This window comes from Chryseobacterium sp. II3a, assembly GCF_057815135.1.
On sequence record NZ_JBYPZJ010000014.1, the window covers coordinates 1 to 87,977 of the forward strand.

Below are 87,977 nucleotides of genomic sequence, written 5' to 3' on the forward strand. Positions count from 1 at the left end.
CCTCCTATGTTTGTATAAGTTATAATTTGCTTTATCTCAAATATTATCTTAGCCATAAAGTGAATAAGAATGAGAGTTGAATAAAAATCCAATAGTTCAAAGAAACATATTCGGCGCAAGAAACGACCTCATTCTTTTTTTATCTTTTAGAGTCAGAGCAGAATGTAAGGAATTAAAAACCCCATTTAATATCCAGAATATCCAATCAGGAGAAAAGACGAAGGAAGATATCTCACTTAAAAAGCAATAAAAGATGAAAGTATTAAAACAAGTAGCCGGTATAGATGTGTCTCAAAAAGAATTAGTAGTTACTTTAGGTTGTCTATATGAAGATCAAACTATAAAATTTCTAGCTTATAAGGTATTTAAAAACACAGATGTTGGAATCCCATTATTGATTAATTGGATTGAAAAACAAAGTGTTGAAGATCAGGAAATTCACTATGTTATGGAAGCCACAGGGGTTTATCATCAGAAGTTCGCTTATTATCTTGCTGAGAATAATAAAAAGGTCTATATCGTTTTGCCCAATAAAATAAGTAGCTACCTAAGAACTCTTGATATAAAAACGATAACTGATAAAAGTTGTTCTCAGGCTATTACTCAGTTCGGTCTTGAAAGAAAATTAAATCACTGGAAAAAACCTGATCAGACTTATAATGAGCTGCAACAGCTTACCAGAGAGCGTGATCAAATTGTTCAGGAGCGGAATGTGATAAAAAATCAGCTTCATGCAGAAACTATTCAAGCTTCTCCTCATTTAAAAAGTATAGAAAGAATGCAAGCTCGTATGAATTTGCTCAATGCTCAAGAAAAAGCAATAAAGAAAGATATCGATAGTATTATCAATACTAATCCTGTGATAAAACAATTGATAGAACGACTTACAACAATACCGGGAGTTGGTGTTTTAACTGCGGTTACTGTTTTGGGAGAGACCAATGGCTTTGAACTGATTAGAAACAAGTCTCAATTATCAAGTTATGCAGGGTTAGATGTTAGAGAAAAACAATCTGGAACGTCGGTAAAAGGTAAATCACGGATATCAAAAAAAGGAAATAGAATGTTAAGGAAATGTTTGTTTTTGCCGGCTTTAACAATTGTGAAGTGGGATGATAACTTCAAAGAAGTTTATATAAGACTCACTTCAAAACATGGAATAAAAATGAAGGCTTTAGTAGCAATCCAAAGAAAAATATTAGAATTGATCTATATTCTTTTTAAAAATGAAACCGTTTATGACGGTAAATATAAATCAAAAAATAGCGTGAAAACTGAGATAGTATAGCACGCTACAGAGTCTAGCTCTAGGCCGACTTAAAAAACAAATTTACAAAAAAATATAAATATTATGTGCAGGTTAACACAGAATCTTGCGCCTTAATATATATTCTGCATTATAAAAATTTGCGCCTTTGCGTTTTCCAACTCTTATATTGGAATTTATATTCAAATAAAATAGACAGACTTGTCTGTATGTTGTTTTTTTTCATACATTTGTTCTATAAAAGAAAGCATTATGAAATCTCCAAGAGAAAGAATTATAGAAACAACGTTTGATCTGTTTGCAAGGCAGGGCTATAATTCTACGGGAATTAACCAGATCATTTCAGATGCAGGAGTAGCCAAAGCAAGCTTTTATCTTCACTTTAAATCCAAGGAAGACTTGTGTGTAGAGTTTCTTAAGATAAGACATGAATATTGGTTTAATGAGCTTTATGCTTTTTCTGCTCAATCAGAAAATGTGAATTCGAAAATCATCAGCGCTTTTGATTTCCTGATCTATATGAATGAGAAAGAAAATTTCAGAGGTTGCAGTTTCCTGAATATTTTATCAGAAATTCCAATGGATAATGTTAAAATTCTGGATGTAATTCAGGCTCACAAAGCAGATCTTAGAAATTATTTTCTGGAATTACTCAAAGATGATGCTCTTTCCGACCATATTTATATGCTTTTTGAAAGCAGCATTATAGAAAGCCAGCTTTTTAAATCGAATGAACTGATATTGAAATCAAAAAAAATAGTTAACCATTTAATTTTTTAAATAATGGAACAGAAACATCCGCTACCGCCTTTCACTCTTGAAACGGCAAAGCAAAAAATTCAGATGGCAGAAGATGCCTGGAACAGTCAGGATCCTGAAAAAGTATCCAAAGCATATACCTTAGACAGCGAGTGGAGAAACAGAGATACCTTTGTGAACGGAAGAGAAGAAATTGTTATATTTCTTCAGAAGAAATGGGAAAAAGAACTCAATTATAAACTTAAGAAAGAATACTGGGCACACACAGACAACCGTATTGCCGTTCGTTTCGAATATGAATACCAGACCAAAGAAGGAAACTGGTTCAGAGCTTATGGAAACGAGAACTGGGAGTTTGATGAGAATGGCTTAATGGCTAAAAGATATGCAAGTATCAATGATCTTGCTATAAAAGAAGAGGAACGTAGGTTTAAGTAAAAGAATAAAAGGGATAGTAAAGCCCCGAAGATTTTCATTGCCACAAATGCACGAATTATAAGTGTATTTGTGGCATTTTTAATTTAATAGGAGTAATACAGCTAAAAATAAATAATGGTAGAACTACTACATTTTCAGATATTTATGAAAAAAAAATATTTTCTGAATAAAATAATATTTCTAAATTTAGAGAGTTATTAATTAAAAAACACACTTATGAAAAAAAGCATCTTTAATTCAAAGCTGTTCAAGCAGCTCATTACTTATGGTACTATAGAAAGAAATAATAACACCTAATTTCTATACCATAAGCAGAACGAGAATTGTAAAGGGGACTTATACCAAGATTTCCCAGGAAGGGCATAGCATGTATTCCAATGAAAATATTATCACTACTGCGGGGAATTCAATTACAGAAATAGGAGTAAAAGATGGGGTTAGTTATGGAATTCCTAAATATGTACCGGGAATAGAGTTACCTGCGAAATGTCTGGTGCAGTTCAGGGCAAAAGATCACTGGAAAGGAGAAGATTATGGCTTCGATTGGATGCGGCTGGGGGAGACTACCAATTTTGGAGATAAAAATTACAAAGAGGTAGTGGCTGAACAGTATAAGAAAAGCAAAGATAAAAAAGAGAAAGCTTTTACCACTCTTGAAACCGATCCTAACGAATATGAAGGAGATTTTAAAATCTCGTCCTCTCTATTTGCCAGGCTAAGGAATGAATATGGAGTATATAGTATTCCCTGGAAGAAAAAAGCAGATGGCAGTGCAGAAGATTATTTCTGTTCCTGGCTTTCTTTGTATCCCGTTGGGATAAAGGATGAATCCGGAAATCTTAAAGCTTCTGGTTTTAGCAATACCAAAGCGTTGTTAAGTCTTATTGTGGAAGTGGACGAAGAACCACAGACTTTAAAATTTAAAGAGAATCTCCATTTTAAGATAGATCCGATGGAAATCACTACAAAAAGCAAGGGTAAACATGATCTTAAAGATTATGTTACAATAGAATGCTTGGAAGAATTTTCTGTGGATCAGGATATAGAAGTATATGCTGTTTCTAAAAATGAAGAAGGAAAAGAAGTAAAACAACTGGCCGGAAAATTAAAAGTTTGGGCGAATGATGCTTCGAAAAGAAAGAAGACGAAAGTATTGTTAGTAGAAGTACAACTTCCAATTATTAGTACTGGAAAAAAGGGAGATGCAAAAGGACAAAAAGAATTATTTGAAAAATATTTAAAGCAGGGATTGATTGAGATTGAAGTAGAAACGTATTCTTTGGATTTATCTTCTGATACCAATTTACAATCGGGTGGAAAATATGTAGAGGGTAAAAATATATTGGCATATTATGACAATGAAAAACATATTCCTTCGGCTCATGCAAAAGGATATATGAATCTTGCTTTTTACCTTAACGGAAAACTAAAAGAAGACCTGAAGAATAAAAAAGAGAATGAATACAAATACAGCAAATATTTTGTCGCCTTTTATCTGGGAGAAAATGGAGGCTGTATGGACAAATCAAATGCATATAAAGGCTTGAATGGTTATGCCCTCAATGATTTTGTAATCCTATTTCCTGAAAAGAGCAATGAAACCGCAGCCCATGAATTCTTGCATACCAAAGGAATACCTCATAGTTTTACCAATAATGCTGCAGATTCTAATGCAGAATATACCTACATTTATGGTCAGACAGAGAATATTATGGATTATTCTCATCTCAAAGATAAACCAAGATATAGCCTGTGGAAATGGCAATGGAAAAAAGCGAACTCTAAAATAAATAACTTATGAAAAAGTGTTTTTTTTTATGGATCTTAATAATAAATATTTCTTGTAATGCACAAAAAAAATCAATTATGGTAATAGAAGTAGATAATAAGTTTGAGAAATTTGATTCTATTTTTTATGAGGAATTATCAAAGAAAAATACAAATAATATGATGCTTTCTGATGGCTCATATGTGGAAATATTAAAATTAAAGGAAAGCAGATATTTTAACACTCCTAATGATTCATATTTTACTATTGTAAAACTTTACTACGAGAATCTAAACATAAAGAAAAAAGGGATAGGATTTAATGTTGGGCCTTTTACATTTAAAAAAGGCATTTGGTACGAATTTGATGAGCAAGGAAATCTTATCAAGGAAACAGATTATGATATACCTTTCAAATTTACTTTTGAGGATATTTTAAAATTTTGTGAAAATAAAGGAATAAAAATAGACAAAGGTCCTATTTTGCAGAGTACGGGATGGCATAATAAAATTTTTAGAGATCTGGAAAATGGACATCCAGTATGGGAAATTGAGCATTTAAAGAAATCAGATTTGGTTGAAATTATCAAATTAGATGGGATTACCGGAAAGATTTTAAGTACGAGAACCTATAAATATATTAATAATTAGATGATATCTCCGCCTCTTCAGTTGCGGAGATTTTGTTTATCCTATTTCCTGAAAAGAGCAATGAAACCGCAGCCCATGAATTCTTGCATACCAAAGGAATACCTCATAGTTTTACCAATAATACTGCAGATTCTAATGCAGAATATACCTACATTTATGGTCAGACAGAAAATATTATGGATTATTCTCATCTCAAAGATAAACCAAGATATAGCCTGTGGAAATGGCAATGGCAAAAAGCAAATTCTAAAATAAATGGCTTATGAAAAAGTATTTTTTATTGATTTTAATAATAACAATTTCTTGTAATGCTCAAAAAAATCCCCTTATGATACCCAAAATCGATAATAAATTTGAAAGATTTGATAAAAAATACTATCATGAAATTTATAAAGCAGATATTTACCTTGCTTATGATAAGTTGTTAGATGGTACTTATATTGAGATGGATGAGAGTAAAAATATAAAAAGTTATACGGAAAGTCCTAAAGATTCTTATTATAGAATTACCAAAATATATTACCCGGAGAGTGGAAATATTAAGGAAAAGGGTATTTCTATAAATACTGGTAAATTTAAAAAAGGCATTTGGTACGAATTTGATGAAAAGGGAAATCTTATCAAGGAAACAGATTATGATATACCTTTCAAATTTACTTTTGAGGATATTTTAAATTTTTGCAAAAATAAAGGAATAAAAATAGACAAAGGTCCAATTTTGCAGAGTACGGGATGGCATAATAAGATTTCTAGAGATCTAGAAAATGGACATCCAGTATGGGAAATCGAGCATTTAAAGAAATCAGATTTGGTTGAAATCATCAAATTAGATGGGATTACCGGAAAGATTATAGGAACAAGCACTTATAAATATATCAACAATTAAGCACTATTTTTATGAAAATAAGAATAAGCTCACACGAAGTGATTTTCAATATAATATATAGGATCGTTTTACAAAGTTTTGTAAGAAATTTTAAAAAAACAGTTGGAAGATTCTGAGTCTGAAATAAAAGAAAGCATCTTAATTTCAGGTATATCCTAAATCATAAAAATGTATAATAATTTTTTTTATTGATGAACATGTTGATAGTTTAAATAGTATCGTGATAAAAGTATTGATATACTTTCTGAATAATTACAATTCACTTTTCTTCCCATGCAAAAGTGTATTGATCTTTCTTCTGGTCTGAACAGATACTTTATAAGCACCATCCCGTAGTTTCTGGATCTTTCCGACAGGCTGAAATATCATTTTACTCTCAAACGGATTAAACGAAAGCAGTTCATTACTACAATCACGGGGATCCAACAGAGCGTCTTGATTTATTTTCACTTCTCCGATTTTAATATAAGGAGAGTTTTTCCATTCCACATTCAGTTTATTGATGGGTTGATCTTTCAAATCATAACAAAGCTGAATCAAAACATCTGCTGTAAAATCATTCTTATGAAGATAATTTTTTAAAGCTTTTTTAATGTTTTGCCTCTTATCCATATTCTTATTAACAGACTTAGGGGTAAGCTTTATTTTTATCATATAATCTCCCAGACGGTAGGCGCCTACGGAATGATAATCAAAAGAGAGAATGAAATCATTTCTTTTACTGAATAATTTTAAAGCATTTTTGATAAATGAAGCTGTGAGAATAGATGGAATGACTTTCAGTATTTGTGTTATCAAAGAAAACAGGCTGCTCCATTTATTATTATAAGATTGATTAATAGCGGTAAATAGCTTTAAAAAAGTAGAAACAGAATTAACCGGGAACAACGGAAAATTCACTAAGGGATAATTGGAAAGGAGATTATTGTTTTCATCTCTGATTTGTACCGCAAAACCATAGGCCGGAATATCCCTTTTTGAATTGGTGATTTTGAATTGAGCATTGGAAAGCCTTATCAACAGATCAAATTTCTCCCTATCAAAAAACGGTTTGAGGAATTCAGGAATATTAGGATCCACCCAAAAAACTCCCTTGGCAACAGCATATGTTTTCGCATGGGCGTTTCTGGTAGCATAATTGACGTCACTTATAGAAGAGGATTGTTCAACAAAATCAGCAATTGATTTTTTATTGATTTCCAGAAGTTCTTTTTCCTCTTCATTAAGCTCATCAAACTTCTTGTTATATAATATCGGATTTGGCATTTAGTTTTTAAATCCAATTATAACGCCAAGTTTGGAAATCTGTGTTAAGGAATTATTACAATTATTTGAATTTTGAGTAAGCTAGAAGCAGGAAGTCGGAAGCATGAAGTTCTTGAGTATACTGTTTTAATAAATTTTGTTTTCAAGTTGTTGATTATGAGTATTTAATTATTTTAGGTACGAGTGAATAGAATAGCAATATTTGATATTGAAGTACTCAATTTATAAACTTTCATCCTCGAGCTTCCATATTCCGAAGCGTAAAAAAGACTTATCTTTGTAAAAAATTATAATATGGGAGTAGCAGATTTGTTATTTAAACGTAAAAAAGAATTAGCCGAAAAGAACCTTAAGGATGGTAAAGAGTATATGGAAGAGTATGGTAAGAGAGAAACTGTGGTTCAATTACCAAGTGGCTTACAATATGAAATCATCACTGAAGGAGATGGAGCAAAACCTGGTCCTAAATCTACTGTAAAATGTCACTATCACGGAACTACCATTTCCGGTAAAGTTTTCGATAGCTCCGTAAAAAGAGGAACTCCGGCATCTTTCCCTTTAAACAGAGTAATTTCAGGATGGACGGAAGCGCTTCAGCTAATGCCTGTTGGAAGCAAGTGGAGACTGATTATCCCACCGCATTTAGCATATGGAGATCAGGAGATCAGCAAAGAGATTGGACCAAACAGTACCCTTGTTTTTGAAGTAGAATTACTGGGTATTAAATAATCCGGCTTAAAAATAGATTAAAATTTACCTGATTTCAGGTAAATTTTTTTATTTGTACTATATTAGTGTTGATGAATTATATATTGAAACTGATTGATGATTTCTGACAATGATTCAGCTATTGCACAAAAATTGGTTTGAATGAAAAAGATTTTTTACCTATTAATCGTTTTAGTTCTGTTGACTTCTTGTGTTTCCAAGAAGAATCAGGTTATTCAGCAGAACATACTTACTTTGAAGGATAGTTATTGTAAAGCTCCCTTTAAATATAATTATAGTAATAAAGTTCCATCTTACAACTCAGATTCTATTTTAGAAGCCAATAAAGAGCTGAAAGAAATGTTTTCTGACCAGAGTATTTTAATTTTAAATGCTTTGGATAATCTGGATGAGGTTCATCAGATTATAGACCTTAAAAAAGATTCTTCACTAGCTTCACAGATTAAGGTTCTACAATTAAAGACAAAGATCAATAGTAAAATTACCATTGCCCTTACTGAGCTTGACGCTGTTGCTGCAGAATTCGATTGTGAAGGCGAAAGAGTGGCTCAGATTGGAAATTATGTGGATAATCTCAATTCTTCAAGAAACAATAAACTGATTCTATATTCTATCATTACAGGTGCTGCAGCCTCAATTGCCGGAGGAATTGTTGGAGATCAGGGCTGGAGTAATGCTATTGATATCGGAGGAGGGGTTTTGGGAGCAGGCTTTGGTTTAGCAACCCTTAATCCGAAAGGAAAAAAAGTAGAATTTATTCACCAAAGAAACCTTTTGAGAGATATCTGGAAAGGAAAATTAGAATCTCCGAACTTCCCGCCATTTATCTGGTATATGTACACAGAAAAAAAATTCTCCAATAGGGAAGAACGTTCCATTATCGGAAATATGAAAGAAAGATGGCTGCATTATCAGTTTGATGATAATAAAACAGCGGCAGATCAATCCGTTATTTTTAGTGATGGCGGATACTATCGGGCAGATGATCTTCATAATCGGGCTGCGATGCTTAACCAGATGCAATCAGCAACCAGAACGATTAATCAAAACATTAATTATTTACTGCTGGATCTGGATAAATTAATCCTTTAAGAAAAATTTAACTGTAATAAATTTTGTTACAATTAAAATTTGTCTATCTTTGCAGAGTAATTACAATGAACAATACAAGATTTGCTACGGCAATACATATTATGACCTTATTGGCGAAAAGTCCTCAGGAGTGGCTCACTTCTGATTGGATTGCAGGTAGTATTAATGTAAATCCTGTCATTGTACGTAAAGAGATCAGTGTTTTGAGAGAAGCAGGTTTGATTGTAAGCAGACAAGGAAAAGAAGGTGGAAGCCAGCTTGCAAAAAACGCTGAAAATATAACAATTTCAGAGGTTTACAGATCCGTTAAAAATACAGAAGTATTAGGAAAGAAAAATCAGAATCCTAACCCTGCCTGTAGTGTCGGAAAAGAAATTAACAGTCATTTAACTACATTGTTTGAAGAAACAGATCAGTTGGTAAGTCAATTTTTAGGAGATAAATCTTTGCAGGAATTCGCAGATCAGTTCGAATAAAAATTTTTACCCTTAAATGTAACAAAAATTATTACAATTTAAATAAAAAAATAAAACATTATGAAAAAAGTAGCAGTAATCGGAGCAACCGGTTTTGTAGGTGCACACATCGTAACAGAGTTGGCAGACAGAGGATATGCAGTGGAAGCTTTAGTAAGAGATGCATCGAAAGTAAAAACACAGGAACATGTAACAGCAAAAAGCGTTGATGTAAACAATGTAGCAGAATTAGCAGAGGCTTTGAAGGGAAGTGATGCTGTAATCAGTGCATTTAATGCAGGATGGACAAACCCAAATCTTTACAATGACTTTTTGAATGGATCTGAAAATATTGAAAAAGCAGTAGAAGAGTCAGGAGTAAAAAGATTGATCGTAGTAGGCGGGGCAGGAAGTCTTTACACGCCGGATAACATTCAGATTGTAGACACACCGGATTTCCCAGATGCTTATAAACCGGGAGCAACTGCAGCAAGAGATTATCTAAATAAAATCAAAGGAAACAATACTTTAGATTGGACTTTCTTCAGCCCTGCAATCGAAATGAATCAGGCTAACGTAGGAACAAGAACCGGAAAGTACAGAACGTCTCTGGAAACTCCAGTATTTGATGAAAATGGAAGAAGCCAATTGTCAGTAGAAGATGTAGCTGTAGCTTTGGTGGATGAACTGGAACAGAATAACCACATCCGTGAACGTTTCACAGCAGCTTATTAATCCAAAAAGAACAAAATGTTTAAAAGAAAATTATTATCATTAATGGCTATTTTAGGTTTCATCAGTGTATTTGCAGGAAACCTGAAAGTAAAAGTATACAATCCCGGAACCAAGGCTATTTTTCCAATTACATCTACCATTATTTATGGAGATAAAGATGCAATGCTTATTGATGCACAGTTTCAAAAGCAATATGCTGAGCAATTGGTAAAAGAAATAAAAGCAACCGGAAAAAATCTTAGAAACGTCTTTATTTCTCACAGCGATCCGGATTTCTATTTTGGATTAGATGTGATTAAGAAAGCTTTTCCCAACGTAAGAATTATTTCTACAGCCCAGACTGCTTATCTTATTTCTGCTTCTAAAGATGATAAACTGGCAGTTTGGAAACCACAATTAAAAGCTGATGCTCCTTCAGAAATCATCGTTCCGGAAGCTGTGAATTCTATTCCTGATCTGGAGGGAAATAAGATTGAAATTAAACAAAACCCTGAGGATCCGGCGCACAGTTTTCTTTGGATTCCATCTATCAAAACGATTGCAGGAGGAATATCAGTTTCTGTGGATTCACATCTTTGGATGGCAGACACTCAGAATATAAAAGCTATTGACCAATGGATCGGGCAGATTGATGCTATGAAATCTTTGAAACCTGAACAGGTGGTTGCATCGCATTTTGCAAAACAGTCTTTGTCTCCGGTATCACTTGACTTTGTAAGAGGTTATCTTGAAAATTACAAGAAAGCTGTTACTGAAAATAAGACTACACCTGCTATTGTAGATTTTATGGTCAAGAAATATCCAAATCTTCCCGGAAAAGATGAATTGGAAATGGGAGTAAAGGTTTTCCTTGGTGAAATGGAGTGGGATTTAAAATCACCATATCCAGCCATCGGGAAGAAAGTAGAAGTTGATTTTGGAGCTGTAAAATTCCTGTTGGATTTTAAGGATAACAAAACAATGACGTTTACCGGAACAGCAGGAAGTTCAAAAGACAGTACAGATACTGTAGAATATACAGCAGTAGAAATAGCAAAAAATATTTTTATGGTGTACTGGCATGAGCCTCATCTGGGATTCAATGTGACTCATATTCAGGATTATAATAAAAATATTGTGTATTCTAATATTGCAGGACCAGACGGTACATTTACGCACCCGAAAGGAACTCTTAAGATTTTAAAATAAAAAGCAGCTGCCATCGGCAGCTGTTTTATTTATATTGCAATTGTAAAACCCTTATACTAAAATGACATCTCGCAGATTCCACAGATCTTGCAGATGTTAACGTTAAAAAATCTGCAAGATCTGCTTGATTAGTGAGAGCATAAAATCTGTTTATATCTATCTTTTAGAATTAAAAAAGCTGTCTCCAATGAGACAGCTTTCTTTTATAGATTCATAAACAACCTCGGGTTTACCGGAGTATTGTTTTTGTGTACTTCATAATGAAGATGAGGTCCGGTAGAACGTCCGGAGTTTCCGGATTTGGCAATCACCTGGCCCACTTTTACTTTATCATTCACTTTAGAAACAAGCTGTGATAGATGTCCGTAAAGGGTAGCCAGTCCGTTTCCGTGAGAAACAATCACACAATTTCCATACCCTCCTTTTTGCCCGGAGAAAATAACAGTTCCGGCGGCGGCAGCTCTTACATCAGAACCAAAGGCAACGGCAATATCCAGTCCTTTATGGAACTGCATTTGATCCGCTTCAGCAGGGGGATTATTTTTTTCCATAGGAGTAGTTTTAGAAACAGTTGTTCCGGCAACAGCTTTTGCAGCAGGAGCGGAAGCAGCCGATGTAGATGCTGCAGGAGCCGCTTTAGGAGTTACCATTACTTTAACTTCTCTTTTATTTCCATAGCTGTCTGTCAATTCGACGATTTTTTCAACAGGCTCTGCCTTCACTTCAGGTTTCGGAGCAGCTGCTGCAACAGGTTTAGCTTCTGTAGCCGCGCTTGATTTTACCGAAGCAAAAACAGTTTTGAATGGAATAGGATTTTTTCTGATCCCGAAATTAGATGAAATATATCCATCTGTAGGCATTCCTAACGGAACCTGCATCAGTTTTTTCTGTAGGTCCATCAGGTATTGGCTGTATCGGTTGGCTTGTTTGGAAAGATAGATAGAATTGGCGATGCTGTCCTGATCAAGCATCATGAGCTTTTCATTAGAAATGTCTTTAGACTTCAGGAAAGAATTCAGTTGTGAAACTGTCTGATCTACAAGGGTAAGATCAGTTTTCATTTTCAGATAATCTACACTGTCTTTTTCAGTGTTTATTTTTACAAGATTAACTTCATAATTTTTATCATCCTTCTCAGAGAATAGTTTGGCAATGAAGATACCTTGTGCAAAAACTACTAGTAAAAGTCCTCCCAGGAGAATATTTACGTTCTTCTTGCTGTTTAGAAATTTTTTCATATTTCCTTTCTTAGAATAATTAAAACGGTTTTTCAGCTGCAAATTTAATTAAAAATAAGTTTTGAAGATTATTCTTAATTAAAATTCAGTTTTTTCTGTATCTAACGCTGAATTACCTATTTAATTGTGTGGAAGTGTTATTTTTTTCAGAAAGTGTTTTTTTATCATGCCTTAAAGTATTTTGTTAAATCTTTGTTTAATATATTTGCAGTTCACATTCCAATTATGGCTAAAAAGAAAATTATTTCAGAATCTTCGAATCCAAAAAAGACTAAAAAGGATGTTTCTGTAGGAGTAGTAGGAAGCGGAAGTTTTGCAACCGCTATCGTAAAAATGTTGGTTGAAAACTGTAAAGTAGTGCACTGGTGTGTAAGAAGTGAGTTTGTAAAAGGAGCTATTGAGCTTCGTGGGCATAACCCTACTTATCTTACTGCAGCTCATTTTAATCTGAAGAGTTTAAAGTTGACCACAGATATTAATGAATTGGTTTCAGCTTGCGATGTTATTGTGCTGGCAACACCTTCCATTTATTTATCTGATACCTTGGATAAGATGACCTGTGATTATTCAGATAAGATCTTTGTTTCCGCAATTAAAGGGATTATACCTAAGGTGAATGATGTGGTGGCACATTATCTTCGTGATGAGTTTAAAATCGGTTTCAGAAATCAGGCAGTAATTGCAGGACCTTGTCACGCTGAAGAAGTTGCAATGGAGAGACTTTCATATCTTACAATTGCAACAGTAGAAGATGAAACGGCCGAAAAGCTGGAAGGAATTTTCAGTTCAGATTTTATTAAGGTGCAAACCAGTAAAGATATTTTAGGGAATGAATACAGTGCTATTCTTAAAAATATTTTTGCTATCGGGGCCGGTATTGCAAGTGGACTAGGTTATGGGGATAACTTTACAGCCGTTTTTGTATCTAATGCGATCCGTGAAATGGAAATTTTCCTGGAAGCCATCTATGAAGCACCAAGAGATGTAAATGAAAGTGCTTACTTGGGAGACCTTCTGGTAACCGCTTATTCACTTTTCTCAAGAAACAGAAATCTTGGAAATCTTATTGGAAAAGGATATACTGTAAAATCAGCAATCCAGTCGATGAATATGGTAGCAGAAGGATATTATGCTGCTCAATCCATCTATAAGACTTCAAAACAAAAAAACCTGAAATTACCGATTATTGATACGGTATATGCTATTCTTTATGAAGGTAAAAATGCTGAAAAACAGTTTAAAAAACTCACTGCAAAGCTCAATTAAAAAACAAGGTTCCATATTATAGAACCTTGTTTTAATACCTATACTGGAGGCTTAAGTAATGATATACTTAAGTCTTTTTTTATTGACTCATTTTAGTAATTACAAGAGCCAGTGATGAACGGATATTCAGATTGCTGGCTGTAAAACCGTTTCCTGTATCAAACTCAAATTTTTGACGGATCGTTGTTGGTGCGGTTAACGTTAAAAAATAGCTTCCCTGAAAAAAGGTAAAAGAACTTGATAACTGGCACATTCTGTTGGTTTCCGTAATGCTTGTACCTGTTGCAGCATTGATCATATAAGATCGTGTACAGGTGAAGTTTTGAGAAAGATATTGTGTATTGGTAGTTCCATTATTGTTATTCCCATTACTGGAATCTACAGAGTATCGAAGGATATATGTTCCGGCGGGTAAAGTAATAGTAGAAGTATCAGATCCTAATGAAGCTGAAGTAATTTTATTAGAGGCAACAGTAAAATTGCTAAGTGTATTATTAGTACTTCCGGTAGGAACTAAAATACCTGAATTGATAATTAAAGACATAGACTGAGGTTCAGTTCCTGCAATTATGGAGCGCTGCCACTGGTTTCTTATCCATACATAATATCCTTTGGGAAAAGTAGAAACTCCTCCTTTGTTATAAATCATAAGACCATCTGCCGGATTAGCAATGGGTGTTGTTGTACTATTGAGCACTGTAAGATCATATTGAGGAAAAAGTACACCTTTATCGGATGAGTTAATATCCAGTACACTGCTTGCGTTAGGAGTGCTAGTATTAATGCCAACTTGTGCTTTAATGCTTATACTAAAAAGTATTAGAGCTGCGCAGGCAAAATAAATATAGTTTTTCATTGTAGTAGTAATTATTGGTTAAGGGCTGATCTTTGAATATCAACTTTGGTGTTGGTAATGATAATCTCTCCGTTATTGGGAGTTGTCCCTCCTGCTCCTTGTTGATAAGTACCTCCCGCATCATGGGCAATAGAAGGGACTAAAGTAATTGGTGTTGTTGAGGTTGAGACAAAAGAAAAGCTCATATTTAAGGTATGTGTTTTATTTGATGCTATTGATTGGGCATTGATGCTTATTGTTTTTCCATATTGAGTTCCTGAAACAGGGTCAACAAGTTTTACAAGATATTGATGCAAATGTACAGGAGTACCTCCAATTCCTGCAGTGCTGCTTTCCAATGCAGTTCTTATATTAAGACATATATTAACCAGATAACCGCTGTTTCCAGGCAATGTAATAACTCCTGATGTTGTATTATAAGAAGCCCCAATATCATTTGAGACAACAGTAAGAGAAGCATCAGTGAAGTTTTTAAAAGTACCATTCGCAAGATTTCCTAATATATTGTAATCTGTACTTCGTTGAAGTATCATGTAGCTTACAAGGTTGTAGGTGTCTGCCATTTGAGTCCATCTGTTATTTTTCCATATATAAAGACCTGGACTGATTGAGTTTCCTTTATTGTATACTATCAAACCTTCTGCGGGATTAGCAACTGGGGTAATATTGTTTAATATATCTATAATATCAACTGTCGGAAGGAGTACTCCCTTATTTGTAGATTCAGATACTTCCAATACTGCTGAGCTGTTTATAGAAGATTTTCCAATTCCTACTTGTGCGTGTATTATTTGCGCTATTACAAATAATAGGAGGATATAACCTTTTTTCATGTGTTTTGTTTTAAAGTTGTGATATTTTAATGTAAGATCCGGTGGGAATCACCTTGACAAGATCGTAAAACGTACTGTTTTGCATTCTTCCCAATCGTAATCTTAAACCTCCGATGATATTGGCATTAGGATTAGAAGGAACACTGTAATAATAAGACCATGTTGCTAAATGATTGGTATCTACTTTAGAAACAATTGGGACTTCCTTCCTTGTATTTGCTCCTGATACAAACGTATTACTTGTATTATTATATAGATCGTTGGTAAAATCTATAAAATATCCCATCAGATAATAAGTGCTTCCTGAAAGCGGTGCTGTCCCTCCTTGTCCAGAAGGGTTTTCCTGGGGAGAATTTAAATTAAGATTTACTTCTACCAGATAGTTTCCTTGAGGAAGAACAAGAGAATATCCCCCTGTACTTGGATTTTGAACAACTTTGAACCCATTAATGTTAGATACCCCGGAAACCGATGGAGGATTTACTAATAATTGAGCATTGGTTCCGGCAACAGCATTATCCAGTACGGATAGATTTCCTGTGAAATCCAGGTAAGCAACTTTAGGGGTGTTTTCTGCATCAATAGTACTTTGCCATTGTTTAGTAGTCCCATTGAAAACATGTAAGGCCTTATTATTAGCATTAGTACCTCCATTAAAACCAATAAGAGCATTTGCAGGAGAGGCAACTGGAGAAGTTGTACTGCTTAGGTTTGTGATATTCAGGTTAGGAAATAGCAATCCTTTATTCCCTCCTGAAATAACTACTGTGGGAGCACTTGTATAGCCACTTCCTCCATTATTTATAGTGATACTGGTTATGGATCCATTGGTCATATTAGCTGTAGCACGTGCTTTTGTACCGCCATTTACAACAGAACCGCCGCCATAAAAATTAATAGTAGGTGCCATAATGTACCCACTCCCGCCGTTGGTGATGGTAATTCCGTTTACAACGCCACCTGATACGCTTGCAGTAGCGGTTGCAGAAACTCCATTGAAATTTTCGATATGCAGAATTGCACTAGGGTCCGGTTTGGACGTGTTGATTCCTACACTTCCGCTTTGGGCAAATGCCAATGTAGCGAAAAATGTACTTACGAAGTTAACAATTTTCATCTTTTATATGTTTACGAAATAATTTTAATTAAATACACATGGAATATGGTATTAAATCAATTGAAAGATACGTATAAAAAATGATTAAACTGCGTTTTTAATTTGGGTTTTGGTTGAATAAATTGTCGTTTTATCAATTAAATGTGAATTTTATTTATTTATTTTTAATGTAAATTCACATATTTTTGAATAAAAATATGATTATAAACCATTATGATTAAAGTAATTCATACAGTGAACTTGGATGAACTTAAATTAACATAAAATATACGAAGAATGTAAAAAAAATAATTATTTACCTTTTGGTGAATTATATTGGGCTGAAATTTAATTTTTTTTTAATGAAAAATGACTATTTATTATTACTATTATTAATCATTTCAATCTTATTCTATTGATACTTTCCATTATATATTGTTGCATAATTAAGAAGTGTTTTTAACTCAAAAATTAACGTGTTAAAATCGTTAAACGCGTTTCTCTTTTTAAAACTTTTCCCGAAATTTGAACTAAAATTTAAAATTATGTCACAATCGCTTACAAGCAGAACACCGAAACCTAAATACGACGTTGTACTGATAGGGGGCGGAATCATGAGCGCCACTTTAGCAACGCTGCTTCATGAATTTGATCCAAAACTTGAAATTGCCATCTTCGAAAGACTAGGAAGATTTGCCAAGGAAAGTACAGCAGCTTGGAACAACGCCGGAACGGGGCACTCCGCATTTTGTGAGCTAAATTATACTCCGGAAAACCCGGATGGGAGTATTGATATCAAGAAAGCAGAAAGCATAGCAGAACAGTTTGAAGTTTCAAAACAGTTCTGGTCTTACTTATTGGCGAAAGGATATATTCAGGATCCAAAGGATTTTATCAATTCCTGTCCGCACATGAGCTTGGTATTCGGAGAAAAAGATGCTGAATATCTTAAGAAACGTCATGAGAAAATGTCTGAATCAGTTCTTTTCTCCGGAATGGAATTTTCTACAGATCATGATAAGTTGAGGGAGTGGATTCCATTGGTAATGAGCAAAAGAAATAAGTCTGAAGTAATGGCGGCCACCAAAATGGATATGGGAACAGATGTTAACTTTGGAACTTTGACCAGAAAAATGGGAAGACACCTTTTGGAAGATTCAAAGGTTGAAGTATTCCTATATCACGAAGTGAAAGACATCAGCCCTAAAGATGACGGAAAGTGGGAAATGAAAGTGAAAGACAGAATCAATAGCCATAAGCAGGAAGTAAATGCAGACTTTGTATTTATAGGAGCTGGAGGATATGCTCTTCCGTTATTGGACAGTTCAGATATTAAAGAAAGTGAAGGATATGGAGGTTTTCCGGTTTCCGGACAATGGCTGGTAACTCATAACCAGGAATTGGTAGAGAAGCATCAGGCTAAAGTATACACACAAGCAACCGTAGACGCTCCGCCAATGTCTGTTCCTCACCTTGACCTTAGAATTATTGATGGACAAAAGGCTCTTCTTTTCGGACCTTTTGCAGGGTTTTCAACAAAGTTCCTGAAAGAAGGAAGCTATCTTGATTTACCGGAAAGTGTAAACACTAAGAATTTAAAATCTTTATTTGGCGCATGGTGGCATAACCTTCCGCTGACTAAATACCTTATTCAGCAGGTAGCGATGACCAAGTCTCAAAGAATGCAGCATTTAAGAGAATTCATTAAGGATGCTAAAGAAGAGGACTGGGAATTGAAAGTAGCAGGACAAAGAGTTCAGATCATTAAGAAAGATGATAAATTAGGAGGGAAGCTGGAGTTCGGAACTGAAGTGGTCGTTAATAAAAACGGTACCATTGCTTCTTTATTAGGAGCTTCACCAGGGGCATCCACAGCAGTACAGGCAATGCTTAATGTACTTGAAAAATGTTTCCCTGAGAAACTTCAGGGAGAATGGAAAGACAAATTGCTGGAAATGGTTCCGTCATACGGACAAAAATTGGCAGAGAATCCTGAACTTACTGAAAAGTTAAGGGAGTATACCAAGGAAAAGCTAGAATTAGAATACTAATATTAATAATGAGCAATGAATAATAAGCTATACAACAGCATTATTCATTGCTCATCACTTATTACTGATAAAAGGTGGAAGAAATTGTTATAAAGCCGGTTATTGCAAAAGAACTTCTGGAATCTCTTCAGACAAAAATAGAAGAAGAGAAGCAGGTGATCGTACATTGTTGTTTTCCTGCATCACCATTTTTAGGGAACTTAATCAGAATCTGGCATTCAACCTATCTTTTTGATAACCAATCTGAGCATAGAAGCAAAATGATTCATGCGGAGAATATTTCGATTTCTCCTTATTGGACGCCTGTACCTTTTATGCAGGATTTTTGGTTTACTTTAATCTTTTCAGGGCTGCCAAAAGACTGTAAAAGTTTCGATCTTAAAGAAGTTATTCCTGAAGAAGGTGGTTTCTTTGTGGAATCTATTAAAAGAAATTCTTCCGATGTATATCGTGTGAAAATATCAGAATCATATTAACATGAAGGTAAGAGAAGCGAAACTGGAACAAATCATTCACTGGGCAGAAAACAATCCGGATGTCAGAGCTGTTCTTTTAACCAGTTCATTGGTAAATCCATTTGCTCCCGTAGATCATTTTAGTGACCTTGATGTAGAGTTGGTTTTTGAAAACAGGTCTATTTATGAAGACAGTCACGAATGGCTTAAGCTTTTCGGAGAACCGATTTCCATGGTAGAAGAAGATGATACTGTTTTTGAAGGAAAACATGCGATGAAGATGGTGCTGTTCAGAGATCATATAAAAGTTGACTTTAAGCTTTATCAGGTAAAGGAATTCTCTGAAGAGATCCATGCAGAAGTACTTCCGGATGATTGGGATCTGGGATATAAGGTTTTAATGGATAAAGATGGGCTGACAAAGGATTTGAAACCCCCAACTTATCAAACGATTATGATTCATCAACCTACAGAGAAGAAGTTTAATCAGGTATTGAATGATTTCTGGTGGGATACGACTTATGTGGCAAAATGCCTTAAGCGAGGTGATATTTTCTATGCTAAATTCATGTCTGAAGACGTATTAAGGACAGATTATCTGGTTCCTTTAATCGAATGGTATATTGCTAGCTCTCATGAATGGAATACTATAACCACAAACAAGCATGGAAGGCTCTTCAAAAAATATCTCTCAGAAGAACAATGGAGTAGAATAGAAGCTACCTTTTCAGGAAGTAATATTGAAGAAAACTGGACTGCTTTATTTGCTTTCGCTGATCTTGTTCACGAACTGGGAACTGTTTTGGCAGAAAAACTAGATTTTGAATATCCTTTTCAGCATGAAGCAGACATTCGGAATTATCTTGATGAAGTAAAAGCACTTCCTTAAGCAAATTCCTCCTGCCGGATCAGATTTTCAATACAATATTCTGCAATAGCTGTAATAGTCACAAACGGATTGACTCCAATGGTTCCGGGAATTAAGGATCCATCCAATACATAGAGATGTTCATGATCCTTTAGCTTTCCAAACTCATTGGTTGCTTCACCTAATACACATCCGCCCAGAGGATGATAACAAATATCAGCTCCAAAACCATTGTTGAAAAGAAAGTGGCTTCTGGTTCCTCCATTTGCTTTATTCATTTTTCGGATAAAAAATTTGGCATTTTCCTTCATTTTAGAAGTATGACTTTCATCCCAGTTCAATCTAATCTTTTGTGTGGTTTTATCATAACCTACTTCTCCTTTTTTATCGACTCTGTTAATCAGTAAATACAGCGCTGTGGCAACATCCATTCCCATCGGTAAGGGGGCAATTTCTGTGAAAAAAGGATGTTCTTTATCCTCCCAGTTGTCAATTCCTCCTACCGGAATGGTAGATTGTTTTGAACCTGTTCCGCCTGATAACGGTTTGACCCAGTTTCTTCCGGTCATAAAATTACCGTTGTTTCCCCAATTTTTGCCAATGTTTTCATGAACAGGAAAATTATTGAGAGCATTGGAATGAAACAGCAGTTGTAATGTTCCCATTGTTCCTGCGGAAAGAATCAGTTTTTTACAATTAAAAACCTTGTCTGCAACAACACTTCCGGAAGTATCAATTTGCTGAACATTTAATGTATAGCTTTTATCATCATTAAGCTTAATATGATCTACACAATGAAGATCCAGTATTTCGAGATTCCCGGTTTCCAACGCCTTTTTCAGGTAAGTTTTATCTAAACTGTTTTTTCCATGATTATTTCCATAGATGACCTCAGTATTGAGAGCGGAACGGGGAACTTCATTTAAATATTCCTTTTCCATATATTTAAAATCATATACATTAGGAACCCGCATGGTCTTGAATCCTGCCTTGTGAGCCTCTTCTTCACCTACTCTTGTGAATTTATAATAAGGACATTCTTTTAGAAACTTTTCATCAATAACATTTACTTTGAGTTCTTCCCGTACCAGAGGAAAGTAATGATTGTAAAACTTTTCAGCATCAAGATTGGGGAAAATCTCTCTGAAGTAACTTTCTTTGGGAGTTACGGCCATTCCTCCATTCACTAATGAGCCTCCTCCAACGCCTCTTCCCATCCAAATATTAATATTGTCAAAATCTATTCGGTCTAATGTTCCTGTGAAAGGCGTTAAAGAAAAGATATTCATAAAAGGAGCTATTGTCTTCTTTTTTAACCAGGCTGAACTTTTTCCCGGCTTTAAGAGATTGGAAAATGGAATCCTGGCTTTTTCCCAGTTAAGTCCCATTTCAAGCAAGATTACTTTTTTTCCGGCTTCACACAGACGTAAGGCAGAAACAGCACCGCCATACCCGCTTCCAACGATAATAATGGGAGCATCAACGGTTTCTTTTATCATATTGGTTCTTCGTTCAGCAGCCTGAAAAAGATCTGATTGTAGAAAATAAAAACCTGAGATGGCAAGCATGCTTGTTTTGATGAATTTCTTTCTGTCCATGGGCATTGCTGCTCAAAAAGTATGCTAGATCCGGAGGAAATTACTTTATTTAAAACAGATTATATTTTTTATTAGAATTTTAACTTTTGAAACGCGGGAAAATTCTTAGTTTTACTTATAATTTTACATTTAATGAAAAAATATATATTGGTCTTTTTCTTTTTACCCTTATTAGCCTTTTCGCAAAAAATGGTTTCCCGGGAGGTCATGGAAATCAAAAAATTTCAAAAAGATCTTGATAAAGAATACCTGGATCCAAAAGAAACACCTTTACGAGGAGATAATTTCAAAAATTTTAAAGGACATCCATTTTTCCCCTTTGACCTGAAGTATCGCGTAACAGCAAAGTTTGTCAGAACTAAAGATGCACAGCCTTTTGAGCTGCCAACATCTTCGGGTAAAACAAAATCTTATAAAGAATATGGAAAGGCAACATTTGAACTGGATGGAAAGTCTTATACCTTAACACTATATCAAAGTCTGGATCTTATTAAACAAGATCAATATAAAGACTACCTTTTTCTGCCTTTCCGTGACGCGACCAATGAGAAAGAAACCTATGGCGGTGGAAAATATATGGATTTGAAAGTCCCAAAAGGAAATACCATTGTTCTGGATTTTAACAAATCTTATCACCCGTTCTGTGCTTATAATGCCTACGATTATAATTGTCCTATTGTTCCTGAAGAAAATAAACTTCCTGTGGAAATACGGGCAGGGGTAATGTATGAAGATATTTATCATCATTAAATTATGGTAAGCTTAGAATTTTTTAAATCAGATGAGCATCTTTCGGATGTTAGCTATAGTTTAGACGAAAATCAGCTGCGTTTTACGGCTTCTCCTAATCAGGCTTTAGAAAATATTGAGAAAAGAGATGATCATGACGCATATCCCATTACAATTCTGGAAAATTTTGTTCCGGTAGGATTTTTTGTTCTTGACTTTGGAAAAGATAAATTTGAATTGACGGATAATGATAATTCTGTGCTGGTAAGATCTTTATCGGTAAATCCTGATGTGCAAGGTAAAGGAATTGGGAAAACTGCAATGATTCAGGTAGATGATTTTGTAAGAAAAAACTTTAGGCATTGCAATGAAATTGTTTTGGCTGTTAATCAGAAAAATAATTCAGCATATCACATTTATCTGAAAGCAGGATATATTTATGAGGGTAAAACCAGAATTGGGAGGAGTGGTCCGCAATACCTGATGTATAAAAAACTTTAATAAAATTTTAAAATTTTATTTTTTTTACTGCTGATTTGTTTCCATAACTTTGAGTAACATCAATTTACAAGTATGGAAATATCACTTCACAACCAGGTTGCAGTGGTTACAGGTGCCTCTAGTGGAATAGGCTCCGGTATTGCAAAATCATTAGCTTCAGCAGGGGCAATTGTTATTGTCAATCATTCTTCACCAAGATCTCAGGATGAAGCAAAATCAGTATTGAAAGAGATTACAGATGCTGGCGGGCAGGGAATTACCTATCAATGTGATGTTTCACAGGAAGATCAGGTGATTCAGATGTTCAAGGATGTTGTCTCAAAATTTGGAACGGTAGATATTTTGGTAAATAATGCCGGAATACAAAAGGATGCTAAATTTACTGAAATGACATTGGACCAATGGAATGCGGTAATAGGAGTGAATCTTACGGGTCAATTTCTTTGTGCAAGAGAAGCTATCAAAGAATTTCTTCGCCGGGGAATAGATCCATCCCGTTCCATAGCCTGTGGAAAGATTATCCATATCAGTTCTGTTCATGAGATTATTCCATGGGCGGGACATGCTAATTATGCATCCAGCAAAGGAGGTGTCAGAATGTTGATGCAGACATTAGCTCAGGAATATGGTGCAGATAAGATCCGAGTTAATTCTATTTGCCCGGGAGCTATTCAAACCCCTATCAATCAAAATGCGTGGAGTACGCCGGAAGCACTCAATTCACTTCTTACTCTTATTCCGTATAACAGAATTGGGCAGCCACAAGACATAGGAAATCTGGCGGCATTTCTTGCCAGTGATCTTGCAGACTACATTACAGGAACCAGCATTTTTGTTGATGGTGGAATGACAACGTTTGAGAGTTTCTCTACAGGCGGGTGATGGTTCAAAGGTTTAAAGTTTAAAGTTGGAGGACTGTTATTGTGAATACGTTTTACAAGCTGTTACTCATTGCTTATTATTCATTACTTATTACTCATAATTAACACTTATGTCAGAAAAACAAAGAGTTTCAGATGTTTCATGGAAAAAATGGGGGCCCTATGTAAGCAACCGTGAATGGGGGCTTGTTCGTGAAGATTACAGTGAAAATGGTGATGCCTGGAATTATACCAGTCATGATACAGCAGAAGCCAAAACCTACCGATGGGGTGAGGAAGGTATCTGTGGAATCTGTGATGATCTTCAGAAACTTGTATTCTCTGTCGGATTCTGGAATAAGAAGGATAAAATGGTAAAGGAACGATTCTTTGGCCTTACCAATGGGCAGGGGAATCATGGAGAGGACGTCAAGGAATATTTTTATTACCTGGACTCCACGCCTACTCATTCCTATATGAAGATGTTGTATAAATATCCTCAAAATGCCTTTCCTTATGATGATTTAATTAAAACCAATGCAGAGAGAAGTAAAGACGAACCTGAATATGAATTAATTGATACCGGAATCCTTGAGCATAATGAATATTTCGATATTTTTATTGAGTATGCTAAGGAAAGCCAGCATGATATTCTTGTCAGATTAACAATTATCAATAAAGCAGAGAAAGAGGCAGACCTTGTCATTTTACCTACAGCCTGGTTCAGAAATACCTGGAATTGGGGATATGATGACTATAAACCTCAATTGTCTGCTGAAGAAGCCACTCACATCAAGGTAAATCATCAGGATATTGAAGTGAAGAATATATATGCAAAGCAATCTTTAAAAACACTGTTTTGTAATAATGAGACCAATAACCAAAGGCTTTATGAGTCTTCCAACGAGTCAAGATATTGTAAGGATGGAATTAATGGCTTTGTACTGACGGGAAATTCTCAGGCAATTAACCCTAAAAATACAGGAACAAAAGCTTCATTTTTTATTGATGACCATTTTAAGGCTAAAGAGTCTAAAATATATGAATTCAGGCTTACGGATAAGGAATTAAAAGAACCCTTCGATGACTTTGAATCTATTTTTGAAGAACGGCATAAAGAAGCGGATGAGTTTTATGGAGAAATTCAGAAAGGAATCCAGTCGGAGGACGAAAAATTAGTACAAAGACAAGCATTTGCAGGGATGCTTTGGAATAAAATGTTTTACCATTATAATGTTGAGAAATGGCTGAAAGGTGATCCTGCAGAGATGCCCCCTCCTAAATCCCGTGAAAAAATAAGGAATTATGACTGGAAGCATCTCAATAATGAGCATATTGTTTCCATGCCCGATAAATGGGAATATCCGTGGTATGCCACTTGGGATCTTGCTTTTCATACCATCAGTTTTTCACTGATTGATCCGGATTTTGCCAAACATCAACTTAAACTTTTCCTCTTTGAATGGTATATGCATCCTAACGGGCAGCTTCCGGCCTATGAATGGAATCTTAGTGATGTGAACCCTCCGGTGCATGCCTGGGCAGTTTTTAGGGTATTTAAAATTGATGAATATTTAAAAGAAAAACCTGATCTGGAGTTTTTGGAAAGTGCTTTTCAAAAACTGTTGATGAATTTTACCTGGTGGGTAAATAAAAAGGATATCAATGGGAATAATATCTTCGAAGGCGGCTTCCTGGGACTTGATAATATTGGTGTATTTGACAGGAATTCTACTTTACCCAATGGAGAACAGCTGGAGCAATCAGATGGGACAAGCTGGATGGCTATGTTTGCATTGAATATGATGCGGATTGCATTGGAACTTGCTCAGTATAATAATGTATATGAAGAGATGGCAATGAAGTTTTTTGAACATTTCCTGGCCATCGCCAACTCACTGGATAATATGGGAGATGAAAATTTCAGCCTTTGGGATGAGGAAGATGAATTTTTCTATGATGCAATTGCTTCCAGTGATGGAACTCATATGTATTTACGGTTAAGAACTATTGTAGGATTAATTCCCATGTTCGCTGTAGAGGTAATAGATGATGAAATGATTGAAAACCTTCCGAATTTTAAAAAAAGAATGAAATGGGTACTGGATAACAAACCGGAACTGGCAGCGCTGGTTTCAAGATGGGAAGTGAAAGGCCAGGATTCCAAACATCTTTTATCCCTGCTGCGGGGCCATCGGTTAAAAAGGCTGCTGGCAAGAATGTTAAATCCTGAAGAATTTTTAAGTGACTATGGAGTAAGAGCTCTTTCCAAGGAATATGAGAAAAATCCTTATACATTGAATCTCAATGAAACTGATTATTGTGTGAAATATACTCCAGCAGAAAGTGACAGTGGATTGTTTGGCGGGAATAGCAATTGGCGAGGGCCGATTTGGTTTCCTATCAACTTTTTGATTATTGATAGTCTACAGCGGTTTTTCTTCTACTACAGCCCTGATTTTTTAGTTGAATATCCAACTGGAAGTGGAAATTATTCAAGCTTAGATCAAATAGCAGATTCTTTAAATAAACGATTAGCAAGGATATTTTTAAAGGACAATGAAGGGAAACGACCTGTACATGGACAATATGAGAAATTTCAAACTGATCCCGATTTTAAGGATTATATTTTGTTCTACGAATATTTTCATGGCGACAATGGCCGCGGAGTAGGGGCTTCTCATCAAACAGGGTGGACAGGCCTTATTGCAAAAATTCTCCAACCAAGGTTTATTAAGAAAGAGATTGCTGAATCTGAAACGGAAATGCCTGAAGATGCTGAAGAGAAAAGAAATTAAGAAGGCTACTCATATAAATAAGGAGGTAAAAAACAAAATAGTAAATAGAACTATTACATCTGTTTTTTTAAGCCTTGTCAAACACTTTTTATCTCTTTTAATTTATTCGAATATCTGTTGTATTACCTCTAATGATGCCGGATTTTTAAAATCGGTAATATGATAATGATAGTATACCAAAATGCTGTCAAGAAAATCTTTTCTCAAAGATGAATTTATTTTTACACTATAAAGATTTTCGGTAGTCAGGATCTTTTTCCAAATCATGGAGATTTCTTCACTGAATAACTGATGTGCAGAATTTGTTGAAAAAGTTCCGGTTTCCGGATCTAAAAAATTTCCTTCCCCTATTAAAGGAGCAACACCCTGTACTTTTAGTATAACAAGTAAAAACAGTAAATGACATTGATAATTTTGCTGTTCCAGTTCAGTAATAAATCTTTCAATACTGGAGAAAATAGTAAGGTTTTTGTTTTCAAGTTTTAGGATCTGATTCAGGAAGTCTGCAATAAAGAATATGACGGTACCAGCTTTGATATCAGCATAAGCATCATTTCCTTTTACCAATTCAAATTTTGAGATGGTAGCTATACCGCTTCCTCTTACAGGGCTGAGGGAGAAATTCAGTTTATTCAAGGGCTGCAGGAAGGCTTTCTTTTTATTTTTTCGGGAATAAATTCCTTTCAGAAAATAAGACTGAAAACCATCCTCCTCAGTAAAACAATGCAATACAGCATCATTTTCCCCATATTTGATGAATGAAAGTAAAAAACCGTTTTGTGTATTCATTAATTGACTACGCCTATTTTGGCTGTCGCTTTATCAGAACCATCTTCATTGGTCATGAGTACAAAGTAAATTCCTGATGCCACTCTGGCACCGCGCTGATTATTAAGATCCCATTCATAGGTTCCCCCTCGTGCTACTGCAGAGTGTACAACATTTCCAGCAGCATCAACAATTCTTATATTGGTTTTCTCTGCCAGTCCTTTAATTGTAACTTTCCCTTTAAAATTGGAATAAACTACAGGATTAGGATACACTAGTACATCTCCAAAGTTGGAAGTTACATCTGTGATATCTCCCTGATAAGTTACAATACCATTATAGGTTACAAAATATACTTTTCCTGTTTTTTTATCTACTTTTATATCAGTAACGCTATTGGTTGGAAGAGGAGAGTTTTCCATGGTGAAATGCTTGATGGTTCTTTGACCATCTGCAGAAAGATAATATACACCACCTCCGTCTACAGAAACCCATTTGTAATTTCCTCCATCTACTTCTACCTGAAGAATGCTGGAATCTCTGAAAAGCTCTTCGCCAATCCCGTTTTGCTCTATAATAATAGGATTAACTTTGGGTTCAGGAGTTTTTATTTCAGCAGCAGCATTCGATAAAACTCTTACTCCTTTGTCTGTACTAATCCATACGTCACCAGACTTGTCGGCAGCTACAGATAATGTTCCGGAAGCAGTGGTAGGAAATCCATTTTTTTCAACTAATATATAATCGCTATCATCGGAAAAGTTAAGTGCATCTTTATAATCATATACCCAAAAAGCATTTGACCTGGATAAAGGGATCCATAACATATTTTCATAAACGATAGGCTTTTGTACGGATGCACTTTTAAAATTAGAAACTTTTAGATTGAAATCATCCTTAGCCTTATCATATACAGCTACTGCAGGACCTCCGTCATTAAATGAAAATACAGCAAAGATATTGTTTTGGGTATCAGTTGTAAGACCTACAGCTCGTCTTTGTCCAGGAGTAGCCTGTACTGAATAACGTTTTGCAAAGTCAAAGTCTTTATTGGCAGCATTATATTTAAGTTTATAAATTCCTTGAACATCTGTTGCGTAGTTTGCAAAAAGAACCTCACTATTATCAAGAGGATTAAGAATAGCATCCAATACATTGAGAGTTCCTGTAAAAGTTTTAAAGTAAGATGGATAGATCCATTCTGTACCATTAAAATAATAAAAGCCGGGTCTTTTAGGGTTGATGACTGGTGTATTATATCTTTCAGCTCTGGCTCCGGTGGAAACCAGTAACTGATTATTATCGTGTATACTTATTTTATAAGCAAAATTAAATTCTGGTCCGGATGGTTTATAAGTATGATTGCTTTCATCCTTTATTCCTGATAGTATGGTTCCGCCAAATAATTTTCCGCCAGCCATTGTAGCAGTGTTACATTGCTCTCCGAAATCTACAGCATTCATATTGGTCCCGTTCAGACCAAATGTATAGACTCTGCTGTCAGTAACTACAACATTATTTTCAGTAACAACAACATCCTGAATGTTTCCAAGACTGACAGGCAGCTGAATAGGAGCTCCATTGTTATAGACGAATGCGGCAGTAGCGGATGAAAATGCTAATTCCGATTCAGAATCAATATGCTTGAAATTTCCGGGAATCTCTGTAACCCAAGTAGAATAGGCCGGAAAAGTATTATTGATTTCATGGCTCTTCAACCCTGAATTCGTTACAGAATAGACCTTATTCCCGAATATGGTAGCTTCATTACTTGCTTCAAATGTTCCTCCGGTTAGAAAAAATACAGAGTCTGCAAATTCTTTCTTTTTTATATTAAAAATTGATACTCCGTAGCCTACAGAAATTGTAGCTCTATCTCCTGTTATAGAAATATGATTGATTTTTTTATTTCCATTATAACCAGTCGCAATAGGTATATCAACAATATATTTAACCTCATTAGGGGTCACTACATCTATGGCCCCGTTTACATAACCAATAACCGCTGTTTTACTTTTAGGATCATAATCAAAAGCTGTTATTCCTATATTATGGAGACCAGTGGCTTTAGATAACTTCGTAATTTCTCCTGTTGATATGGTATAATAAAATATTCCGTTTTCTGTGGCAGCCACTATTCGCCCGTTGTCTTCCTTCATAGCTAAGACATTATTGTAGGAAAAGAGATCTGCCCATTTTTTTGATGAAATGACCTGAGCTTTTGTAAACTGCAGGGAGGCTAAAATACCAAGAGAAATTAGAGAGAGTTTTTTCATGTTATGCTATTATGCTGCTGTCTATTGCCTGGTTGTTCCAGGAAATATGCTGTACGTTTTTGTTTGTATCAAAATAAAAATCTATTCTACCTAAAAGAAGTCCTGCCCATCCTACCTGATTAACAAGAACGTTTTTGCCTTGTCTGTTAGTATATGTCTGAGGTTCCGGTAAGAATGTATGAGTATGGCCACCCAGAATGATATCAATATTTTCTGTGCTGGCTGCTAAAATTTTATCACTTACTTTGCTAGGCTCATCTTTGTAATCATATCCAATGTGTGAAAGGCAAATGACAAGATCACATTGCTGCTCTTTTTTTAAAAAGTTTGAATAATGCTGTGCTACATCAATAGGATTAGAATAAACGGTTTCTGCATACTGCTTCTTACCTACAAGTCCATCTAACTGGATTCCTACTCCAAAGATGCCAACCTTAATTCCGTTTTTGTTGAAAATCTTATAAGGAGATGTTTTTCCATCCAGAATCGTATTCTTAAAATCGTAATTTGAACAGATGAATGGAAACTTCGCATTCGGAAGAACCTTTAAAAATCCCTCAAGTCCGTTATCAAAATCATGATTTCCCATTGTAGAAGCATCATACTTCATCATGGACATTAATTTGAATTCCAGTTCACCACCAAAAAAGTTGAAGTAAGGTGTTCCCTGGAAAATATCTCCAGAATCAAGAAGAAGCACATTGCTTTCCTGGTTTCTGATTTGCTGAATTAAGCTTGCCCTTCTTGCAAAGCCACCCTGATTAGGGTTTTTTGTATAGCTTGCATCGAATGGTTCTATTCTGCTATGTTGGTCATTAGTATGAAGAATCGTTAGCTTATTTGCGGATTTTAAGTTAAGAATTTTTAATTCTTCCGCCATCATCATATTAGGAGCTAAAGCCATTGCTAAAGATCCACCACCTATTGCCTTTAAAAAACTTTTTCTATCCATTACTTTTTACCAATAAAATTTAGACGAACATCTGTAGGAGAAACAATCTCAGGATTTTTCTTAAAATAATCTATATATAAATCTCTAAGCTTAACTCCCGTGGGAATTGCTTCCCCTTTGGAAAAGAACTTCATATTATCACCGCCTAAAGCCAGATAGTCTGAAGTAGCAATATAATAATCTTTGTTAGGATCTACTTCTTTTCCATTAATTAGAGATTTAGATAATTGTCCGTTTTTGGTTTCAATATATAAATGAGAGACAGGATTGTTGACCTGTGTTTTGGCATAATATTCAAAAAGTCCGGGTAGGTCTGAACCTTTCATTTTTACAATAATTAATTCATTTTCGAAAGGCATTACCTCAAAAAGATTTTTCAGCATAATATCACCTTTCCCAATCGTAGTACGGATTCCTCCTATATTGATTAATGCAGCGTCAACATTTTGTTTAAGATGAGTTTTTGTCCATTCATCACCACCTTCAAGGGTGTAATCTGCTAAAAGATTTCCCAGATTGCTGTTATCCCCCTGCTTGGTAAGGTCTGTATTGGTGTGGGAGATCTTTTGGTTCATCTCTTTATCCAATTTCTGTTTATAAGGTTCGATAAATTTTACAAATTCCTCATCATTCTTTAGCTCATTATTAATAGAAATATTTTTCTGGGTCTTTACAGTCGCAAGTTGCGGCGCAGAAGCCGTTTTGCATGCAGTAAGAGATGCCAGAGCAATTCCTAGTAACAAGAATTTATTTTTCATAATATCTTTTAGTATATGCAAATATAACTATATGTATAATAAAACATTATTATTTATTACAAATTCTTATTGTAAATGATTAAATTTGGCAAAAATAATTCGAACAGATGAGCATTTTAAAAGGAGTAGGTGTTGCGCTGGTAACACCCTTTAATGAAGATTTATCCGTTGATTTCGACAGTTTAACAAAACTTGTTGAATATAATATTGAAAACGGAACCAATTATTTGGTAGTATTGGGAACTACAGCTGAGGCTGCAACGCTTTCTGATGAAGAGAAGAAACAGGTAATTGAGCATATCATTAAGGTGAATAATAAACGTCTTCCTTTAGTATTAGGAATAGGCGGTAACAATACTCTTGAGGTCAAGAAACAGATTGAAGAAGCAAATCTTTCTGCGTTTGAAGCAGTACTTTCAGTATCTCCATATTACAATAAACCTAATCAGGAAGGTCTTTATCAGCATTATAAAGTGCTAGCTTCTACAGGGAAAAATATTATCATCTATAATGTTCCATCCAGAACAGGGCAGAATATTGATGCGGATACTACAATACGTCTTGCAAAAGAATTCCCGAATCTATTGATGATTAAAGAAGCAGCTCCCAATATCTTGCAGTATTTTGACATTCTTAGAAAGAAACCGGAAGGTTTTTCTTTAGTATCTGGAGATGATGAATTCACTCTTCCTGTAACATTGGCAGGAGGTAATGGCGTAATTTCTGTAATCGGGCAGGGATATCCAAAAGAATTTTCTACCATGGTACAATTGGCTTTGGAAGGTAAGGTAAAAGAAGCTTATGAGATTCACAACAAATTGGTTGATATTACCCGTTTGATTTTTGCAGAAGGTAATCCTTGTGGGATTAAAGTTGTATTAGCAGAAAAAGGAATTATCAAGAATTATCTGAGACTTCCATTAGTTCAGGCATCAGAAGGACTTTATGGAAAAATTAAAGCTGAAATGGCAAACATTTAAGAGATGAATAGGTTAAGTTGAGGTCTTTTATACTCAATTGTTTAACGAAAGTAACCATTAATCAAATATAAGAAGTGAAAAGTTCAGGCTTTTCACTTTTTTTAATCATAATACAAAAAATATGAAATTAATAAAAGCGACAGGGAAAGATATTTCTCTTATTCAGGATCTGGCAAGAAGGTCTTGGGAAAATGCATATGCAGAGATCCTTTCCAACGAACAAATGGAGTATATGCTCTCAGAAATGTATTCTGAACAGGAAATTGAAAATCAGCTTCAGAATCCCAATTATCATTATTATCTGATTGAAGATGATAATATCCATTCTTATGAAGGATTTATTGGATATGAACATAATTATGAAGATCAGACTACAAAACTGCACCGTATTTATTTGGTTCCTGAAAGTAAAGGAAAAGGATTTGGGAAAGGGGCTCTTCTTTTTTTAAATGAGAAAGTTTCTGAGAACGGAAATAAGAGAATTATCCTTAATGTCAACAAACATAATGCTGCCAGAAACTTCTACGAATCCCAAGGCTACAAGGTTTATGGTGAAGGTGTTTTCGATATTGGAAACGGTTTTGTGATGGATGATTTTTTAATGGAGTTTCTAATTCACGAATAATTGACTTAAAATTTTGTAACTTTATCCTGTAATTCTATAACGGGTGATTTCTTTTTTTAGATCATCTTTGTTTCAGAACCAAATCACTTATATATAATACATTCATATGCTTGGTTTTGAGCTGACATAGCTTTTTATCAGTATATTTTTTTCATCCTTAGTGTTTAAATTCCTGTGTTTTCGAATGCAGGAGTTTTTGCGTATATATATTATGTTAAAAAAATATTTCCTATTTCACTTTTACTTGAAATAAATTATTATATTTACTAAAAAAATAGGCTTACTTATACAGGATGAAAATGTACGTTAAATTTGATTTCAATGCCCTTTGTAAAAAGGTATTGGACGAAAAACTGAAGGAGCACGGGCTTAAATACCGGTTGCTGAACTTTGGTGAGGTGGAGTTCTATGAACCTTTTACACAGGAACAGCATAATCTCTTCAAGAAGAATCTTGGTGATTATGGTATTGAAATCATAGAAAGCCAGAAAACAGCTTTGGTACAGAAAATAAAAGATGCAATTGTAGAACTCGTCTTCTCTGAAGAGATTATTCCCGTGAAGGCATCTATTTACATTTCTGAAAAACTGAATCACAGCTATGGATATCTTTCCAATCTATTTTCTGAGGTTGCTTATACTTCTATTGAGAATTTTATTATTCTCCAGAAAATTGAACATTCAAAAGCTTTGATCATAAGGAATAAACAAAGTCTTACCGAAATTGCCCATAAGCTGAATTATTCCAGTGTGGCACATTTAAGCACTCAGTTTAAAAATACAACAGGAATTACCCCATCACAGTTTCAAAAGATCATTGGAAAAAGAAGAAGAGCCCAAAGTACGGTAATAAACCCTAAAATGCAGTATGAATAAAGAATTTCTGAACGTAATTGTAGCAGATAACGATGAAAACACCTTAATTTTTTTTAAAAATATATTTAAAGAGCTGAAAATCTCAATAAAAGTTCAATGTTTCAGTAATGGAAAAGACTTGATGGAGTACCTCACTAATAATGATGCCGTCATTCCTGAAATCGTTTTTATAAATTACACTATTTCAGGAAAAGATAGTATGGAATGCATTGATGAACTGAAAATCAATCCGAAGTTCAACAATATGGTAACAGCCATTTATAGTGAAGAGATCTCAGAGAATGAAATTGAAGAAACTTTTGTAAGGGGGAACAATATTTGTATAAGAAAGCCTTCTGATTTCGGAACCTTAAAAAAGGTACTTACAGAGGTTATTACCATAAATTGGCAGTATCATACTTCAGGATTAAATAAAGATAATTTTATTCTAAAAGTTTGATGAATAGATAGTTTAAAATTTTCCATTTGAGATAAATGGGATGTTATTCATTGTATAATATTCACTTTAAAGTGAAAATTTTATAACTAATAATTGAAATAATATAAAAAAGAAGACCGTTAATATTCAGACATTTGTAAATGTAAACCTTGTGACACAAATTTAATTATATACATAAGATATAAATGAATGAGAAGTAATTGTTTCTACATACAATAATAAATCACGATGTAAACAAAATGAGTTATATTCATTTCCAATTTTAAAGCATAGAAGATCTTTAAACAAAACGGTACAATCATGAAAACTCGAAATAGTTGGAGATATTTTTATTCGTTTCATTCCCTCATCTCCACTAGACACAGTTAGTTTTTATAATAAGCAAGTTGGAAAAATAATTCATTTTGTTTTTTATAATTTATTTTAATAGTGATGACTTATCTTCAAATAATATTATATAGATATTTTCACACCACACCACATCACAAAATATTAAGTATAAGCTATTAAAATAAATTTTTTAAACAGACTTAAAAAAGTAATTTCTTCTAAATAACAGTTTTATAAGGGGACCGCAGGAAAATTTTCTGCGGTTTTTTTTATGAAATTTTACTCCATTTATTTTTCCCTTTATAGTACTTTATATAGTAATTTTTAATAATAAGATTATCTTGTCTTGCCAGCATAGGATCTGCTTCCAGAATTCTGTCAACCGTATTTTTAGTCGTTTTAATAATTGCCGAATCATTAACCAGATCCAACCTTTTAAAATCAACTACACCACTTTGTTGAGTTCCTAAAATATCACCTGGGCCGCGTAGCTGCATATCAACTTCGGAAATTTTAAAGCCGTCATTCGTTTCAGTCATAGTTTTGATACGGGTCCTGCTTTCTTTAGATAATTTATCAGAGGTCATCAGAATGCAATAACTCTGTTCGGCTCCTCTTCCTACACGTCCTCTGAGCTGGTGAAGTTGTGAAAGACCAAACCTTTCAGAACTTTCAATAACCATTACAGAAGCATTCGGAACATTTACACCCACTTCAATTACAGTAGTAGCTACCATAATCTCTGCCTTTCCTGAAGCAAAATAAGCCATAGCAGCATCTTTTTCATCCGGCTTCATTTTTCCATGCAGCATGGTAACATTGTAATCAGAGAAGAAATCCATAACATGTTCCAGGCCTTCCATCAGATTTTTGTAATCCAGAGTTTCAGACTCTTCAATCAGTGAGTAAACAAAATAAACCTGTCTTCCTTTTTTGATTTCATCTTTACAGAAATTATACACATACAACCTGTCTTTTTCTCTCCTGTGGGCAGTAATGATAGGCTTTCTTCCTACAGGCATTTCATCAATTACAGAAACATCCAGATCAGAATAAAAACTCATGGCTAATGTCCTCGGAATAGGCGTTGCAGTCATCACCAGAATATGAGGGGGAATTTTATTTTTAGCCCAAAGCTTAGCCCGTTGTGCCACTCCAAATCTATGCTGTTCATCAATAATAGATAACCCAAGATTTTTGAATTTAACCTTATCTTCCAGAACAGCGTGAGTTCCTACCAGAATAGAAAGCGTACCGTTTTCCAGTTCTTCGTGAATAATTCTTCTTTCTTTTATCTTGGTGGAGCCGGTTAATAACCGGACATTGATTCCTGTTTTTTCTAGTAAATCTTTTATCCCATTGTAATGCTGTTGGGCAAGAATTTCAGTAGGTGCCATCATACAGCTTTGAAAGCCGTTATCCATGGCAATAAGCATGGTCAATAAAGCCACCATCGTTTTTCCGGAACCTACATCTCCCTGCAAAAGCCTGTTCATCTGAATAGGTCTTTTCATATCCATCCGGATCTCCTTTAAAACTCTTTTTTGAGCACCAGTAAGTTCAAATGGAAGGTGATTTTCATAGAAATCATTGAAATGATCACCAATAATAGGAAACGGATTGCCGTAAGATTGTGTTTTATGATGAAGTTTTTTTAAACCATATCCCAATTGAAAAAAGAAAGATTCTTCAAATTTAAGCCTGAAATCTGCCTTATCAAAATGTTCCATATCCTTAGGGAAATGTATATTTAGGAAAGCGTGTTGCCGTGACATAAACTTGAATGTTTTCATCAGGTATTCCGGGAAATTTTCCTCAATAAGATTCGGAATTTCCCTGCAGATATTTCTTAAAGCATTTTGAAAGAATCTCTGGTTGAGACCTCTTTTGGTAAGTTTTTCAGAACTTGGATAAATAGGTTTTAAACGCGTTTCACCTTCTTTTTTTTCTTCAGCCTCAATTTCAGGATGCGGCATAGAAAATTGGCGGTTAAAAACATTGATTTTCCCAAAAATATAAACTTCACGATTGATAGGAAGCTGTTCTTTCAGCCATTTTGAATACTGAAACCATACGAGATCCATGCTTCCCGTATCATCATTGAATTTGGCCGTTAATCTCTTGGTTTTCCCGGTTTGAATTTCCTGAACCTGAGTAATCTTGCCTTTAAACTGAATTTCCTGACTTGTTTCTTCATGAAGCTGAGAAACTTTATAGATTTTGCTTTTATCCAGATAACGGATAGGGTAGAAGTTCAACATATCTTCTACAGTGGATAATCCCAACACGCTTTTGATGAGTTTGGCTCTTTCCGGACCTATTCCTTTTACATATTCTATGGAAGTTTCTAAAGTCATTTATAGTCTGAAATTCGGGAAATCGAATATTGTATGAAAAATAAAGGCTCGAATTTCGGTAAAATAAAAAAGACTTCCAAAAAAAATTGAAAGTCTTAGGTTATATTACTGATTAATCTTTGATTTTAGATTTGAATTTTTTCTGATAATCTTCCCACTGTTCTCTGGTCCGAATCTTTTTAAAAAGATCTTTTGAGATCAGTTCCAGGTAAGGTTCCAGCTCTTTAGCGGATAACTCTCCCTGAAGAATGGTGATGGGGTCACCATGTTCATCCAAAAATACAGTACTGGGAACAGCACCTACATTCATATATTGAGTAAACTCATGTAGAGAATTTCGTCCTTTTTTCTGTTCTGTATTAGGATTAGAAAATGTTCTTCCAAAAATTTCAATAGTTTTCTTTTCTTCTGCATTAAATTTTACAGGATAGAAATTCTCATTTAGTATTTGAGCAAGTACTGGATGTCCATAGGTATTCTTGTCCATAATCTTACAAGGGCCACACCAGTCTGCATAAAAATCAATAAGAATCTTTTTAGGATTTTCTTTCTGAGCTTTTAAAGCTTCTTCAATAGTCATCCATTTAGTTTGTGCAAAACTAAAGTTTAATAATAATAAGAGAACTATGCTTAAAATTTTCTTCATAATTTGATATTTAAGTAAAAATAAGCATAATAACTTATTTTTTTATTTTACATCCTGCATTAATTTTTTCACGAGTGAAGATAGCAATATTAATACCACTCCTGCAACTAAAGCGTAAATACCCAGTGTTTTATATCCATCAGTATAAGCCAATAATTTACTCATATTGGTATTACCTGTGTTGGATTCAGATAAACTGGCTCCGATTTTTCCGGCAGCAAACTGTCCGAATGCACTAGCTAAAAACCATAGCCCCATCATCATCCCAAACATTTTTTTAGGAGATAATTTGGTGATAATAGACATCCCGATTGGACCTAAACATAATTCTCCGAAAGTAATGACAAGCCATGTAAAGGTAAATAAGTTAAGTGAAGATTTTCCATCTGCCCCTGCAAAATATCTTAAACTGTAAAATAAAAAGAACCCGGCTGCCAGAAATAAAAATCCAATTCCAAACTTATTAATGGTATTAGGTTCCAGTTTCTTTTTGTTTAAGCCAACCCAAGCTAAACCGATAAGTGGGCTGAAAATAATGATAAAGAAAGAATTGGCACTGTTGTTAATTACGTTAGGATCCATACCAAAACCTAGTAAACTGTGTACAAGGTTATCTTTTGCAAATAAAGATAGAGATCCACCACTTTGCTCATAAATAGAATTGAACACAAAGTACATAAATATAAATACGAATGCAGCGATCAGTTTCTTTTGATAAGAAGAAGTCTGCTTTAAAGTTTCCATGATGAAATAACCTACAGCTGCAATACCAATCAGATACATGAAGTAATCTGTAAAGCTTGTATTTTTAACCATGATGAAAATAAGTGGCATACTTAGTAATGCCCCAATATATACCAATACTTCACGTAAAGTTCTCTTAGATTTAGGAATAAACTGTAGTGGAGAATCACCAATAGGTCCTAATGTTTTTCTGGTAGCAAAAAAAGTAATCAGACCTAAAATCATTACAATAGCAGCTGCCAGGAAGCACCATGACCAAGAGTGATATTTTCCAAGGTAAACACATAAAGCTCCACCTAGAAGCCCACCAATATTGATTCCGGCATAGAAAAGACCATACCCGGCATCTCTTCTTGGATCATCTTCTTTATAAAGCTCTCCAACCATAGAGGAGATATTAGGTTTAAAAAATCCGGTACCGATAATAGAACAGGTAATTCCGAAATAAAAGAAGTCATGAGGAGAAAGGGCAATAATTAGATTCCCAACAGACATAATAATTCCACCAAAAACCAAAGATTTTTTAAAGCCTAAGATTTTATCAGCAAAAATACCTCCGATAAAAGTAAATGCATAAATGAAAGCCTGTATAGCCCCATATTGTAAATTAGCTTTGTCTTCAAGCAGTCCTAATTGATCTACCATGAAAATGGTAAGCACACCGCGCATACCATAAAAACAGAAACGTTCCCACATTTCTACAGTGAATAAGGTCCAAAGCTGTTTTGGATATTTTCCTTTGAAATCTTGGATTTCTTCTAGAGTTAAGCTCATAACGATATATGATTGTTTTAATTAAGGGTTTTTATTATCCTGATCCAGTTCAAAACGGATTCTGTCCTGATCAATGATTTGTTTTAATTCTTCTTCTTTTGGGAGATACAGCAGGTATTTGCTGGCAAATAAATTATTTTTATCATTAAGTACAGAGTATTTTACAATGGTTTCATCCTTTTCGGAACAAAGTAAAATACCAATGGTTGGATTGTCTCCTTCACCACGTTTCATATCATCATACATTCTTACATACATATCAATCTGTCCGATATCCTGATGGGAAAGTTCCCCAGTTTTTAAATCGATAATGACAAAACATTTAAGAATATAATTGTAGAATACCAGATCAATATAAAAGTCTGAAGTATCAGTGGATATGTGTTGTTGTCTGGCTACAAAAGCGAACCCTTTTCCGAATTCCAGTAAAAATTTCTGGATATGATCTATGATGGCGGTTTCAATTTCTTTTTCTGAAAACTGTTCATCAGCTTTTAACCCAAGAAATTCAAAAATATAAGGATCTTTTAAAACACTATGGATGCTTTCAGGTGAAGATTCTTTATGCTTTAAAACTCTTTCGTAGGCTAGTGAGTTTATCTGCCTTTTTAGATCTCTTACATTCCAGTTGTTTTGTACAGCTTCATTAAGATAATATTGTCTTTTATTCTTATCATCCTGGCTGGAAAGTAATCGGTAATGAGACCAACTCAATTGTTGAGACAATGTGTCAACAATTGGAAAAGCAATGTAAAACTTACGCATATTGGAAAGGTTTGTATAGTCAAACCCTTTTCCAAACTCTAAAGTAAGTTTCTGAGAAAGGTTTTTTAATGTATATTTTCCGTATTCAGCACGTTCTTTTCCTTGTTGTTCCTCTTCAACTATAAGTTTCCCAATCTGCCAATAGGTAAGCAGTAATGTAGAATTCGCTATTCGAAAAACCTTTTCGCGCGACTGTCTAATGATCTCCTTTACGGATTGGAATAAAGAATCTTGGGAAATTTCCATCATACGAAAATAAAAAAAACCTCTGACTTAGCAGAGGTTTTATTCATATTTTGTTAATGCAATTAGTTTACACCGTGCATCATTTTCTTTAAGATAGGTGAAAGTAGACCTAAAATTACAGAAGCAATACCACAAAGTACAACGAATACCATGAAGAATTCAAATAAATTGTGAATCTCAAATCCTACAAAAGTAGGGTTGTGTAATGGTAATTGAGCTTTTTCAAATGCAGCAACCTGCTCCGTAGTTAAAGTTACTTTTTTATCTAAAACATCCTGTAGATTAACTCCAATTTCCTGAGCTTTTTTAAACTTATCTCCTGTTGCTGGAATAAGCGCTCCTAATGAACCTGCTAAAGCATATCCGGCAGCATTGGAAATAAAGAATACACCATATAATAATGAAGCAAATCTTTTTGGTGCTAATTTACCTACCAAAGAAAGTCCGATTGGAGATAAACAAAGCTCACCACAAGTTTGGATGAAGTATAGAAGCATTAACCATTTGATCGCTAATAAACCTGAGTTTCCTAGATCTTTTACATTGTGTGCAATGATAAAATAAGAAAGTGCAATTACAGCAAGACCAATAGCTTGTTTAAGAGGAGATACAGGTTCTTTTCCGTTAGCTCTTAGTTTATCCCACATTAAACTGAAAGGGAAAGCTAATAAAACAACGAAAATTCCGTTGAAGATCTGAACCATTGAAGGTGGCATATTCCATCCAAAAATATTTCTGTCTGTCTGGTTGTCTGCAATAAACGTTAATGAAGAACCTGCCTGCTCGAAAGCGGCCCAGAAGAAGATAATAAAGAATGAAACGATATAAATTACCCAGATTCTCTGTCTTTCAACCTTATTTTCAGCTGAAGTCATAATCAGGAAGGCAAGAGAAATACCTGCTGCATAGATGAATGGATAAATAATTCCTTTAATTAATTGTCCCATCTCCATTGAGTTAAACCCAAATTCTCCTACCAGTAAATATCTGAATGCAAAGAACAGAACAGCAAAGATACCTACAGTGATACCTAAAGATGCTCCTGAGAATTTTGCAGTCTGAGATTCACCTTCTTCGAAATCTGCATTACTGTTATTTTTGGGTAATCCTCCGATAGGTCTTCCTTCAGGAGTTACTACATATTTATTTTTAAGGATAAAGAATGTTATAGTTCCAATTAGCATGGCAATGGAAGCCGCTAAGAATCCCCATTTGAAAGCAAAGATATCTCTTACTCCGGTTGTAGCATCTTTTACGTCTCCTAGGTAAGGACAGATGAACTGGCCTAAGAATGCTCCAATATTGATCCCCATATAGAAAATGGTGAATGCTGAGTCTAGTTTAGATTTTTCCTGTTTTGGATAAAGACTTCCCACCATTGAGGAAATATTCGGTTTGAAGAATCCATTACCAAAAATGATAACAAATAATGCCAGCCACATAATCATTTTTGCGCTTCCAATATCTGCAGAGAAAGTTGAAGCACTGATGAATAATAAAAACTGACCAATAGCCATTAAAGATCCACCCACAATAATGGCAAACCTGTTTCCGATATATTTATCAGCAATAAACCCTCCTAGAAGCGGAGTTAAATAACATAACGCTAGAAATCCACCATAGATGATCGCCGCATCAGCTTCTTTTATTAATAAGGAATTTACCATAAAGAGCGTCAAAAGTGCTCTCATTCCATAAAAGTTGAAACGCTCCCACATTTCCGTTCCGAATAGAACCCACAATCCTTTTGGATGTCTGGAATTCTTATTCTCTACAAATTCATCCGGTTTCGGACTCAATGCTTCAATATTATCCATTCTATTGTTAATTTTTGTTAAGACTGACAAATATAGTTTATTTTGGGTTTTTGGCAAGGTTTTAATTTTATTTTTAAATAAAAAAGCTGCGGACTGGGTCCGCAGCTTTTTATTCTTTATCAGATCAAGGATTAATGCCCTTTTTCCTTCATAATTTTATTTAATCTTTTTAACATTGAAAGACCTAAAAGTGTAGCAAATATTAACAAACCGAAATTCACAAGGAAATAATTCGTTTTGTTTTCATAATTGTACCATGTACTGGCCAGAATCCCCGAAAGTTTGTTTCCTACAGAATTGGCAAGGAAGAATCCACCCATCATTAACGCCGTAATCCTTGCAGGAGAAAGCTTGGAAACGAATGAAAGTCCCATAGGTGAAAGGCATAATTCTCCGATGGTAATTACTCCGTAACTCGCTACAAGCCATAAAGGAGAAACTTTTACAGAACCGTTATCTCCAGCCATTACTGCTAAAACCATTACAAGACATGATAATCCTGAAATAAACAGTCCCAGAACAATTTTAGTAGGAGTTAAAGGTTCTTTTCCTTTTCTTCTCAGCAACGCCCAGAATCCTACTACAACCGGAGTTAATGCAATGACCCAGAACGGATTGATAGATTGAAATAACTCGGTATTGTATAAGTAAACTTTAGTTTCAGGGTTTTTCTCAAGAGCAGCACGTTGCTCAGGAGATATATTTTTAAAGTAAACGTCTTTTCCAGTTTCTTTTTTAGTATCCCCGTTGTCATCTTTTTGAGAACGGAATTGGTTGTCGTAAACAGGAACTTCTTTATCTTCATAGCTTTTTCCGTCAACCATATAGATTCCTTCCAAAGGTTTTTCCAATGATGCAGGAACACTTCTGTCAGTATAATAATTAGCCCATCTTGTTAAAGCGGTACCATTCTGCTTGAAAACCGCCCAAAAGAACATACTGATCAGGAATACAGAAAGTAATGCCCCAATAGATGCTTTTTCATCGGGTTTCGCTTTAAAGTAAAGAGAAGCGTAGAAGTAAATAACAGGAACACATGCAAAAATAAAGGCATCTGTGCTGTCGCTTCCAAAGATATTATTAGGAATAAACCATCCAATAGCTCCGGCAGCAATAGCAGGAACAAATACTTTAAGCATGATTTCAGAAAGTTTTGTATCTCCTTCCTGTACAGGTTTCATCTGTGCAGCATGGATATAGTGTTTTCTTCCGATGGTAAAGATAACCATACCAATCAGCATTCCAACTCCGGCAGTGATGAAGGCTTCGCCCCAGCCAAATTTGTTTCGCATAAATGCAGCAATAATGTTACAGATAAATGCTCCGATATTGATTCCCATATAGAAAATATTGTATCCGGAATCCTTGTTAGCTTTATAAGGTTCTTCGGAATAAAGATTTCCTAAAAGAGTAGAGATAGTAGGTTTAAAGAAACCATTTCCGATAATAATTAATGCCAGAGAAGCATAAAATAAAGGTAAATCCTTGAAAACACCCATACCAATATATCCTGCAGCCATCAAAATACCTCCAAGATAAATAGACTTAATATACCCTAACACTCTATCGGCTAAGAAACCACCAATAAAAGGAGTAAGATAAGTTAATGCGATATAGGTTCCGAAAATGTCATCAGCAGTTTTGTCAGGCAGTCCCAAACCTCCTTTCATACCAGCAGGTTCAATGACATACAGAACAAAGATTCCAAGAATCAGGTAGTACCCGAAACGCTCCCACATTTCTGTAAAGAAAAGGTAAGGTAGCCCTTTAGGATGTTTTGTCTTCATATATTCAAATTTCAATTGCCCCAAAAATAGGTTTTTAATTCCAATTGATAAAATAAATAATATAGCCCTAAATGATTAATGAAATAAATATATAAATCCCTTTCAAGATTTTTGAAAGGGATTTGTTTTTAGTTTTGATCTTTAGGAGGTGATGGAACGGGAGCTTGGATATTGACTTGTTCAACATATTTCTCAGTTTTCACTTTTATCAAGCCATTGAGGAAATCCTGCAGATCCTTTTCATTAGATACGAAGTCTTTCTCCGGAGAGCCTGCACTTATTTGCGCACACTCTGTATCATCGGTAATCATATAATAATGGATAATGTCATAATCCATATCTATGTCATGATATCTAATGTAAAATACATCACTTCCGTTTACAGTTCTGAATTCCGTTCTTTTGATTTTATAGTGACTAGGATTCATTAAAAAACTTGTAAGAACAATATCCTTCACATTTTTTAATGTGGTATTGTTTTCTAAAGGAAAACTTCCAAAACTGGCAAACATATCTTTATTTACTATTCCCTGAAGTGCAAATTCCCCACGGGAATATTCATGCTGCTCTTGAAGGACAGTCCATTTTTTAGGATCATGATAAAATCCGGCATCTGCTCTTTTGCTTTGAGCTAATGATGAAGCAGCTTTCGGATTTGTGTAGGCTGTACTGTTGATTAGAGTGTTTTCATACAGGCTTTCCGTTGCTTTGTTCATGAACTTCCATGTGTTGTCTGAGAAAATAATCACTTTCTGATCACCCGCTGTAAAGGCTTCCATCGTGGAAAAGTTTCCAAGGTCGCCTCTACTGGATTTCCATGTTTTATCTTCAAGAAGCATAACCTCTTGACCATCATTGGTGATTGCCGTCTGTGAAAAAAATACAGACCAACAAAATAAAAATGATAAGTAAAGAGCAGGCTTCATCAATTTTCTTATAAATTGTTCAGGATAAAATCAGTCATTTTCTGATACAGCTGTGGTCTTGTCTGCCCACCATAAATTCCGTGGTTTTTATCCGGATATGCCATAAAATCAAATTGTTTTTTATTTTGAATCAAGGCTTCAGATAACTCCATAGAGTTTTGGAAATGTACGTTGTCATCAGCAGTTCCATGGATTAGAAGGAATTTTCCTTTCAATAGATTAGCATATTCAGTAGGAGAGTTTTTGTCATATCCATCAGGGTTTTCCTGAGGTGTTCTCATGAATCTTTCCGTGTATACAGAGTCATAATATCTCCAGTTGGTTACTGGTGCTACTGCAATACCCATTTTAAATACATCAGCTCCTTTTGTCATAGCCAGGCTGGTCATGTACCCTCCAAAGCTCCATCCAAACATTCCGATTCTGCTCTTATCAACGTAAGATTGGTTTCCGAACCATTTTGCAGCGGTAATCTGGTCTTCAATCTCATGTTTTCCAAGGTTCATATAAGTAACTTTCTTGTATTTTGCTCCTTTATAACCGGTTCCACGTCCGTCAACACAAGCAACGATGTATCCTTTCTGTACAAGGTGATTGAACCACATGGCATTTCCATTGTCCCAAGAGTTAGCAACCTGCTGAGATCCAGGACCTGAATATTGAAACATAAACAACGGATACTTTTTATTAGGATCGAAATTTTTAGGTTTCATAACCCAGGCATTCATTTGATCACCTACGGCGTTAGGAATAGTGATGAATTCTTTTTCAACAAAATTATCTGCTTTTAGTTTCTGAAGCTGATCGTTATTGTTTTGAAGTTCCTTCACTGCTTTACCGTTTCCGTCTTTTAAAACATAAGTATGTGGTTTTGCAGCAGTAGAAGAAGTTTCAATGAAATAATTATAGTTTTTGCTGAAATTTGCAGCGTTATTTCCTTCTGCATTAGAGATCAGTTGTGACTTTCCGTTTTCAATATTAACTTTAGAAACAACCTTATTGATACTTCCTTTTTCTGTAGTCTGAATATAGATTTCTTTAGATTTCGGGTTGAAACCATAATAATCTGTTACCTCCCAATTTCCTTTGGTAACCTGTTTTTTAAGTTTTCCATCTTTGTCATACCAATATAAATGACGATTTCCATCCCTTTCCGAAGCCCAAAGGAAAGAATCATCATCAAGGAATTCAAGGGTTGGACTATCTGTTTCAATCCATTTATCATCAGTTTCCGTAAATAATTTCTGTACTGCTCCTGTTTTGGTATTTACTTTTAAAACATCAGAAGCATTTTGAATTCTTTCCGAAGTAATAAGAACCATTTCATCCGCTTTGGCAGTCTGGAAAACATTCTGGATATAATAATTTTTGAAAGAACTTAAGTTTAAAGGTATTACTTTTCCATTATCAAGACGGTACAGCTGAGCAGAAACTACAGAGTTTTTCTCTCCTGCTTTAGGATATTTGTAACGCATTTCTGCCGGATAAAGATTCTTTCCATAAATAGGAATATAAATTTCCGGAACCTGGCTCTCGTCAGATTTTACAAATACAATAGCATCAGAGTTTTTTGTCCACTCATATTGTCTCGCATGTCCGAATTCCTCTTCATAAACCCAGTCTGCCAAACCGTTAAGAATAGCATTTTTCTTACCATCTGTAGTGATCTGAGTAATTTTTCCTGAAGCCAGATCCTGATAAAATAAATTGTTATCAGCAATGAAAGCTACTTTTGTAGCATCAGGTGAAAAGGTTGGTTCCTGAACAGGTTTTCCTTCATTCAGACTTATTACTTTCCCTGACTTTAAATCTTTAATATCAAACTTTCCAAGAAAAGAGTGTCTGTAAATAGGCTGGCTTTCTTTCTTTAAAAGAATTTTAGACTCATCATCAGAAAATACATAGCCTTCAAAGCTTCCATCTACAATATTTCCTTCTTTCTGAGAAGTTTTATAAGAATATTTTGCAATTCCGGATGGCTCAATAACAAGGTAATTTTCTCCGTTTTTCATGGAAGTAATTCCGGCAATGCCTTTTCCTCGGTAGTATCCTGAATATATTTTATCTAAAGTGATTTCCTGTGCTGATACATTGTGAAATGCCGCAGCTATAGTCAAAGTTAAGAGTAGTTTTTTCATTTCTAATTTTAATGCTTCCAAATTTAATGAATCTTGGTTACATAACCATATAAAACAAAAATCAGGACTTACGTCTTGATTTTTTATACTAATTAGCAACATGAACCGTCCGGAATCTCCATTGTTTGACACGTAATACCCTGCCGGAGCACAAAAAGGATAAGGAGAGAACTACATGACGATTCTTCAAATACTCCAATCCACCAAATTCTGAGTTTACAGGGAGAAGAGTCCATACATCTTGTCATTCGGGTAAAACACTCCTTGTACTTCTTGTAACTGTTGTATAGAAACTTTCTTTAAATTTTTCATGGTTAATATTTGGACTGCAAACCTAAGGTAATTGAAAAAAATATCGGATGGTGAAATTTTAAAAAAAAGACAATTTGGCAAAAAAATTGAATATATATAATTACCAATCAATCAAAAAGAATAATTATGGAAACGAATGCATACAACCAGAAACTGAACCGTTATGTATTAAACGACCGAATTGTTTATACAGGTTTTTCTAGTTTTAATGATGCGCAGGAATGTGCTAATAAGAAAGGAGGGTTATTAGTAGAAGTAGGGTTTAAAGATGGAAATGATAATCCTGAAATTACAGATGAAGTCGGTTTGATAGAGAAAAAACTTCATTACTATGTGTATGCAGGCGATGAGTATAAATTTATCCATTCATCTGATCCCGGATTTAGAAAATATGCGGATGAACTTCAGAAGATTAAAGCAAAGCAACAACAATCTCCACCAGATGAAAGATATCTAGCCAATTTTGAAATCGAAAATGCAGAAGACCCGATTATTGTGATCAAAAATGATCATTTTCAATCGGTGACATCAAGAGAACGTTCAAAGTATTTGAAACACGCCAGAGTTTATGAACTAGGGGTATCCCTGCCAAAATCTTAAAAAAAATATCATGAGCAAGACCAAATATTCAGATAAAGCTCAGGACAAAGTAGGAAAAGTAATTCACGAATTCAAGGAAGGAAAACTGAAATCTTCTTCCGGAAAAAAAGTGACAAGCAGAAAACAGGCGGTAGCCATTGGTATTTCTGAAGCGAGAGAAAAAGGGCTTAAGGTGCCATCAAAAAAGAAAAGTAAATAAATTTTAATACAAAATGCCCGGAAATTTTCCGGGCATTTTGTATGGTAGAGTTAAATAATTAATTATTTTTTTGATTATACAATACTCTATAATATTCATCAGCCATTCTATCACTATTGAATTGATCTTTTACATCGTTCATAGCATTGTGCTGTATTTTTCTCCATTGATCTGGATGATCATAATACATGGGAAGAATTTCGTTTTCAAGGATTTCATATAATGTATTTAAATCATAATTATCCTGCTCATAGATGCTCATGTTCATGTAATCTGCTTTAGGAACTACGAAAGAGTTTTCTCCATGTTTGGCAAATTCAGGAATCCAGCCATCATCTGTGGATAAGTTGACAGATCCGTTCATCGCAGCCGTCATTCCTGAAGTTCCGGAGGCTTCTCTTGGAACTCTTGGATTATTTAACCAAAGATCAGAACCCTGCTTTAATGATTTGCTTAAAGAAAGTTCATATCCAGTAAGAACAGCCATATTTTTGTGATTCTTACTTTCTTCCACCAAAGTATTGAAGGTAGATATTGCTGAATAATCCATAGGATAAGGTTTTCCTGCCCAGATGATTTGTACTGGATATTTTGGGTTGTTCAAAAGTCTGTAAAATCTGTCTTTATCATGTAAAAGCAGATCTGCACGTTTGTAACCTGCAAACCTTCTGGCCCATACAATAGTGAAAACATTAGGATTGAAGAGGTTTCCGGTTTGGTCAGCCACAATGCTGAATAATTTTTTCTTTAAATGTTTCTTACGGTAATCGAAAACGGTATCATCGTTTTCATCTTTTGCATTATAAAGCGCTTTGTCTGCCCAATATTTGAATTCCTGTGCATTCGTAATGGAAGTAATTTCACAGATTCCGGGATATTTATTCCACATGGTACGGGAAACCACCCCATGAAGCTGAGAAACTCCATTGGCTATTCTTGCCATTTTCAGAGCACAAAGAGAATGATTGAAGCGGTCATCATCTGTACCTTCAATTGCTTTTACTTCTTCCATGCTGTAGCCGGAGAAATATGTCATATCATAACACAATCTGAAACTATGCTTTTCATTTCCTGCTTCTTCAGGAGTATGCGTAGTGAAAACCAATTTTTCTTTAACCTTATTCAGATCTCCATTGTATTTTCTTAACAGATAAAATGCTGCAGGAAGTCCGTGAGCTTCATTTAAATGATAAACATCTCTTTCGGTGTTCATTTCATCAAGCAATTTGGCCCCTCCTTTTCCAAGTAAGATATATTGAGCTAGTTTAGTAGATTCATTAGCATCATAAAGCTTATGACAGATTGTTTTTGAAACATGATCATTTTCAGGAACATCCGTAGAAAGGAAAAACATAGGTGCTGTATTGAAAATTTCAGGATCAAGATACCATACTTTTACCCAAACAGGGGCACTGTGAATCTCAATTTGAAACTTTATTCCCGTATCTTCAAGAAAGCTATACATTTTTCTTGTCCATACAGGTTGAAGAGTCTGATCGTGATTTCTCGCTTGGTCATAATATCCGAATTTCCAAAGAATACCAATTCCAATAAGATCCTGCTTAAGGTTGTATGCACTTCTCATATGAGAACCGGCTAAAAAACCAAGTCCTCCGGAATATATTTTCAATACCTGCTCAAGGGCAAACTCCATTGAGAAATAGGCGGTCTTTTTTGAATATTGGGGATTGATGCTGTAGGGTATTTTAAAATTCCTAAAATCCATAGAATGCTGGTTTGTGTTTAAGAAGGCAAAGGTATTAATAATGAAAATAAACTTTATATTAATTAATGGATAAATTAATTTTAAAACTAAGCATTGAATAGTTTTTTTACTTATCTTTAAGAGTGTAAATTTTTGATTATCAAAAACTTTTAATGATGAAAGCCAATGGCTGCATGTGTTTAATTAAATTAAAAAAAATCACACATGAAAAAGACATTTTCTGATGAAGATCTGATCAAGAATCTGAGTTTATATTACCTGAACAGGCATTTGAAAAAAAAGCCCATAGAAAAGTATCACCGTACCATAGATGAATCTCCACTTCATGACCGTGAAAAATACCGAAAAAAGTCAGAGATTCTTCTGCTCAACTCTTTTATGCACCATTTTCCCGATGTAAAATTTGAAAACTTTACCTGCGAAAGCCCAGACTTTATCGCAAAACTGAACGACAAAAAAATCGGAATAGAATTGACCGAAGTCATCAATCATCTGGAAATGAAAAAGGTAGAAAGTACTTTGAATAAGATGTTCCGCCAAGCAGAAATAATATTAGAACAGGAAGACACTACGAAGTATCGTGGTGTTTATTTTTTAGAATTCCACCCCAATATAAAGTTTGATAATCTGGAAGAGCAGGAGGAAAATATCATTAATATCTACAAAAGCATAAAAAAAAATAAAGGAGTAGGATGTGTGAAAAGTGTAAGAAAATCTTTCCATCGAAGAAATGTTTTTATTACACATGAGTATAGTATGAACCTTTTTGATGAGCTGTGCTCCGAAAAAATTCTTGATCTTATTGAAAAAAAGAATGAAAAGTTTCCTTATTATGATACTTCAGTGGATGAATGCTGGCTGGTTATTGTTTCCGATATGAATTCTATTGCATCAAGGTATACATTTATTCAGGATAAAGACCATCTGAAAGAAGTGAAAAGCCCTTTTCATAAAATTTTTCATCTAGAAAACCTCTGTGGCAATATTACTAGTATAAAATAGTAATTTAAGTATTAAATTTTTAATTATTTATTGTGTTTGTTTGAAATATCATAAAAAATATTACTTTTTGTTATTTATGATTAAATAATAGTTATATTTGGTATAAGTTGGATATTGATCTGAATCAAAATGACTTAACCATCAAAACAAATATATTTATGAGAAAAATTTTACTAATTACTTTTCTATACATTTCCCATTTTTTATATTCTCAACAAGATTGTGCTACGGCATTGGCTGTTTGTGGAAACTCGAATATTACATACAGCCCTACAGGGTATGGTAATATCAAAGAAATGGTGAATTCCGGAACTTGTATAGATGTATCTGGAGAACACAATTCGATCTGGTATAAAATTACCATTGCTACAGCTGGTACTCTGACATTCAATCTGGTTCCCAATAATCCGGATGCTGATTATGACTGGGCTATTTTTGGGCCTAATGTAAATTGTGGAAGTCTGGGATCTGCTATACGGTGTAATGCGGCAACCGTTATTGGTGTGGGGGCAGCAACCGGCTTAAATATGACCAGTACCATTACAAATGCGATTGGAGGATCCACTACTCCTTATTGTCGGTATTTGGATGTTTTACCAGGACAAACGTACTATTTATTTATTGACAACTGGGTAAGCAGTACGAGCAGTACAACCGCTCCTTTCTCTTTAACATGGGGTGGAACAGCTACGTTAGCTTCTCCATTTACTGATCCAACTATTCAGCCTAACCCTTTCATACCACCAGGTATCCCGGCTGCTAATCCCGCTAATCCAAGAGAAGTGGTGATCTGTGGAAACCCTGTTATATTTGATTTTACGAGCTTATCATCAGGGATTATTAATGGAAATCCTGGTTTTAGTGTAAGTTATCATACCAGTGCCAATGATGCATTAACAGTCAGTAATCCTATTACAGCTCCGCAGACAGTAAATACTACAACCGTTTATTATTATAGTATTAGTTATACAGACCCAACCAATCCAAATAGTCCGCTTAATAAATGTAAACAAACGGGAACATTTAAATTTAAAGACGGATCTATTGTGGTAAAAGACGCCACATTAATAGAGTGTAACAATAATAATGCAGGAACAGCTCTTTTTGATCTCACAACAGCTGATGTTATAGCAGCAACTGGTGTTTCGAAAAAATACTATAACAGTATGTTTGACCTAAATGCAGGGACTAATGAGATCACGAATCCGAATGCATTTGTTTCTGCGGAAGGAACTGTTTATGTAAAAGTGACATCTGAATATGGATGTACTGGTATTGCAAAGATTATTTTAAAATTTCATCCTGTAGTTTTTGCTAAAGAGGCTCCGCTTACAGAATGTTTTATTGAATCCAATCCAAGTACTGGATCTTTTAATCTAGCAAACGCTCCGGTAACCACTCCGGATAATACTAAAAAATATTATCCGTCTGAAACTGATGCTATTAATCAGACTAATGAAATTTTAAATTTTTCAACCTATATCGCTCCTAATGGAGTGGTGTATATAAGAGTTACCAATGCCAGAGGATGTTACGCTGTTGTTAAGGTGACGTTGATAGTAACTCCGCCGAAATATTCTGATGTCCTTAAAGATAAAACCATATGTGTAGAAAGTAAAACTACTTTAGATGCAGGACCAGGATTCAAAAGTTATCAATGGAGTACCGGGGCTACTACCCGAACGGTTACTGTAGGAGTTGGAGTATATTGGGTAAAACTTAAAACCGGCGAATGTATTACTACACAAACGGTAAAGGTATTGCCGTCTGAACTTCCTGTGATTTCTAATATTGAGGTGACCAATACTACTTTAACGGTATCTGCCATAGGAGGTAACCCGCCTTATCAATACTCATTGGATAATATTGTTTGGCAGGATTCCAATACTTTTACCAATCTTTCCAGAGGTAGTTATAATGTCTTTGTGAAAGATGCCTACAACTGTGAACCTATAAAAGTAGAAGTTGTAGTTCCCAATCTGATTAACGTAATCACTCCAAATGCCGATGGTGTAAATGATATGATTGATTATTCTGCATTATCAGGGAAACAAAATCTTATCATTAATGTTTTTGATAGATACGGAACCAAGATTCATCAGGCAGATAAACTTAATGGCTATAAATGGGACGGAACAGTAGGAGGAAGAAAAGTTCCAACAGGAACTTATTGGTATTCTGTGTTATGGAATGAAAATAACAGCAAGAGTACCCCTATTAAATTTACAGGCTGGGTGCTGGTTAAAAACCGGGAATAATAATGATATACTATAAATAAAATACATAGATAAAACCACTTCGGAAAGAGGTGGTTTTTCTTTTCGATTTTTTTACATTAGTGATTAAAATAGAAAGAATGATAGACCTGTTTGTAAAACGCTTTGAATATTATAAATCCCTTGGAGATAAATCATTTAGTCAATTATCAGAGGAGCAGATTTTCTGGCAGTATAATGAAGAAAGTAACTCTATTGCAGTCATTGTACATCATCTAGCAGGAAATATGTTGTCAAGATGGACTAATTTCCTTAGTGAAGATGGTGAAAAATCCTGGCGTCACCGAGATGAAGAATTTGTGAATACTTTTAAAACCAAAAATGAAGTTCTTGCATTTTGGGAGAAAGGTTGGAAATGTTTTTTTGATGCTTTAGGTCAAATTAATGATGAGAATCTTTATTCTACGATCTACATCAGGGGAGAGGGACATCCTGTTATTGATGCCGTTTTTAGACAACTAGCTCATTATCCATATCATATTGGGCAGATTGTTTATATCGCTAAAATGATTAAAAATGAAGATTGGAGTACACTTTCTATTGCCAGAAACAAATCGCAGGAGTTTAATAATGAAATGAAAAACAAATTTCTAAAACAAGAACCGAATGCCAATTCATCATCTGTATGTTTCCAAAACAGCCCGGAAGTAAGGGATGAATATAAACAATAGACTGAATCAATCTTTAATTATTATTAAAATTACTATCTTTGCACCCATAAAATTCAGAAGTAACACATGTCTGCTTTTCAAAGAACTGCCGCGTATCACACACTTGGCTGCAAATTAAATTTTGCAGAAACATCTACTATTGCCCGTCAATTAACAGATGCAGGTTATGATAAGGTAAACTTTGATGAGAAGGCAAATATTTATGTAATCAACACATGTTCAGTTACTGAAAATGCTGACCGTGAATGTAAGCTTCACGTAAAAAGAGCAATGAAAGCTAATCCTGATGGATTGGTGGTTATTGTTGGATGCTATGCACAGCTGAAACCTGAAGAGATTTCACAGATTGAAGGAGTAGACCTTGTTTTAGGAGCTAAAGAAAAATTTAATATTCTGAGTTACCTTGATGATTTGGAAAAATCAGACAATGAAGGAATTGTGCATTCATGCGAAATTGAAGAAACCGATTTCTTTATCGGAAGTTATTCAATTGGAGACAGAACAAGAGCATTCCTGAAAGTTCAGGACGGGTGTGATTACAAATGTACTTACTGTACCATTCCATTAGCAAGAGGAATCTCTCGTTCAGATACCATCGAAAATGTTCTTAAAAATGCTTCAGAAATTGCAGCAAAAGACATTAAAGAAATTGTTCTTACCGGAGTAAATATCGGTGATTATGGTAAAGGTGAGTTCGGAAACAAACGACATGAGCATACTTTCCTGGATCTTATTTCAGAACTGGATAAAGTAGAAGGCATCGAAAGAATCCGTATTTCTTCCATTGAACCTAATCTTTTAAAAGATGAAAGTATAGAACTGGTTTCTAAAAGCAGAAGCTTTGTTCCGCATTTCCATATCCCTTTACAATCCGGAAGTGATGATTTATTGAAAAAAATGAAACGTCGTTATCTGACCAAACTGTACAACGACAGAGTTAATAAAATCCGTGAGGTAATGCCTGACGCTGCTATTGGTGTAGATGTTATTGTAGGATTTCCGGGGGAAACGGAAGAACTGTTTATGGAAACCTATAATTTCCTTAATGAACTTCCTATTACCTATCTTCACGTATTTACTTATTCTGAAAGAGAAAATACAGAGGCTGCTGCAATGGAAGGAGTAGTTCCGGTAGCTGAAAGAAAAAAACGTAATAAAATGCTGAGAATTCTTTCTGAAAAGAAAAAAATGGCATTTTATCAGACTCAACTTGGAAAAACGCTTCCTGTACTTTGGGAGCATGAAAATAAAGACGGGAAAATGTTTGGCTTCACAGAAAACTATGTGAGAGTCCAGAAAAACTTTGATCCTGCATCTGTCAATCAAATCGAATTTCTAAATTTAGAAAAAATCCTGTCAGATGGCACAGTTTCTGTGCAATCTTCCTACCAAAATTTTTTAGCAAAAGCATAGGCTCTTTGCAAAATTTCCACTAAATTTATTTTTAAACTTTAAATACTACATTCATGAGAGATAAGTTTTTATCTTGGGGAATTGTATTAGTAGTTGCTACCTGGATTATAGCACTACTGATAAAAGCGCATTACTGGATACCGACGCTGCTATCCGCTATTTATGCATTGGGTGTTTACAATGCTTATCAATCGAAACATGCTATTCTGAGGAACTTCCCGGTACTGGGGTACTTTAGGTATTTTTTCGAAAGTATTTCACCCGAAATGCAGCAATATTTCATTGAAAGGGAGACAGATGGGAAACCATTCCCTAGAAATCAGCGTTCTGCAGTATACAGACGTGCTAAAAATCTTAGTGATACAGTAGCTTTTGGAACACAGTTGGAAGTTAATCACAGAAAATATGAAGGGATTAAGCATTCCATTTATGCCAAATCTCCATCAGAAGAGCTTCCGAGAGTTTGGGTAGGGGGAGAACAGTGTACACAACCTTATCACGCTTCTTTATTTAACATCTCAGCAATGAGTTTTGGAGCACTAAGTGATAGAGCTCAGATTTCACTAAACAGAGGGGCTAAAAAAGGAAATTTCTTTCACAATACAGGAGAAGGAGGAATTTCTCCTCACCACTTGGAAGGAGGAGATTTATGCTGGCAGATCGGTACAGGATATTTTGGATGTCGTGATGAAGAAGGAAAATTTAATCCTGAATTATTTACTAAATATTCAACGCTTCCTAATGTGAAAATGATTGAGATCAAATTATCACAGGGAGCAAAACCAGGACACGGAGGAGTGCTTCCGGGTGTGAAAAATACACCGGAGATTGCAGCGATTCGTCATGTAAAACCTGGAATGACCATTATTTCACCACCATCACACACTGCATTTTCAAATGCTGCCGGGTTGTTGAGGTTTGTACAGGAATTGAGAGAACTTTCAGGAGGAAAACCTGTTGGATTTAAACTTTGTATTGGAGATACAAAAGAATTTGAGGACATCTGTGTACAAATGAATGTATTGAAGATCTATCCTGATTTTATAACGATTGACGGAGCAGAAGGAGGAACTGGTGCTGCACCGCCGGAATTCTCAGATGGAGTAGGGATGCCTTTGGAACCAGCTCTGATCTTTGTGAACAGAACTCTTAATAACTATAATCTTAGAAACAAACTGAGAGTAATTGCCAGTGGTAAAGTACTTACAAGTTTAGATATTTTAAGAGCAATAGCTATGGGAGCAGATATGTGTAACAATGCAAGAGGATTTATGTTTTCGCTAGGATGTATTCAAGCATTGAGATGTAACTCTAACAACTGTCCGACAGGAGTGGCTACACAAGATAAAATGCTTATTAAAGGGCTTGATGTTACAGATAAGGCAGAAAGAGTATATCATTTTCATAAAAATACCCTTCACACTTGCAATGAACTGATTGCAGCAGCAGGAAGAGGTTCTTATGAAGAAGTAGATGCTACCATGTTCATGAGAGGAGATGAATTTGATCACTTAGCAGACCTTTATTTCCCTGATATTTTAGGAAATGTAAAGCAGAAAGCAAGATCTTAATAAATAAGAAAAAACGCAGTTTTTAAAAGGCTATTTTAAATAAAAAAGTCAGATTAGAATATTCTAGTCTGACTTTTTTATAATTGCTATTCTTAGTTTAAAATCTTGGATGACTTTATATTAAAACCTTTATTCTTTCTTTAATAGTATTATGTGATGAATAAAAAAACCACCTGGTATAGATGGTTTATATTTTTATTTTTCAGTATCAGGTCTTGTCTCAGTTCCATAAATCTGGAAATTGAAAACAAATGATTTATTTCTATAAGAGGTACCTAAGTAAGGGTAATGAGGATTTCTTGCAAATGCAGCTCTTGATGGTACAATAATTACACCCTGTAGGTTATAAGGAGTTGAATTGGGTATATCTTTAAAAGCTGTAAATTTTTGTAAAGCCTCTCTGAATCCTGATATCTCAAAGTAAGGCCTTTCTTGCTTGTTCGCTTCTCTTACACTTTTCTTTGCATAGTAATAGGCAGGATCAACAAATGGAATTGTACTATCATCTATCGTGTTTAAAAACTGAGTTTTGGAAGAAAATACAGTAGTTCCGTTATTATCAATAGCCAAATAAGTATAAACTCTACCCATTATTTTAATAATATCATCCGTAGCAATTACTTTCCCATTGTCTGCGGCTGGTTGTGCCCCATCTCTCATGATATAAATTGTTCCTGAAGGAAGCTTTTCAACTTTCAATTGTGATAATTTCTTTTCATTATCATCAGAAGTATCAGTGGCACTGAAAGCTTTTATATTCCCTTGCGCATCCAGATAATTATCATCTAGGAATTTTGTAATCGCCTGATCATCATAAGTGTTCTGTACATTGATATCTTCTGGCTCCTTATAAGTTTCTACTTCATCATCTTTTTTACAAGCAGTAAGACACAAAGATCCGGCAAGGATATATAAAAATATTTTTTTCATTTCAAAAAACTTTAATTACTTTACAAATAATATAACGGCAAAAGTATAAAAAAATATGAGAATAGATAAATTTTTGTGGAGCATTCGTTTTTATAAGACAAGAAGTATTGCAGCTGAGGAGATTAAAAAGAATAGAGTTTCTATCGGAACATCTGCCGTAAAGTCATCTAAGGAGGTAAAAGAAGGGGATGTTATCAAGATACGTAAGAATCAGATTGATTATAAAATAAAGGTACTTCAGATTCCTAAAAGTAGAATTGGAGCCAAATTGGTCCCTTTACACATACAGGATGTTACGGATAAAGAACAATACGAATTATTGAAACTTCGTAAAATGTCTCAGGATTATTACAGAAACAAAGGCGAGGGAAGACCTACAAAGAAAGACAGAAGAGATATGGATGACTATGTAGGCAATGATATTGACGCTGACTTTACAGATTGGGATGATTTCTTCGGAGAAACAGATGATGAAACCGAAAATGAAGATTAAAATAAAAAGCTCTAGTGATAGAGCTTTTCTATTATTTCGTTCACAATGTCTTCAGGTTCTCTGGCATCAGTTCCTACAGTGAATTGTGCTTTGCTGTAAAATTGATTTCTTTCAAATAAATGCTTAGCAATAAATTCCGGAAGGTCTTCATTGGAAATATTAGCAATTAATGGTCTTTTTTCCTTTTGTTTAGACAACCTTTCAACCAATGTTCCTACAGAAGTTCTTAAAAAAACGCTTTTAGAATTATGATTAATGATCTCCATATTATTATAATAAACGGGAGTTCCGCCTCCAAGGCTTAGTACGACATTTTCTTCAGAGGCTAATATTTCTTCAAGAGCCTCTCTTTCCAGCTTTCTAAAGTGAATTTCTCCCTTTTTCTCGAAAATCTCAGGAATGGTTAATTTATTCCTTCTTGAAATCTCTTTATCAAGATCAATCAGTTTGAAATCTATTTTATCGCTTAATATTTTGGAAATGTGGGATTTGCCACTTCCCATATAACCAATGAGTGAAATTATCATGAATTTTTTTTAAACAAATTTGCGAAAAAGTTTTGAGATAAAGAAAAAAGTCATATCTTTGCACCACTTAAAACAAGGGACATTACTTAAATGAAAACTTGTTGATAAAGTGGCCGACTCGGTAGCTCAGCTGGTAGAGCAATACACTTTTAATGTATGGGTCCTGGGTTCGAATCCCAGCCGGGTCACTAGCAATAATAATTACGAATCTTGTAATTTTATTGCCTGCGTGGTGAAATTGGTAGACACGCCATCTTGAGGGGGTGGTTTCCTAAGGATGTGCTGGTTCGAGTCCAGTCGCAGGCACTGCAAAGAAAATTTTATAATTGAGAATATTTATTTATATTTATTCCTAATTGTGGCCGACTCGGTAGCTCAGCTGGTAGAGCAATACACTTTTAATGTATGGGTCCTGGGTTCGAATCCCAGCCGGGTCACAAGTTTACTGAAAAGTAAATTTTTTTCATATTAATATTTTGTGATTTGGTGTTTCAAAGGCTTCCTTCCGGAGGCCTTTGATTTTTTTATATTAAACTGAGATATAAAATGGATCTTTTCATTGCAAATTCAGTTTGTATACGTAAGCTCGGAAAAAGAGAATGGGGATAAGAGTAATTCAAATGAAAAACTCTGACCATCAATGATCAGAGCTTTATTTTATTAAGAATCGTCTTTTGAAAAGTGAATGCTAATCCAGGTGCATATTGTCAATTAATCTCACACCATCTACAACGACTACTATAAAGGCTCTGAATTTTCTGTCTTTATAGAAGAAATCCGTTTCCTGTAATGTGTTTTCATCTGCAATCAGGAAGTATTCCAATTGCATTCCCTTCTGATTATCGAAAATATCACTTACTCTCTCCTTAATTTCGGGGATGCTGACGGTTCTGAACCAGTCATTTACTTTATTTAAAGTTTCATAAATGATTTTTGAAGCTTCTTTACGATCTTCATGCAGTCTTTGGTTTCTTGAGCTTAGTGCCAGTCCGTTATCTGCTCTGTAGATAGGAACTCCTGTTATTTTAACTGGAAGATGTTTTTTATCAACCATTTTTCTAATAATAGCCAACTGTTGGAAATCTTTTTCTCCAAAATAAGCATTATCAGGCTGAACTTGTCTGAATAGCTCTTCTACAACAGTTCCAACACCATCAAAGTGTCCAGGTCTTGATTTTCCTTCCATTTCATTTTCCAATCCATCGAAATCATAGTGTTGGCTTTCTGCTTTCTCAGGATAGATGTCAGAGACTTCCGGGATATAAACAGCATCTACCAATCCGGACTGTTCCAAAATAAGGAGATCTCTGTTGATATCTCTTGGATATTTTTCAAGATCTTCAGGGTTGTTGAATTGAGTTGGATTTACAAAAATTGAAGAAATAACAAGGTCATTCTCCTTTTTTGCTTCTTCATACAGGGAAAGATGCCCCTTGTGCAGAGCTCCCATCGTAGGGGCAAAGCCAATTCTTTTTCCCATTTCCTTCTGTCTTTCAATGAAATCCTGAAGGATTTTCCTGTTCTTTATAACTTCCATAGTTTATTTTAATGCTTATTCAAAAATACTAAAAATATCATATAATAAAATGTGTTTTTACCAATTTGGCAAAGGGAATTTTCGTAAAAAAATGTTAATTAAAATAATGTTGGATGTTTTTTTGTAATTTTGCACATTAAAGCATTTTTACAAAAATTAGATAGAAAGTTTATGCCGAATCAAAAAATACTGTACATTACTACAGAGATGTATCCATACCAGGAAGATACAAATATGGCCGCTGTGGTAAACAAAATGGCGCTTAAGATGCACAATGAAGGCAATGATGTAAGAGTTTTTATGCCAAGATTTGGACAAATCAGTGAAAGGAAATTCCAGCTTCATGAGGTGATTCGTCTTTCAGGGATGAACATTATCATCAATGATCTGGATCAACCGCTTATTATTAAAGTAGCGTCTCTTCCGGGGGAAAGACTTCAGGTTTACTTTATAGACAATGAAGAATATTTCAAAAGAAAACAATATTATTTCGATGATGAAGGAAATCCTTTCGACGATAATGACGAAAGAGCTATTTTCTTTGCAAGAGGGGTAATTGAAACGATCAAGAAACTGAACTGGGTTCCGGATGTTATTCATTTGAATGGTTGGATGTCTTCATTTGTTCCAATTTATCTTAAGACGTACTACGAATCAGATACTTATTTCAAGGATGCTAAAATTGTTCTTTCCTTATATAATGAGAAAGAAGCTGAACTTGATAAAAAGATCGATGAAAAGCTGAAGTTTGATAATATTTCAGGACTAAAAGCGTTAGATAACCCAACGATCAAAGGTTTCGTTATCGAAAGTATGAACTATGTAGATACTGTTGTAAAAGGAGACGAATTCCTGGATGAAGATCTGGATAAGGCTTTCAATGAAACAGCGACTCAAAAGTCGGAGTATCTTGACGTAGATTCTATAAATCAACTTTATTAAAAAACACATTTTTAATGACTCATACTCTTAAAAGAACTTTCGCCATGCTTCTATTGGCGGTTTTCGGAAGTGCAATTCTTTATAACTGTGAACCAGACCCGGATTCTCTTGGTCAACAGCTTTTTGACAAAGATGCTGCAATAGGAGGCGAAACTTCCTATCCTGTTGTTGCTTATAATATTGGTAATAAAGACACTATCAAAAGTGACGGAGCAAGACTTTTTTCTACAGGAGGAACTGCTGTGGCTGTCTTAGGAGCTTTCAAAGATGATCAGTTTGGATTGCAGAAAGCATCTTATGTTACCCAATTGAGGATGCCAGCCAGCTTTGATTTTGGAGATAAGCCAGAAGTGGATTCTGTTGTATTAGTGCTAAGAACACCTGCAAATACAGCTGATGATACATATTATATAGCTGATAAGGTGGTAGCACCTGCTGCTTATGACAAAGAAAATTATCCTGTTGGTAACGAGAAGTTTACTGTTTCAATAGAGAAAAAAACATATCCAACTCGTAAATATGGTAAAACAGATGGAAGTTTTAAATCTATGAAAATTAATGTGCATGATGTAGCTGAGTTCATAGATGCAAGTCAAAAACAGTTCACATATTCTGGTGGACCGGTTAAAACAGACCAATTGCTTGGATCTGCTATTTTTGACGGAAATGTAAGTACTGTATCGATCACCAAAAAATCAGATAATACCAATGTATTTGATGGTAAGCTAGGCTTTAGAATGAATTTGGATAAAGACTACTTTCAGAAAAAAATTCTTGATCAAAAAGGTAAGCCTGTACTTCAGGATGCTGCTAACTTTACAAGATATTTCAATGGAATTAAAATTTCAGTAGAAAATGAAGATGGTTACCTTATACAGTTTGCTCCTAATGATATGGAGCTTATTATGTACTATAAATCTGATAAAACAGATAATGGTACAGTAACCAGATCGCAGTCAAAGCTTGCATTTGATTTAGGAGGTCAAAATGCTCATTTAGGACTGTATGAATATACGAGAACAGCTCCTGTTACTGATGCAGTGGCAAATGCCAATACAACAAATGGTGATGCTTCTCTTTTCGTTCAGGGGATGGGAGGACCTTCTATAGGGTTGAAAATTGAGAAATCTACCATTGAAAGCTTGAAAAAAGTATTTAATGAAAAGAAAGCAGGTATTGTAGGGGCTAAAATCAGAGTATTTGTTGATAAGGATAAAACATTCGCTAATGCTCAGTCTGTGGCTGGCGATCGTAAATTTGTTCTTCTGACAAATCCTTTTACTGCTGCAGATTCAGATCTTAAGCTTACAGCAGATATGCTAAAAGGATTTCCAATGTACTATTATGGGAAGACAACAATGGAAAGTGTTGAATATGAATACTATGATTTTGTAGTTACACAAACTCTTAAAGATATGGTTGAAAAACCTGAAGTAGCGGCTGCAGATAATGTGCTATATCTTAATTTAGGAGCATTTGTGAAAAATCCTCAGGGAGGTATTTATGGACCAAAATATACAACCAGAGCTACTGATATGAACAGAGTAGTTCTTGTCGGAACAGATAAAACCGAAAAGAATCCAAGAAGAATCCAGCTTAAGGTTACTTATTCAACAGCCAATAATAAATAAAAACACAATAAACACAAGACAAAATACATATGTGCGGAATAGTAGGATATACAGGTTTTCAGGATGCTTATGAGATCGTAATTAACGGTCTTAGAAGACTGGAATACAGAGGGTACGATAGTGCCGGGATTGTTTTAGAAGGCTCAAACAATAAGCTTGAAGTAGAAAAAACAAAAGGTAAAGTAGAGGATTTGGTGAATATTTCGAAGCAACTAAAAGGAACAGCTAAAATTGGTATGGGACATACCCGTTGGGCTACCCATGGAGTTCCAAGCGATAGAAATTCCCATCCGCATTTGTCAAATAATGGAAAAATAGCATTGGTACATAATGGTATTATTGAGAATTATGATACCATTAAAACGATGCTTACTGAAAAAGGTTTTACTTTCAAATCAGAAACAGATACTGAAGTATTGGTAAACCTTATTCAATATTTTATGGATCTTAATCCGGAGATTGATTTTCCGGCTGCAGTGAGATATGCTTTAAATGAAGTATATGGAGCATACGCTATAACAGTACTTCATGAAGATTATCCTGGAGTATTGGTTGTAGGAAGATTAGGTTCTCCTTTAGCAATTGGACTTGGTGATAAAGAATACTTCATTGCTTCTGATGCTTCTCCTTTCGTAGAATTTACAAAAGAAGCTATTTATCTTGAAGAAGGACATATGGCTACCATTTCTTTGGAAAATGGGGTAGATATCAGAACAATCAATGAGAATTCTAAGATTGAGCCTGAAATTCAGGAACTTAAGTTGAGTTTAGAGCAGATTGAAAAAGGCGGCTATGAACATTTCATGCTTAAAGAAATCTTTGAACAGCCTAAGTCTATTCACGATACAATGAGAGGAAGACTTCTTGTAGATGAAGGAGTTATCAAAATGGCAGGGATTTGGGATCATGTAGAAAAGTTCAAAAATGCTAACAGAATTATTATCATTGCTTGTGGTACTTCATGGCATGCAGGTCTTATCGGAGAATATCTTATTGAAGAATATGCAAGAATTCCTGTAGAGGTAGAATATGCTTCAGAATTCAGATATAGAAATCCTATTATTACAGATAAAGATGTGGTGATTGCGATTTCTCAATCAGGAGAGACAGCAGATACAATGGCTGCCTTGAAACTGGCAAAAGAGAAAGGAGCATTTATATATGGTATCTGTAACGTAGTAGATTCATCTATTGCAAGAATTACAGATGCTGGTTCATATACTCATGCTGGTCCTGAAATTGGAGTAGCTTCTACAAAAGCATTTACAGCACAGCTTACTATCCTTATTTTAATTGCATTTAAATTAGGTAAGCATAACGGAAACTTAGGAAATGCTGAATTTATGAGCTTAATTGCAGAGCTTGATGCTATTCCTAAGAAGATTGAAGAAGTATTAAACGCTACTCATGAGCTGACTCAGAATATTGCAAAAGATTTTGTGAAAGCTACCAACTTCCTTTACCTGGGAAGAGGATACAATTATCCTGCTGCCTTAGAAGGAGCATTAAAACTAAAAGAAATTTCTTATATCCACGCTGAAGGATACCCTGCTGCAGAAATGAAGCACGGACCAATTGCTCTGATTGATGAAAATATGCCAATTGTTATTATAGCACCTAAAAAAGGACACTATGATAAAATTGTAAGCAATGTTCAGGAAATCAAAGCAAGAAAAGGGAAAATTATAGCTGTTGTTAACAAAGGTGACCGTCAGGTTAGCGAAATGGCAGACTATGTTATTGAAATTCCTGAAACCTCAGAATGTTTCTCTCCAATTGTGGCTTCAGTGCCTTTACAGCTGCTTGCTTATTACATTGCTGTATATAGAGGAGCCAACGTAGATCAGCCAAGAAACTTGGCAAAATCTGTAACTGTGGAATAAAAATTAGTTGTAAATAAAATAAATTTAGATTTCTTTCGTTATTTCAAAATAAATCTTAAAAGTTTCTTAAAAAAATTATATATTTACGGCTTAATTATAAAAATTAACATGAAAAGGATATTTCTTTTATTATTGTCTGCGTCGGTAGCATCGGTATCTTGTTCAGGTGGTGGCAGCTCTTCTGTAGGGAAGCCAGGAACAAAAGGAGAATTGATACCAAGAGAAAAAACGAAATCATTTGTTGCGGAACGACCATACGGAATGGTTGCAATTCCTGCAGGTTCATTTGTTGCTGGTTTAGCAGATCAGGATCCAACAAATACACCTGAAAAAGCATCATTGAAGACAGTTACTGTTTCTTCTTTCTTCATGGATGAAGCAGAAACTACCAATGCAGAATACAGAGTATTTATCAACTATGTAAGAGATTCTATTGCAAGAACTCTACTCGCTGAAGCTGCCGGAGAAGGTGGTGACGAAGGCGGTCGTAGAGGAGCTAGTATAGGAGATTATGCATACCTTGCTAAAAAAGAAGAAAATTTAACACCTTATCAAGAATATATGGAAGGCCAAGGTGGCCGTGAAGATGGGACTTATGATGCGAGTAAAAGATTAGACTGGAAAATTCCTTTACACTGGAGTACTTCAAAATACCCGGATGTAGACTATGCAGAAGTTTTGGAATCTATGTATCTACCTGCTTCTTCAAGAATTGGAAACGAAAGAATTTTAGATGTAAGTAAGTTGAAGTATACATACCGTTGGGGAGATATGGATGCAGCACTTGCAGATAACGAAAGAGGAGCCAATTATCTGAAAAGCCAAAGTATCGCGATTTATCCCGATACTACGGTTTGGGTAAAAGATTTCCACTTTGCTTACAATGAGCCATTATTTGAACAATATTTCTGGCACAAGGCTTACAAAAACTACCCTGTAGTAGGAGTTACCTGGGATCAGGCGAGAGCTTATTGTAACTTTAGATCTAAATTGAAAACTGACTATAACGAAAGTTTAAAAAGAAAAAAACAAAGACCATTGCAGTTCCGTCTTCCAACAGAAATCGAATGGGAATATGCTGCAAGAGGAGGCATGCAAAATGCCACTTACCCTTGGGGAGGTCCATATTTAATGGATGATAGAGGTTGCTATTTAGCCAACTTCAAACCTAAGAGAGGTAACTATATGGAAGACGAGAAAAAAGGTACTTATACATATACAGCTCCAGTTAAGAAATTTAAGAAAAATGGATTTGGGTTATTTGATATGGCTGGAAACGTTTCTGAATGGACAGAATCTGCATATAACAACTCTTCTTATGGATTCTCTTCTACATTAAATCCTTCTACTAAAGATAAAAAGGATACTAAGAAGTCTGTAAGAGGTGGATCTTGGAAAGATATAGGATATGCGCTAATGACCGGTGCAAGAGACTGGGAAAGAAAAGATTCAGCAAGAAGCTATATCGGATTTAGAACTGTACAGGACATTCCTGAAGCAGCTGTTAAGCCAAGAAGAGTTAACAGACAATAAACCAAAACAATTATTTTTCAATACAATTTTATTTAACATTAAAAAAACTAACTCAATATGTTTAAGACGAAAGATGCTTGGATGAATTTCTTCTATTCATTCGGTGCTGCCATTGTAATTCTTGGAGCTTGGCTTAAAATTACTCACATTACTCTGGGACCAATTAACGGTAATATAGCGCTTACTGTAGGGCTTATTACAGAAGCGATTATCTTTATTATCTTCGCTTTCGACCCTCCAAAAACTGAAGAGTCTTATGCTTGGGAAAATGTTTACCCTGAATTATTAGATAAACATGCAAACCCAAACCCGTTACACTCAAATGTAACTACTAGAAATACAGGTAACCAATTTGCTGAACTAGAAAATTCTCTTTCTACTAAATTGGATAAAATGCTTGAAGATGCTAGATTGGATGTTCAATTATTTGAAAGATTAAGAACTGGAATTGACAAGTTTTCAAGTTCTGTAGATCAAATTAACCAAACTGTTGACGTTTCTGCTTCTACTCATAAATACAACGATCAGTTGAACAAGGCTGCTCAGCATATGGAAAGTATGAATGCATTATACGCTATGCAGTTGGAAAGCGGTAAGAAACAAGCAGAATTTGCTACTAAATATGTTTCTGACATGCAGAAATCTGTTGAACATTCTGAGAAATTTAATCAAGAGCTACAAGGTTTAACCTCTAATCTTAATAACTTAAATAGAGTTTATGGTGGTATGCTAACTGCTATGAAGTCTTAATTCCTAACCATTTCTGAACTTAAACTATTTAATCAAAAAACAAAGAAAAGAGAATGGCACAAGGAAAACAGACCCCTCGTCAGAAGATGATCAACCTGATGTATCTGGTGTTCATCGCGATGATGGCCCTAAACATCGATGCAGAAATCATCAGATCATATTATGACTCCACCAGAGCATTAAATGAAACCAGAACTTTAACAGAAAGAAAGAACGAAAAGATTTTTGAAAAAACGCTGGAAGCTAAGGCTCAGCAGGTTCCGGATACTTACGCAAAACCTTGGGAAGATTATAAATTATTGAAAACCAAAATTGATGCGTTAGTAAAACATGCTCAGGATATCAAGGATTTATTGAAAAAACAATCAGAGTTTCATGATAAAGATCCTAAAACCGGAAAAGAAATTGACGTAAGTGAAAACTTTGCTGCGTTAAACAACAACGAAGCTACTACAGAATATTTCTTTAAAGAAGGAGATGAAAATTCACCATCAAAAAATGCATTAGATCTTAAAGCAAAAATTGATGATGTTAGAAATTATATTAATGCTACTTTTGGTAAGAATCCTCAACTTATTGATTTAGTTGAGAGAGCTAACAAATCTCTTATTGCGGAGTATCCTAAAGGAAAATCTCCAAATGAGAAAACTTGGTTCCAAAATAAATTTTATCATCAGCCATTAATTGCCGCTATATCTAATTTGGAAATTATCCAAAATGATGCCAGAAACGTACAATCTGATGCATTAGCATTAATGCTTCAGGAAAAAGTGGATGCTAGTATCAAGTTTACAAGCTATGAACCAATAGTTTCCGGACCTACAGATATCCAGGCTGGTAAGCAGGCTGAAGTAAAAGTAATGCTAGGTACTTATTCTAATAGTAATAAGATCAGTATTTCCGGAGTAAGCAAGCAGGAAAATGGTAAAGGTATCATTCCTATTTCTGGAGCAGGTATTGGAGAACATAAACTTGCTGGAACGATTACATTAACAGATGCTTCAGGTAAGCCTCAATCTTTCCCTTGGACGCATACTTATAATGTTATCGCAGGACCTAGAGAAGTAAAACTTGAAAAAGGATTATTACTTTCTGCTGATAAAATGAATGTAATGTATAGAGGATTAGAGAACCCTGTATCAGGATCTATCTTAGGTGCAGACAACTCTAAACTTTCATTATCAGCTCCGGGAGCTACAGTAAGAAATACAGGACCTGGTAAATGGATTGTAAAACCTTCAACCGGTACTACTGTAAAATTGACATTATCGGGAGTAGATCCTTATGGAAAAACAGTATCTCAGGTATTTGAATATAGAATCAAGAATGTTCCGCCACCTCAAGGTCAGATGAGAGGACAGAATGTATTGTCGATGCCGGCAACTTCTATTCCTAACCAATCTGTACAGGCTGCTATTCCTGACTTCGACTTCCCAGTTTCGTTCAATGTAACGCAATTCATGGTAAGAGTACCTGGTAGAGCTGCGCTATTGATCCACGGAAATACATTAAGTGAAGCTGCCGGATTAATTAAAAATCTGAGAACGGGAGATGTTGTATCTATCTTCGATATCAAAGCTACAGCTCAAGGATTAGAAGGACAACAGATTAAAAACATTACTCCTATAATTATTAATGTTCAATAGGACTAAAATTGTAATTTATTATGAAAAAATATATTAGCACCCTTTTAGTATTAGTCTCGGGATTTGCATTTTCCCAGACTATTCTGAACGCTTCTTCTCCAGAAGAGTTTAGACAGATGAGAGCGGAGAACAAACAAAAAGTTGGTGATACTATTATAGATAAAACAGTAAAGCCTCTTGAATATGGATTTGTGGAAGACAAAGACATCCTTAAGAGTATGTTTGTTTGGGAAATCATCGATATGAATGATAAGATCAATCAACCATTTTACTATGATAATCCGGATGGTCTTCTTTCTACTCCTACAAGATCTCTATACCAGTTATTGTTAGATGCAGCTTTAAGTGGTAAAATTGAGCAGGTGTATGATGATGAAAACTTTACTGTAAAGCTTTCTCCTGAGGGAATTCAGAAAAGATTGGAAAAAGTTACGATTAATGATGCTGCTATTGATATTCTAAACTCAGGAAGACAATTAACTGAACAAGAGAAAAAAGAATATACTGACGTATTTAAGACGACTACTGAGAAAGTAAAAGTACTTAAAATTATGGGTATGTGGTTCGTAGATAAGAGAGACGGACAAATGAAATACAGACCTCTAGGTATTGCAGCAATGGGACCAGATCCAGCAGTACAAGGAGTTATAGGACCAGACGGTAAGCCAATTGCAAGCAATGATGATCTTATCGACCTATTCTGGATTTTCTATCCGAATGCAAGAGATATTTTAGCAAACAATTATGTTTACAATAGAAAAAATTCTTCTGCAGATCTATCTTTTGATGATATCATCAATGCAAGAAGATTTTCTTCTGTAATCTATAAATCTTCAAGCGGTTTAGGAGATGGTACCATTAAAGATTATATCCCTAAAGATGCTGATGATCAGTTAGAAGAAAGCGACAGAATCAAGTCGCAGATTCTAGAAATGGAAAATGATATGTGGAATTACTAAATTTCACTTGATATTTATACAAAACCTGAGTATTTTTACTCAGGTTTTTTTATTATGAAATCGCCCTTTGTTTATTGCTGATCAATAATCAATGATATAGGCGGTTGCATATGACCTTTAAATAAATGAAATTTCTCATATGAAAAATGTAGATTATATTATTGTAGGAGATGGATATGCAGGGCTTTTTTTAGCCCATCAGCTGATTAAAAATAATAAATCCTTCGTGGTCTTTTCCGAGGGAAGAAAAAGTGCTTCACAGGTTTCTGCGGGCATTATCAATCCTGTGGTTCTTAAAAAGTTTACCACCTTCTGGAAAGCTCAGGAGCAAATAGACTTTCTGAAGAGCAGTCTGAAAGAAATAGAATCATATACAGGAGAAAATTATTTAATCGATGCATCTATTCATAGAATCTTTCATGATGAAAATGAACATAAGCTTTGGCTCAAAAAATCAGGAAACGAAGAATTGTCTAACTTTTTGGATGAAAAATTCGAGTCTTTAAATGTAGTAAAAAATGATTTTCTCGCTGGAAAGGTGAATCAGTCTGCCAGGTTGAATGTTAATGGATTTTTCACGGGTTTATTTAATTATTTAGAAAAAAAAGAATTTCTTATCAGTGAAAAGTTCGAATATGCCAAATTGAATCCATCAGAATCAACATATAAAGATTTAAATTTTAAAAATATTATTTTTTGTGAAGGAATAGGAGTGAAAGATAATCCCTATTTTTCAGAAATTATGGTGAACCCGAATAAAGGGCATCACATAAAAGTTGAGCTCTCTCAGCCTATTCCGGAAAATATAACCATTAAAAAGAAGCATTTCCTTTTCCCAACGGGAAATGGGCTTTATTTCTATGGTGGAACTTATGACCGGGAGCAGCTTCACCATCATATTGATGAATCAGCCGTTAATCAGTTAGTGAATGGATTATCAGAATTCTACCCTTATGATTTTGAAGTGAAGGAAGTCAATTTTGGTTTCAGACCTACGGTAAAGGATAGGAGACCCATTATTGGAAGACATGAAATCTATAGCAATTTGTATGTTTTCAATGGATTGGGTGCAAGGGGGATTTTGAATGGATGTTACTTCTCAAGAGATCTGTTCCTCTTTATGGAAGAAGGAGTTCCATTGCATGAAGAAGTATCATTAAATAGATTTAAATAGCTTTTTTTAGCAATAACCTAAAGGCAAAATATATGAATGAAAACTTATTAGGAATCATAGCAGGAGTACTCACCTCCATATCTATGATTCCTCAACTTATCAAAGTGATACAGGAGAAAAATGTAGAAGACATTTCCCTGCTTATGCTTTTGGTACTTATTTCAGGGTTATCTTTATGGGTTTGGTATGGTTTTGTAAAAAATGAACTTCCAATCATTTTATCAAACTCATTTGCTGTTTTGGTTAATATAAGCCTTTTAGTCTGTTATATAATATATAATAAAAAGTAAAAAAGACGTCCCCATACAAGGACGTCTTTTTATATTAAATCTAATTATTTTTTTTCTTATTCTAGAACGAATTTCGCTAATGGAGCCATTCTAGCCTTATTTAAAGTTAATGTATTCCCATTAACAGAATAGTTGTCAGCAGCAAGGATCGCTTTTGTAAACTGATTTTCGATATCAAGATCTTCACAAGCCATCATGGTAGACATTCCTTGGTTGAATTTGATTCTCATCACATCCTGCTTGATTTCAAAAGTACCGCCTAATCCATTACATCCAGCATGACCTTCATATCTCATTCCTTTCATATCAAGTTTGAAATAAGGATTGTTTTTGGGGTTCTTTAATGCAATCGGCTGACCGTTAAGCTCAGTTAATTTCCATTTTTTTCCGGTAATATCTGTAGTAGGTTTCTGTGCCGTCTGTGTTTGGCAAGAAACAAGAAATACAGCTAGGAAAAGAGCGGATAAATAGTAATACAAGCTTTTCATAAATTTTAATTTTAAATTTTCTGTTTGTACATAAGCTAATACGATGCCATTTTTGCAGGACCTGCTTCTTTTTTTGCCTGTTTAAGATGAAATAACACCATATCTACATTCTTCTTTAAAAAAGTGATATTACCCTTAATTTCAGAGTATTGGTACTCTTCATTAGAGGCTGTATAGTCTGGCAAAGCTTCACTTTTTTTAAGGTCATAAGTTTTACCGTTTAAATGTACCGTAGCTATGTTTTTAGTTCGGTTTATGGTGACTTCTATTTTTTCTCCATAACTATCAACATAGACATTTTTTGAAATATCATCTGTATTTTCAGGGGTTGCAACGGTAACAGTTTCAGCTTCTTTTCCGGGATGTTTACACGCTGTTGAGGAAAGAACTGCCAGTCCCAAAAGAACTGTTGATAATAAATTTTTCATAGTGATAAGTGATTTTAAAGTGTTTCATGAATTATGGTGTTAATACTATATAAAATTACAAATATTTTTAATAAATATGTGTTAATTTTTCATAAACTAACATTTTGTTTTTACTGATCGGAGGTTGCCCGCTCTTTTTTTTAACATTATTCAGTGAAACAGAAACTGATTATTTATAGTAAGAAATTTGCGATTGAGGGAGTTGGTGTTGTCTTATTAACCGATTTGTTTTCAGTTGGATAGAAGGAGTATTTTTCGTTGTTCATTTGTTGTTTAAATTTTTTGCAAAAATAATTCAAAAATGAGAGAATAACAATATGCTTATATTAATAATTTGAAATCATGATAAAGTTTAGTTTTTATGGTTGATATTTTCCATGAATCATAAATTTTCTTAAAATAAAATGTCGAAAAACGAGACATCACCAAATTGAAAAACAAAGAATCATGAGGTGTTATTATACTGACAAGAGATAGTAATGATTGGTAAGTTTTTGTTTTTCAGAGTGTCTAGTGTTCGATAGGGTTTTGAATTCAGGTTATTTAAAGAAGCGTTAAATTTTGTTAATCTACTATGAAGATATTATAATCTAAATGTACATTTGCCACTTCAAAATGAGAAACTTTATAGTATTTTTTTTAACGGGTCTTTTTCTGCTGTTTGTAGTAGAAAGCAAACTCAATGTTAAAACACTTCGAAACGACTATTCCGGTCAGGTTTCTCATCAGCACCTTCCTAAAAGAGCCAATAAACTGAATCAGACTTATGAAAAGCTTTCTATTCAGCAGATGACCTCGGATACGATAGATGATAATTCAACTTTAGAGCTTGCGGAAAATGATTTTCAACTGTCTGATGTATTTCAGGCGATTATTGTTTTTGCTGCAGTTTTTAGTCTGGTCTATATTTTTGGATTAAAAAGCAAAAAGCAGTTTAAGCCGGATATTCATGGCTATATTCTTGGTCTTGCCACCAAAAAGTTTATTCTGATCCGTTCCATTAGAATTTAAAATTTCATTTTTTCCAGTGAATTTCTACCTGATTGTAAGGTGGGAATGCTTTGCGTTGTGTATGCAGGTAATCATCACTTCGTATAATTCTCTATTACCATTCTATTTCTATTCAAAACATTAACGATTTATAAAACTCTAGAATTATGATAAAAAGAGTTGCCTCAGGTATTGCGCTTAGCGTCCTTTTACTGGCTGTAAGCTGCAATAAGAAAAAAGAGGAGAAAGAAGAAGCAACCACTTATCCGGTAACCTCTCCGGTAGTGATGGATACTGTAATTAACAAGGAATATGTGGCTCAGATTCAGTCGGTCAAAAACATTGAAGTTCGCGCACAGGAAAAAGGATTCCTTGAGAGAATTTTTGTCGATGAAGGTCAGTATGTACAGGCAGGTCAAACCCTGTTCCGTATTATGCCTAAGCTGTATCAGGCAGAATTATTAAAGGCAAAAGCAGAAGTAGAACAAGCTTCTATTGAATTGAAAAATGCCAGTACATTAGCCGGAAATAATATCGTATCTAAAAACGAAAAAGCAATGGCTAAAGCAAAGCTGGATGCAGCCAATGCTGAAATGAAGCTGGCACAGATTCACTTGTCTTTTACAGACATTAAAGCTCCGTTTTCAGGAATTATCAATAGAATTCCTTTGAAGCTTGGAAGCCTTGTAGATGAAGGTGATTTGTTGACTTCATTGTCAGATAATACAAGTATTTACACGTATTTTAATGTTTCCGAACCGGAGTATCTGAGCTATCAGACTCATGCTGCTGATAGAGGAAGCAATCAGGTGTCTCTGATTACTGCAAACGGGGAAATGTACTCGCAAAAAGGAGAAATTCAGACTATTGAAGGAGAATTCGATAATGAAACCGGAAATATTGCTTTCCGTGCTAAATTTTCCAATCCAGACAAACTTTTGAGAAATGGTGAAACAGGAAAAGTACAGATGACGATGCCGGTTCACAATGCCCTTATTATTCCTCAGAAAGCAACGTATGAAATTCAGGATCAGAAATATGTATTCGTTATTGATAAAAATGGTACAGCAAAATCCAGAAATATTAAAATCGCTTATGAACTGCCGGATCTATATGTGGTAAGTTCCGGGATTTCTAAAGGAGATCAGATTCTTTTGGAAGGTGTCCAGAAAGTGAAAGATGATCAAAAAGTAAAAACAAAATTCCAGGATCCTAAAAAGGTTCTTCAATCATTGAAATTAAAAGCAGAGTAGTGGTCTCTAAAATGAAGAAGTATGTTTAAGAAATTCATCCGCAGACCCGTTCTGTCTATTGTAATCTCATTGATTATTGTATTTATGGGAGTTCTGTCATTGGTAAAGCTGCCGGTGACCCAGTTTCCATCTATTTCTCCGCCTAAAGTAAATATTACCGCAGAATATCCCGGAGCCAACAACGAACTATTGATTAAATCCGTTGTGATCCCACTGGAAAGAGGGTTAAACGGTGTTCCGGGTATGAAATATATGACCTCAGATGCCGGAAACGACGGAGAGGCTTCCATCCAGGTCGTATTTGATCTTGGGACAGATCCTAACGTTGCAGCAGTAAACGTTCAAAACCGTGTATCTTCTGTAGTTAATAAATTACCTCCTCTGGTAGTTCGTGAAGGGGTAAAAATTACCCGTGAAGAACCCAATATGCTAATGTACATCAACTTGTACAGTGATGATCCGAAAGCGGATCAGAAATTCCTGTTCAACTATGCAGATATCAATGTAATGTCTGAATTGAGAAGGGTAAGCGGGGTAGGTTTTGCTGATATTCTGGGAACCCGTGAATATGCTATGCGTATCTGGCTTAAACCGGATAGGTTAACTGCTTATAACATTTCAGCTGATGAAGTGATGGAATCCCTGAATGAGCAGAGTTTAGAAGCATCTCCGGGAAAGACAGGGGAAAGTTCAGGAAAACGATCTCAGTCATTTGAATATGTATTGAAGTATCCAGGTCGTTTTAATAACGAAAAGGATTATGGAAATATCATTTTAAGAGCAAAGCCGGATGGTGAATCAATCAGGCTAAAAGATGTTGCAGATATTGAATTCGGAAGTTCAATGTATGATATTTATTCTACGTTGAACGGGAAACCTTCTGCAGCGATCACTGTAAAACAATCTTACGGTTCCAATGCCAGTGACGTTATCAAAAATGTTAAGGCGTTAATGGCTGATCTTGAAAAAAATACTTTCCCTAAAGGAATGCATTATGATATCAGTTATGATGTTTCCAGATTCCTGGATGCTTCTATGGAAAAAGTAGTTCATACTTTATTTGAAGCTTTTATATTGGTGGCCATTGTGGTATTCCTTTTCCTTGGAGACTGGCGTTCAACTTTAATTCCGGCATTAGCCGTACCGGTTTCGTTAGTGGGAACTTTTGCGGTGATGTCTGCATTTGGTATTACTTTGAATATGATCTCACTGTTTGCCCTTGTAATGGCAATCGGTGTCGTTGTTGATGATGCTATCGTAGTTATTGAAGCGGTCCATGCGAAGATGGAAGAGAAGAATCTCTCTCCTTTAAAAGCAACAGAAGAAGCGATGCATGAGATCAGCGGGGCTATTATCGCCATCACTCTGGTAATGGCATCTGTATTCATTCCGATTGCTTTTATGTCCGGGCCGGTTGGGGTATTTTACCGTCAGTTCTCGATTACGATGGCGTCGTCCATTATCTTATCGGGAGTTGTGGCTTTGACTTTGACCCCTGCATTATGTGCTTTAATCTTAAAAAATAATCACGGAAAAGCTAAGAAGAAAACTCCGATTACTATTTTCCTTGATAAATTCAATAACCTGTTTACAAAAGGAGCTGGGAAATATGAAGGATTGCTGAAGAAAACGGTTACTAAAAAGGGAATTACTTTACCGTTATTATTAGCATTTTGTGCCTGTACATTCTTTTTGAGCAACTCTCTTCCTTCAGGATTTATTCCTGCTGAAGATCAGGGGATGATTTATGCGATCATTCAGACTCCTCCGGGATCTACTTTAGAAAGAACCAACCAGATTGCCAGAGAACTCTTGAGAGAATCTGAAGATGTTGATGGTGTAAAATCTGTTTCTTCACTGGCAGGTTATGAGATCTTGACAGAAGGAACCGGGTCCAACTCAGGAACTTGTCTTATTAACCTTAAAAGCTGGGATGAACGTAAGGAGTCTGCTGCTGAAATTATAGAAAAGCTGGAAGAAAAAGCCAAGAACATTCCGGGTGCTAATATTGAGTTTTTCCAGCCGCCATCCATTCCAGGATATGGAGCTGCCGGAGGTTTCGAACTTCGTCTGCTGGATAAGGCCGGAAGTGGTGATTATCATAAAATGGAGCAGGTGAGTAATGATTTTGTGAAGGAACTGAAAAAACGTCCTGAACTGGGATCTGCATTTACCTTCTATTCCGCGAGTTTCCCTCAATATATGCTTCGTGTGGATAATGATCTTGCAGAACAAAAGGGAGTTACGATTGCAAAAGCAATGGATAACCTATCTACGCTGATCGGTTCCAACTATGAAACCAGTTTTATCCGTTTTGACAGGCCTTATAAGGTGATTGTTCAGGCAGGACCTCAATATCGTGCATTACCGACAGATCTTTTAAAATTGTATGTGAAAAATGATAAGGATCAAATGGTACCCTATTCAGACTTTATGCATCTTGAAAAAGTATATGGACTGTCTGAGATTACGAGACATAATATGTATAATTCTGCAGAGGTGAGTGGAACTCCGGCACCAGGATATAGTAGTGGACAAGCAATTAAAGCGATTCAGGAGGTTGCGGATAAGACTCTTCCTAGAGGTTTTGGAATCGACTGGGCGGGGATTTCCAAAGATGAAGTGAGCCGTGGAAACGAAGCGATATTTATCTTCCTTGTGTGTCTTGGATTTGTATACCTGATCCTTGCTGCCCAGTATGAAAGTTTTATTCTTCCATTACCAGTTATTCTGTCTCTTCCGACAGGTATTTTTGGGGCATTTTTATGTTTGAAATTATTAGGATTGGAAAACAATATCTATGCTCAGGTAGCTATGGTCATGTTGATTGGACTTTTAGGTAAGAATGCTGTATTGATTGTTGAATTTGCAGTGCAGAAAAAAGCGGAAGAAGGAATTCCGGTGGCAAAAGCTGCCATTGAAGGAGCTGCTATTCGTTTCCGTCCGATCCTGATGACCTCGTTTGCCTTTATTGCCGGATTGATTCCGCTGGTAGTGGCAACAGGACCAGGAGCTATTGGTAACCGTACTATTGGAACGGCTGCTGCGGGAGGAATGCTAATAGGAACTATTTTCGGATTGATGATTATTCCAGGATTGTATTACATTTTCGGAACGATTGCTGAAAAATCAAGATTGGCAAGATATGAAGAAGAAAATCCTTTAACAGAACAAACTGAACCTTATGAACACGATGGAAAATTCGAAGACTAAAAATATAATCACAGCCATTGCTTTATCACTTGTTTTAGCAAGTTGTAAGGCGCCAATGGCGACTGTCATAAAAGACGAGGTAAAAACAAATATTCCTCAAAACTTTAATCAGGAAGAGCCACAGGATGCGAATAACAACAGTGGAACGACTCCCTGGAGACAGTTTTTTACTGATCCGAATCTGGTAAGCCTTATTGAAACGGCTTTAAAAAATAACCAGGAGCTTATGATTACGCTTCAGGAAATTGAAATTGCCAAAAGTGGCGTTTTAGCTAAAAAAGGAAAATTAACACCCACTGTTTCTGCTGGAATAGGAGCCGGATTGAAAAAAGCAGGGCGTTATACGAGTGAAGGAGCAGGAGATGCTACCACACAAATAGAACCGGGCAGAGAAATGCCGGATCCTCTTGGGAATTTTGAAGGTGGCTTAATGGCTAATTGGGAGATTGATATCTGGAAGAAGTTAAGAACAGAGAAAGAGTCTGCAGTGGCGCATTATCTTTCCACCGTGGAAGGGAAGAACTTTGTTCTGTCTAATCTTATTGAGGAAGTTGCGGATAATTATTATGAATTATTGGCTCTTGATAATCAGTTGGATATTATTCAACAGTATATCAAACTTCAGCAAAGAGCATTGGAAATTTCTAAGATTCAGAAGGAAGCTGCTGCCGCAACGGAATTGGCAGTGAAGAAATTTGAAGCAGAATTGGCAAAATCCAAAGCTGCAGAATACACCATTCGCCAGCAGATTACGGAAAAGGAGAATGAGATCAATGCTTTGTTGGGAAGATATCCACAACCAATTGTGAGAACGAAGGAAAACTTTATGTCAACCATTCCGCCCACGGTGTATACGGGAATTCCGTCACAATTGCTGGCTAATCGTCCTGATATCAAGCAGGCAGAGCTGGAATTGAAGGCTTCAAAGCTAGATGTTGAAGCGGCAAGAAAAGAATTCTATCCTTCATTGGAAATTTCTGCAACTTTAGGATTGGAAGCATTCAAACCTTCTTATTTGGTGAAAATGCCAGAGTCTATTGCTTATAATCTTGTGGGTGAATTGGCTGGGCCGTTAATCAATAAAAGTGCGATCAAGGCGAACTTCCAGACTGCGGATGCTAAACAGATCCAGGCATTATATGAATATGATAAAACTATTTTAAATGCTTATCTGGATGTGGCCAATCTGATGTCGAAGATTAAAAATATAGACCAGTATTATCAATTGAAATCTCAGGAAACAAAAGCTCTGGATCAATCTATTGACATCGCAAACCAGTTGTTCCGAAACTCAAGAGCAGATTATCTTGAAGTTCTTTTGAATCAAAGAGATGCTCTGGATGCCAAGATGGAGCTTATAGAGGCGAAACAAAAACAGCTGAGTACAGTTGTAGACATCTATAAGAGTCTTGGTGGCGGCTGGAAATAAAGAAACATCATAATTCAATGAATAAACAGTTAATGTTTTGAGGGTTGGCTCTTCGGAGCTGGCCCTTTTTTGTTTTATTGCGTCAAGTTCTGTCGCTATGCCGTAGTAGCTTTGTATGATCCATGAAGGATGGCGCAAATGCAATGAAGGGTCTTTATTAATGGAAATATTTCATGTTAAATCACATAAATATGACTTGTGTAATGTGAAAAATGTTAAATTTGCAAAAATTTGAAAAGACTAATACTCAACTCAAAACAACACGGGAATGAAAAAACTTTATTTTAGTGCATGTACGCTATGCACCATTCTGGGACTGTCTGCCCAGGAAGTTCTCTGGCAAAAAGATATCCAATCCTCTACCCAGGATTTTCTAAGCCAGGTGACTACTACGATCGATCAGCAGTATCTTATCACGGGAAGCTCTATTCAGTCAGGAAACGGGAAGCTGGAGGCTGGAAGTAAGCAGAACAACGGTTATGATTTCCATTTGGTGAAACTTAACCAACAGGGAGAACAGGCCTGGGAAAAGTATTTCTCAGGAAATAATCATGATTATCTTTCTGCCACGGTATCTACCCAGGATGGCGGGTTTCTTGTAGCCGGAACCTCTTATTCAGGAAAAGGCCTGGATAAAAAAGATGACTCCAAAGGCGGATCTGATATCTGGCTGATCCGAATCAATGAATTTGGAGATGAATTGTGGCAGAAAACCTTGGGAACCACTTCAGATGAAGAAGCCAAAGCAGTCATTCAAACTACAGATCTAGGATTTTTTGTTGCCGGAAATGTACAAAACGCCTCCAAAGGCTATGGTTCCAAAGATGTCTGGATCACAAGACTCGACAAAGACGGAAAAGAACTCTCTCAATTAATTTTAGGCGGAAAAGGTTTGGATGAAGTAGAAAAAATGATTCCTACAAGAGATGGCGGAGTATTATTAGGAATCTATTCCCGAAGTTCCGAGGTTAAAGATTCCGGGGTAAGAAATCCTGAAAGAAAATTATTGGATGAAAGATCCGTAAGTTCTTCAGCCATTAGCCAACTGCCAAAAGCCAGCAGCAACTTCGGTGAAGGAGATTATTGGATTGTCAAGTTGGATAAAAACGGAAAAGTAGAATGGGAAAAGAACTTTGGCGGGAAAGGAGATGATCATATCAGAACCCTGGCTCTAACGTCGAACGGCTATATCATTGGCGGTGAATCCCGCTCAGAAAGATCCGGAAACAAGACCGTTGGCATTGAAGAAGGAACCGATCTTTGGTTAATTTCTCTTAATGAGAGAGGCGAAGAACAATGGCAAAAGTCCTACAATTTCAAGAACAGGGATATTTTGATGGGAATGAGTGTAATTACAAAGAGCCAAGAATCAGGAGCCAGGAATCAAGATGTTACCACAGGAATATTGTTGGGAGGGTATACCCAGGCCGAAGGAAGAATAGAAAAAGAAGATGAAACGTTTTGGATGCTTTACCTGGACAGCAGCGGAAATGAACAGTGGAGAAAACATGTTTCAGGAGAATCCAGACAGAAAGAAGAAAGACTTTCAGACTTAAAACTGAACCGCGATGGCTCAATCATCCTTGCCGGAACCAGTGCTAAGGAACTAGGGAAAGAAAACTGGAAGATTGTAAAACTGGGTGATAAACAGGTGAATGATTTGATTGAAAAGTATGATATCAAGATTTACCCTAATCCGGTATCCGATTATGCGTATGTTGAAATTGGCTTTGATTTCAAGGAAGCAGATATTATGCTGTACGATATGAGCGGAAGACAGCTTCAGAATTTCAAAACCAAGAATAGAGTGACTAAGATCAATACCCAGGCTTTGGTGCAGGGAGCTTATTTAGTGACCATAAAAACGGATAATAAAACAGCGAATGCAAAGCTGATTAAGAAATAAAAAACATTAATCATGAAAAAATATATGGTAACACTGGCATTACTGGCTGCCAGTATGCATTACTCACAGACCGGAATAGGGAATGATGGGGGTAACAGGCCTATTGCCTCTCCCGCCATGGCATCTATGGCCAAATATTCAGATATGCCGGTTTCTTTAGCTAGCGGTCTTCCGGAAATTGGTCTTCCTCTTTTGAATGTTCCTTTGGTGGATAAAGGGATTCAATATCCATTAAGTTTAAGTTATCATTCGGAAAACCAAACAGTAAGTGATGTAGCGGCAGGATGGTCTTTTTTTGGAACAGGAGTGATTTATAAAAAAATTATTGATAAGCTGGATGAATGTTTTGATAGACCAGATCTGGAAGGTCATGTTAATAATGAGTTTGATGATCTGTATTATTACAATTTTCCGGGAGGTTCCGGGAAATTCAGGATAAAAAGAGATGTAGTCAACAACACTTTCTCTCTCATTAATCTTACTCCGGACCATTTAAAAATAGAATATACGAGGGATAATACCAATCTTTCCACATTCAAAGCAGATGGCTTTACCATTACTGCAGACAATGGCTATAAATATTTTTTTAATGAGTTTGACTATACCCAATACAGATGTGGAACTTATATTAATGATCCAACATCTACCTATAAACCTGCCTATTTTCTGACCAGAATTATGAGCCCTTTGGGAAGGGAAGCAGCTGCTATGACATATGATAGTAAATCTGATGAATATAATAACTACAAATCCAGTAAGTTAAAAACAATCAGGACTCTTAATGGAGTTGTTGAACTAAATTATGCATATGATGAAGCCCTGAAGACAACTGTTAATGATCCTTATAGCTTACAGGGAATAACGGTGAAAAATCTTGCCGGTGAAACCGTTTATTCTTATGAATTCAATTACAGTATCGCTAGCCAGCCTGATAAAGTGGCTGACAGAAAGAGAATGCTGAATTATGTAAGGAAAAATGATAAAAACGGACAGAAAATTGAACAGACCTCCTTTATTTATTCCTCAGGAGGAAACTTAAGTAAAATTATTTCTCCTACGGGGGGGACTACAGAGTATACCTATGAAAGTAATGAAAAGTTTTTTGATTTTAATGATTCTGCTTATTTGGAGAGCTTGGACAGATATGGATTTGAACCAAACCTTCAATATGAATATGCCAAATTTGGTACTGTATTTAATACAGAGCAGAACCTAACTTATGATTTTACCATTTCAGGAGATGCAGCAAAAGACAGAAAGTATAAGTTATACCTACGAGTAGAAGATTACATACATCCTCCACATGAAGATGGCCCCGGCATTCCCGGCGATCCTAATTTTCCTTCTATTCCCATTCCTGTAAAGAATGACATTACATTTAAATTAAAACGTAATAATGTAGTAATAAAAACAATAAAAATCACTAATAAAAGTGTACTTGGACAAGAGTATGAATTTACCAATTATCCTGGAAATTATACAATGGAAATTATACCTACAGGAGGAGCAAAAGGATCAGGAAGTTTTGCAATAAGAGACAGAGCTTTTAAGCCTGGGCCTTATAGAAATGCGATCTCTGCTACTGGAAACAGAATCAAAAATATCAAATTCTATAAAAACAGTGCAGATACTACTCCTGAACGTACCATTAACTATGAGTATGAATCCTTCGATCTTCCCAACAGTACCAGTGGATATGAGTTTTATAATGAGGGTGATAAATATAGTACTACTTCATCTTATATCATTTACAACAATGTAAAAGTATTTGAAACAGGAAAAGGATATGTTAAAAACAGGTTTTTAACGGCAAATAACTATCCTAAATATCAGAATGGAGGGACACAGTATGATCCTACTTACTTTTGGCCTTATTACAGGATCACCAAACAAGGACTGCCTTTCAAAAAGGAGGTTTATAATGAACAGAATACCCTTTTAGCCTCCGAAGAAATTACCTATGATCTGGATTATTATTCAAACGATGAATATGCATTAAATGCGAGCGGTGGAAAAATATTTTCTAAGCCTGCTTATGTTAAGAAAACAATGAATAAGAGTACCGTCTATTATCCTGGTGGTAAAAAGATGGAAACCTCTTCCGAAACCCAATTTGAAGGAATCAGTTTCAAGCCCGTGTATTCCAAATCGGAAGCAGATGGGGATGTGATGGAAAAATTCATGACTTATCCTGTAAATCTTCCGGAATACAGCCACCTGGAAGCTGCCTATATGGTAGACAGTCCGGTTATAGTGGAAGAAAAGAAAAACGGAAAGGCTGTTGCCAAAGCCATTACAAAATTTGCAGCGCCCTCTTTACTGCCTACCTCAGTGGTTTCTGTTAATAGTTTGGGGGAGAGCCGGGAAGATATGAAAATGGAAATTTACAATAACCTGGGTAACCTTGTGCAATATAGAGGAATCACGGGGCTTCCTGTTACCTTGATCTATGGGTATAACAAATCCCTGGTTATTGCCAAAATAGAGGGCGCTACCCTGGAAGAAGTATCTCCATACACTGCTGATATCATTAGGACTTCCAATGCAGACCATGCTACTACTAATTCAGAACCTCTCCTGGTTCAGGCATTGGAAGCTTTCAGGAAAAATCCTGCTGTAGCCAAATATCCTGTTACGACCTATACCTATGATCCGCCTATCGGTCTTACCAGTATGACTTCTCCATCAGGAATGAAAGAAGTATATGAGTACGACAGTGCCGGAAGACTTAAAACCACGAAAAAGATAGATCTGGATGCAGGTGGAGTCGAAGTACCTAAAAAAGTAAGTGAATATCAGTATAACTATAAACAATAAACACAACCATGAAAAAGATTCTCAACACATTCGGAGTATTGTTTGTATCACTGTTTTCCGCACAGACAGGGCTTACCAATACCGAAAACTATATTTATAACAGCACCTGTCTGAATGACGACTGTACCAAAAAATCAGAAAGCATCCAGTATTTTAACAGCTGGGGAAAAGTGGTGCAGGGCATTGCCATCAAAGGCTCACCCTCCGGCAAAGACATTGTCTCTCATGTAGAATATGATAGCTTTGGAAGACAGGTGAAAAGCTACCTTCCCATTCCCCAGCAGGGGACCCAGGAAGGAGCGATCTATACCTCACCGCTTTCTAATGCCTCTGCCGTATATGGTGCAGAGAAAATCTATTCGGAAAGTATCCTGGAAAACTCACCGATTAACAAAGTGTTACAGCAGATCCAGATAGGAAATGAGTGGAGCAGCAAGCCCATCAATTTAGGCTATGATGCCAATACCACCGCAGATGGCGTGAAGAAATTTACCATAACCACCTGGAAAGAAGGTGCTGGAGAAGCTGTTTTGGGAGTAGATGGGGTATATGCAGATGCGAAGCTGCATAAGAGTTCCGTAACTGATGAAGATGGTAATACAACCATTCAGTTTAAAAATAATAAAGGACAGCTTATTTTGGTCAGAAAAGTAATCAATGCTTCAGAAAATGCTGATACCTATTATGTGTATAATGAATATAATCAATTAGCATTTGTGTTACCTCCATTGGCCAGTGTCAGAGGAGATATTACCACCAATACCATCAAGCAGGATGAACTTTGCTATCAGTATCATTATGATAGCTGGAACAGGCTGGTAGAGAAAAAAGTTCCCGGAACAGGCTGGGAATATATGGTGTATGATAAGTCAGGCAGGGTGATTTTGACCCAGGATGCCAATTTAAGGTCGCAGGATAAATGGCTGTTTACAAAGTACGATCAGTTTTCAAGACCTATTTACACTGGGATCCTGAATAGCCCACCTGGAAGGATTCAGCAAGCAGCGGTAATAGAGGCACATGGAACAAATTATGAAATAAGAAGTACTTCAAGTTGGAATAATTCAGGAATAGATGTTTTTTACACTAACAACAGCGCCTATCCTACTGCTAACTTTAAGCTGCTAAGTGTCAATTATTATGACACCTATCCCGCAGGATCTCCAGCAGTACCTTCACAGATCATTAATCAGAAGGTGTTGAACCAGCCTGGCCAGGGAACCAGTCTGAGAACCACCCAAAGCCTTCCGGTAGCTTCCTTTGTTAAAAATATAGAAGATGATAACTGGACAAAAAGCTATACCTGGTATGATACCAATGGGAGACTTATCGGCTCACAATCCATCAATCATTTGGGCGGTTATACCCGTACTGAAACCGAGTTGGATTTTGCAGGAACTGCCAAACAGACCAAAGTGTATCACAAAAGGCTGACTACCGATACTGAAAAAGTAATTACCCAGACCTTTACCTACGATAATCAGTACAGGCTGCTGGTGCATAAGCATAGAATTGATAACAATCCGGAGGAAATCCTGGCTCAGAATGAATATAACGAGCTCTCGCAGGTAAAAACCAAGAAAGTAGGGGGAACAGATATTGCTCAGCCGCTTCAGGTGATGGATTATACCTATAATATCAGAGGCTGGCTCACTAAGATCAATGACCCTGCTAATCTTAACGGGAAATTGTTCGGGTATGAAATCAGATATAACAATCCGGTATACTCCAATATTGCAGGGGGAAAATACAATGGGACCATCACAGAAGTAGACTGGAAAAACGCTTCTGAGGATGTACTGAAAAGATACACCTATTCCTATGATGGGCTAAGCCGTTTGAAAGATGCGGTGTATACAGAACCTAACACGACCACTCCGTTTAATAATTATTATAATGAACACCTGACGTATGACCTGAACGGGAATATTGCTACCTTGAAAAGGAATGCTTTTCCAGTCATGGGAAATACAGCTACCCAGATAGATGATTTAGTATACGAATACTCCGGAAACCGTTTAAACAGGGTAATAGAAAATGCGTTGAATGAAACCGGATATGAAGGCGGTAACAACCTTGTCACTTACGATCAGAACGGGAATATGAAAGATATGCTGGATAAAGGAATACAATCCATTGGGTATAACTTCCTGGATCTGCCTAACCAGCTTTCTGTAACGGAAAATTCTCTTGGGGTAATGGCTAATGCCAATATCAATACCCTGTATCGGGCCGATGGAACCAAACTGAGAAAAACAAAGCATTCTAAACGGGAAGGAAAAGGGGCCTTAGATATGACCAGCATAACGGATTATCTGGATGGTTTTCAATACCAGTACCAAGAAGGGGGAAGCTGTATCACCTGCAGGCTGGGAGTAGCCTATGAAGCCCAGGCGTATAAGGGAATTAACGGCCCTATTGGAGAGATTCCTGAATGGAAGCTTGATTTTGTGGTTACCGCAGAAGGCTTCTACAGTTTCGCTGAAAACCGCTATATTTACCAATACAAAGACCATCTTGGAAATACCAGGGTAAGCTTTACCAAAAACAGCGCAGGCGTTCTTGAAGTTACCGATACCAACAATTATTATCCTTTTGGGCTAAACCATATTGGAAACTCTTTCCTATCTAGTTTAGGAAGCTATAATGCCTACAAGTATAATGGCAAAGAGGTACAGGAAACTGGGATGTATGATTATGGCGCAAGAATGTATATGCCTGATCTGGGAAGATGGGGTGTTGTAGATGCTTATGCAGAGGCAATGAGGAGACATTCTCCTTATAACTATGCGTTTAATAATCCTGTCAACTATATAGATCCAGATGGGAATACTCCAAGGAAAACGTATGGAGAACATTCAGCTTTTAATGGAGATTACGATCCTAATAGCTCTTTATCCGGCTATAATGGAATGGGGGGAGCCCATGGGATGTATTTTGCGAATAATGATGGAGGTGGTTTTGGATCGGAGCAAAAAGGAGATGGTACAGAAGGAGCATTATCTTTCAATACTCCTGAAGGAATTAGCTTTGCTTTCAGCTATTTTGGAGGTGGCGGAAGTGTAGGGAATTTGTTTTCTATGGTAGAGCAGTTGAAAAAAGCTGGATGGGATGATCCAATTAATACTAAGGCGAAATATAATGATAAAGATGCCCTACTTAAAAAAGTTCCAGCATTAGCTGAGATATTTGCAATAACAGGAGCTGGTTTTAAGGAGGATTCTACGATTAATTCTCCTGGGGTTACAAGAGGAAAAGAGGTTCTAATAAATATGAATAACATTTCAAATATACTTAGTTATGCTTTTACACTGGGGCATGAAATGTATGGTCATGTTTTTGCAAACTTATTTTTTAGAGATACTTTTAATCGTGTAACTCGTACTCCAGAGAAAAGTACTAGGGCATTTGATTTTTTTCAAGAGACTATGGGGTTGGATTGGGAACTTAGGATGGGAAGTACAAAGTGGTGTGGCTTTTCAGGTCTTGAAGCAGCTTCGTTTTATTATAACGTGAAAAATTTAGGATCAGGATATGATCAATCAATTATTGATAAAGTAAGTATTTACTATAATCGATTAAAGTTCGAGTGGAATAATATTTATAATCAAAAATTAATACAACTCAAGAAATAATGAAAACTACATTTTTTATAATATTTTCCTTTTGTGGGAATTATCTTTTTTCGCAGATAAAACTAGAACTCAAGCTAGATTTCGATGATAAGATTGCAGATATTACTATAGTTAATAATTCTTCTGAAAACTACGCTTTTCCATTGGATAAAAGCTTTTTACGGCCATATGAACCTGAATGTTTTAATTATCAGGAATATGAAGGAGATTTCCCTTTTTTAGCATTAATGTTAATGATAGAAAAGCAAAATAATAACGAATTATTAACATATTATGTAGAGGACTACGTAGATCCTGTTAAGTTTGATTCAATAACTAGAGAATATCAAAAGGAGAAAAAAAAATATGATAATTTAATTGAGAATTGGAGAATTATAAACAAGATTAAGAAAATGAAAGATGCTAAAATAAATTATAGTATTATGAATAGTTTTGTTTATTTAAAACCAAATGAAAAAATAAATTATAAAGTCAGAATAAATATTAATAATATAACCAATCAAAAGTTTAAGTTTTACTCATACTCTTATGATTCTTTTCAAACATATAAGTATTATTTAGAATATTGTGATGTATCAAAGGCGTATGAGTATTTAACAAAAAAACAAAAGAAAGAAATAAAAGAAAAAGGCTATACATTATTCTCTAATAAAATAATTTCTAATTTTTATATAGATAAGAGGTAAAAAGATTTAATGGATTATTCAAATCCAAACTGCGCATTCTATGATAAAAAGCAAGTAAAAAGTATTTAAATTTAAGATGCAAATTTATAAGTATTAACAAATGGAGTATTACGTGCTATTACAGCAAATGCTACTGATTATTTTGCATTTCATGTTATTTATTACTAAGAGGGAATGTTTTCCCCTAGCTGCCGCACGAATCCTTTCGTGTGGCATTTTTATTAACAATTATCTATATTTATGAGTACAAAGACCACCTTGGAAATACCAGGGTAAGCTTTACCAAAAACAGCGCAGGCGTTATTAAGTTACAGATAACAACCACTATTATCCTTTTGGGTTAAACCATATTGGAAGCTTTTTTTGAACATACCTGATCTGGGAAGATGGGGAGTTGTAGCTGCTCTTGCAGAGGTAATGAGAAGACATTCTCCTTATAACTATTCATTTAATAATCCTGTCAACTATATAGATCCGGATGG

73 protein-coding genes and 3 tRNA genes are annotated in these 87,977 nt (G+C 35.4%); 52 read left to right on the forward strand and 24 right to left on the reverse strand.

The window, feature by feature from the left end; translation table 11 throughout:
- Positions 1-253: 253 nt before the first annotated feature.
- The 7 genes from AC3HD6_RS22285 (at position 254) to AC3HD6_RS22315 (ending at position 5,768) form a co-directional block, all read left to right on the forward strand.
- A complete protein-coding gene (locus AC3HD6_RS22285; protein WP_488896434.1) occupies positions 254-1,288 on the forward strand; it encodes an IS110 family RNA-guided transposase in 1,035 nt (344 codons plus the stop codon).
- A 231-nt stretch (positions 1,289-1,519) separates the two neighbouring features.
- Positions 1,520-2,047 (forward strand): TetR/AcrR family transcriptional regulator, encoded by a 528-nt coding sequence (locus AC3HD6_RS22290; protein WP_488898323.1) that lies wholly within the window; start codon positions 1,520-1,522, stop codon positions 2,045-2,047.
- Positions 2,048-2,050: 3 nt separating this feature from the next.
- Positions 2,051-2,464 (forward strand): nuclear transport factor 2 family protein, encoded by a 414-nt coding sequence (locus tag AC3HD6_RS22295; protein WP_488898324.1) that lies wholly within the window; start codon positions 2,051-2,053, stop codon positions 2,462-2,464.
- Positions 2,465-2,831: 367 nt separating this feature from the next.
- Positions 2,832-4,265, forward strand: coding sequence for a zinc metalloprotease (locus AC3HD6_RS22300; RefSeq protein ID WP_488898325.1), 1,434 nt, complete (start codon positions 2,832-2,834; stop codon positions 4,263-4,265).
- A gap of 65 nt (positions 4,266-4,330) precedes the next feature.
- On the forward strand, positions 4,331-4,882 hold the full coding sequence (locus AC3HD6_RS22305) for a hypothetical protein (RefSeq protein ID WP_488898326.1): 552 nt from the start codon (positions 4,331-4,333) through the stop codon (positions 4,880-4,882).
- 32 nt (positions 4,883-4,914) lie between these two features.
- Complete coding sequence (locus AC3HD6_RS22310; RefSeq protein WP_488898327.1) at positions 4,915-5,148, forward strand: hypothetical protein; 234 nt, start codon at positions 4,915-4,917, stop codon at positions 5,146-5,148.
- Positions 5,145-5,768: a hypothetical protein gene (locus AC3HD6_RS22315; RefSeq protein ID WP_488898328.1), complete on the forward strand. Its 624-nt coding sequence runs from the start codon at positions 5,145-5,147 to the stop codon at positions 5,766-5,768. Before AC3HD6_RS22310 ends, AC3HD6_RS22315 begins: the two co-directional genes overlap by 4 nt.
- 252 nt (positions 5,769-6,020) lie before the next feature.
- On the opposite strand, the gene AC3HD6_RS22320 is transcribed toward AC3HD6_RS22315, so the two are convergent.
- Complete coding sequence (locus AC3HD6_RS22320) at positions 6,021-7,034, reverse strand: catalase family protein (protein WP_488898329.1); 1,014 nt, start codon at positions 7,032-7,034, stop codon at positions 6,021-6,023.
- 294 nt (positions 7,035-7,328) lie between these two features.
- On the opposite strand from AC3HD6_RS22320, the gene bamJ reads away from it, so the two are divergent.
- The 5 genes from bamJ (at position 7,329) to AC3HD6_RS22345 (ending at position 11,233) form a co-directional block, all read left to right on the forward strand.
- Entirely contained in the window at positions 7,329-7,763 is a 435-nt protein-coding gene (gene bamJ / locus AC3HD6_RS22325) for a BamJ family beta-barrel-assembly machinery protein (RefSeq protein WP_068939826.1), read from the forward strand.
- 141 nt (positions 7,764-7,904) lie between these two features.
- Positions 7,905-8,855 carry a hypothetical protein gene (locus tag AC3HD6_RS22330; RefSeq protein WP_488898330.1) on the forward strand — a complete coding sequence of 317 codons (951 nt, stop codon included), beginning with the start codon at positions 7,905-7,907 and terminating at the stop codon, positions 8,853-8,855.
- Positions 8,856-8,920: 65 nt separating this feature from the next.
- A complete protein-coding gene (locus AC3HD6_RS22335) occupies positions 8,921-9,331 on the forward strand; it encodes an Rrf2 family transcriptional regulator (protein WP_488898331.1) in 411 nt (136 codons plus the stop codon).
- Positions 9,332-9,391: 60 nt separating this feature from the next.
- Entirely contained in the window at positions 9,392-10,045 is a 654-nt protein-coding gene (locus AC3HD6_RS22340; protein ID WP_488898332.1) for an NAD(P)-dependent oxidoreductase, read from the forward strand.
- 15 nt (positions 10,046-10,060) lie between these two features.
- Entirely contained in the window at positions 10,061-11,233 is a 1,173-nt protein-coding gene (locus AC3HD6_RS22345; protein WP_488898333.1) for a MoaF-related domain-containing protein, read from the forward strand.
- Between the two features lie 203 nt (positions 11,234-11,436).
- Here AC3HD6_RS22345 and AC3HD6_RS22350 read toward each other — a convergent pair whose 3' ends face one another.
- Positions 11,437-12,471, reverse strand: coding sequence for a M23 family metallopeptidase (locus AC3HD6_RS22350; RefSeq protein ID WP_488898334.1), 1,035 nt, complete (start codon positions 12,469-12,471; stop codon positions 11,437-11,439).
- 225 nt (positions 12,472-12,696) lie between these two features.
- On the opposite strand from AC3HD6_RS22350, the gene AC3HD6_RS22355 reads away from it, so the two are divergent.
- Positions 12,697-13,737, forward strand: a complete 1,041-nt coding sequence (locus AC3HD6_RS22355; RefSeq protein WP_066691828.1) for an NAD(P)H-dependent glycerol-3-phosphate dehydrogenase — start codon at positions 12,697-12,699, stop codon at positions 13,735-13,737.
- A 79-nt stretch (positions 13,738-13,816) separates the two neighbouring features.
- On the opposite strand, the gene AC3HD6_RS22360 is transcribed toward AC3HD6_RS22355, so the two are convergent.
- Genes AC3HD6_RS22360 through AC3HD6_RS22370 form a run of 3 tightly spaced genes read right to left on the reverse strand, consistent with a single transcriptional unit; the run spans position 13,817 to position 16,543 of the window.
- Positions 13,817-14,593, reverse strand: coding sequence for a hypothetical protein (locus AC3HD6_RS22360; protein WP_488898335.1), 777 nt, complete (start codon positions 14,591-14,593; stop codon positions 13,817-13,819).
- 11 nt (positions 14,594-14,604) lie between these two features.
- Positions 14,605-15,426, reverse strand: a complete 822-nt coding sequence (locus tag AC3HD6_RS22365; RefSeq protein WP_488898336.1) for a hypothetical protein — start codon at positions 15,424-15,426, stop codon at positions 14,605-14,607.
- Positions 15,427-15,436: 10 nt separating this feature from the next.
- Complete coding sequence (locus tag AC3HD6_RS22370; RefSeq protein ID WP_488898337.1) at positions 15,437-16,543, reverse strand: hypothetical protein; 1,107 nt, start codon at positions 16,541-16,543, stop codon at positions 15,437-15,439.
- Positions 16,544-17,067: 524 nt separating this feature from the next.
- Between AC3HD6_RS22370 and mqo the strand changes: the two genes are divergently transcribed.
- The 3 genes from mqo (at position 17,068) to AC3HD6_RS22385 (ending at position 19,917) form a co-directional block, all read left to right on the forward strand.
- Positions 17,068-18,573: a malate dehydrogenase (quinone) gene (gene mqo, locus AC3HD6_RS22375; RefSeq protein ID WP_488898338.1), complete on the forward strand. Its 1,506-nt coding sequence runs from the start codon at positions 17,068-17,070 to the stop codon at positions 18,571-18,573.
- 74 nt (positions 18,574-18,647) lie between these two features.
- The gene (locus AC3HD6_RS22380; protein WP_045493119.1) at positions 18,648-19,049 is read left to right on the forward strand and encodes a hypothetical protein; all 402 of its coding nucleotides are present in this window, start codon (positions 18,648-18,650) and stop codon (positions 19,047-19,049) included.
- 1 nt (position 19,050) lies between these two features.
- Positions 19,051-19,917, forward strand: a complete 867-nt coding sequence (locus AC3HD6_RS22385) for an AadS family aminoglycoside 6-adenylyltransferase (protein WP_488898339.1) — start codon at positions 19,051-19,053, stop codon at positions 19,915-19,917.
- Here the strand turns inward: AC3HD6_RS22385 and AC3HD6_RS22390 are convergent.
- The gene (locus AC3HD6_RS22390; protein WP_488898340.1) at positions 19,914-21,494 is read right to left on the reverse strand and encodes a GMC family oxidoreductase N-terminal domain-containing protein; all 1,581 of its coding nucleotides are present in this window, start codon (positions 21,492-21,494) and stop codon (positions 19,914-19,916) included. The two genes, AC3HD6_RS22385 and AC3HD6_RS22390, sit on opposite strands and share 4 nt — an antisense overlap.
- A 132-nt stretch (positions 21,495-21,626) precedes the next feature.
- Here AC3HD6_RS22390 and AC3HD6_RS22395 point away from each other — a divergent pair, with 132 nt between their 5' ends.
- The 4 genes from AC3HD6_RS22395 to AC3HD6_RS22410 all read left to right on the forward strand — a co-directional run bounded on the left by AC3HD6_RS22395 (position 21,627) and on the right by AC3HD6_RS22410 (position 26,382).
- Complete coding sequence (locus AC3HD6_RS22395) at positions 21,627-22,244, forward strand: DUF1684 domain-containing protein (protein WP_488898341.1); 618 nt, start codon at positions 21,627-21,629, stop codon at positions 22,242-22,244.
- Positions 22,245-22,247: 3 nt separating this feature from the next.
- Entirely contained in the window at positions 22,248-22,724 is a 477-nt protein-coding gene (locus AC3HD6_RS22400) for a GNAT family N-acetyltransferase (RefSeq protein WP_488898342.1), read from the forward strand.
- A gap of 72 nt (positions 22,725-22,796) precedes the next feature.
- On the forward strand, positions 22,797-23,606 hold the full coding sequence (locus AC3HD6_RS22405; protein ID WP_488898343.1) for a glucose 1-dehydrogenase: 810 nt from the start codon (positions 22,797-22,799) through the stop codon (positions 23,604-23,606).
- Positions 23,607-23,715: 109 nt separating this feature from the next.
- Positions 23,716-26,382 (forward strand): MGH1-like glycoside hydrolase domain-containing protein, encoded by a 2,667-nt coding sequence (locus AC3HD6_RS22410; RefSeq protein ID WP_488898344.1) that lies wholly within the window; start codon positions 23,716-23,718, stop codon positions 26,380-26,382.
- Positions 26,383-26,484: 102 nt separating this feature from the next.
- Here AC3HD6_RS22410 and recO read toward each other — a convergent pair whose 3' ends face one another.
- From recO to AC3HD6_RS22430, 4 genes are read right to left on the reverse strand one after another with little or no spacing between them, the layout of a single operon-like run.
- The gene (gene recO / locus AC3HD6_RS22415; RefSeq protein ID WP_488898345.1) at positions 26,485-27,171 is read right to left on the reverse strand and encodes a DNA repair protein RecO; all 687 of its coding nucleotides are present in this window, start codon (positions 27,169-27,171) and stop codon (positions 26,485-26,487) included.
- Positions 27,171-29,426 carry a type IX secretion system anionic LPS delivery protein PorZ gene (gene porZ / locus AC3HD6_RS22420; protein WP_488898346.1) on the reverse strand — a complete coding sequence of 752 codons (2,256 nt, stop codon included), beginning with the start codon at positions 29,424-29,426 and terminating at the stop codon, positions 27,171-27,173. Before porZ ends, recO begins: the two co-directional genes overlap by 1 nt.
- A 1-nt stretch (position 29,427) precedes the next feature.
- Complete coding sequence (locus AC3HD6_RS22425) at positions 29,428-30,378, reverse strand: bifunctional metallophosphatase/5'-nucleotidase (protein ID WP_488898347.1); 951 nt, start codon at positions 30,376-30,378, stop codon at positions 29,428-29,430.
- On the reverse strand, positions 30,378-31,136 hold the full coding sequence (locus tag AC3HD6_RS22430; protein ID WP_488898348.1) for a 5'-nucleotidase C-terminal domain-containing protein: 759 nt from the start codon (positions 31,134-31,136) through the stop codon (positions 30,378-30,380). Before AC3HD6_RS22430 ends, AC3HD6_RS22425 begins: the two co-directional genes overlap by 1 nt.
- A gap of 107 nt (positions 31,137-31,243) precedes the next feature.
- Here AC3HD6_RS22430 and dapA point away from each other — a divergent pair, with 107 nt between their 5' ends.
- From dapA to AC3HD6_RS22450, 4 genes are all read left to right on the forward strand, one after another.
- Positions 31,244-32,116, forward strand: coding sequence for a 4-hydroxy-tetrahydrodipicolinate synthase (gene dapA, locus AC3HD6_RS22435; RefSeq protein ID WP_488898349.1), 873 nt, complete (start codon positions 31,244-31,246; stop codon positions 32,114-32,116).
- Between the two features lie 121 nt (positions 32,117-32,237).
- Positions 32,238-32,741, forward strand: a complete 504-nt coding sequence (locus AC3HD6_RS22440; RefSeq protein WP_488898350.1) for a GNAT family N-acetyltransferase — start codon at positions 32,238-32,240, stop codon at positions 32,739-32,741.
- A 293-nt stretch (positions 32,742-33,034) separates the two neighbouring features.
- Complete coding sequence (locus AC3HD6_RS22445) at positions 33,035-33,616, forward strand: helix-turn-helix domain-containing protein (protein WP_488898351.1); 582 nt, start codon at positions 33,035-33,037, stop codon at positions 33,614-33,616.
- Positions 33,609-34,055 carry a response regulator gene (locus tag AC3HD6_RS22450; protein ID WP_488898352.1) on the forward strand — a complete coding sequence of 149 codons (447 nt, stop codon included), beginning with the start codon at positions 33,609-33,611 and terminating at the stop codon, positions 34,053-34,055. The genes AC3HD6_RS22445 and AC3HD6_RS22450 overlap by 8 nt, the downstream gene beginning before the upstream one ends.
- Positions 34,056-34,654: 599 nt before the next feature.
- Here AC3HD6_RS22450 and recG read toward each other — a convergent pair.
- From recG to AC3HD6_RS22490, 8 genes are all read right to left on the reverse strand, one after another.
- Complete coding sequence (gene recG / locus AC3HD6_RS22455; RefSeq protein ID WP_488898353.1) at positions 34,655-36,742, reverse strand: ATP-dependent DNA helicase RecG; 2,088 nt, start codon at positions 36,740-36,742, stop codon at positions 34,655-34,657.
- A gap of 112 nt (positions 36,743-36,854) precedes the next feature.
- A complete protein-coding gene (locus tag AC3HD6_RS22460) occupies positions 36,855-37,388 on the reverse strand; it encodes a thioredoxin family protein (RefSeq protein ID WP_068939782.1) in 534 nt (177 codons plus the stop codon).
- A gap of 42 nt (positions 37,389-37,430) precedes the next feature.
- Positions 37,431-38,906 carry a peptide MFS transporter gene (locus AC3HD6_RS22465; RefSeq protein WP_488898354.1) on the reverse strand — a complete coding sequence of 492 codons (1,476 nt, stop codon included), beginning with the start codon at positions 38,904-38,906 and terminating at the stop codon, positions 37,431-37,433.
- Positions 38,907-38,927: 21 nt separating this feature from the next.
- Positions 38,928-39,917, reverse strand: a complete 990-nt coding sequence (locus AC3HD6_RS22470; protein WP_488898355.1) for a PDDEXK nuclease domain-containing protein — start codon at positions 39,915-39,917, stop codon at positions 38,928-38,930.
- A 62-nt stretch (positions 39,918-39,979) separates the two neighbouring features.
- Entirely contained in the window at positions 39,980-41,734 is a 1,755-nt protein-coding gene (locus AC3HD6_RS22475; RefSeq protein ID WP_488898356.1) for a peptide MFS transporter, read from the reverse strand.
- 131 nt (positions 41,735-41,865) lie between these two features.
- Entirely contained in the window at positions 41,866-43,521 is a 1,656-nt protein-coding gene (locus AC3HD6_RS22480; RefSeq protein WP_488898357.1) for a peptide MFS transporter, read from the reverse strand.
- Between the two features lie 128 nt (positions 43,522-43,649).
- Complete coding sequence (locus AC3HD6_RS22485; RefSeq protein ID WP_488898358.1) at positions 43,650-44,447, reverse strand: hypothetical protein; 798 nt, start codon at positions 44,445-44,447, stop codon at positions 43,650-43,652.
- An 8-nt stretch (positions 44,448-44,455) separates the two neighbouring features.
- Positions 44,456-46,585 carry a S9 family peptidase gene (locus tag AC3HD6_RS22490; RefSeq protein WP_488898359.1) on the reverse strand — a complete coding sequence of 710 codons (2,130 nt, stop codon included), beginning with the start codon at positions 46,583-46,585 and terminating at the stop codon, positions 44,456-44,458.
- Positions 46,586-47,023: 438 nt separating this feature from the next.
- Between AC3HD6_RS22490 and AC3HD6_RS22495 the strand changes: the two genes are divergently transcribed.
- Positions 47,024-47,497, forward strand: coding sequence for a hypothetical protein (locus tag AC3HD6_RS22495; protein ID WP_488898360.1), 474 nt, complete (start codon positions 47,024-47,026; stop codon positions 47,495-47,497).
- A 10-nt stretch (positions 47,498-47,507) separates the two neighbouring features.
- A complete protein-coding gene (locus tag AC3HD6_RS22500; protein ID WP_488898361.1) occupies positions 47,508-47,696 on the forward strand; it encodes a DUF6496 domain-containing protein in 189 nt (62 codons plus the stop codon).
- A 58-nt stretch (positions 47,697-47,754) separates the two neighbouring features.
- Here AC3HD6_RS22500 and glgP read toward each other — a convergent pair whose 3' ends face one another.
- Positions 47,755-49,422 (reverse strand): alpha-glucan family phosphorylase, encoded by a 1,668-nt coding sequence (gene glgP, locus AC3HD6_RS22505; protein ID WP_488898362.1) that lies wholly within the window; start codon positions 49,420-49,422, stop codon positions 47,755-47,757.
- Positions 49,423-49,626: 204 nt separating this feature from the next.
- On the opposite strand from glgP, the gene AC3HD6_RS22510 reads away from it, so the two are divergent.
- The 5 genes from AC3HD6_RS22510 to AC3HD6_RS22530 all read left to right on the forward strand — a co-directional run bounded on the left by AC3HD6_RS22510 (position 49,627) and on the right by AC3HD6_RS22530 (position 56,355).
- Positions 49,627-50,424, forward strand: coding sequence for a hypothetical protein (locus tag AC3HD6_RS22510; protein WP_068939761.1), 798 nt, complete (start codon positions 49,627-49,629; stop codon positions 50,422-50,424).
- A 158-nt stretch (positions 50,425-50,582) separates the two neighbouring features.
- Entirely contained in the window at positions 50,583-52,682 is a 2,100-nt protein-coding gene (locus AC3HD6_RS22515; RefSeq protein ID WP_488898363.1) for a T9SS type B sorting domain-containing protein, read from the forward strand.
- A gap of 98 nt (positions 52,683-52,780) precedes the next feature.
- Entirely contained in the window at positions 52,781-53,371 is a 591-nt protein-coding gene (locus tag AC3HD6_RS22520) for a DUF1572 family protein (RefSeq protein WP_488898364.1), read from the forward strand.
- A gap of 66 nt (positions 53,372-53,437) precedes the next feature.
- Positions 53,438-54,784 (forward strand): tRNA (N(6)-L-threonylcarbamoyladenosine(37)-C(2))-methylthiotransferase MtaB, encoded by a 1,347-nt coding sequence (gene mtaB, locus AC3HD6_RS22525; RefSeq protein ID WP_488898365.1) that lies wholly within the window; start codon positions 53,438-53,440, stop codon positions 54,782-54,784.
- 53 nt (positions 54,785-54,837) lie between these two features.
- Positions 54,838-56,355 (forward strand): FMN-binding glutamate synthase family protein, encoded by a 1,518-nt coding sequence (locus AC3HD6_RS22530; RefSeq protein WP_488898366.1) that lies wholly within the window; start codon positions 54,838-54,840, stop codon positions 56,353-56,355.
- Positions 56,356-56,550: 195 nt separating this feature from the next.
- On the opposite strand, the gene AC3HD6_RS22535 is transcribed toward AC3HD6_RS22530, so the two are convergent.
- Positions 56,551-57,285 carry a hypothetical protein gene (locus AC3HD6_RS22535; RefSeq protein WP_488898367.1) on the reverse strand — a complete coding sequence of 245 codons (735 nt, stop codon included), beginning with the start codon at positions 57,283-57,285 and terminating at the stop codon, positions 56,551-56,553.
- 55 nt (positions 57,286-57,340) lie between these two features.
- Here AC3HD6_RS22535 and AC3HD6_RS22540 point away from each other — a divergent pair, with 55 nt between their 5' ends.
- On the forward strand, positions 57,341-57,778 hold the full coding sequence (locus AC3HD6_RS22540; protein WP_488898368.1) for an RNA-binding S4 domain-containing protein: 438 nt from the start codon (positions 57,341-57,343) through the stop codon (positions 57,776-57,778).
- A gap of 11 nt (positions 57,779-57,789) precedes the next feature.
- On the opposite strand, the gene AC3HD6_RS22545 is transcribed toward AC3HD6_RS22540, so the two are convergent.
- On the reverse strand, positions 57,790-58,305 hold the full coding sequence (locus AC3HD6_RS22545) for a shikimate kinase (protein WP_488898369.1): 516 nt from the start codon (positions 58,303-58,305) through the stop codon (positions 57,790-57,792).
- A gap of 115 nt (positions 58,306-58,420) precedes the next feature.
- Between AC3HD6_RS22545 and AC3HD6_RS22550 the strand changes: the two genes are divergently transcribed.
- The 3 genes from AC3HD6_RS22550 (at position 58,421) to AC3HD6_RS22560 (ending at position 58,742) form a co-directional block, all read left to right on the forward strand.
- Positions 58,421-58,493 (forward strand) — tRNA-Lys (locus AC3HD6_RS22550).
- A 35-nt stretch (positions 58,494-58,528) separates the two neighbouring features.
- Positions 58,529-58,611: transfer RNA gene (locus AC3HD6_RS22555), tRNA-Leu, on the forward strand.
- A 58-nt stretch (positions 58,612-58,669) separates the two neighbouring features.
- Positions 58,670-58,742: transfer RNA gene (locus AC3HD6_RS22560), tRNA-Lys, on the forward strand.
- 251 nt (positions 58,743-58,993) lie between these two features.
- Here AC3HD6_RS22560 and panC read toward each other — a convergent pair.
- The gene (gene panC / locus AC3HD6_RS22565) at positions 58,994-59,842 is read right to left on the reverse strand and encodes a pantoate--beta-alanine ligase (RefSeq protein WP_488898370.1); all 849 of its coding nucleotides are present in this window, start codon (positions 59,840-59,842) and stop codon (positions 58,994-58,996) included.
- A 171-nt stretch (positions 59,843-60,013) separates the two neighbouring features.
- On the opposite strand from panC, the gene AC3HD6_RS22570 reads away from it, so the two are divergent.
- From AC3HD6_RS22570 to AC3HD6_RS22610, 9 genes are all read left to right on the forward strand, one after another.
- Positions 60,014-60,784 carry a glycogen/starch synthase gene (locus AC3HD6_RS22570; RefSeq protein WP_488898371.1) on the forward strand — a complete coding sequence of 257 codons (771 nt, stop codon included), beginning with the start codon at positions 60,014-60,016 and terminating at the stop codon, positions 60,782-60,784.
- A gap of 14 nt (positions 60,785-60,798) precedes the next feature.
- Positions 60,799-62,415 (forward strand): DUF4270 family protein, encoded by a 1,617-nt coding sequence (locus AC3HD6_RS22575; protein WP_488898372.1) that lies wholly within the window; start codon positions 60,799-60,801, stop codon positions 62,413-62,415.
- A 29-nt stretch (positions 62,416-62,444) separates the two neighbouring features.
- Positions 62,445-64,298: a glutamine--fructose-6-phosphate transaminase (isomerizing) gene (gene glmS, locus AC3HD6_RS22580; protein WP_488898373.1), complete on the forward strand. Its 1,854-nt coding sequence runs from the start codon at positions 62,445-62,447 to the stop codon at positions 64,296-64,298.
- Between the two features lie 108 nt (positions 64,299-64,406).
- Complete coding sequence (gene porK / locus AC3HD6_RS22585) at positions 64,407-65,831, forward strand: T9SS ring complex lipoprotein PorK/GldK (protein ID WP_488898374.1); 1,425 nt, start codon at positions 64,407-64,409, stop codon at positions 65,829-65,831.
- Positions 65,832-65,888: 57 nt separating this feature from the next.
- Positions 65,889-66,581, forward strand: coding sequence for a type IX secretion system motor protein PorL/GldL (porL, locus tag AC3HD6_RS22590; RefSeq protein WP_065396532.1), 693 nt, complete (start codon positions 65,889-65,891; stop codon positions 66,579-66,581).
- Between the two features lie 53 nt (positions 66,582-66,634).
- On the forward strand, positions 66,635-68,227 hold the full coding sequence (gene porM, locus AC3HD6_RS22595) for a type IX secretion system motor protein PorM/GldM (RefSeq protein ID WP_488898375.1): 1,593 nt from the start codon (positions 66,635-66,637) through the stop codon (positions 68,225-68,227).
- A gap of 20 nt (positions 68,228-68,247) precedes the next feature.
- The gene (porN, locus tag AC3HD6_RS22600) at positions 68,248-69,186 is read left to right on the forward strand and encodes a type IX secretion system ring subunit PorN/GldN (RefSeq protein ID WP_068939738.1); all 939 of its coding nucleotides are present in this window, start codon (positions 68,248-68,250) and stop codon (positions 69,184-69,186) included.
- 139 nt (positions 69,187-69,325) lie between these two features.
- Positions 69,326-70,360: an NAD(P)/FAD-dependent oxidoreductase gene (locus tag AC3HD6_RS22605; RefSeq protein ID WP_488898376.1), complete on the forward strand. Its 1,035-nt coding sequence runs from the start codon at positions 69,326-69,328 to the stop codon at positions 70,358-70,360.
- Positions 70,361-70,392: 32 nt separating this feature from the next.
- Positions 70,393-70,650: a SemiSWEET transporter gene (locus AC3HD6_RS22610; protein WP_488898377.1), complete on the forward strand. Its 258-nt coding sequence runs from the start codon at positions 70,393-70,395 to the stop codon at positions 70,648-70,650.
- A gap of 56 nt (positions 70,651-70,706) precedes the next feature.
- Here the strand turns inward: AC3HD6_RS22610 and AC3HD6_RS22615 are convergent, their stop codons facing one another.
- The gene (locus tag AC3HD6_RS22615; RefSeq protein ID WP_488898378.1) at positions 70,707-71,138 is read right to left on the reverse strand and encodes an META domain-containing protein; all 432 of its coding nucleotides are present in this window, start codon (positions 71,136-71,138) and stop codon (positions 70,707-70,709) included.
- Between the two features lie 35 nt (positions 71,139-71,173).
- Positions 71,174-71,566, reverse strand: coding sequence for a hypothetical protein (locus AC3HD6_RS22620; RefSeq protein ID WP_488898379.1), 393 nt, complete (start codon positions 71,564-71,566; stop codon positions 71,174-71,176).
- A gap of 615 nt (positions 71,567-72,181) precedes the next feature.
- Here AC3HD6_RS22620 and AC3HD6_RS22625 point away from each other — a divergent pair.
- From AC3HD6_RS22625 to AC3HD6_RS22660, 8 genes are all read left to right on the forward strand, one after another.
- A complete protein-coding gene (locus AC3HD6_RS22625; RefSeq protein ID WP_488898380.1) occupies positions 72,182-72,577 on the forward strand; it encodes a hypothetical protein in 396 nt (131 codons plus the stop codon).
- A 149-nt stretch (positions 72,578-72,726) separates the two neighbouring features.
- On the forward strand, positions 72,727-73,809 hold the full coding sequence (locus tag AC3HD6_RS22630) for an efflux RND transporter periplasmic adaptor subunit (RefSeq protein ID WP_488898386.1): 1,083 nt from the start codon (positions 72,727-72,729) through the stop codon (positions 73,807-73,809).
- Positions 73,810-73,830: 21 nt separating this feature from the next.
- On the forward strand, positions 73,831-77,022 hold the full coding sequence (locus AC3HD6_RS22635; protein ID WP_488898381.1) for an efflux RND transporter permease subunit: 3,192 nt from the start codon (positions 73,831-73,833) through the stop codon (positions 77,020-77,022).
- On the forward strand, positions 76,994-78,451 hold the full coding sequence (locus AC3HD6_RS22640; RefSeq protein WP_488898382.1) for a TolC family protein: 1,458 nt from the start codon (positions 76,994-76,996) through the stop codon (positions 78,449-78,451). Before AC3HD6_RS22635 ends, AC3HD6_RS22640 begins: the two co-directional genes overlap by 29 nt.
- 268 nt (positions 78,452-78,719) lie before the next feature.
- A complete protein-coding gene (locus tag AC3HD6_RS22645; protein WP_488898383.1) occupies positions 78,720-80,357 on the forward strand; it encodes a T9SS type A sorting domain-containing protein in 1,638 nt (545 codons plus the stop codon).
- A 12-nt stretch (positions 80,358-80,369) separates the two neighbouring features.
- Entirely contained in the window at positions 80,370-83,174 is a 2,805-nt protein-coding gene (locus AC3HD6_RS22650; protein WP_488898384.1) for a hypothetical protein, read from the forward strand.
- A gap of 8 nt (positions 83,175-83,182) precedes the next feature.
- On the forward strand, positions 83,183-86,809 hold the full coding sequence (locus AC3HD6_RS22655; protein WP_488898385.1) for a DUF6443 domain-containing protein: 3,627 nt from the start codon (positions 83,183-83,185) through the stop codon (positions 86,807-86,809).
- Positions 86,809-87,495, forward strand: a complete 687-nt coding sequence (locus AC3HD6_RS22660) for a hypothetical protein (protein WP_488897835.1) — start codon at positions 86,809-86,811, stop codon at positions 87,493-87,495. Before AC3HD6_RS22655 ends, AC3HD6_RS22660 begins: the two co-directional genes overlap by 1 nt.
- Positions 87,496-87,977 lie beyond the last annotated feature (482 nt).

What these genes read in the sequence shown, in the direction of transcription:
- AC3HD6_RS22285 (WP_488896434.1), top strand. Translation starts at nt 254, where the DNA reads ATGAAAGTATTAAAACAAGTAGCCGGTATAGATGTGTCTCAAAAAGAA.
- AC3HD6_RS22290 (WP_488898323.1), top strand. Translation starts at nt 1,520, where the DNA reads ATGAAATCTCCAAGAGAAAGAATTATAGAAACAACGTTTGATCTGTTT.
- AC3HD6_RS22295 (WP_488898324.1), top strand. Translation starts at nt 2,051, where the DNA reads ATGGAACAGAAACATCCGCTACCGCCTTTCACTCTTGAAACGGCAAAG.
- AC3HD6_RS22300 (WP_488898325.1), top strand. Translation starts at nt 2,832, where the DNA reads ATGTATTCCAATGAAAATATTATCACTACTGCGGGGAATTCAATTACA.
- AC3HD6_RS22305 (WP_488898326.1), top strand. Translation starts at nt 4,331, where the DNA reads ATGGTAATAGAAGTAGATAATAAGTTTGAGAAATTTGATTCTATTTTT.
- AC3HD6_RS22315 (WP_488898328.1), top strand. Translation starts at nt 5,145, where the DNA reads ATGAAAAAGTATTTTTTATTGATTTTAATAATAACAATTTCTTGTAAT.
- AC3HD6_RS22320 (WP_488898329.1), bottom strand. Translation starts at nt 7,034, where the DNA reads ATGCCAAATCCGATATTATATAACAAGAAGTTTGATGAGCTTAATGAA.
- bamJ (WP_068939826.1), top strand. Translation starts at nt 7,329, where the DNA reads ATGGGAGTAGCAGATTTGTTATTTAAACGTAAAAAAGAATTAGCCGAA.
- AC3HD6_RS22330 (WP_488898330.1), top strand. Translation starts at nt 7,905, where the DNA reads ATGAAAAAGATTTTTTACCTATTAATCGTTTTAGTTCTGTTGACTTCT.
- AC3HD6_RS22335 (WP_488898331.1), top strand. Translation starts at nt 8,921, where the DNA reads ATGAACAATACAAGATTTGCTACGGCAATACATATTATGACCTTATTG.
- AC3HD6_RS22340 (WP_488898332.1), top strand. Translation starts at nt 9,392, where the DNA reads ATGAAAAAAGTAGCAGTAATCGGAGCAACCGGTTTTGTAGGTGCACAC.
- AC3HD6_RS22345 (WP_488898333.1), top strand. Translation starts at nt 10,061, where the DNA reads ATGTTTAAAAGAAAATTATTATCATTAATGGCTATTTTAGGTTTCATC.
- AC3HD6_RS22350 (WP_488898334.1), bottom strand. Translation starts at nt 12,471, where the DNA reads ATGAAAAAATTTCTAAACAGCAAGAAGAACGTAAATATTCTCCTGGGA.
- AC3HD6_RS22355 (WP_066691828.1), top strand. Translation starts at nt 12,697, where the DNA reads ATGGCTAAAAAGAAAATTATTTCAGAATCTTCGAATCCAAAAAAGACT.
- AC3HD6_RS22360 (WP_488898335.1), bottom strand. Translation starts at nt 14,593, where the DNA reads ATGAAAAACTATATTTATTTTGCCTGCGCAGCTCTAATACTTTTTAGT.
- AC3HD6_RS22365 (WP_488898336.1), bottom strand. Translation starts at nt 15,426, where the DNA reads ATGAAAAAAGGTTATATCCTCCTATTATTTGTAATAGCGCAAATAATA.
- AC3HD6_RS22370 (WP_488898337.1), bottom strand. Translation starts at nt 16,543, where the DNA reads ATGAAAATTGTTAACTTCGTAAGTACATTTTTCGCTACATTGGCATTT.
- mqo (WP_488898338.1), top strand. Translation starts at nt 17,068, where the DNA reads ATGTCACAATCGCTTACAAGCAGAACACCGAAACCTAAATACGACGTT.
- AC3HD6_RS22385 (WP_488898339.1), top strand. Translation starts at nt 19,051, where the DNA reads ATGAAGGTAAGAGAAGCGAAACTGGAACAAATCATTCACTGGGCAGAA.
- AC3HD6_RS22390 (WP_488898340.1), bottom strand. Translation starts at nt 21,494, where the DNA reads ATGGACAGAAAGAAATTCATCAAAACAAGCATGCTTGCCATCTCAGGT.
- AC3HD6_RS22395 (WP_488898341.1), top strand. Translation starts at nt 21,627, where the DNA reads ATGAAAAAATATATATTGGTCTTTTTCTTTTTACCCTTATTAGCCTTT.
- AC3HD6_RS22400 (WP_488898342.1), top strand. Translation starts at nt 22,248, where the DNA reads ATGGTAAGCTTAGAATTTTTTAAATCAGATGAGCATCTTTCGGATGTT.
- AC3HD6_RS22405 (WP_488898343.1), top strand. Translation starts at nt 22,797, where the DNA reads ATGGAAATATCACTTCACAACCAGGTTGCAGTGGTTACAGGTGCCTCT.
- AC3HD6_RS22410 (WP_488898344.1), top strand. Translation starts at nt 23,716, where the DNA reads ATGTCAGAAAAACAAAGAGTTTCAGATGTTTCATGGAAAAAATGGGGG.
- recO (WP_488898345.1), bottom strand. Translation starts at nt 27,171, where the DNA reads ATGAATACACAAAACGGTTTTTTACTTTCATTCATCAAATATGGGGAA.
- porZ (WP_488898346.1), bottom strand. Translation starts at nt 29,426, where the DNA reads ATGAAAAAACTCTCTCTAATTTCTCTTGGTATTTTAGCCTCCCTGCAG.
- AC3HD6_RS22425 (WP_488898347.1), bottom strand. Translation starts at nt 30,378, where the DNA reads ATGGATAGAAAAAGTTTTTTAAAGGCAATAGGTGGTGGATCTTTAGCA.
- AC3HD6_RS22430 (WP_488898348.1), bottom strand. Translation starts at nt 31,136, where the DNA reads ATGAAAAATAAATTCTTGTTACTAGGAATTGCTCTGGCATCTCTTACT.
- dapA (WP_488898349.1), top strand. Translation starts at nt 31,244, where the DNA reads ATGAGCATTTTAAAAGGAGTAGGTGTTGCGCTGGTAACACCCTTTAAT.
- AC3HD6_RS22440 (WP_488898350.1), top strand. Translation starts at nt 32,238, where the DNA reads ATGAAATTAATAAAAGCGACAGGGAAAGATATTTCTCTTATTCAGGAT.
- AC3HD6_RS22445 (WP_488898351.1), top strand. Translation starts at nt 33,035, where the DNA reads ATGAAAATGTACGTTAAATTTGATTTCAATGCCCTTTGTAAAAAGGTA.
- AC3HD6_RS22450 (WP_488898352.1), top strand. Translation starts at nt 33,609, where the DNA reads ATGAATAAAGAATTTCTGAACGTAATTGTAGCAGATAACGATGAAAAC.
- recG (WP_488898353.1), bottom strand. Translation starts at nt 36,742, where the DNA reads ATGACTTTAGAAACTTCCATAGAATATGTAAAAGGAATAGGTCCGGAA.
- AC3HD6_RS22460 (WP_068939782.1), bottom strand. Translation starts at nt 37,388, where the DNA reads ATGAAGAAAATTTTAAGCATAGTTCTCTTATTATTATTAAACTTTAGT.
- AC3HD6_RS22465 (WP_488898354.1), bottom strand. Translation starts at nt 38,906, where the DNA reads ATGAGCTTAACTCTAGAAGAAATCCAAGATTTCAAAGGAAAATATCCA.
- AC3HD6_RS22470 (WP_488898355.1), bottom strand. Translation starts at nt 39,917, where the DNA reads ATGGAAATTTCCCAAGATTCTTTATTCCAATCCGTAAAGGAGATCATT.
- AC3HD6_RS22475 (WP_488898356.1), bottom strand. Translation starts at nt 41,734, where the DNA reads ATGGATAATATTGAAGCATTGAGTCCGAAACCGGATGAATTTGTAGAG.
- AC3HD6_RS22480 (WP_488898357.1), bottom strand. Translation starts at nt 43,521, where the DNA reads ATGAAGACAAAACATCCTAAAGGGCTACCTTACCTTTTCTTTACAGAA.
- AC3HD6_RS22485 (WP_488898358.1), bottom strand. Translation starts at nt 44,447, where the DNA reads ATGAAGCCTGCTCTTTACTTATCATTTTTATTTTGTTGGTCTGTATTT.
- AC3HD6_RS22490 (WP_488898359.1), bottom strand. Translation starts at nt 46,585, where the DNA reads ATGAAAAAACTACTCTTAACTTTGACTATAGCTGCGGCATTTCACAAT.
- AC3HD6_RS22495 (WP_488898360.1), top strand. Translation starts at nt 47,024, where the DNA reads ATGGAAACGAATGCATACAACCAGAAACTGAACCGTTATGTATTAAAC.
- AC3HD6_RS22500 (WP_488898361.1), top strand. Translation starts at nt 47,508, where the DNA reads ATGAGCAAGACCAAATATTCAGATAAAGCTCAGGACAAAGTAGGAAAA.
- glgP (WP_488898362.1), bottom strand. Translation starts at nt 49,422, where the DNA reads ATGGATTTTAGGAATTTTAAAATACCCTACAGCATCAATCCCCAATAT.
- AC3HD6_RS22510 (WP_068939761.1), top strand. Translation starts at nt 49,627, where the DNA reads ATGAAAAAGACATTTTCTGATGAAGATCTGATCAAGAATCTGAGTTTA.
- AC3HD6_RS22515 (WP_488898363.1), top strand. Translation starts at nt 50,583, where the DNA reads ATGAGAAAAATTTTACTAATTACTTTTCTATACATTTCCCATTTTTTA.
- AC3HD6_RS22520 (WP_488898364.1), top strand. Translation starts at nt 52,781, where the DNA reads ATGATAGACCTGTTTGTAAAACGCTTTGAATATTATAAATCCCTTGGA.
- mtaB (WP_488898365.1), top strand. Translation starts at nt 53,438, where the DNA reads ATGTCTGCTTTTCAAAGAACTGCCGCGTATCACACACTTGGCTGCAAA.
- AC3HD6_RS22530 (WP_488898366.1), top strand. Translation starts at nt 54,838, where the DNA reads ATGAGAGATAAGTTTTTATCTTGGGGAATTGTATTAGTAGTTGCTACC.
- AC3HD6_RS22535 (WP_488898367.1), bottom strand. Translation starts at nt 57,285, where the DNA reads ATGAAAAAAATATTTTTATATATCCTTGCCGGATCTTTGTGTCTTACT.
- AC3HD6_RS22540 (WP_488898368.1), top strand. Translation starts at nt 57,341, where the DNA reads ATGAGAATAGATAAATTTTTGTGGAGCATTCGTTTTTATAAGACAAGA.
- AC3HD6_RS22545 (WP_488898369.1), bottom strand. Translation starts at nt 58,305, where the DNA reads ATGATAATTTCACTCATTGGTTATATGGGAAGTGGCAAATCCCACATT.
- panC (WP_488898370.1), bottom strand. Translation starts at nt 59,842, where the DNA reads ATGGAAGTTATAAAGAACAGGAAAATCCTTCAGGATTTCATTGAAAGA.
- AC3HD6_RS22570 (WP_488898371.1), top strand. Translation starts at nt 60,014, where the DNA reads ATGCCGAATCAAAAAATACTGTACATTACTACAGAGATGTATCCATAC.
- AC3HD6_RS22575 (WP_488898372.1), top strand. Translation starts at nt 60,799, where the DNA reads ATGACTCATACTCTTAAAAGAACTTTCGCCATGCTTCTATTGGCGGTT.
- glmS (WP_488898373.1), top strand. Translation starts at nt 62,445, where the DNA reads ATGTGCGGAATAGTAGGATATACAGGTTTTCAGGATGCTTATGAGATC.
- porK (WP_488898374.1), top strand. Translation starts at nt 64,407, where the DNA reads ATGAAAAGGATATTTCTTTTATTATTGTCTGCGTCGGTAGCATCGGTA.
- porL (WP_065396532.1), top strand. Translation starts at nt 65,889, where the DNA reads ATGTTTAAGACGAAAGATGCTTGGATGAATTTCTTCTATTCATTCGGT.
- porM (WP_488898375.1), top strand. Translation starts at nt 66,635, where the DNA reads ATGGCACAAGGAAAACAGACCCCTCGTCAGAAGATGATCAACCTGATG.
- porN (WP_068939738.1), top strand. Translation starts at nt 68,248, where the DNA reads ATGAAAAAATATATTAGCACCCTTTTAGTATTAGTCTCGGGATTTGCA.
- AC3HD6_RS22605 (WP_488898376.1), top strand. Translation starts at nt 69,326, where the DNA reads ATGAAAAATGTAGATTATATTATTGTAGGAGATGGATATGCAGGGCTT.
- AC3HD6_RS22610 (WP_488898377.1), top strand. Translation starts at nt 70,393, where the DNA reads ATGAATGAAAACTTATTAGGAATCATAGCAGGAGTACTCACCTCCATA.
- AC3HD6_RS22615 (WP_488898378.1), bottom strand. Translation starts at nt 71,138, where the DNA reads ATGAAAAGCTTGTATTACTATTTATCCGCTCTTTTCCTAGCTGTATTT.
- AC3HD6_RS22620 (WP_488898379.1), bottom strand. Translation starts at nt 71,566, where the DNA reads ATGAAAAATTTATTATCAACAGTTCTTTTGGGACTGGCAGTTCTTTCC.
- AC3HD6_RS22625 (WP_488898380.1), top strand. Translation starts at nt 72,182, where the DNA reads ATGAGAAACTTTATAGTATTTTTTTTAACGGGTCTTTTTCTGCTGTTT.
- AC3HD6_RS22635 (WP_488898381.1), top strand. Translation starts at nt 73,831, where the DNA reads ATGTTTAAGAAATTCATCCGCAGACCCGTTCTGTCTATTGTAATCTCA.
- AC3HD6_RS22640 (WP_488898382.1), top strand. Translation starts at nt 76,994, where the DNA reads ATGAACACGATGGAAAATTCGAAGACTAAAAATATAATCACAGCCATT.
- AC3HD6_RS22645 (WP_488898383.1), top strand. Translation starts at nt 78,720, where the DNA reads ATGAAAAAACTTTATTTTAGTGCATGTACGCTATGCACCATTCTGGGA.
- AC3HD6_RS22650 (WP_488898384.1), top strand. Translation starts at nt 80,370, where the DNA reads ATGAAAAAATATATGGTAACACTGGCATTACTGGCTGCCAGTATGCAT.
- AC3HD6_RS22655 (WP_488898385.1), top strand. Translation starts at nt 83,183, where the DNA reads ATGAAAAAGATTCTCAACACATTCGGAGTATTGTTTGTATCACTGTTT.
- AC3HD6_RS22660 (WP_488897835.1), top strand. Translation starts at nt 86,809, where the DNA reads ATGAAAACTACATTTTTTATAATATTTTCCTTTTGTGGGAATTATCTT.